Origin of the sequence: Peribacillus sp. NPDC097295, from assembly GCF_044761665.1 — a bacterium.
Taxonomy (GTDB): Bacteria; Bacillota; Bacilli; order Bacillales; family DSM-1321; genus Peribacillus.
On record NZ_JBIWCW010000001.1, the window covers coordinates 149,337 to 264,679 of the forward strand.

The window sequence follows — 115,343 nt, forward strand, 5'->3', positions numbered from 1 at the left end:
ATAGAAATCCACGGATTTCTGTTCGCCTTGCCAAGGTTGTGATTCCCAAAGACCTGTAATGGCTCCAGCTACATGCTCTTTCTCTTCGGGAAGCTCGTGATCATCCTTTTTGAAGAAGACAGAACCAATTTCATATAGTGCAAGTGAGTCAAGCTGACGAGCATTATTATATTTCACGACTTCTAATAATTGTGGAACGATGCTTAAACGCAACTGGCTCCGTTCTTCACTCATCGGCATCGCCAAACGAATGGAATCAAGGGCATTCAATGCGAATTGAGCCGCTTTTTCCTCGCTTGTCAACGAATACGTAACCGCTTGATACAGTCCTGCTCCTTCAAGGGTACGACGGATTTTACGACGTTTCATTTGGTAATCGGTCAATTGACCAGGAGTCGCAGCACCAACCGGCAATGTTGCAGGAATGTTGTCATATCCATAAAGACGGGCAGCTTCTTCCACTAAATCTGCTTCAATTGTAATATCACCACGGCGAGTTGGGACCGTAATGGTGAATGTTTCATTATCCAACGTTACGCCAAATTGAAGACGTTTGAAGATGGATTCCACTTCGGAAACAGACATATCCGTACCAAGAAGGGTATTGATTTTTTCAAGGGTAATGCTAATGACAACCGGTTCCATCGTCAATTCATCGACCTCTGCCGTACCTTGTAGAATCGTTCCGCCTGCATATTGTGCCATCAACTGAGCTGCACGTTCTCCGGCTTCACGCACGCGAGCGGGATCGACACCCTTTTCAAAACGGGCACTGGCTTCACTACGTAATCCGTGATCTTTCGAAGCTTTACGTACAACTGTCCCGGCAAAATAAGCACTTTCGATAATGACGGTCGTCGTATCATTCTTCACTTCTGAATTCGCCCCGCCCATTACTCCTGCAATCGCAACTGGCTCAGTGCCGTTCGTGATGACCAGATGATCTGGCGATAATGTACGTTCCGTTTCATCCAATGTCACGATTTTTTCTGCTTCATTCGCTCTACGGATGACGATTTCCTTTGAACCCAAACGGTCATAATCAAAGGCATGAAGTGGCTGACCATATTCAAGTAAAATGTAATTCGTGATATCGACCACGTTATTATGCGGACGAATGCCTGCAGACATAAGGCGGGTCTGCATCCAAAGAGGAGACGGCCCTACTTTTACATCTTTGATGATTTTAGCGATGTATAGTGGATTATCTTCTTTCGCTTCCACTTTGATACTGATATAATCCGTAGCTTTTTCAGCTGCTTCTTCTTTTTCGATGACTGGCCATTTCACGTCACGACCTAGTATGGCTCCGACTTCATATGCAACACCTAGCATGCTTAAAGCGTCTGAACGATTTGGTGTCAAACCAAGTTCCAGTATTTCATCACTTAAGCCAAGCTCTTCTAGCGCATCTTTGCCGACTTCCACATCATTAGGGAAAACGAAAATGCCTGTTGCATAATCTTTGGAAACGATTTTGGATTCAAAACCTAATTCTTGAAGCGAGCAAATCATTCCGTGAGATTCTTCTCCACGAAGCTTAGCTTTCTTGATTTTAAAATTACCTGGGAGTACTGCGCCCACAGTCGCTACAGCTACTTTCTGGCCTTTATCCACATTCGGGGCTCCACAGACGATTTGTACCGGGTTCTCCGCTCCGATATCAACTAAGCATTTATTCAATTTATCGGCATTAGGATGTTGTTCGCGCTCTAACACATGCCCGATGACAATCCCTTTAAGCCCTTCACTTTTCTTTTCTACCCCTTCAACCTCGATGCCGCTTTTGGTGATTTTATCCGCAAGCTCTGTTGCATTGATGCCGGATAGGTCTACATAATCCTGCAACCATTTATAAGACACATACATGGTAGGTCCTCCTTTTTAAAATTAAATTTATGCTTCGTGATGATGGAATTGTTTTAAGAAACGAACATCGTTTGTATAGAAATGACGGATATCATCCACGCCGTATTTTAGCATCGCAATCCGTTCCACACCGATTCCAAAAGCGAATCCAGAGTATTTCTTAGAATCGAATCCTGCCATCTCAAGTACGTTCGGGTGAACGATTCCTCCACCAAGAACTTCGATCCATCCAGTTTGTTTACACACATTGCAGCCTTTGCCGCCACAGATTTTACATGAAATATCCACTTCGACTGATGGCTCCGTGAACGGGAAGAAACTTGGACGAAGGCGGATTTCCCGGTCTTGGCCGAATACTTTCTTGGCAAACACGTCAAGCGTGCCTTTCAGGTCGCTCATGCTGATGTTCTCATCGATGACCAAGCCTTCGATTTGCTGGAATTGGTGGGAGTGCGTTGCGTCATCGTTATCACGACGGTACACTTTACCTGGGCAAATGATCTTAACCGGTCCTTGGCCTTTATGTTTTTCCATCGTTCTGGCCTGCACCGGGGAAGTGTGGGTACGCATTAAAATCTCGTCTGTAATGTAGAACGAATCTTGCATATCACGTGCTGGGTGGCTTTTTGGCAAGTTCAATGCCTCAAAGTTGTAATAGTCCGTTTCGACTTCAGGACCTTCCGCCACTGTGTATCCCATACCGATGAATAGGTCTTCAATTTCTTCGACGACCCGTGTTAACGGATGAAGATTTCCTTTTTTGACCGCACGTCCTGGCAATGTAACATCAATCGTTTCTGTTGCAAGCTTCTGATTAACCGCCGCTGTTTCAAGAGCTACTTGCTTTTCCTCGATTTTCGAAGCGATCGCCCCACGGACATCATTAGCTAGCGCCCCAATTTTCGGACGTTCCTCGGCTGACAGTTTACCCATGCCACGCAATACCTCTGTAATCGGTCCTTTTTTCCCTAAATAAGCAACACGGACTTCATTCAGTTCTTTTAGTTCGGAAGCTGCGGCAACTTTTTGCAACGCTTCTTCCTGCAGTTCTAGTAAACGTTCCTGCATCATGTCTTCCTCCTTTATTTTTCCTTTTGTAAAAATGAACACAAAAAAACCCCACTCCCAAAAAGGGACGAGGTTTATGTATCGCGGTACCACCCTTATTAGTGCCATCAGCTAAAGCCTTAAGCACTCACTCATAAAAAATAACGGCTCTTCACCGGAACATTTTTCAGACAATCTGTCTTCCCAATGCCAACTCGAAAGGTGAATTCCCTTAAGCATTGCCATAAAAATGCTCTCAGTCACGGCATTTTTTCCCTGGTTATGGATGTCTTAAGTTACTACTCTTTGTCATTGTTGTTTTCATTATAAAATTCTGTTTCATTATATTATAAATTACCGGCCGTTTCAAATCGATTTTCTTAAATAATACATTAAAATACCGGCAGCGATCCCGACATTCAGTGATTCACTTTTCCCGTATATCGGAATATAAAGGTTTTTCGTCGTCTTCGCCAATAATTCCTTGGAAACCCCCTGCCCTTCGTTCCCGACGAGCAGCGCAAATTGAGAGGACTTTTCCACCTCTTCAAATGGCGAACCACCTTCTAGTGCCGTACCATAAATCGGTGTGCCCTTTTGCTTCAGTTCATCAATGATATCAGAAAGATTCCCTTTAACCACTGGCATATGAAACAGGCTTCCCTGCGTGGAACGGACCACTTTCGGATTGTACAGATCGGCACACCCTTCTCCTAGAATGACAGCATCGATTCCGGCTGCATCCGCAGTACGGATCATCGTGCCGATATTTCCAGGATCTTGCACCGCATCGATCAACAGTAGTTTGTCCGGATTGATAGAAGACATGCTCATGGTTTTCTGTTCACAGACAGCTGCAATCCCTTGTGGGCTCTCTGTATCACAAATCGTCTTCATGATGTCTGTTTTCACATAGATGACATCCGTGCCTTCGAGCGAAAAATGGGCCGGCATCTCCGTTTCTTCATTCACGATGACTTCCATGACGATTTCCGCCTTCAATGCTTCTTCCACAAGATGAAAGCCTTCCACTAAATATTTACCGGTTTTATCTCGTTCTTTTTTTGTCAATAATTTTTTCCACTGCTTCACTTGAGGGTTTTTTACAGACTCAATATATTTCAAGGTAAACGCTCCTTTAATATTTCACGCTAATTATCCTATTATAACGTAATTAGTATACATATTGAATGCCTGTTTGTGAAATGCTATTCGTGTGAGTCATTATGTGTTAGAGGAGGAAATTTTGTGAATTTAAATTTACGCAATGCCATTATTCAGAACGTATCCGGAAATACGCAAGAACAACTAGAGGACACGATAGTCGATGCAATTCAAAATGGCGAGGAGAAAATGCTGCCTGGCCTAGGTGTATTATTCGAGGTCATCTGGGAAAACTCAACAGAAGAGGAAAAGCAGGAAATGATTACGGCACTCGAATCTGGTTTAAAAAAATAACAGCCATCATCGGCTGTTATTTTTTTGGCTTATAAATGATCCGTGTTAATGCGGTTTTTGATATATTTATCGGTTAAATCAGGATTATCATCGCTATCTTGCGGCACATTTCCCTCAGGAGGCAAGGTAGTCCGATTTAGTGAATCGCCTGCATTCAAGGCCTTTTTGGTATCAGCGGAGAATGGATCGACGTGAGGATCACTTGCTATCGTCCCCTCATAATCCTTAGGGGTCGGTTTTTTATACTGCTCCGAGGAATTGGATTTGATTTCTTTATCTTGGTCCCGTTTCGTTCCTACCTCGGGGTCATCAAATATATTGGCAGAATTCCCATGAAGCTCTTCGTTCTTACCCGGCTGTGTATCTACCTCACTTGCTTGATAAGCATTTGCCGTCGTTTCCGGAAAAAGATTCGGGTCCGGATTATTCACGATACCGGTTTTAAGTGGGTTGTTCTCTTGGCCAATAACATGTTCTTCAGTTTCTACAGGAGTCTCGTCATCAAGAAGAATCAGGAACTTTCCAGCTTCGACTTCATTGATATAAGCAGTGGCTTCACTATCGGCAAGCCCGAGATTCCCTAAACGATTCCGGATATCGCTTGAACCTTCATTCAAGAAGAAATGCTTCACTTTTTCTACGAATGAATCATCGTCCTGGTTCGTGATAATATCGACGGCCTCATTCTGGCTATTGTTCACAAAAGCCACATCTTCTTTTTTATTCGCTATTACGGTGATTTTCTCACTGTCCCAGCCTTTTAAATGAAGCGACTGGATTTCTTTGTTTACTTCCGAACTAGAATCATATACACCATGCAATGTTTTTCCCATGAATTATTCCTCCCTTTATAACAGTACTATTTAATTTTGTTATACCCTAACCACCTAAAATTAAACAATACGGACTTTTTGAAAGCAGGAAAAAAAAACCATTCAACAAAACAAAAAAAGGACCTGCAGCAACAAAAAACTGCAGGCCCATTCTCTTGTTCTAATGGTTACTCTTATCGAATTTTTGATTGTTCATCAAGGGTATCCGTACTTTTCTTTTCTACAAATGGCTTTTCACCGGCGTCAGTATTAGGATAATCCTTATCCATCACTGTATACGTTTTATTGAAGGCGTAATCTTTATTCGTTTCACCTTCACTTTTTTTACGTGCAGGAGTACTATCATTTCTATCACGTAAAGTTTCACGGTCATTTTCATCAAATGTTGTTACCACATCATTTTTATCACGTACATTTAGGCTATCATTTTTTTCATGCACAATGGAAGGGTCACTACTATCAAGCTCGATATCTTCTTTTTTGAGCGTATCTTGCACTTGTTCTGTTTCTTCTACCACATGTTTCTTGATGACAATTTCATCCGTGACGACTGGTTTCTTTGTGACTTCCAATTTTTCCTCAACTACGGGAATACGTACAGTTTCCCCATCCTTAATAGTTCCTGCTTCTAGTCCACTTTCTTTTCCAGTAACAGGGTGACGTTCAATCGTTACTTCTTCACGTTCAACAGGCACGTTAATGGTTTTATGCTCTTCCTTCACTTCTTTACCAATGACCACTTCTCCAGCCTGGACTCTTTCTTTATCAATTTTCAGCTGTTCTTCACGTAGTCGGATCGTTTTTTCATCTTCCGTCGTTCCACGACCTCGTCCATTTAAGACTGTAGTGTCATTATCATTCAATCGAGCGCTTTTCTCTGTTCCGTTGAAAAGAGGATTTTTCGAGTTAGTTTCCAACGTTTCTCCTGTTGTAAGAGAGCCTTCCGTTCCCGCTTTGAATGAATCTCTTGGTGAAGTAAGATGACCTTTACCTTCTTTAACTAAAACCAACATCTTTCCACGTTCTACATCATACACATATTCAGCCGCTTCGCTATTGGAAAGTCCTGCGTCCGCTAGTCTTGTTGAAAGATTCGCATTCTCATCCGGCATGAAGAAGCGTGCCACCTTGTCCATGAAAGTATCTTCAGTTGTTACATTCGTAATTGTATGAACATCCGTTTCTCTTTGTCCATTTGTAAAGTCCAATGTTTCTTCCTTGTCTGCTACAACCGTTATATCTTCTCCTTCAAAGCCTTTCGCTTTCAGTGCATTGATTGCAGAAATCACGTCTGCATTAGATTCGTATACTCCATAAACTGTTTTATTCATATTAAATTCCTCCTTGTGCTTTATTATTTTGTTTGGTAGTTGCTATATTTAGAATGTACCCGCTTGGACGCTAACTAAACGAAGAAGGCCTATTACATTTATGTTATAACATTACGTTTCGTTCTCAAAAACGAATGCCTCCCTTCATAAATCCCGTAGCAACAGGGCGTTCCCGATTTATATAAATGTAATGTTTAAACTCGTCATTCAATTCTACTAGATGGCCGAGGACTCCCTTCATTCACTTTCTTCTATTAATATATGCGCCTCACTTCAAAAACTAGATGTAAAAACATAAAAACCCCTCCGACTGGGCGATGAACACCGAATCGGAGGGGTTGTTTCTTTATTAGGGTATCATCCAGGCAAGGATGCCATTTTGCAAGAAGGTTATGATACAAACGAGAAGTAATAGGAACAAGCTATGCTTGACCGTAAATCTCAGTAACTCTGATTCCCTGCCAGCTAAGCCGACAGCTGCACAGGCGATGGCAATTGACTGAGGGGAAATCATCTTGCCGGTTACACCACCGGAAGAATTCGCCGCAAGCGCCAGAACGGGCTCCATACCAATCTTTAAAGCGGTAACTTTTTGCAGACCACCAAATAATAGATTTGCAGAGGTATCCGATCCTGTTATGAATACACCTAACCAGCCCAGAACTGGCGCGAAAAACGGGAAGAGGTCTCCTGTTTTTGCTAGTGTCATTCCCAAAGTCGTCGACATCCCCGAAGAATTCGTCACGTAAGCGAAGGCCACAACGGAAGAAATCATCAAGATCGGCTTTGCTAATTCTTTCATCGCTTCGACAAAGGTATCCAAGAAATCTTTTGAAGACATGTGTACGATGAATTTTGTCACAATTGCAGCCAATAAAATAGCCGTTCCTGCTGCTCCTAGCAGTTCAATTTTATAAAAAGCGGCAATGGGTAGGCCCCCGCTTCCTATAATCTCATTATGCAGACCGGGCACTTCAATTTGGAAAGTTACTATTTTACCAATCTCATTGATTCCCTTCAAAAATGCATTAGTTCCTTCATAATGACCGGATAACGCCGGCTTTATTGGATTCATTCCCCAAATGGAAATGAAAAGCGTTAACAACAGGAATGGAGACCATGCATGGAATACCTGCCATTTCGTATACTTTTTTTCTGTCTCCCTAGAAGAAACAGATTCTTCAACAGCTGCTGCTGTTTCTTCGGACTTAAATCTAAAAATCGTTTTGGGCTTCCAGAATTTCAAAAAGATAGCCAAAGCAAACAAAGATACTAAAGCTGAAAGAATATCTGGAAGTTCCGGTCCAAGATAATTAGAACTTACGAATTGCGTAATTGCAAAAGATAGTCCGGAAACCACGATAGCGGGTAGCACTTCTAGCGTTCTTTTCCATCCTGACATAATCAAGATAAGGTACAGCGGTATGAAAGCAGAAAGGAACGGTAGCTGGCGACCGACCATTTTTGAGATTTCCATGGCCGCAATTCCCGTAGGTCCTTCCATCGCGATAATCGGGATTCCTACAGCACCGAAGGCGACTGGTGCCGTGTTGGCGATTAAACAGATCCCCGCTGCATATAGTGGATTAAATCCTAACCCCACTAAAAGAGCCGCGGAAATGGCAACGGGCGCTCCAAAACCGGCAGCCCCTTCTAAAAAGGCGCCGAATGAAAAGGCAACCAATAAAGCCTGAAGCCTACGATCTTCTGTAAGAGAAAGAACCGAAGAACGGATAATATTAAATTGTCCACTTTTCACGGTCATCTTGTACAAGAAAACGGATGTAATAATAATCCATCCTATAGGCAACAGTCCATAGACGGCCCCCTGTGAAGCAGACATCACGACCTTCCCTACAGGCATGCCATAAGCGAGAATGGCAACTGCAAAGGCCACAAGCAATGTTGTCAAACCAGCCATGTACCCTTTCATCCGCTTGATGGTCAGGGCCCAGAAAAAGTAAAGAATTGGAATAAGAGCTACAAGAGATGATAATACCAGGTTGTCAATAATCGGTGTAAAATTTTGCGTCCATGCCATTTGTTTCGACTCCATTCACCATATTTTTTTAACTTTCAGATATTTCAATTCATTGAAAACCCTTTCATAACTTCGTTTTTGTAGTCATCAGATGACTTGATGTTTATTAATATAAGGTAAATGATTAGAAATGGAAAATCAAGGCTTTTTTATTTTCCACCGTTTTCCTTATCTGGAGATAATAATGTCAAAATGTGTTATATAATTATAGATAACTAGAGAAAATTGAGGTGTTTGTTACTTGGCCTACAAAAGAATCAAACCAAAGAAAATTTATGAAGAAGTCAGTGATGAACTTTATGAAATGATTCGTTCCGGCACATTAAAACCGGGTGATCAATTGGATTCCATTCAGCAGCTTGCGGAGAATTTCCAGGTCGGGCGCCCGGCTGTTCGTGAAGCATTAAGCGCCCTCAGCTCAATGGGACTCATTGAAATCAAACAGGGCGAGGGAACATTCGTGAAAACATTCGATCCGAGCATCATGAACTACCCCTTAACCACGGCTCTATTAATGGATAAGGAGAACATTAAGCATTTGCTCGAAGTCCGAAAAATCCTGGAGTCTGGTACCGCTGAATTAGCCGCAAAAAGACGGTCAAAAGAAGATTTGGTTGAAATTGAGGCGAAGCTTTCGGATATGCTAAAAGTAGCCGACAATGAAGAAATGAGTGATAAAGCGGATATAGCCTTTCACGTAGCCATAGCGAATGCTTCTAAAAACGAATTGCTCATTACCTTAATGAGTCAGGTGTCTGACATGATGACGGAAAAGATGCGTGACTTCCGTCGACTAGCACTCTATTCGGAAGAAATGTCACTTAAACAGCTTCATCAGCAACATACACGAATCTACGAGGCCATCTTCAATAGGGATGAAGCTTGTGCCCGCCATGCCATGCTTTTACATTTACAGAATGTTGATGAGTCCTTCGTTACGTTCATTCTTCATACCACGGAAGGAATGTAAGATTCCGACATTTTTTGGAGAATAACCTATACAAGATATAAATGATTTGATATATTATTCTGAAAACGATTCCAAAATTTTAGAGAAAATGGTAGGTTCTACAAACCATTTTCTTTTTCTGCTTTAATCATCAGATGACCCGTTAACCTGTTCGAAAAAGGAGGATAATATTTTGAAAGTGACTCTATTTGCCACATGTTTAGTGGATTTATTTCAATCTAACGTTGGAAAGGCAACGGTGGAACTGCTTGAAAGGCTAGGTTGCGAGATTGACTTTCCAGAATCACAGATTTGCTGTGGGCAACCGGCCTATAACAGTGGCTATACGAAAGCTTCTAAAGAAGCGATGAAAAAAATGATCCAAACATTCGAGGATGCTCAATATATCGTCACCCCTTCCGGCTCTTGTGCCGCCATGTTTAAAGAATATCCCGTCCTTTTTAAGGGTGATCCGATCTGGGAAAAGAAAGCTGTTGCATTAGCGGAAAAAACGTATGAATTGACTCAATTCATCGTAGACGTTTTAAAGGTGACGGATGTGGGTGCCAAACTTGAAGGCAAAGCGACCTATCACACGTCCTGCCATATGACTCGGCTGCTCAAGGTGAAAGAGGCTCCTGCCCTTCTATTGAGCCATGTTAAGGGACTTGAAATGACCCCGCTTCCGGATGCCCAGAACTGCTGCGGATTCGGTGGAACGTTTTCTGTCAAGATGGGTGATATTTCTGGACAGATGGTTGAGGAAAAAGCCTGTAACGTGGAAGATACCGGTGCGGATTTTCTTATCGGTGGGGACGCAGGATGCTTAATGAATATCGGTGGCCGTATCCAGCGTAAGGGTCAGCCCATCAAGGTTTTACATATTGCTGAAGTATTAAATAGTATTTAAAAAACCGAGGAGGCAAAACGATGTCTATGAAAACCAGTTCCGCAAAGTTTAAAGACCGGGTGGATGAAGGAATACAGAACGACTTTATGCGGTTGGCAGTATCGAGTGCCCAAGAACGATTACATGGACGCCGGCTAACGGCCGTAGATGAATTAGGGAACTGGGAGGAATGGCGCTCACTCGGTGAAGAAATTCGCCAGCATGTCCTCAGTAACCTTGATTTCTATTTGCATCAACTTGCCGAAAATGTATCCAAAAGGGGCGGTCATGTCTTTTTTGCGGAAACGGCCGAAGAAGCCAGCGGATATGTTAAGGACGTCATCGAAAAAAAGAATGCCAAGAAAGTCGTGAAGTCCAAGTCCATGGTCACGGAAGAAATCAATTTGAACGCCACTCTTGAATCAGCTGGAGTCGATGTCATCGAAACGGACCTCGGTGAATATATCCTGCAGCTTGATGATAACGATCCTCCTTCCCATATCGTGGCACCCGCGCTTCATAAGAATAAAGAACAAATTAGAGATGTCTTTAAAGAAAAGCTTGCCTATATGAAAACCGAAAAGCCGGAAGAGCTAACGGACCATGTACGTGGAATTTTGCGGAAAGAGTTCCTGAGTGCCGATATCGGAATCACCGGCTGTAACTTTGCGATCGCGGAAACGGGCTCCATCGGTTTGGTGACAAACGAAGGTAATGCAGATTTAGTGACGGCCCTTCCCAAAACTCAAATTACCGTAATGGGAATGGAAAGGCTCGTACCGACGTTCGATGAGTTTGAAATCCTAGTCAGTTTGTTGACCAGGAGCGCAGTCGGTCAAAGGTTGACCAGTTATATTACCGCATTAACCGGTCCAAGGGATGAAGGGGATATTGACGGGCCAGAGGAATTTCACCTTGTCATCGTCGATAATGGACGTTCGAAGATTTTAGGGACTGAATTCCAATCGGTACTTCAATGCATCCGCTGTGCAGCATGTATCAATGTCTGTCCAGTCTATCGCCAGGTTGGCGGTCATTCCTATGGTTCGATCTATCCCGGTCCAATCGGGGCGGTACTTTCCCCTCTTCTTGGCGGGTATGAAGATTATAAGGAACTGCCTTATGCCTCAACGCTTTGTGCAGCCTGCACTGATGCCTGCCCTGTAAAAATCCCGCTTCATGATCTGTTAAGGAAACATCGTGAAGTCATTGTTGAAAAAGAAAAAATGGCTCCTTTTTCTGAAAAAATGGCCATGAAGGCATTCGGAATTGGCGCTGCTTCTCCAATGCTTTATAAATTCGGATCAAAAATGGCTCCTTCCGCCATGTCCCCTTTCAAAACGGGGGATATTATATCAAAAGGACCAGGGCCGCTTAAATCCTGGACGGAAAGCCGCGAATTTCCTGCTCCAAATAAAGAAAGTTTCCGAGACTGGTTCAAGAACCGCGACAAAGGAGGGCAATCATCATGACAGGAACCATCCAAAACGAGGATACTTTTTTAGCGAAGATAGCCAAGAATTTAGGTAGGGACCCCATTACGGAAGGCATATCCCGTCCCGTCTGGAAACATGCTCCACAGATGGAAGTCCTAAAAAATGCGACACAAGATGAGCTTGTCGAGGAATTACGCGAACAGAGCACACGGGTTCATACGAAGGTTCACCTTACCGATTCAAGTCAGGTTGCACATGTTTTGCAACAGGTCATTGAAGAACTTGGACATGGACCTGTCATCATACCGAAAGATCAAAGATTCATAGACTATCAACTAATGGATGTGTTGAACGATAACGGCGTCCTTATCTGGGATCATCAAATTGGAAGAGAAAATATTGAACGGGCTGAACGGGCCAACATCGGCATCACTTTCAGTGAAATCACGCTTGCCGAATCTGCCACGGTCGTTCTATATAGCGACAAGGATCATGGCCGGTCCATTAGCTTCTTGCCTGCCTGCCATGTTTCCATCATTCCAAAGAGCAGCATCGTTCCGCGGATGACCCAAGCAGCTAAGGCCCTGAGGTCCAAAGTTGAGCAAGGAGAACTCGTTCCTTCTTGCATTAATTTCATTACAGGGCCAAGCAACTCCGCTGATATCGAAATGGATCTGGTCGTAGGTGTGCATGGCCCGATTAAAGCCGTCTATATTATCGTGAACGATAAATAAGAATCAAAATAAATGGAGAGCTCCTTCATCTGGAAGCTCTCCATTTATTTTGACTATTCGTAGATGATCCGGTCCACCGCTTCTCGGTCGAGACGCTTGATGACTTCAACTATGAGCTTGACGGCATTCTCATAATCATCACGGTGTAACATAGCAGCATGGGAATGAATATAGCGCGTCGCAATCGTAATGGCTAATGCTGGTACACCATTTGCTGTTAAGTGAATGGAGCCGGCATCCGTCCCACCGCCTGGAATCGATTCATATTGATAAGGAATATTCATTTCGTCAGCCGTGTTGGTAACGAAATCACGTAATCCCTTATGAGCCACCATCGACGCATCATAAATGACGATTTGCGGGCCATTCCCCATTTTACTCATCGCTTCTTTATCGCTCACGCCAGGCGTATCCCCTGCAATGCCTACATCAACGGCAAAGCCGATATCCGGCTGTATCTTGAATGTCGATGTCTTAGAGCCCCGAAGGCCGACTTCTTCTTGGACCGCTCCGATTCCATACACTACGTTCGGGTGTTCGCTATCTTTCAATTGCTTCAAAACATCAATCGCGATGGCGCAACCAATTCGGTTGTCCCAAGCCTTCGCAAGGAGCATCTTATCATTATTCATGACGGTGAACTCGAAATACGGCACCACCATGTCTCCTGGCTTAATACCCCACCCCTGTGCTTCTTCCTTACTGGTCGCTCCGATATCAATGAACATATCCTTTATCTCAACCGGCTTCTTCCTCGCTTCAGCCGTTAAGATATGCGGCGGTTTTGACCCGATGACTCCTGTCACATCACCTTTGCCCGTCACGATCGTCACGCGCTGTGCAAGCATGACCTGTGACCACCATCCGCCTACCGGCTGGAAATATAAAAATCCTTTATCGTCAATTCGTGTAATCATGAAACCGACCTCATCCAAATGGCCCGTCACGACAATCTTCGGCCCATTTTCCTCACCGGTTTTCTTAGCAATCAAACTACCCAATCCATCCATGGAAATTTCATCCGCATATGGAGCTATGTATTCAGTCATGACCTTTCTTACTTCACTTTCATTCCCGGCAATCCCTTTGGCATCCGTTAAGTCTTTCAGCATCTTAAGCGTTTCATCTAATTGAACCATTCCCATTCCTCCTCCTTCTTGCACTCTAATTGCACTCTAATCTTCATTATATAAAATATGGTTTAAATTAACAATCAATAGTCATTTTTCTGTCGTTCGTAATTCACTTCATTCTTTTTGACATACGCTGCTTCAACATCCTTCGCAGAAAATCCAAGCATTTCCCCTAAGCGCAGGTATTCGGTAAATACCGCTTGAAATGCCGGCTCCGTTAAATGTAAACGAAACTCATTGATGGATCCATAGATCTTTATAAATTGCGCAGTTACATCCTCCCCTATCGGATGGGGAGCTGATTCCACTTTGGGCATAAACCCTTTTTCAATGCCAAGAGACAGAATAAAATGTATGCCGTCCACATATTCGGCTAAAATCGTATCCTTATCCGAAGGGCCTTTAAGACTCCAAAATTTAAAACATCTTGTTTCATTCGCCAGTTCGCCAAGTTCTACAAGAAGAGCAAGGATCTTCCTCTCTACCAGATCTTCACTATGTAAATCATGTTTCTTTTCGATATGTTCATCCAAACCGGCCTGCATATCCATCAATTTTTTTATGTTCATTTTCATCACTACTTTCTTCATTCATTCCTAAATTATATCAAATAAATGAAACTTATTAAAAACCCATACGTAAAAGAAAGAAATCACTCTGTTTGAGGAGGAAACACCATGGTATTAATACTACGGCTCTTTCTTTTGACTCTTATCATCTTTTTCATATACACGACGATCAAATATTTACTAAATCCGAAACGAAAATTAGAACTGGCACACGAACAGAAAAAGTACTTTCTGCTCGATGATACATCAAATATCCGCAAGAATTTTTTATTGACCTACAACGGGGTGATGTTTGAAGGGGAAAAATATTTAGGCACGACCGAACGTTCTTTTGAGGTGATCTCCATTTTCATCTGGCCGAAGAAAACTTCCGCTTTGAAAGGCTTAAAGCGTGATGATTTCTTAAAGATTGAAAGAGCCATAAAAAAACAATATCCAGATGCCATGATTGACTGGAAAAGTCCGGTGAAGGAGTTTTTGACCGACTAAAATGGCAATGGCCTTGAGTGATGACTCCACTCAAGGCTTTTATTTTTCATGCGATTGGAAAAATTCTTTCCATGGTACGACCGTCTGCTTTTCCCTTAATAAATAAAGCAATAAGGTAAGCGATAATAAAATGATGATGATGAGTGTCGGGCTGAAATCCGCAATATAATGGCCGAAAACCGTATAGACGAAAGCAACGGGGATATTTGTCATGAAGGATAAATAAAAGTAGTTCTTTAATCCTTTATTGGATTCCAAAAGACAGAGGGATAATAAATAGTAATGGATGAACGGAATGAGCCGCAATACCGCAATTTGACGGCTGTTAAGTTTCCGATTTCCGAATAGCTTATTTTTAAGGCGAAACAGTTTTTCCTGCATTTTAGGAAACTTTTCGATGACGAAATAAAAAATCATATTCGCAAGGGTCAGACCGATGATGGAGTAGATGGTTCCAAAAGCTGCCCCGAATAAAATGCCCCCTGATATGCAAACGACTATCACAGGTATGAATAAAAACTGTCGTAACAAATGGAAAGTGATGAAGATTAATGGTGCAAACACACTGCCGGATTGAACGTAACCCATTAAAAGTGTCAGTTTTTCATCCATGTTCTCCCTCCAGCTAATTCTTGCTGCTTCTACAAGCATATACGCAATTTCAGTAACATATGACTAACGAATGATGTTGGTGAATAATAGCACAATCTGGATAACCATTAAAGCAGGTAGCCCCCATTTAAAAGTGAAGTGCTTCGTTTTATGGCGGAAATGACGCATCCCCATGAATGCTCCCGTTCCCCCGCCCAGGATGGCCCAGGTCCAGAGTGTCTTTTCGCTGATCCGGTATTCCCCCTTACGTGCCTTCTTCTTATCGATGCCCATCAGCACAAACCCGATGATGTTGACCATGATGAAATAGGCAAGAACGAACCATATCGCTTCCATCTTCTTTCCCTCCTTACATATAAAAAGCCGCCCTCTTAAAAAAGAGAGCGGCTTATATCAGTCAGACTTATTTGTCTAATTGTTGTTTAGCAGCAGTTGCTAATTGAGCAAAAGCTTGTTCGTCAGCTACAGCAAGATCAGCAAGCATCTTACGGTTCACTTCGATACCAGCTAGCTTTAAGCCATGCATTAAACGGCTATAAGATAGTCCGTTGATGCGAGCAGCTGCGTTGATACGAGTGATCCAAAGTTTGCGGAAATCACGTTTTTTCTGACGACGGTCACGGAAAGCATAGTTTCCTGACTTCATTACTTGTTGGTTAGCTACTTTGAAAAGAATATGTTTCGAGCCATAGTAACCTTTAGCTAATTTTATAACCTTTTTACGACGTTTGCGAGTAACAGTACCGCCTTTTACACGTGGCATGTTATTTCCCTCCTATTTAACTCGATAAATCGAACTTATTTAATGTTATCTAACATATGACGAATACGTTTGAAGTCACCTTTGCTTACAAGGCTAGCTTTGCGAAGCTTACGCTTTTGCTTAGTAGATTTGTTAGCAAATAAATGGCTTGTGTAAGCGTTAGAACGCTTAAGTTTACCGGATCCAGTTTTTTTGAAACGTTTAGCTGAACCGCGGTGAGTTTTCATTTTAGGCATAAGGTATTCCTCCTCATTACAAAATACTTAATAATTACTTTTCGGCTTTTGGTGCTAAAATAATGAACATGCTGCGTCCATCCATTTTTGGATGTTGCTCGATTGTAGCCACTTCTTTACATGCATCCGCAAAACGAACCAATACGCGTTGACCGATTTCCTTATGCGTGATAGCACGACCTTTGAATCGGATAGAAGCTTTTACTTTATCGCCTTTTTCAAGGAATTTGATTCCGTTGCGAAGTTTCGTATTGAAATCATGTTCTTCAATCGTCGGGCTCAAACGAACCTCTTTCAGACTGATGACCTTTTGATTCTTACGAGCTTCCTTGTCTTTCTTTTGCTGCTCGAAGCGGTGTTTTCCGTAGTCCATAATCCGGGCTACCGGAGGCTTTGCATTTGCAGCAACTAAAACTAGATCAAGATTTACACGAGCGGCTATTTCCATTGCCTCGAATTTCGTTTTAATTCCAAGTTGTTCTCCGTTTTGGTCAATAAGACGAACTTCACGGGCTCGGATGCCCTCGTTTACCATCGCGTCTTTACTAATAGTTAGCCACCTCCAAAGATATTGGCGAATACGAACGTTTGAATCAATTAGGTCACGCTCACAACTCGCTTACAGGATATAATAAAATAAAAAAAGTGTGGATGCATGCAGCACCCACACTGATAGACTAATTTAGAAAGATCCAAATAATCAAATCATGACCTGTTAACTGCATTGCTTGCGTCAACCAGGTGAGAAGCGGGTGCCTCTTCTTTCCTCAAACCGTATTCAATTCACTTTAGAAATATATCATAAACACTGATGACTTGTCAAATACTTAATTCGTTTTAATTCGTTCGTTTTTCACAACAGAGTTAATCTTATCAAACATTAGGAGATTTGACAATACATTTTTTAAAAGTATTTTCAATAAATACTATTCCCACGAGAACGACCATTAAAAATATCTGGGATTGCCTCTTCGGAATGAACATTCCCTAACGTGGATTGGATGTCAGGTTCGTTCTTTCGCCTTCTTCTTTTTCTCGATTGCATCCCATGAAAATAGCGCTATCCAAAATAACAGAACTGGAAAAATCGCATATTGCCGGTAATCATCGAACATCAGTAAAATGATGACTAACAGAAAGGCCGGTCCAAACAAAAAGGAAAATTTCTTCTTCATGTTGCCACTCCTTATTCTTATGTGTCAGATCGTTATATATATATATCATGCCTTAATTAAAAGGGAGACACAACTATATGTGCCTCCCTTTTTTTGTTAACGACTTACTTCTGCTTTAATCGCTGAAACGAAATCTTCGAAAGAAACCGTTTCTGATTTTTGTTCGCCGTATTTACGGACGTTCACACTGCCTTCGTTGACTTCATTATCTCCAACGACAAGCATGTAAGGGATTTTCTGCATTTGTGCTTCACGGATTTTGTATCCGATTTTCTCATCACGAGTGTCCAAATTAACACGGATGCCTGCTGCCTTCAATTTATCTTGGATTTCTTTTGCATATTCAAGATGCACTTCAGGTGAGACAGGAATCACTTGTGCTTGAATCGGAGCCAACCAAGTAGGGAATGCTCCTTTGTATTCTTCGATCAAGTAAGCGACAAATCGTTCCATTGTGGAAACTACACCACGGTGGATAACGACCGGACGATGATGTTTGCCATCTTCACCGACATAGTTTAAGTCGAAACGTTCAGGAAGCAAGAAATCAAGCTGAACAGTGGATAACGTTTCATCTTTCCCTAAAGCCGTACGCACTTGAACATCCAGTTTCGGACCATAAAATGCCGCTTCGTCTTCCGCTTCAAAGTAATCAAGGCCAAGCTCGTCCATAGCACCTTTTAACATGCTTTGCGCTTTTTCCCACATTGCATCATCATCGAAGTATTTTTCAGTATTGTTTGGATCACGGTAAGATAAACGGAATGAATAATCCTTGATATCGAAATCTTTATAAACTTCCAAAATCAGATTCACGACACGTTTTAATTCGTCTTTGATTTGATCCGGACGGACGAATATGTGTGCATCATTCAAAGTCATGCCGCGTACACGTTGCAGACCAGACAATGCCCCTGACATTTCATAACGGTGCATCATGCCAAGTTCAGCAATCCTAATTGGAAGTTCACGGTAACTGTGAATGCTGTTTTTATATACCATCATATGGTGAGGACAGTTCATCGGACGAAGAACAAGCTGTTCATTATCCATGTCCATCGCCGGGAACATCCCGTCTTGATAATGATCCCAGTGTCCGGATGTTTTATAAAGATCTACGCTACCCATTACTGGTGTATACACGTGGTCATACCCTAGACGTTCTTCCTTGTCCACAATATAACGCTCAATCGTACGACGGATTGTTGCACCCTTTGGCAACCACATAGGCAAACCTTGGCCGACTTTTTGCGAAGTCATGAACAGGTCCAATTCTTTACCGATTTTACGGTGATCACGCTCTTTTGCTTCTTCCAAGAAACGTAGATGATCAGCCAGGTCTTCTTTTTTGAAGAAAGCCGTACCATAAATACGTTGTAGCATTTTGTTCTTGCTGTCGCCTCTCCAATATGCGCCTGCAATGCTTAACAGCTTGAATTCCTTAATCTTACCAGTGGATGGTACATGAATGCCTCGGCAAAGGTCAAAAAACTCGCCTTGTTCATAAATGGTTACTTGTTGCTCAGCTGGAATCGCATCGATCAATTCCAATTTATATTCGTCACCAATCTCTTTGAAACGTGAAATGGCTTCATCACGGCTTACTTCGATACGTGAAATCTCCAGGTTTTCATTGACGATTTTCTTCATTTCTTTTTCAATCGCAGAAAGGTCATCAGGAGTCAACGATTCCTCCAGGTCGATGTCGTAATAAAAGCCGCCTTCGATGACTGGACCGACACCGAATTTAGCATTTTTATAAAGGCGTTTGATTGCTTGTGCCATTAAATGTGCGGTACTGTGGCGAAGGACCTCAAGCGCTTCCGCAGCATCTTGAGTAACGATTTCGATCGTACCGTCTTCTTCGATTGGACGTTTCAAATCATATAGTTCACCATTGAATTTACCTGCAATGGATTTCTTTCTTAGTCCTGGGCTGATGGATGCAGCGATGTCTTCAGTTGTTGTGCCTTTAGCAAACTCCTTAACCGCTCCATCAGGAAAAGATATTTTCAGTTGTTCTGACATTGTAGTTTCACTCCTTCTTTTTTAAAAACCATCCATATCAAGCATTAAGAGGGACTCAGGCAAATGAATGGATTAAAACACAAAAAAGCCCGCCCCTGTATAAAACAGGGACGAGCTTAGTAATTATCATTAACCCGCGGTTCCACCCTCGTTCCATTCTGCTTTTCACGGCAAAATGACACTTGTAACTTGGTAACGGCAGCTTCCCGTCAGTTCATAATCGCAAAAATGCTTTCCGAACCGAAGTTTAAAGGTGGTAAGTGTTCCATGCTAATAGGAAGCTTACAGCCTAATGGCTTCCCTCTCTGAAAATTGGCAACTAGAATACCCGTGTCCTCATCATAACTTTTGTTTTAATAGTATGTAGGAAATTATAATTCGTTATGCATTGAAAATCAAGGTTAAATTTAAGTTTTACCCATTATTCCCAAAAAATCATTCAGTCGCCTGCCGAAATGCCGAAAGTGGCAGGACCGTTGCCCTTTCTTCGAAGATTCGTGTCATCGTTTGTATCAGACCCTCTTCCTTGTTATCGGTATAGATATATAAGCTAGTCGGAGCGATTGACAGAAGCGGTGCCAAAATGACCGTGTCGAGAAAGAATGAACTATCGGCTAACAATTTCCTGTCAATCATGCTAGTGAGTTTTCGGCGATCAAGCCGACCAAGCTCATGATCATAGAACTGAACACCATCACGATAGACAAGGTGAAGCCTTGATAATTTCGATTCCTGTTCATGTAGGCGATCCCGCAGCATCGCAATGAAATTTTGATAATCCTGTTCGAGCTTGTATTCATCAATAGCAAGACCCGCATACTTTTCCAATGCATGTCGAAAAGACCTTAACCGAAAGGTAGTAAAAGAATCAAATGAAAAGGAAACCTTTCCTGCCACTATACTCTTAAGACCATCTTTGATCGATTGCTTTTCCTTACAAAATAAATCACCCCTACCTTTGGAGTTATCCCCATCGATGATGGATAAAGCAATTTCGATTATCGCATCGATTTCTTCTTGTTCTCTGTAGAAAAATTTGCTGATGATGATTTGTTTAAGAACAGGAAGCGTTTTTTCTTCAATCAAAAAGGAATGGAATACTTCACTAAGCAGCGTCAGCCATTTCTCATCTTCTAACTCGGTCATATCAACAAGGAGACCTTGTTGTGGGAACAATTCAATATATGGTTCAAATTCTGCCCCGAAAGGATGGACAGAAATGAGTTTCAAAAGTTTTAAAGCTTCCGAATCATTTTGAAACGATATTTGCACTACGACATCCCCCCTTCCCCCTTGCTTTACTTTTTTCATGTATATGGGAATAAAGGCTTTTTTAGAAGTAGGATGCGGGCAATGAGCAAAAAAAAGCGGCCTCTTTTTAGAGACCACTTTTCCTTATCTTCTGCGATTCATTCCATCAAGCCTGACGGGCTCTGCCAAATATTGAATTCTTTCCAATACCCTCGCTGCTTTCACTTCTTCCTTCTCCCCACGTTGGGAATAGGTCAAGTGGTTCTCAAGACCTTTCAAATCGAAGTTAGATGTAAAGAACGTCGGTAAGTTTTCTAGCATTCTAAATTGGAGGATCGGACCTAAGACTTCATCGCGTCCCCAACTAGTCATCGATTCTGCTCCAATATCATCGAGCATGAGCACGGGCGCCGTTTTGACCATCTCTATCTTTTCATTGACGGTATTATCACCAATCGAACCCTTAAGCTCCCGCAGATAATCAGGTACATAGACGATCATCGAGGATATTTGCCTTTGCGCGAGTTCATTGGCAATCGCACCCAATAAATACGTTTTACCAACGCCAAATTTCCCGTAAATATACAAACCCTTTTGCCGTTTACCAGGCTCATATTCCATGATGAACGACATCGCTTTGCCTAAAACGCCTAGTCGTTTATTTTCATCGTCTGTATGTGAGAAATCATCAATGGTCGCTTTCAAAATGTCCTTAGGAACATAAAGACTGCGGATGAGTTTTTCCCGTTTCCGCTTTTCATCCTCCGCCAATTTCCTTGGACAGATCTCATAATTCAAATTAAGAGCCTTCCCTTGAACAACCAGCTTTGGATAATACCCATGCATCATATTGATGCATCCATCCAAGCTTGGACATTTATCACACTTGTTGCTTTGAGAAATAAATTCATAAAGCTTCCCTAAATTCTTATCAATCATTTCTTCTGTGACTGTTGAGCTATTGGCATTCAAAAACAGACGCACCTGTTCATTTTCGAATATCTCCTGCTTCAACTGTTCATAGCGCTGCTGAAAGTCACCCGTATTGGCCAGCTTACTAAGCGATTTATTAATCTTTTCCATCGTTCATTTCACCTCCAGCTTTCCACTGCTTCCATTTCTCTTGTAGCTCACGTTTTTGTTCATTCAGTTCAGGTTGCTCTGCTTCCTGTTCTTGTTTATCTTCATTCTGCTCAAGCCAGTCCGGAATCACTTCTTCTCTTATCGATTTTTTCCGGCCACCTTTTGCAACATTTTTACTTCCTTGTGCCCACTCTTGATATTTCCGGTGTTCATTTTTGGCTAGTTCCATCGCTTCTATGACAGTAGAGACCTTCAAGCGAGCCCAATGACCAGCCAGTTTTTCCACATAACCCTTCGTGAATTTCATGTCTGTTTTAAGCATAACGTATTCAATTAAAACATTCACCACTCCAGGATTCAGCTTTTGATTGATCATCACACCCTCGACCACTTTTAAATCACCGCCTGTCGGCTCCGCTCCTCCGGATAACTGCATGAGTCGATCTCGTGGTGAAGTAGTCTCCAAATGCCGTATCAACTCTTGCTCCTGAGTTTTAGGTTCCTCTTTTTGCGTACGTTCCCGTATTGGCTGTACACGATTAACCAAGGAAGGCATATCGGCCTGGCGTTCAATTTGGTACCAGTCCCTTGCCGCTTTTCGCAGTAACTCCTCATCAATCTCATCGTCCAACGTTACTGCATCCATCACTAGTTTTTGCATCTCAAGTGGGTTGATCCCGTATAGAAAGGCAAGTTTGGCAATCGTATTTTTTATTTTGGGCGTAAAAGCCTTTTTGGGCACAATGGAGTTCTTCATGCCTGCGAACATCAGGTCAAAGTCAAACAGCCCGTCGAACCCAGATGGCTCAACTCCGTCAAATTGGTCGACGAATCGCTGTTCAGGCAATGGATTCCATTCGTTTTTCGCTTCATCCGTCACATACAATGAATCTAGATGGTCCGATGAAAACACCTCAGCGAAGGATTTGGTCGCATGTTCAAATTCATCTGTTGCGATAGTGTCCACACAAAAGAATCTTTTTAGCCGATTGAACTGGACCTTGCCAATCTTTTTATATAAGTATATATTCAGCATTCCATCAGTGAAAAACTGCCGGGGTGTTAAAGGTGGATTTAGTTCATAAATGAATTCCTTTGTATCCCCTTTTGATTTCTTATACACATTCAGTAATCCGATTCCTTCAAGCAAAAGCCTTGCTTCGTAGATATCGCTTAATTTAAGGCCGATCGTATTCATTAATTGATAATGTGAGGAAGCCTCCGACCAAAGCCGATTCTCTTCCATCTCACTCCATAACGTCATGTATAGGCTAATACAGATCGGTCCTATAAGAGGCTGGTACAGTCGTGTCAGTATTTTCCGATCATAATCATGAAGCAGCCCCGCAGAGGAAACCAAATATGAATCCGCGGGGAGCAGTTCCTGCCAATGCATGGACATCTTCCTTCAAACCTTTCAAAAGATATAGTTAAAAAAGAGCCAAAGTAAATCTTCAGCTCTACTTTCTTTCTTTATTTATTAAATCTTTCAATTCATCGATAAAAACATTTATATCTTTAAATTGTCGGTATACGGAGGCAAATCTCACATAGGCAACTTCATCAACTTCAGCCAGTTGGTCCATCACCATTTCACCGACACTGTCACTTTTCACTTCCGAAATTCCTTGATTGCGCAGTTCCTTTTCAACATAACTTGTGATTTGCTCTAGTTCCTTTAAGGGAACAGGACGTTTTTCACAAGCCCTGATGAGTCCGCGCAGGATTTTGTCACGGCTGAACTCTTCCCGTGTTCCACCCTTTTTCACGACGATCAGCGGTGTTTCCTCGACCTTTTCAAATGTCGTGAATCGAAAACTGCATGCCTCGCATTCTCGTCGACGTCGAATCGATTTACTTTCGTCGACCGGCCTGGAATCGAGCACCCTAGTTCCATTATATTGACATGATGGACATTTCATCATTACCAGCTCCGTATTTTAAGTGATACTCCTAATCAAACTTACCTAAGGAATACTATTTAATCTTAATCTTATATAAAAGGGACAACCAGTACAAGTAAAAAGTAAAACTTCCAGTAGCAAGCATGTTTCACTTCCCCCGTAATGTCCGCTAGTTGAGCTTCACATACGGGAAGAAAAACCATTCCATTGCATCAAAAAAGAGATGCATCTATGGCATCTCTGTTAATTCGTTATTATAGTACGCTCATTTTGGTTTTTTTCATTTGTACGGGACCAAGTCCACGTGGAAGTTCGATGTTTTCTCGCGTTTGTGCATTCAAAGCCTCTGCAATATAATCAGCAGCGATATTTGGATCTAAGTTGCCACACGTATAGACGTCAATGCTGGCATACCCATGTTCTGGAAAGCTATGAATGGTTAGATGTGATTCAGAAATGATGACCACCCCGCTCACTCCTTGTGGAGCAAACTTATGGAACGCCACTTCGCGTACCTCAGCACCCGATTTCAGTGCAGCATCCACGAAGATTCTTTCAATTAAATCAATATTGTTCAGTTTTTCAAAGTCACAACCCCATAGTTCGGAAATGACATGTCTACCCATAGTTTCCATTGTGTAAGCTGATTCCATATTATGTTTCCCCCTTAACCGTGATTAAAAATTCAAAATCCTTAATAACTACCACGGGGGAAAGTTAGTCCAAAGAGGTCCTAACCCTTTAAGTAGCCATTATGCAAACTCTCTTTATTAAGAAGTTCACGATTTATAGTATATAATGTATGGTTTTCTTTTGCAACTGCATTTAGCATTTTTGGTAAATTAATCATTAATTGTTAGTGAGATATCCTATTCACTCATACTTTTATCCCTTATCAGGACACCAAAGCTATGTTCTGGATTAGTCTAATCCTCCCAAAAAAAACAGCCCGTCAAAGGTAACGGGCCCTGAAACTTTTTCTATTTCGCTGACATCTGAACTTCTGATACCTTACTCAACTCAGAAGCCACTAATTTGACAAGATCGACTACACGGTTGGAATATCCCCACTCATTATCATACCAAGCAAGAATTTTCACTTTTCTATCACCAATCATCATGGTCGACAGGCCGTCGATGATCGCAGAGTGCGGATTAGTTTTAAAATCACTTGAAACAAGCGGTTCTGTTGTATATTCCATAATTCCTTTTAGTTCATTTTCTGATGCGTCAATGAAAGCCTGATTCACTTCATCAATAGTTACATCACGGTTTAAGTCCACAACAAGATCGACTAAAGAAACATTCGGCGTTGGTACACGAATGGCCATACCATGAAGTTTACCTTTTAATTGAGGCAACACCAACGAAAGAGCCTTAGCCGCACCTGTAGTCGTAGGAATGATGCTTTCAGCAGCAGCGCGAGCACGTCTTAAATCTTTATGCGGGTTATCAATGTTATTCTGATCATTCGTATAAGAATGAATGGTCGTCATCAAGCCGTTGTCTATACCAAATTTTTGCTCGAGCACTTTCGCAACCGGTCCAAGGCAATTAGTCGTACAAGATGCGTTCGAAATAACAAAATGCTTGTCGATTTCTAGCGCTTCCTGATTAACGCCCATCACAATGGTAACGTCTTCATTTTTACCCGGCGCGGAAAGAATGACCCTTTTTGCTCCTGCTTCTAAATGCATGGCTGCTTTAGATCGATCATTGAATTTGCCCGTGGCTTCAATTACAATATCTATATCCATCTCTTTCCAAGGCAATAACTTTGGATCGCGATTATTAATCAGTTGTACGCGTCGCCCATTCACGACAAGAGAATCATCTTCGGCAATGATTATACCGTCAAACTTCCCATGAATGGTATCATACTTCAATAAATGAGCTAATGTTTCAGCGGGATAGCTTGCATTAATGGCAACGATGTCCAGACTTTCATCCAATATTGCCTTACGGAAAACCATTCTTCCAATTCTTCCAAATCCGTTAATCGCTATTCTTGAATTCATTTATCGGACCCTCCTGAGTATATTAAAGTTATACTTATTACCCTTCATATGTAATTAGTATAACACATTTAACTCTAAATGTGTTAACAAAAAAAGCGGATTTGTTCTTTTTTCAGAAAAAAAAGGAAAAACCCTTAAAGAGTTCCTCCTTTTCCTATTATATTTTATAAGATGTTCCATTTCTTAAGTACTTCTTCAACCTGCTTTTTCGTTTCTTCTATATCCCCATTATTATCGACAATGGCATCCGCGAGTGCTTTTTTGTCCTTCAGAGGCATTTGCGAACGGATCCTTGCTAATGCATCCGATTTGGTTAATACATTCCGATTCATTAACCGCTCCAATTGAACCGATTCGTCTACATATATCAAGAGTGTTTTTTCCACCATAAACGTCAGCTTGCTTTCGAACAGGAGCGGAATGTCCATAAATACGGTTTCTACTCCTGTTGCAAGGGCCTTTTCCGTCTCCACTCGCATCCAATTCCTCACAGCAGGATGTACGATACTATTTAAAAGCAGTCTTTTTTCTTGATCATGAAATATAATCGAGCCTAATTTTGTCCGGTCAATACTACCATCAGGACATAAAAGATCTTCACCGAAAGCCTTCACCACTTGTAGATAGGCATCTTCACCAGGTTCCACGACAGCACGAGAAGCCACATCCGCGTCCACTACCTGGAAACCCAATTCCTTTATATATTGGCTGACACTACTTTTCCCACTGGCAATTCCTCCAGTGATTCCAATGATTTGTCCCATAAGCTCCCCCTTTAACCCGTCTATTTATAATTTGAATAAGCCAATTAAAATCAGTAATAGGCCTGGAAGAAAGGTCAAATGCTGCACAATTCTATTATTAGAAAGTAATTTTCCGAATTGAAGTCCGCTCCCGATAAAAATGAAGCTCATCACGGCTATGCAGAGTGCAAGAATGATTGGGGAGATCCCCATCATGGCCGCCCCCACCCCGGCACCGAATGCATCGAGTGACAAGGCAAATCCGAGCACAAGCGCCTCGATTCCAGTAATTGTACCTGATTTATCAAAATCGGCATTCAATGGTTTTTGTAAAATATTGATAGCCACGCCTAGCGATTTAATTTCAAAGTTAAAGATGATCTTTTCATGATATCGCTCGTCATTCGTTTCTTTTTCAGGCTTAAAATATTGGTACACCATCCAGGAGCCTAAAAGAACGAGAATAATGCCCCCTGTTTTTTCAGCCGCCCCGACAGAGATAAGCTGACTGATGAATTCACCGATGACCATCGCCATCCCTAAACTCATTGCCGAACAGACAGATACCACTGCAATTGATTTCAAGGGTATTTTCATCTTTCGCATACCAAAAGTCATACCTACACCAAAACCGTCAATACTCACTGCAAAAGCAAGGAAAATGATTTGTAGCCACATCGGAATGATTGCTCCTTCCCATCTTATTGCTACCCTAGTATATGGAAGGAGCCCATCCGATGTGTTTTTATAAATGACTACTTATTCTGCTGACAGGACGGACATATATGTGTGCCCCGTCCGGCCACGACTAACTTCTCGAGAGGGGTATCGCAAACTTTACAGTTCTCCCCTTTACGGCCGTATACATTAAGTTCCAATTGAAACATCCCGATTTGACCTTGTGAGTTGACATACGAACGGATCGTGCTTCCGCCTTTTTCCACCGCTTCGCTCAAGGTAGCGATGATTTCGGCATGCAGCCTTGTGATTTCTTCCAAGGTAAGGGAAGAGGCCTTGCGTTCCGGATGGATACCGGAGCGGAACAATGATTCGTCCACATAAATATTACCGATTCCGACCACGACGGTTTGATCGAGAAGGACAGGTTTGATCTTCCTATTCGTTCTAGCAAGTTTCGCACTCAGTCCTTCGATAGTGAACTCGTCCGATAAGGGTTCAGGACCTAAATGTAGAAGAGGCATCTGCTCCATTTCTTCACCTTTGCGAAATAAATGCATCGTCCCGAATTTGCGGACATCCCGGTACCTAAGCTCACTGCCGTCCGTGAAAGTGAAGATGACATGGGTGTGCTTGTCGTACGTTTCTTCTTTTAAATGCACCCCGTATTTACCTTCCATCCTTAAATGAGAGACCATGGCATAATCATCCAAGGTAAAAATGAGAAACTTGCCCCGACGACCAATATTTTGAATCGTCTGCCCCTTTAATGCATCTTGAAATTGTTCAACTGGTTCAGGTGCCTTGATGATTTTCGGCCAAAGGACGGTAACCTCCATGATTTCCTTTCCCAAAACAAGTTGCTCTAATGTTCTTCTGACGGTTTCCACTTCAGGAAGTTCTGGCATTCATTATCACCTATCTTTATTTATTTGGCATCAAACCATGTTGGTCCGTATGCATAATCCACTTTTAGTGGAACGTTCAATTCAATCGCGCTTTCCATTTCTTCCGGTACGATTTTCATCAGTATCTCAAGTTCCTCCGGCGGCGTTTCGAAAATCAATTCATCATGTACTTGCAGGAGCATCCTTGTTTTAAGACCTTCCTTTTTTAGACGATCGTTCATATTGATCATTGCAAGCTTGATGACATCTGCTGCACTTCCCTGAATTGGGGTATTCATCGCTGTCCTTTCAGCGAAACTGCGTATATTGAAATTACGGCTCGTAATTTCAGGAATGTAGCGCCTTCTTTGTAAAAGCGTTGTACTATATCCGTTCTTACGCGCTTCATGAATGCTTTCTTCCATATAATCTTGCACGCCCGGGAAGCTTTTGAAGTACCTCTCGATGAACTCCCCCGCTTCTTTTCGTGTTATTCCAAGACTTTGCGACAGTCCATAATCACTTATTCCATAAACGATTCCGAAGTTTACGGCTTTCGCGTGGCGACGCATGTTCGAGGTAACCTCTTCTGAAGGCACATGAAATACATCCATCGCTGTCCTTGTATGAATATCCATCCCTGCCCTGAACGCGTCAACCAAACCGCTGTCATTAGCGATATGCGCCAATACTCGAAGTTCGATCTGTGAATAGTCGGCTGCGAAAATAATCCAACCCTTTTCAGAAGGAATGAATGCCTGTCTGATTTTCCGACCTTCCTCTAGACGAATCGGGATATTTTGCAGGTTAGGGTCCGTGGAACTCAAACGCCCTGTTTGGGTCAATGCCTGATTGAAACGGGTATGTACCTTATCCGTTTCCCGATTCACCACTTTTAGCAAGCCCTCGATATAGGTGGACTGCAGTTTCCCCAACTGACGGTACAGCAGGATTTCTTTAACGATATCGTGCTTACTTTCAAGTTTTTCGAGTACATCTGCTGACGTGGAATAACCGGTTTTTGTCTTCTTCAATACGGGAAGCTCCAATTTCTCAAAAAGAATCATCCCAAGTTGTTTAGGCGAGTTAATATTGAATGCTTCTCCAGCCAAATCGAATATCCGTCCTTCAATGCTTCTTAAGCGGACAGCCAATTCCTGTCCCATGTTGTTTAACCTTCCGATATCGACCTTAACGCCCTGCCATTCCATGTTTGCAAGAATGATGGACAAGGGCAGCTCAAGATTGGTTAACAAATCATATTGTTCATACTCGTGCAATTTTTCGACCATCGGTTCCTTTAATCCAAAAATCGCCTTCGCTTTTCTAGCAATATGCTCACTAAGCTCGGCATCTCCAGGTATCTTTCGTCTTGCTCCTTTTCCATAAAAAACATCATCGCTTTCAAGGCGGACCAGACCTTGAGTTTTTGTGATCTCCGCCACCTCATCTACAGACTCCCCGGGATCCAAGATATAGGATGCTAAAAATACATCAAAATCGATGCCCTTTATATCGATTCCGCGATGACGCAGAAGCACAACCGTGCGCTTCGCATCATAAACCGTTTTCTTTTTGGTCTCATCTTCCGCCCACGTCTTGAACAAATCAGACGTCAGGGCTATTTCACCCGGGAAATAAAAATTCCCCTGCTCATTACAGATGGAGATGCCCAATATTTCTGCATGGTGATAATTATCTTCGAGAATTTCGAGGTACAGGGCATTTTCATCAGACAACATTTCCGGCTTCAATTCCGAACTTACCTGAACATTAATGTTTTCCTGTTCTAGCGGTTCCCCCCCTGAAACGTCCAATTTATCAAGAAGTGTTGAGAAACCTAATTCTTTATAAAAATCTATGACCTTTTCCTGGTCCATTCCGTTGTACTCAGTTTCAGCCACGGCCACTTCAATAGGAGCTTCTCTTGTAATTGTCGCAAGCTCTTTACTTAGCAGGGCAAGGTCTTTATTCTCTTCAATCTTTTCTTTTAATTTCTGGCCGCTTACCTCATCAATCGATTGGAGCAGGTTTTCGACCGTTTCGAACTGATGCAACAATTTAAGCGCCGTTTTCTCGCCTACCCCTGGAATTCCCGGGATATTATCAGATGAATCACCCATCAACCCTTTCAAATCAATGATTTGCACGGGAGAAAGGCCGTATTTTTCATGGATATGTTTTGGTGTATATTCTTCAATTTCCGTAATGCCCTTCTTCGTAATCGAAACTGTCGTGTTCGGTGAAGCTAATTGCGTCAAATCCTTATCACCCGAAATGACCTTCACCTCAAAATCATCTTTCTCTGCCTGAAGGGAAAGCGTTCCGATAATATCATCGGCTTCGTAATTTTCCAGTTCATACCGTTTTATTTGGAAGCAATCAAGCAGCTCCCTGATGAAGGGGAATTGTTCGGATAGTTCAGGCGGTGTTTTTTGACGCCCTCCCTTGTATTCCTTAAAGAAAGCGTGTCTAAATGTCGTTTTACCCGCATCGAAGGCCACGAGTATATGAGTTGGCTTTTCTTCTTCAAGGATACGATTGAGCATCATGGTGAATCCATAAACCGAATTCGTATGCACCCCTTTATCATTATTCAAAAGTGGAAGCGCAAAGAATGCGCGGTAGGCTATGCTATTTCCATCTATAAGTACTAACTTTTTATTCAAATTTGTCTTCCTCCAGTCACACCCGTTTTATGTAGGTCGGCTTCTATATATTCACACAAAAAAAACCGTTCATCTTCTTTCCATTCTACCATGAGTAGAAGTGGAAAGAAAAATGAACGGCTATGTGATTATTTAGTATTTCCCATTAACAAGCTAGCGTACGGGGAATCGGACGGTAAAATGATCACCGTTTGATCACCGACCGTTTTTTTGTAAGATTCCAGCGTCCGGTACAGTTTATAAAATTCAGGATCCTTGGAGAATGATTTATTATAAATCTTGGCTGATTCTCCCTCTCCTTCAGCACGTATGACTTCTGCGTTGGCTTGCGCAGTTGCAAGCAATTCCGTTACCTTTCGATCCGTATCTGCTATGATTCCATTCTTCTTCGCGTCTCCCTTTGATAGATACTCCTGCGCTTTCGATTCCCGCTCGGATATCATCCGCTTATAGACTGATTCCTCATTTTCCGCTGGCAAATCAGTTCGTTTGATTCTGACATCGGTAAGGCTGATTCCGTAGTTGTCCTTCACTAGGAGGTCGTTCACCTTTTCTGTGATTCGGTCATTCAAGCTTCCTCTAGAAGACTTCTCATCATTGATGATTTCATCATAATCCAGTTGTCCCAACTCTGAACGGACCGCAGAATAGATGAACTCTTCCATCCTTGTTTCCGCGTTTTCCAGCGTCCTAGCATTGGTGATCAATTTTTTCGGGTCTTCTATGCGCCAGACTGCATAATTATCGATCAACATCCGTTTTTTATCTTTCGTATTGATTTCAGCTTCGGACACATCGGAACTCATTTGATACTTAGGTAAGGTCACAACACTTTGTATGAATGGTACCTTAGCCTTTAAGCCTGGCGTTTTATCAATTCTAACCACTTCACCGAATTGGCGGACGACTTTGTATTCCCCTTCTTTGACAATATACACATTCGTGAAGATGATTAGCATTAAGAGGATGAAAATAATGAAGAAAATCCCTATCTTGACATAGCCTCTCCATTGAAAGTCGCCTTTTTTGAGCTCACTGAAATCGATCACTTTTCCGCTCATGGCTGGGTGCCCCCTTTCACTGTCGACTCTTCACTAGGTGTCTCTTCATTAGGTGTCTTTCCACTATCCGGTGCTTTCGTTTCCTCTTCATCAGGGACAGGCAGTGTTTTCGTTTCTTCTTTTTCTAATGGACGAAGCGGCAAATATTTCATTGTATTTCCGTCATCGTTCATGATATATATATCCGCGTTCGGCAATACCTGTTCAAGCGTCTCTATTATCAGACGGTCTCTTGTGATATCCTTATTGCCTTTATATTCACTAAACAACTTTTCAAATACCGCCACATCACCGCGAGCCGCTTCGGTACGGGCTGCTTTATCGCCGTTTGCTTTTGAAATAATGGCGTCTTTCTCCCCTTCTGCTTCATTAATCCGTTTATTTGAATATTTATTGGCTTCATTGAATTTTGTATTCGCTGTCTCCCGGGCGTCGGTTACATTCGTAAAGGCTTTTCGCACTTCTTCATTCGGTAGTTCCACGTCCTGTAACTTAACTGCTGAAATCGAAATGCCCACATCATATTTGCCCATTAACTCTGATAGTAACTCACGAACGTCCGCTTCAATTTGCGCTTTCCCTGAAGTGAGGGCGTCATCGATTATCGTACTACCGATGATGCTCCTTAAAGCAGCGGAAGTCGTATCATATAAGATTTTCTGTGGGTCATCCGAATTGAATAGATATTTAGGTGGATCGGTAATTTTCCATTGGACAACCAAATCAGCCAGCACAATGTTCTCATCGCCGGTAATCATCTTCGTCTCCCTCGGATACTCCGTTACCTTTCCGCCTTCTTCCTTGTACCCAAATTGGAGGCTGAACGTTTCCTTGGATAGCTTATGAACCGATTGAATCGGCCAAGGCAACTTAAAGTGAAGGCCTGGTTCAGTTATCGTCTCTTCCACTTTACCAAACGTCATTATAACGGATTGATCTGATTCATCTACTGTGTACCATGTGGTTATAGCCACCACGCCAAGAATTAAAATGAGAAAGACAAGTCCCGTCATCATATAAATCCTTTTCAAGCTAACGATATGTATCACCCCTTATTTGGTGTTATATCTTATTTACGCAAAGAAAGAGACAAAGTTTCGTAAAATTTAAAATATTTACAAACCATCGAACATACAACGCAAATTATTTCACATAGAAAAAAAGCAGGGACGAGTATCTCCCTGCCTTTCCTAACTCCTTGGATGAGGGGTTGTACAATAATTGTAACCCCCCATTATGAAGTTCGTTTTAAGGGAGTGTAAATCCTGTGTAAACTCTACACTTTCCCTTTCAACTTTTTATTGAATGTCACCGTGAACGTCGTACCGGTTCCCGGTTTACTTTCTACCTTAATTTTTCCTTTATGAACTTCCACGATATGTTTGACGATGGCAAGACCGATTCCGGTGCCTCCTGAATCACGACTTCTCGCTTTATCAATTCGATAAAATCGTTCAAATATCCTCGGAAGCTCTTTTTCCTCAATTCCGATTCCATTATCCTGAATGATGATATCCACGGTTTGTTCATTCTCCCTGACTATTGCTGATACAACCCCACCATTAGGAGTATAGGCAACGGCATTAGTAATTAAGTTGATGAACACTTGTTTGATTCGATCGGATTCCCCTTCAATAAACACCTGAGTTTTGGGGACCTGGATTTCAAGGGAGATTTTTTTTCTTTGTAACTTGCCAATCAGCATCTCTTGAATTTCCTTCAGGATATTTGTGATATCCACCTTGTCTGTTTTTAGGACAAATTCCTGTTGTTCCATTTTGGATAAATTAAGAAGTGCCTGGATGAGCTCTTGAAGCCGATCACTTTCGTTCAGGATGATCGATAAAAAGTGCTTCAAAGTTTTTTCATCTTTCCAAGCCCCATCCAATAGCGTTTCTGAGAATCCTTTAATGGAAGTAATCGGTGTCCTTAATTCATGGGAGACATTGGCCACAAAATCCTTCCGCATTTGTTCGAGCCTTTTCAATTCGGTGATGTCATGGTAAATAAGCAAGATACCCTTCCATTCATCATAATCACCTATGATTGGGGCACCATAGATTTCGAAATGTTTCCGTTTAAGGGAAAGCGGAATTTTCACCTGGCGTTTAATCGTCTTTTCCGTCCTGAAGATCTCTTCGATCAGGGCTATGACTTCTTCGTTTTTAATCACTGAGTAATAGTCTTTATATAAGAATGTATGCGCGTCCACATCAAAGGTTTTCTTGAATTCCCGATTAATTAGTGTTGTATACCCTTTGCTGTCAATTAACAGGACGCCGCTTCCCATATTTTCAACGAGTGTTTCTAGGCGGTCTTGGTTCATTTCCCTCGCCATTTCCGTTTCTTGCAGATTTCTTGCCAATTTGTTCAATGAAGACGTCAACATGCCTGTTTCATCAGAATGTTGCTCGAATTTACGCGTTCGATAATTCCCTTTCGACATTTCGATGGCTGCCATTGTAGCCTCTTCAATCGGCCGGGTGTAATAGGAAGTAATTTTGCTTGCCAACATTAAGATGATAATCAAGGCGGTCCCTAAACAAACCACCAATATGCTCCACATTTGTCGATTGACTTGTTGAATCGCTTCGATTTCATTACTATGGACGACAAAACCTTCTATCTCGCCATCCTTTTCAACGGCGCCCCAATAATAGTGAAGATCCGATTCACCATCCACCACTTCGTATCCTTCCCTTTGATCTTTCCCTTTTTTTAGGGTAATCTTTCTAAGGACATCCGCATGGCTTTCACGTAACTCATTGGAAGAAGTCGAATCATATAAAATTTCTCCTTCCGCCGAGAGAATGGTTAAGTTAGATTCGAGCAATGGCGTTAATTTAGACGTTTTACCTTTTTCCAAAAAGGATATGATACCACCATGTTCTTTTATATATGTAGAAATGAAAAACGTTTCATTTTGAATACGTTCATTAAAGGTTTTAATATAGTAACTTTTGAAAAGGTGTCCCAACAATAAACCAACGGCCATAAGGACAACCATCACCAGTGCGATGAGGGTGAATAAAAGTTTCTTACGGTACGTCGTCATTCCTTTTTAGGCTCCTCAAACTTATAGCCCAAGCCCCTTATCGTTTTTATATAGAGAGGTTTTTTTGTATCCTGCTCAATTTTCTCCCTGAGGTGACTGATGTGAACATCCACAATACGTGAATCTCCGGCAAAATCATAATTCCAGACGGTGCTCAATAACTGATCTCTGGTCAAAACTCTTCCTTTATTCTTCAATAGGTATAAAAGCAATTCAAATTCCTTTGGAGTCAATTCTAATTGTTCTTCATCGAAGTATGCTTCATAACGATCCGGAAAAATTTTCAAATCACCTATTTTAAGTGATTCATTCTCTTGGTCAACATGACTATCATTACCATCAGATAACTGTGATCTTCTGAGTATCGCCTTAATCCGTGCAACTACCTCACGAGGGCTAAAGGGCTTTGTCAAGTAATCATCTGCCCCTAACTCCAGACCAAGAACCTTATCAAATTCATCATCTTTGGCAGTCAGCATCAAAATCGGGATATTGAGTTTTTGTTGACGAAGCTGTTTACATACTTCTAGCCCATCCAATTTGGGTAACATTAAATCCAATACGACCAAATCCGGACGAAGCTCAACAGCAGCCCGTAGACCTTCTTCCCCGTCCAAAGCTGTAATTACAGAATAACCAGCCTGCTCTAAATTGTATTGCAGTAAGGTAATAATTGATTGTTCATCATCCACTACGAGAATTTTCTTTGACATTAGATCCTCCTGAATTTTGTATTACCCTTAAGACTTTTCATTGTCTACTCATCCAACTCTATTATAAAGAATAATAACGAAAAGTCACACCTAAAAAGCCTCTCGCCATCTTAATCTTACCATCCAACCGAAAGCAGCCCCACCTCCATACATAAAAAGACCGCCTGGATAAATGATAGGGAACGGCTTAGCCTTCTCTGTCATTTTTGGGGCAGTCTCGAAAAGAAGAAAATGGGTTCTATTTTAATATTTGCATTACTGCTTTAACAGAATCAACCGATTTAGAAAGTGCTGCTTTTTCACTCTCTGTCAATTCCAATTCGATGATTTTTTCAATTCCATTGGCACCCAGTACGGTTGGCACGCCTAGGTAGATTCCTTCAAAACCATATTCCCCTTCAAGGTAAGCGATCGATGGAAGAACGCGACGTTGGTCTTTAAGGATTGATTCAGCCATTTCTACCAAAGATGCAGCTGGGGCATAATAGGCACTACCGTTACCAAGAAGGTTGACGATTTCTCCGCCGCCGGTACGCGTACGAGCAACGATTGCTTCTAATCGATCTTGAGGAATCAATGATTCTATAGGAATTCCGCCAGCGTAAGAATAACGTACTAGAGGAACCATATCATCGCCGTGTCCACCAAGGACGAAACCAGTGATGTCTTTAACGGACAAGTTCAATTCTTGAGCGACGAATGTACGGAAACGGGCTGTATCAAGAACCCCGGATTGCCCAATCACCCGTTCTTTAGGGAAACCTGATTCTTTATATACGGTGTAAGTCATTGCATCTACTGGGTTAGTTAAAACGATGATTGTTGTATTTGGAGAATGTTTGACCACTTCTTTCGTTACAGCTTTCATAACTTTTTGGTTTGTTTGCACTAAATCATCACGGCTCATGCCTGGCTTTCTCGCGATGCCTGCAGTGATGATAACCACGTCTGAATCAGCTGTATCCGAATAGTCGGAAGTACCAATGATAGTAGCATCAAATCCTAGGACCGGACCTGCTTCAGCCATATCAAGTGCTTTACCTTTTGTAGGGTTTTCTGCTTGTGGAATATCAACTAAAACGATGTCGCCGAGTTCTTTTTGGGCTGCAAGGAATGCTGCGGTTGCACCAGTGAAACCAGCGCCGACCACTGTAATTTTTTTACGTGTAGACATGTTAATTCCTCCTTGAAATATGCAAATATTCCGGAATACTTTTAACATCTGTATACAATTATACGCCTTCCGGAAAAGAACCGGTATCGGCTCTTTTCCTAAAGGCGTCATAAGTAAAAATTAAAGGTTTTTGATTAGTTCGTCAGCGAACTCAGAACATTTAACTTCTGTTGCGCCATCCATTAGGCGGGCAAAGTCATATGTAACAACTTTAGAAGCAATTGTTTGTTCTACTGATTTAGTGATGCTGTTAGCTGCTTCATTCCAACCAAGGTGTTCAAGTAAAAGAACGCCTGAAAGAAGAACTGAAGAAGGGTTAACTTTATCAAGACCAGCATATTTAGGAGCAGTACCGTGAGTTGCTTCGAAAATAGCATGTCCAGTTTCATAGTTGATGTTAGCTCCTGGAGCAATACCGATTCCGCCAACTTGAGCAGCTAGTGCGTCAGAGATATAATCTCCGTTTAAGTTCATTGTTGCAACAACATCAAACTCTTTTGGACGAGTTAGGATTTGTTGTAAGAAGATATCGGCAATAGAATCTTTAACGATGATTTTGCCTTCAGCTTCTGCAGCAGATTGTGCTTTGTTAGCAGCTTCTGTGCCTTCAGCTTCTTTGATTTGATCATATTGATTCCAAGTGAACACTTTGTCAGCGAATTCTGTTTCAGCAACTTCATAACCCCAAGTTTTGAATGCGCCTTCTGTGAACTTCATGATGTTACCTTTATGAACAAGTGTTAATGATTTACGACCTTCTTTGATTGCGTAGTTAAGTGCTGCGCGAACAAGACGTTTTGTACCTTCTTCAGAAATTGGTTTGATACCAAGACCAGAAGTTTCTGGGAAACGGATGTTTTTAACACCAAACTCATTTTGTAAGAAGTCGATTAATTTTTTCGCTTCGTCAGAACCTTTTGCATATTCGATACCAGCATAGATGTCTTCAGTGTTTTCACGGAAGATAACCATGTCAGTGTCTTCAGGACGTTTAACCGGTGAAGGTACACCTTCGAAGTAACGTACTGGGCGTAGACATACGAATAAGTCTAATACTTGACGCAATGCTACGTTCAATGAACGGATACCGCCGCCGATTGGAGTTGTAAGTGGTCCTTTAATAGCGATTAGATATTCGTTGATGACATCAAGAGTTTCTTGTGGAAGCCATTCGCCCGTTTGGTCAAATGCTTTTTGTCCAGCTAAAACTTCTTTCCATTCGATTTTCTTTTCGCCATTGTATGCTTTTTCAACAGCTGCGTCTAAAACGCGTACTGCTGCTGCCCAGATATCAGGACCGATTCCGTCTCCCTCAATGAAAGGAACGATTGGATTGTTTGGTACGTTAAGAACACCGTTAGTAACTGTGATTTTTTGGCTTTGTGTCATGTCTCTTTACCTCCGATTCAAATTCAAAGGCTAGCTGGTCTGCCTTATAATTCTGACAGAACCACTAACCTTTTTTACCCACATCTATTAATTTACTACAAATCCGATGAAATTAAATATAAATTTCGAAAAAACTTTTTATTTATTCGAATTTTTTATCGATTTTCAATTGGTACGTATTTTTGCATACCTGGTCCAACATACTCTGCACGTGGACGGATTAGGCGGTTGTTTGAATATTGCTCAAGGATATGAGCGATCCATCCTGATGCACGGCTCACTGCAAAGATTGGTGTGAATAGGTCATGCTCGATACCCAGACTATGGTATACGGAAGCAGAATAGAAATCTACGTTTGGCGGAAGATTCTTTTGACCAGTCACGATTTCGTGAATTTTAATAGACATCTCATAATATTGAGGTTGACCAGTAAGTTCAGTCAATTTTTGAGACATTTCTTTAAGGTGTTTAGCACGCGGGTCACCTTTACGGTATACACGGTGGCCAAAGCCCATGATTTTTTCTTTGTTTGCTAATTTTTCGTTGATATATGGCTCTACGTTTTCTACTGAACCGATTTCTGTTAGCATTTTCATAACTTGTTCGTTGGCTCCGCCATGAAGAGGGCCTTTTAGTGCACCGATTGCAGAAGTTACACCTGAATAGATATCAGAAAGTGTAGCTACACATACACGGGCAGTAAATGTAGAAGCGTTTAATTCATGGTCAGCATGTAGAACTAATGCTTTATTGAATGCTTCTTCTTCGATTGCAGTTGGTTCGTTACCACTTAACATATATAAGAAGTTAGCAGCAAAGCTTAAGTCCGTACGTGGTGCAACCGCTTCCTTACCTTGGCGGGTACGTGCGAAAGTTGTTACCAACGTCGGGATCTTAGCTTGGATGCGGATCGCTTTACGGTAGTTAGCTTCTTCGCTCATTACGTCTGCTTCTTCATCATATAGACCAAGAAGAGAAATCGCTGTGCGAAGAGCACCCATTGGATGTACTTTGTCAATTGGGTATGTTTTGAAATGGTTAACAACTTCTGCAGGAATCTCTGCATTTTCAGCAAGTTGTTTCGTTAATTCAGCTAATTGGCTTTTGTTCGGAAGAGCTCCATGCCATAATAGATAAATTACTTCCTCAAATGTGGCATTTGTAGCTAAATCATCGATATCGTACCCAACGTAAGTTAGTGTATCATCGATAATGGAGCTTACGGATGAAGTGGTTGCTACCACGCCTTCTAGACCTTTTGTTGCTGTCATATAAAATCTCTCCTTTTTCTAAAATTCCCCTATACCCTTGCTCATTACGTATAAATATAGCGCTTCCAAGAGTTAGCTATCCTACCCAACCATCTATTTTTTAGCTGAAGGCATGCATAACCGAATGAAAGTGTTCACACAGTGTGACACAAACAATAGTAACGTGCACGACTTATTATAATCGCTTATACGAATTCTAAAAATTAATGCTTGTAGTACGCTTCCTAGTGAGCGCTTGCTCAATAACTACACTCTTTTAAGATTTTTTAAAAAAATTAATATTTTTTAATCCTAATATAATGACTCGGCATAGTTACAACATCATTATAAACAATAATCACTTTTTTGGGAATGAAAAGCGCTTAAAATATGAAAAAATTATTATTTCATTAGAAAAATTCCAATTGCTAAACCATCCATTTTTTTTAGTTTTTTCAGAGGGTTTTTCGTAAAAAAAGAATCCAACCAGAATATATACGACATAAGGGAGATAAAAAAAATCCCAGAAGAATGAAAAAATTATTATTTATTTATAGTATGATCATTTAAAAAAATCGAAGATCTGCATGCATAAATAAGCAATTCCAGCCCCAATCAACGGACCTACCGCAACACCTTTGAATAATGCGACCGCCAGAATCGTCCCAAAAACCAACGCGGTAGTGATATGCGGGTCATGAGAAAGTAAGGTGATTCCATTTTTCGCTATCAATGCAACCGCTATTCCAGAAGCCAATGCTATCCATGCATAAGGCGATTTAATCGCATCCCCAAGTTCCTTAAAACCAATCGCCCCGTTAGCAATCGGGATCAGCACTGAAATGGTAATGATCGTAACCCCTAAGTTGATCCCTTTTCCTTCTAGATAGGGGAACACTTTTGTATCAAGACCAATGACTTTCATAAGTAACAAAAAACCTGCAGCTGCAATGAGTGATGTGTTTTTCCCAAACCATCCTATGGCAGCAAGTAAAATTAAAAATATGACTGGACCGTTTACCATACGCCCCCTCCTCTCCCTTTTTTGTTATCTTACCATAACAAACTACCCCTTTTCCTCATTCTAAATCCAGGTATTTATCAGGACGCTGAAAGAAAAAGTTCAAGATGGATCCTAAAAGGAACTTTCCTTTCTTTTCCAACACCGTTACAATTATAATACAAATGCAATGTAAGAAGGAGGGAATATCTTGAACCCTGTTTTCATCTACCGATTCATCCGATTCTTGTCAGTCATCGGGAGTATCCTTCTAGGCGGAATGGCATTATTTTATTTATCAAAGTATACGTATCCATTTATCATTGCCATGATCATCGCTTTCTTGATGAACCCCCTTGTTACTTTCCTCGAAAAGAAAGCTCACTTGCCGCGTGGTCTTGCTGTATTTGTCTCTCTATTACTCATTTTTCTGGTTTTTGCCGGACTTATTACCCTCTTGGTTACCGAAATCATTTCAGGCACTAATTACCTTGCGGGTGTGATCCCCGAACATATCGAAACCATCGTGGACTACATAGAAAAGCTCATTTCCACCAAGATTATCCCCTTGTACAATCAAACGGCTGCCATGTTCAATACGTTAGATAACGAGCAGCAGGACACCATCATCAAAAACATCCAAAATATTGGTGAATCAATCACTACCGGGGTCAGCAGTTTCATCCAAACATTCTTAAAGAACATTCCGGCCATCATCGGCTGGTTTCCTACTACTGTAACAGCACTTCTGTTCACTTTATTAGGCACTTTCTTCATCAGCAAAGATTATGACCATTTTGGGCGAATGACAAGCAACGTATTACCGAATAAGGTGTTTTCCGGGGCCAAGCGTTTATTTCGTGATTTAAAACGAGCATTATTCGGGTTCATTCGTGCTCAATTCACACTCGTCTCATTAACGACCGTCACCATCTTGATTGGATTTCTTATCTTGGGCGTCAAATATTCGATAACCATTGCGTTAATTTGTGGCTTAGTCGATATCATCCCCTATTTAGGGACAGGTACCATCTTCATTCCGTGGATCATCTTCGAATTCATTTCAGGGAATACCAGTCTTGGCATTGGGTTGTCTGTGCTGTACATCATCGTTGTTGTCCAGCGCCAATTGATAGAGCCAAAGGTACTTTCTTCTAGTATTGGCTTGGATCCACTTGCCACTCTCATCGCCTTGTTCATTGGATTTAAATTGATCGGGTTCCTCGGATTGATTGCCGGTCCAGTGGCACTGGTCATATTCAATACGCTTCAACGGGCTCATGTCTTTAAAGCCATTTGGTCGTACATCATGGGTCCTGATACAAAAAAACCAACCCCTAATAAATTCCTTTAAGTTTCATAGAAAACGGGCTGTCTCATAAGTCCTTTTTCGAGTAAAATAACGCAAAATTGAAGAGGCAGAAATGTTGTTAAATCAACATTTCTGCCTCTCTCTATTCATTCAATTCAGGCTTAACTACCCTTTTTGGGACAACCCCTTTTCTAGCTATTATTTTGATGTTTCGAACTGTTCTGCTTCCGTAGAACCAGCAAGTGCCGTTGTAGAGGAAGTTCCACCCGATACAACTTGTGCCACTTCATCAAAGTAACCAGTTCCAACCTCACGTTGGTGACGGGTTGCCGTATAGCCATCCCCTTCACTAGCGAATTCTGCTTGTTGTAGTTCTGAGTATGCTGCCATTCCACGTTCTTTATACCCAAGAGCAAGGTTGAACATGCTGTGGTTCAATGAATGGAAACCTGCAAGTGTAACGAACTGGAATTTATAGCCCAATTTACCTAACTCGATTTGGTAGCTAGCAATTTCCTCATCACTTAATTTAGCTTTCCAGTTAAAGGACGGTGAGCAATTGTATGCTAGTAGTTTACCAGGGAACTCAGCGTGAATCGCTTCCGCAAAACGGCGGGCATCTGCAAGGTTTGGTTCGGATGTTTCACACCAGATAAGGTCGGCGTATGGTGCATATGCAAGGCCCCGGGCAATTGCTTGGTCAAGACCTGCTTTCGTACGGTAGAATCCTTCTGGAGTACGTTCGCCCGTGATGAATGGAGCATCGACTGGATCGATATCATCCGTGATCAAGTCTGCAGCGTCAGCATCTGTACGGGCAATTAATAGAGTCGGAGTTCCCATTACGTCTGCAGCCAAACGAGCAGAAATCAAGTTACGAACGGCAATTTGTGTTGGAAGGAGAACTTTACCACCTAAATGTCCACATTTCTTCTCGGAAGAAAGCTGATCTTCAAAATGGACACCGGCTGCTCCAGCTTCGATCATCCCTTTCATCAGTTCGAATACGTTAAGGGCCCCGCCAAAACCTGCTTCTGCATCAGCTACGATGGGAGCGAACCAGTCGATATCATCTTTCCCTTCAGCAAAGCTGATTTGATCGGCCCGTTGTAGTGTTTGATTGATACGTTTCACGACTTGTGGTACAGAGTTAGCTGGGTATAAGCTTTGATCAGGGTACATTTGTCCTGCGATGTTAGCATCCGCAGCAACTTGCCAGCCGCTTAGGTAGATTGCTTTCAAACCGGCTTTTACTTGTTGCATGGCTTGGTTACCAGTTAGTGCTCCTAGTGCATTAATGAAATCTTCTTCTTTCAGGAGATTCCATAGTTTTTCAGCTCCACGGCGTGCTAAAGTATGTTCGATATCGAGGGATCCTCTTAATTTGATCACTTCTTCAGCCGTATACGTCCGTTTGATCCCAGTCCATCTTGAATCATTTTCCCAGTTTTGTTGTAATTGTTCTACTCGTTCATTCGTCATTATATTTTCCTCCTAATTTATATTAGATCAATAATTAATTGAATATTAAGTCAATTTTTCGTATGCAGGATTTGTTAGGAAATCAGCAAATTCGTCAGCCACAATCAGTTCTTCAAATAGTTTAGTAGATTCTTCAAATTTCCCTGATTGGAAAGCTTCTTCCCCAATTTCGGATTTAATGACTTCCAACTCTTCCTCTTTGATTTGATGGAATAATTCTTCCGTTACTTTCCTGCCATCTTCCAATATGCCTTTAGGATGGCGAATCCACTGCCAAACTTGAGCACGGGATATTTCTGCTGTTGCAGCATCTTCCATTAAGTTATTGATGGGAGCCGCCCCTCTACCACATAACCAAGAAGCGATATACTGAATGCCGACGTTTATGTTCGTCCGTAAGCCAGCTTCCGTAATCGTGCCTTCGGGTATTTCCAGCAAGTCTTTAGCAGTTACTTCTACATCCTCACGTTTGCGGTAGATTTGATTCGGTTTCGGAACAAGAAGGTCAAACACTTCCTTCGCGGTACTTACCATGCCTGGGTGAGCAACCCATGTACCATCATGCCCATCTCTTGCTTCACGTTCTTTATCGGCACGGACTTTCGCAAAAGCCTCATCATTCTTGGCTGGGTCATTCTTGACCGGGATTTGGGCAGCCATTCCGCCGATTGCCGGAGCATTCCGGGTGTGGCAAGTCTTGATTGCAAGTAAGGAGTAGGCTCTCATATTAGGAACAGTCATTGTAACCTGTAATCGATCTGGGAAAATTACGTCTTCTGAATGACGGAATTTTTTCAGGAAGCTGAAGATGTAATCCCAACGACCGCAGTTCAAGCCAGCGGAATGATCTTTCAACTCATACAAGATTTCATCCATTTCAAATGCTGCAAGAATGGTTTCGATTAAGACAGTCGCTCTAATTGTTCCCTGCGGAATTCTTAAATCATTTTGGGCATATACAAAGATGTCATTCCATAATCTAGCTTCGAGATGGCTCTCCATCTTCGGCAGATAGAAATACGGCCCGCTTCCTTTTTCAAGTAATGCCTTCACATTATGGTAAAAATATAGACCGAAGTCGAAAATGCTGGCGGAAATAGGCTTTCCGTTTAAAAGAACATGTTTTTCCTCTAAATGCCAGCCCCGAGGCCTTATTTTTAGGACTGCCGTTTTTTCATTCAATGTATATACTTTGCCATTTGGGTTTTCAAATGAAATGGTACCACGGATGGCATCCCGCAAATTCAGTTGACCATCTATACAATTTTCCCAAGTAGGTGAATTGGCATCTTCAAAGTCGGCCATAAAAACAGAAGCACCCGAGTTTAAAGCATTTATAATCATTTTACGATCAACCGGACCCGTAATTTCAACCCTGCGATTTTGTAAGTCCTTCGGGAGGGGGGCAATCGTCCAATCGCTTTCACGGATATGTTTCGTTTCCTCCAGGAAATCAAGCTGCTTGCCTTGATTTATTTCCTCTTGAACCGTTTTGCGTCGTTCTAAAAGTTCCCTTCTTCTTTCCCCGAACTGCCGCTCAATTCTTTCAATAAATTGAAGGGCTTCCGTCGTAAGTATTTGTTCATATCCTGGCTTGATATTCCCTGTAATTTGTAAGCCTTTGGCTTCAGTAATCATGTTGCTTTCCACATCCTTCCAACCCTTAATGTTATAATACAGTTATTTTAATTCCTGTTTGTATTATATAACACACTGTATAAATTTGTCACCTAATTTTCTTTTTTTTTTTAAATACAGATTAATTCGACTGAAAAAAGCTTGGTCTATCAACATTCTAACAACAAAAAATAATAAATATTCAGTTTTCTTTTTTCAATTTCCTTCTTCAGTGACTAGTTTGTCGAATGATACAGAAGAAAGAAGCTACATTCCTATCGTCAGACGGAATCTAGCTCTTTGCCATGCAAACAAACACGATTGGAAGCGGAAGGGAATTATCCAGTTAAACAAAAAAGGGCTGTCCACGTTGTTACTTGTGGACAGCCTTTTACTATTTATGTTGGATGATTGTTACTTTTCCTTTGTTCATCCTGTTCATCATGAACCGAATAACAATTGGTTTTAAAAGGTTACGCGTGGGTGGAAACACTAGGATTAATCCCAAAATGTCCGAAATCAGTCCCGGTGAAAGCAGCAGAGCAGATCCAATGAAGATACAAATCCCATCTATGATTTCATTTCCGGGCATGATCCCATGACGAAGTTGTCCCTGTGCCTTTTTCCATGTTTCCATTCCTTGACGTTTAGCCAAATAAACTCCGATTAAACCAGTGGCAACAATAAGGAACAGCGTTGGCCAAAAACCAATTAGATTGCCAGATAATAAGAGGACAATGATCTCAATGATAGGCATTGCGATGATAAACAATAAAAAGTACTTCATTTACATTCCTCCTGCACAGCCCACTTCTGGTGCGGTACACTTATCTTACATCATCGATTGGATTTCATCCAAAATTTTGTTTTATAAAACTTTGGCGTGACCATCGTAAATGATTCCACGGCTAGCATCGACCGTGATTCTCTGTCCATCCTTAAAGACTTTCGTGGCATTTTCTGCCCCGACAATGACAGGAATGCCCAAAGTGACACCGACAACTGCTGCATGGCTAGTCAAACCGCCTTCTTCAGTAATCAATGCGGCACATTTTTCTATTGCCGGCATCATTTCACGATCTGAACCGAGAGTAACCAAAACAGATCCTTCTTTTACTTTTTCCACGGCTTCCTTGGCATCCTTGGCAACTATCACTTCGCCCTTCGCCGTTTTCCTACCGATCCCTTGAGCCTTCAATAGAACCTCTCCTAACACATGAATTTTCATCAAGTTAGTCGTTCCTATTTCACCTACAGGCACACCAGCGGTAATCACTACTAAATCGCCGTGGGAAACAATTCCGGATTCAAGGCTTTGATCAATCGCTGTTTGGAGCATATCATCCGTCGTTTCTGCTTTAGGTCCCATCTGTGGATAAACTCCCCAGACCAGTGCAAGCCTTCTTGATACGCTTTCGTTTGAAGTAACAGCGATGATAGGAGCTTTTGGACGATATTTAGAAATCATTCGTGCCGTATGACCGCTTTCAGTTGGTGTTATGATCGCACCAGCATTAAGATTTAGAGCAGTATGTGCAACCGATTCTCCAATAGCATCGGTTACGTTATGTCTGTCCACCTTGCTATTTCTTGTAAGAATGTCCCGATAATTCAGGGCAGTTTCTGCACGCGAAGCAATGTTATGCATAGTTTGAACCGCTTCGACTGGATATGTCCCTGCAGCTGTTTCGCCGGAAAGCATGATTGCGTCCGTTCCATCGAAAATCGCATTGGCCACGTCACTTGCTTCTGCACGTGTCGGACGTGGATTACGTTGCATGGAGTCAAGCATTTGTGTAGCTGTTATGACTGGTTTCCCAGCGTTGTTACATTTCTTAATCATATCTTTCTGAACTAGTGGCACTTCTTCTGCTGGGATTTCAACGCCTAAATCACCACGAGCTACCATCAATCCATCTGCTACTTCCAGAATTTCATCGAGGCGATCTACCCCCTCTTGATTTTCGATTTTAGGGATGATTTGAATATAATCTGCTCCATTTTGCTGTAATAACTCACGAACTTCCAGTACATCTGAAGCCCTGCGGACGAAAGAGGCAGCTATAAAATCAATTCCCTGTTCGATACCAAAAAGGATGTCCTTTTCATCTTTTTCCGTAATACCCGGCAATTTAACTGAGACGCCAGGTACATTCACGCCTTTTTTATTTTTCAATGTACCACTATTTAAGATTTTCGTATGAATTTCTTTTTTTACTTCATCAATTTTCAACACTTCAAGACCAATCAAACCGTCATCCAGTAAAATTCTAGATCCAGCTTGTACATCATATAATAGACCTTCATAGGTAATGGAGAATTTCTCTGGTGTCCCTAAAACCTCTTGCATGGAAATGGTTACTTCGTTACCTGCCGTCAATTCCATGGAGCCATTCTCCATATTGTTCGTCCGAATTTCCGGACCTTTTGTATCAAGCAAAATAGCAACCTTTTTCCCCGTTTTCTCTGCAGCTTCCCTGATGTTGCGGATTCTTGCAGCATGCTCCTCATGATCACCATGAGAAAAATTCAGCCGTGCTACATTCATTCCTGCCTCGATTAATTGAACCAATTTTTCTACACTTTCACTTGCAGGACCAATCGTACATACAATTTTAGTTTTGCGCATGGTGTCAACCTCCTATAAAGATACTGAAGATACTCGTCGTCTACCGATTTCAATGACGGAGAAGGACGTAGTATTTAACATATTTTTTTAATGCTCATTTTCGCATCATATTCCCATTAAATAGATAGTTCCTCTGATAGGTCATACATTTTCTTATCAATCGTGTGCTGCTTTCCTAAGGCCTCAATGATATCATAATCAACTAGTTTATTTTTTTCAATTCCGACAGCCCTGCCTCCCAATCCTTCAAGAAGCAATTCGACCGCCCGTGCACCAAGCCTGCTTGCCAATACACGGTCAGCTGCAGTAGGAGAGCCTCCACGCTGAACATGACCAAGAACCGTCACACGCGTTTCAAATCCCGCTTTTGCTTCTATTTGTTTGGAGATTTCCATGGCACTGCCTACGCCTTCCGCAACAACAATGATACTATGCTTTTTGCCACGTTCATGTCCACGATTAAGCTTCCCGATCATCTCTTCCATGTCGAAATCATATTCTGGACAAAGAATCGTTTCGGCTCCTCCAGCAAGACCTGCCCAGAGTGCAATGTCCCCAGCGTCTCGGCCCATCACTTCAACCACATATGTTCTTTCGTGGGAAGTTGCTGTATCCCTGATTTTATCAATCGCATCGATAACCGTATTAAGCGCAGTATCGAATCCAATCGTAAAATCCGTTCCCGGAATATCGTTATCGATGGTGCCTGGAACGCCAATGCAAGGAAACCCACGTTCAGTCAATGCCTTCGCTCCAAGATAGGATCCATCGCCGCCAATGATGACAATTCCTTCAATGCCCACTTTATTCAATTGTTCGATTGCTTTTAACTGTCCTTCTTCCGTCTTGAATTCGGGACAGCGAGCAGTATGTAGCATAGTGCCTCCGCGGTGAATGATATCCCCGACAGAGCCAAGTTCTAGACGTCTTATGTCACCATTGATCAGGCCTTGGTATCCATGGTAGATGCCGTAGACTTCCATTTCATGAAAAATTGCCTTCCGTACGACTGCCCGGACTGCCGCATTCATGCCTGGAGAATCTCCTCCACTTGTTAATACACCTATTCTTTTCATAATGGTCACCTCTCCTACCGATCTCATGAAATATACTATTTGCTATCATTGTACCCTTTTTTCACTTAAGATAAGCAAGGAACTCTTCTATGCTTAAACTCAATATTCTAAGACTAACTTATTCAGTTCATAAATTGAAGTAAATTGCGTTAAATATTGATTTGTTTACCAAATTAGGGACATTTTTCGTACAATGGGCATTAAATACTTAGGTCAAGGTTGAAAAAACGCGTTGCCGGTTGGCAGCACGTTTTTTCAATGGCCATGCTTTTATGAATGTTGTTCTACTTCCAGTAACTTTCCTTCTGGTTGTCCTTCCAATTCATACTCACCGATTTTTTTGAATTTCTGATAGCGCTGATTAATTAATTCATCGCTACTTAGAGAAAGTAACTCGTTTAGCGATAGATTTAACATTTCTTTAATCGCTTTTGCTTGCTCATTGGCATCGCGATGGGCTCCGCCTCTGACTTCAGGGATAATTTCATCAATGACACCCAACCGATTTAAATCGGGAGCCGTGATTTTCATGGTTTCGGCTGCCCTCTTCGCTTGCGAAGCATCTTTCCAAAGAATAGCCGCTGCCCCTTCTGGAGAAATTACAGAATAGGTTGAGTTCTCCAGCATGTATATGCGATCGGCCACTCCAAGGGCAAGAGCTCCCCCACTTCCACCTTCACCAATGACGACACTGATGACAGGTACTTGAAGCCCTGCCATTTCAAAAAGGTTTTTCGCAATGGCTTCGCTTTGTCCGCGCTCTTCCGCGGCTTTGCCAGGGAAGGCCCCTTTTGTATCTATGAAACAAATAATGGGGCGATTGAATTTTTCGGCCTGTTTCATCAAACGTAATGCTTTTCGATACCCCTCAGGATGAGGCATACCGAAATTACGGCGAATATTTTCCTTCGTATCCTTACCACGCTGATGACCGATGATGGTCACAGCAAGTCCATCGAATTCCCCGATGCCAGCCACGATAGCTTCATCATCACCGTAATAGCGATCACCATGGAATTCCATGAACTCATTAAATATTAGAGGAATATAATCGAGTGTGGTCGGACGAGCTGGATGCCGAGCTATCTGCACACGATCCCACGGTTTCAAGTGGTTGTAAATGTCCACTTCCAACTTCTCAAGACGGTTTTCCAAGCTTTCTATCTCAGCAGCCAGGTCAACATCGGCTCCCTTCGTTATTTCCCTAAGTTCTTTAATCTTGTTACGAAGCTCTGTTACAGGACGTTCAAACTCTAATTCATAAATCATAACCATTCACCACCCGGGGCATGAATTTTAAGGATCGTTGTCAAGGTTTCTTTCATTTCCGTACGTTTAACCACAGCATCCAATTGGCCATGTTTCATCAAAAACTCGGATGTCTGGAAGTCTTCAGGAAGATCTTCGTGAATCGTTTGTTCAATGATCCGTCTACCTGCAAACCCTATCAAGGCGCCAGGTTCAGCCAAATTGATATCACCAAGAGAGGCAAAGCTTGCTGAAACCCCACCAGTAGTTGGATGGGTCATCATCGAAATGATCAATCCACCTTCATTACTGAACATTTTAAGGGCAGCACTGGTTTTGGCCATCTGCATTAGGCTCAGAACACCTTCTTGCATACGTGCCCCGCCAGATGCGGTAAAAATGATGAACGGTATCTTCATTTCGCCAGCCCGTTCAATCGCCCGTGTGATTTTTTCACCGACGACAGACCCCATACTCCCCATACGGAAATTGGAATCCATGATAGCCGTTGATACCTCATACCCATTTATGCTACCTACCCCTGTAACGACAGCCTCATTTATTTTGGCTTTTATTTTATCCTTCTCCAATTTCTCCAGGTAATCCGGGAACTCGAGAGGATTGACTGAAATCATTTCTTTATCATATTCAGTAAAACTATTGACATCGAAAAGAAATTCAATGCGTTCATGAGAGGACATGGAATGATGGAACCCACAATGTAAACAGACTTTCTTATTTTTCACTAATTCTTTTGTATACATGATTTTTTTGCAACCAGGGCATTTCGTCATGATTCCTTCGGGTACATCTTGTTTTTCACGATCTAAAGGAACCGTTGCATATTTCTTCTTAGATTTTGCAAATAGCTCTTTAAGCAAACTTAATCCTCCCCTTTTGGATACTTGGCCCAAACTATATCAGAAATAAAATTAGGTTCGTGTAAAAAGGTGTAACTCGCCCTTCGACATATTTCTAATTTTAATTAGATAGGTTTCGATGGCTTTCTCTTCATCTCTTTCAAGCAAGTATGTAAGTAATGTATGGTAATCTTCTTTTTTTGTGTCGGCTAGTACCTTATCCGATGTCCTAGCATAGCTATTGACGATACGCCAAATTCTTTCAAGCAAACGATTGCGATTTAATATGGCAATCCTCAAGAAGAAATCATCGTCATGGAATTCCTCTGTCTGGACCCAGTCGATTAACGATTTAATCTCTTGGGCTGAGGCGAAGAAGGCCACGATCTTCAAACAATCGATTTCAATTAACCTTTTGGTTTCGGCTAAGTCTTCTTGAACCTTTTTATCTTGCAAAAAAAAGGTTCCCAGAAGCTCCACTAACTTATGCTCCTGGAAATCCCTGATAAACGTCCCTTCACCACGTCTAGTTTCTATCAATCCTAAAAGCTCTAGTGCTCGCAATGCTTCTCGGACAGAAGAACGTCCAACATTCAGACGGTCTGATAACTCCCGTTCAGAAGGGATTTTATCGCCCGGTAGGAGGTTATCTGCTTTAATCATGCTACGCAGGCTCTCCACAACATCGAGATAAATTTTGGATGAAGAAGTACGATCTGCCAAATTAGTTATTCCTCACTTTTTCCAATGTTTGCTAGTCTTCTTGTTTTTAATTTAATTTCCTCTGGATTCGCTTGAATCCTTGCCACTCCGGTTTCCATAGCCGCCTTTGCCACAGCTGCAGCAACTGCAGGTGCTACTCTAGCGTCAAAAGGGGCGGGAATAACATAATCTTCATGAAGCTCATGCTCTTCTATTAAACCGGCAATCGCCTGGACAGCCGCCACCTTCATTTTTTCATTAATATGTGTTGCACGAACATCCAAGGCACCTCGGAAGATTCCAGGAAAAGCAAGAACATTATTAACCTGGTTTGGGAAGTCCGAACGGCCTGTCCCTACTACTTTGGCGCCCGCAGCTTTCGCTTCCTCCGGCATGATTTCCGGATTGGGATTGGCCATGGCAAATATGATCGGGTTTTCGTTCATGGAAGAAACCATATCCTGACTTAACGCCCCTGCAGCAGACACACCGATGAAAACATCCGCGCCCTTGATAACAGTAGCGAGATTTCCTTGAACTCTATCCCGGTTGGTTACTTTAGCTACTTGTTCTTTTATATCGTTCATGCCTACCGTACGCTCTTCATATATGGCACCTTTCGTGTCACACATGATGATGTCACGTACTCCATAGCTATAAAGTAACTTGATGATGGCAATGCCTGCTGCACCGGCCCCACTTGCCACCACTTTAATTTCGGTTATCGATTTCCCTACAAGGCGCAAAGCATTTACAAGACCTGCCACGGTTACAATTGCTGTACCGTGTTGATCATCATGAAATACAGGGATATTCATTTCTTTTTTTAGTCTTTCTTCGATTTCAAAACAATTCGGTGCTGCAATATCTTCTAGGTTCACTCCGCCGAAAGTTGGTTCAAGTAATTTAACGGTCTCTACAATTTTATCCACATCCGTCGTTTTTAAACAGATTGGAAACGAATCCACACCTGCAAAACTCTTGAACAAGACAGCTTTGCCTTCCATTACAGGCAATGCGGCTTCAGGACCGATATTACCTAGACCCAACACTGCCGTTCCATCAGAAATAACGGCTACCGTGTTGCCTTTCATTGTATAGTCATAGACGGTTTCCGGTTTTTCGTAAATCTCTTTACACGGTTCCGCGACACCAGGAGAATAAGCCAAGCTTAAATCTACAGCATTCCTAACTGATACTTTTGAAACGGTTTCTAATTTCCCTTGATTCAAGCGATGCATATGTAATGCTTCTTCTCTCAATGTCATATTCTCACTCCTAGAACGAATTGGGCAACCCGGAAAATTATGTTGAAATCTAGTGGTCAGACCACATAGGCCTGCATTCAATATAACATAACTAGTAAGGTTGTAAAATAGTTATTCTCTCTTATAAACCACATTCCCTTTTCCTAACAATCCACTCAAAAGATCGATTAGGTTATCGGCCGGGTTGACCCAATCCCAATAAGATAGCTGTACATAGCGGTTTTCCCGCTCATAAAATAGCATGACCTTCGTATTGCCACTATGCTGGATTAATATTTTTTTTATTTTTTGAAGAGTGTCTTTTGTTTGCTTTTCGGATTCAATTTTCAAAAAAAGTGTACCCGTTTTTTCCTGCGCCATATTTTTCACTTGCTCCAACGGGTATACATTTTGAATAATGAGCTGGGTTTTGCCGTTCCGCTCCTCCAATGTACCTTGCAGCATCGCTAATTGGCCGTGATTCAAGATGGCCGAATAGTTTTTGTATACATTCGGGAATACGACGGCTTCCAGGTCACCTTCTTCATCACTAACCGTCAAGAAGGCCATCACATCGCCCTTTTTCGTACGAATGGTTTTAACTGCCGTGATGTACACACCAAGCATGATCTTTGCCTCTTTTTTATTTAATGCTTCATCGATGGTCAGGCAACCAAAGTGCCCAAAGAGTTCTTTGTAGCTCGTTACAGGATGGTTGGAAAGATACAGGCCAAGGACGCTCTTTTCAAAGATAAGTTTGTCCTCTACTGGGATTGGCTCGACGTGATTGTATTTAGGCTTTAGCGAGAACTCATCATCTGAAAACATATCGAATAAATCATCATCCGGATTGACCAATTCAGTATGATTGATCGCGATGTCCAAACTGGCAAGCAAAGTGGCTCGATCTTCGCCGAACTCATCAAAGGCACCAGAGTGTACCAAGGCTTCCAATACCTTTCGATTGACGATCTTCCCAGATACCCGTAAACAGAAATCGAAAAGATCGACAAATTTCTTTTGTCTCCTGGCCGCAAAAATCTCTTTTAATACCGTCCCCCCGATTCCTTTTATGGCCCCAAGGCTGAAGCGAATCCCCTCTTTCACCGGTATGAATGGATATCCGCTTTCATTGATGGAAGGCGGCAGCACAGAAATGCCTTTCTTTTTAGCTTCTCGGGCATATTGGGAAATCTTTTCATCATTTCCGATGACAGAAGTCATAAGTGCGGCCATGAAGTACTCAGGGTAATGGGTTTTCAAATATCCAAGCTGAAAGGCAATGACGCTGTATGCCACTGCATGGCTCCTGTTGAATCCATAATTGGCAAACCGAACGATCAATGTATAAATTTCGTCGGCTGTTTTCTCGGAATATCCTTGTTTTAATGCCCCATTCACAAAATGGTGCCTCTCTTGATCCAATGCTTCCTTTTTCTTCTTTGAGACGGCCCTCCTTAATAAATCGGCCTCTCCAAGTGAGAATCCGGCAAGTCGCGATGCAATTTGCATGATCTGTTCCTGATATACGATAACGCCGTAGGTAGGATCGAGAACCTCTTTCAGATCTGGATGAAGGTAATCAATTGGGGCTAGCCCGTGTTTTCGCTCAATATAAAGCGGAATGTTTTCCATTGGACCTGGACGATATAAGGCATTGACGGCGACTATATCTTCGAACCGGTTCGGCTTCAGATTAATCAAGACCTTCCTTATGCCATCCGATTCAAATTGGAACACGCCTGTTGTTTCCCCGCGTCCCAAAAGGGATAAGGTCTTTGGGTCATCCATAGGTATATGGGCTATATCCAGTTTTTTTCCGGTTCCTTTTTGAATGTTTTTCAAAATATTATCAATGAGCGTTAAATTACGAAGTCCCAGAAAATCCATTTTGAGAAGGCCGAGTTCCTCGAGAAGGTCCATTGGATATTGCGTCAGATGGATGCCATCATGCCCTTCTTGAATCGGGATATGCTCAGTGAGTGCCTGATCGCTTATGACGACACCAGCTGCATGCGTCGAAGTATGACGGGGAAGACCTTCAAGAAGTAAAGCTGTATCGAAAAGCTTTCGATTCCTCTCACTTTCCCTTATGAACTCCTGAAGCCGTTTGGATTCTTCTAACGCCTCAGGCAATGTGATGCCCAGTCGGCCCGGGATCATTTTCGATACCATTTCCTGCTCTTTTGAATTCAAACCGAAGACACGCCCAGTATCCCGCAACGCTGCTTTGGCGGCCAGTGTCCCAAATGTAATGATTTGGGCCACATGTAGCTCCCCATATTTCTTCGCGACATAAGCGATCACTTCTTCGCGCCGGTTATCCGGAAAGTCAATATCGATATCAGGCATCGACACCCGTTCTGGATTAAGAAAACGCTCGAACAACAATGAGTGTTCAATTGGATCGACATCCGTAATGGACAACACATAGGCGACCATCGACCCTGCTGCAGAGCCCCGTCCAGGTCCCGTCAATATCTGGTGGTCCCTTGCGAATTTCATGAAGTCCCAGACGATTAAGAAGTAATCGCTGAATTTCATTTGTTTAATGACGTCCAATTCAAAGCGGAGACGCTCTTCATATTCATGAGATGGTTCAGGCCGTCTTTTCTTCAGGCCTTGGAAACAGATGGTTTCAAGAAATTCTTCGGCCGTCACTCCAGCTTCGGTAGGGTACTTGGGTAGCAGGGAACGATGAAAAGGAATAGTGAGATTGCATTGCGCGGCAATATGTAGCGTATTTTGAAGTGCATCCGGCAAGTCACTGAACAGTTCAACCATTTCAGCACGGCTTTTCAAATAAAACTGTTTGGAAGGAAGCACCACCCTCGTCTCGTCTTCCAGCTTGTCGCCATTTCCGATAGCGAGTAGTACTTCTTGCGCTAACGCATCACTTTGATTTAAATAAAAGACTGGATTCGTCGCTACAAGCTCGATTTCCAGCTCTTTAGCCAACTGTCTTATTGCTTGTACTTGCCTCTCCTCATTGGCAACCCCAAGCCTTTGGAGGGATAAATAAAAATTATCCCGTCCAAACACATGCAGTAATTGCTCGGCTGCTTTCTTAGCTTCCTCTGGTTTTTCTTTTTCCAACAATGTTTCTACTTGCCCTTCTACACCAGGTGAAAGGGCTATCAATCCCGTAGAATAGGCCTTAAGCCAATTGAAGGGAATTCCCGATGGGGATTTGGTTTTGATTGCACTGCTTATTTTTAGCAGGTTTTGATATCCTTGAAGATTTTTTGCTAATAAAAGAAGGGGGTGTGCAGCTTCTTGATCGTCAAGAACATCCGCGAGAATCCCGATAATCGGTTTTATCCCCTGTTTCTTACATTCCTTATAAAAATAAACCGATCCATACATCACGTTTCGATCGGTTAACGCAAGGCTCGTACAGCCATCCGCTTTCGCTTTAGCCACAAGCTCATTAATTTTCACCGTACTGCTCAGCAGGCTATATCCGCTCTGAATATGGAGATGTGTATACACGTTTTTTTCTCCCACCTTTGAAAGGGCATGTTTCTTTTTATTATAGTGTTTATTTCAAAAAAAGAAAATATGTTCTCATTGCCAATGCTAGTCATCTACCTTGATTTTCACCGGCTATCATATTCCCTCCATCCTCCCCATATAAATAGAGTAGAAGAATATCAAGCAAAAAAAGGATGATGATACATGAATGAAGCCTTTGTTCCGGCGTTTATCAACAGTTTTTTCATAGCCCTCGGCGTTTTGCTAGGCGGGTCGATCATCGGCGGGCTGGCGGCTTTTTTCACGGGACAAGCCCCCATGACCACGGTGTTCCGATTATCAGACAGCCTCAGGATTTGGGCGATTGTCGCAGCCATCGGAGGAACCTTCGATATGGTTTATAATTTTGAACGGGGCATTTTCCATGGCGAAACGAAGGATATCGTCAAGCAGGTGCTATTGATCCTTTCCGCCCTTGGGGGGGCACAGACAGGAGCGTTGATTATCAACTGGTTCACACAGGAGCATATTTCACCATGAGGATCCCTCCCTATCATCGACTACCCACCTGGCAGCGTTTTTTTGCGGGGGCAGCGTTGGGCGGGCTGCTCAGCTGGGTGATTTTCTTTTACATGTATGGGGTACAGCAGGAAACGCAAATTCGGATCATTCATGAGCAGAGAGAAGAGATGAAAGATTTAACCGAAAAAATTGCAATTTGGGAGCAGGATTACAAAAAACTCAATCAACAAAACGAAGAAATCTTGACGATTCAAGAAGTAGAGGTGAAGATCTCCAACGGGGAATTCTATAGCCTTGACCAGCTGAGTATCGCTGATGCCGAGGATGTGATAGAAGATGACCTCTCTTCCCTTCTGGCAAAAGACGTCGTAAGCGTATATAACGGAAAAACGCTGTTAAAGAAATCGATTGAAAATAAAATCATCGAAATCAACAAGAAACGCTACGAACTGGAAGTCTACGAAATTATGTTTTATACAAAAATGAATATCGAACTTAAAATCAAGAGGGCGAAATGACGGAATGAAAGAGGTGAATGATGAACCCAATCTTAAACCAAATCGGTACGGTCTTTATCCCTGTGCGCAATATCGAAGTCGCCCGTGATTGGTATTCCGACTTGTTGGGCATCCCGGTGACAGGGGATATTCTATTCGGACACTTATATGTGTTGCCCATGGTCGGAACGGGAATTGTACTGGACAGTAAGATATTTGCCGAAGATCGCGTTTATAAAGTCCCTCCCTTTCACTTTAACACGACGAACGTCACGGAGGCCTACGAATATATGAAAGATAAAGTTGAATGTACAACAGGCATCGAACATGATCGATGGTTCAATTTCAAAGATCCGGATGGCAACCAACTAAAGATTTCTCAACGTGAATACCTAAAAGCCAAAAGACCAAATTCAAGGTGATTTGGTCTTTTGGTTATTGTTATTCAGCTTGGTTTACCTCTTCTAGATCAGCCAAGATATGATCTACCACATCCCAAGAATAAATGGAGGCCCCTGCCGCGAGAGGATGTCCGCCACCATTGTATTTCCTGGCTATCGTATTGATGATTGGACCTTTAGAGCGGAACCGGACTCGTATTTCCTTGTCTTCTTCGATGAAAAAGACCCAAGATTTTACGTTTTTAATTGATCCAAGCGAGGAAACAAGCTGAGAGGCCTCTGAAGGCGTTGCATGGAATTTCTCCAGGATATCCTTCGTGATGATCATCTTCCCCGTGCCGTTTGGCAAGATCTCGAAATGTTGCAGCACATACCCATTCAGCCTGACAATACTTTCATCGACGTCATACATCTCTTGATATAACTGTGGACGAGAAAATGAATAATGAATCAAGTCACTTGCATAAGCGAATGTTTTTTCCGTCGTGCTTTGAAAAAGAAAACGGCCAGTATCACCCACGATTCCTGCATACAATAAACGAGCTGCCTCATCACTCATCTTCAAACCTTGATCTTTTCCAAACTGGTAAAATTCATAAATCATTTCACTCGTAGAGCTTGCGGACGTATCGACCCAACGCATGTCTCCATATGGATCTTCGTTTGGGTGGTGATCGATTTTGATCAACTTATCCCCTGAGCGGTAACGGCTGTCATCGATGCGATCCGTATTGGCGGTGTCACAAATGATGACCAAGGCCCCTTGATACATTTCATCCGAGATCACATCAAGCCTTCTTAAATAATTCAATGAAGGCTCCTCTTTTCCGACTGTGTAAATATGTTTTTCAGGAAAAGATACTTTCAGGATTTCTGCCAATCCCCCTTGGGAACCGTAAGCGTCGGGGTCCGGCCTGACATGCCGATGAATTATGATGGTATCGTAGTGCTTTATATCTGCTAAAATTTCAGCTTTCATACAATTCTCCTTTTTACATATGTATTCTTGTGCAAATTAACTGGATATATTTTATTTAATCAAAAAATTGGGTAAATAGGAAGGCTCATCTTGTTTTACGGTGGCATTCTCCAAAGATTCCCGCTACAATAAAAAGGTACATATGTTAAAATGGGGGAATTATTAACAATGCCTATCCTTGTCACTTTGATCGTTCTGTCACTAGGGATTTATGTGTTTTACAAGATTAAAACCGTACGGACCAAGTTACCGATGGAGAAAAAATGGATTTCAGGAAAATCCTCCATGGCCCTTGGTGCCTTTGTCGCTTTATTTGGAGTCAATCAGCTTTTCCTTTTCCAGACGACCGTTACGTATATTATTGCCGCGGTATTCATCTTGGTCGGACTATTCAGCGTCTGGGGCGGATATAAAATGTATAAATTTTATCTTCCCCATGCAATCGAAGAAGCCGCAAACGAAAGAGGATAATCGAATTCGATTATCCTCTTTCGTTATTTAAGAACGATCAAGCAACTGACATGTCAGCATGGCTTTTCCAACAAGCTTCCCTTGGTTAAATACCTCAACATCCACTTTTCCGAATTTACGGCCCACATCAAGAACACGGGGATGAATTTCAAGCGTACTGTCGATTTGAACCGGCTTGATGAAATAAATCGTCATGTTTTCGACGACTAAGTCACCGCGCTTATAACTTCTGAGCGCACGATTAGCAGAATCGGTAACCAATGTCGTGAATACCCCGCTTGAAATCGTTCCAAGATAATTGGTCATTTGTGGTGTAACACCGTAGCTATACACTTCTTGACCCTTGCCTTGGCTAGAGGTCATTACCAGTTGACTTGTAATCGTGTCATCTATCGTTTCACCAACCTGAGGTTGTCTTTGACTCAATTGCAGCGCCTTCAATACATCCTGCCTGCTTACGATTCCCTTCAGGATATGACTGTCACTCACGACTGGTATCAACTCGATGCCTTCCCACACCATCATATGGGCAGAGGAAGCGACACTCATTTTATCGCCTACGGTCATCGGGTTTTTCGTCATCACCTTTTCGATGAGCGTTAATTCTTCTTGGCCCATGATATCTTTTGAGGTGACCATGCCTTGAACCTTCATGTTTTCATCAACGACAGGGAAACGGCTATGCCCCGACTCTTGATTCAATTCATGCCAATTCTGTACTCGATCTCCCACGGTTAAGAAGGTCGTTTCCTGAACAGGCGTCAGAATATCCTCAACCAATAAAATTTCCTTTTTAATTAATTGGTCATAGATTGCCCGATTGATCATGGTCGCTACTGTAAATGTATCGTAACTCGTTGAAATGACCGGCATTTCCAATTCATCGGCTAATTTTTTCACTGATTCTTCCGCATCGAAACCACCGGTAATCAATACCGCTGCACCCGCTTTCAACGCGTGCTCATGAGCCTGGGTACGGTTTCCCACTATTAGCAGATTGCCTGCATCCGTATATCGCATCATCGCCTCAAGCTTCATCGCTCCGATTACAAATTTATTCAATGTCTTATGAAGACCCGTTTTTCCGCCTAGAACTTGTCCGTCAACTATATTAACTACCTCGGCAAACGTGAGCTTTTCAATATTCTCTTTTTTCTTTTTCTCAATACGAATCGTGCCTACCCGCTCAATGGAACTTACATAGCCCTGATTCTCCGCCTCTTTAATGGCACGATATGCCGTACCTTCACTTACATTCAAGACTTTGGCAATCTGGCGGACGGAAATCTTTTCACCAACCGGGAGTCCATCGATATGTTTTAATATTTGTTCATGCTTTGTAGCCAAGCGCTTCACCCTTTTCACGGTATTCCTTATACCATTATAAGGTCAAAGAGCCTAGATTATCAAACAACTAATAATATTCACGCAACCTTTTCATTTCCCGTTGACGCTTCACTTTCTGTTTTTTAGGAGAATACAAAATACCGGTCAAATTACCAGCCACCGCTAACAGGGCGAATAACAGCCAAGTCCCCCCGAATATACTCTCCAAACCGCCGCTTTCCAACGACAGACGTGGCACCGCATAATACAACATCACCCCGCATAAAAGCAAACAGAGCAATAATCTTTGCTTCATCGAACTCCCTCCTTCAGTCCTTCCCTACATTTTATGTCCGATGAAGAGTAAAAAGAATCTTGGCCTTGTTGCAATTTTTCTCTTACCGTCCGGCTGAAACCATTCGTAATCCTACCATATAAAAAGGAGCATTCAATGAGGCCCCTGTTGAGTTCGTTATAAATCGATTTCATCTCCTGCTTCCATCACTACACCATTTTTAGCTTCAAGCAGGTCAAGAAACTTGTGGGGATCCTGTTTGATGACCGGGAACGTATTGTAATGAATCGGTACCACCTTTTTTGCCTGGAGGAATTTCGCCGCAAGCGCTGCATCTTCCGGTCCCATTGTAAAATTATCCCCAATGGGTAAAAATGCCAGGTCAATCGGATGTCTTTCCCCAATCAGTTTCATGTCGGAATAAACTGCCGTGTCACCAGCATGATAGATTGTTTTTCCTTCCACCGTTAACAATACGCCGGCAGGCATCCCTAAATAGATGATCTGACCATCTTCGGTATTGAATCCTGTTCCATGAAAAGCAGGAGTCAACTTTACTTTGCCAAAATCAAATTCAAATGCCCCACCAATGCTCATACCATGTGTCCTGACGCCTTGATTCCCTAAATACGCAGCAATCTCCGCAATTCCGATAACAAGGGCATCATGTTTTTTCGCTAGTTCCACCGTGTCACCAATGTGGTCATTATGGCCATGTGTTAAGATGATTACATCTGGTTTAACATCATCCACCTTCAAATCCGTTAATTCGTTTCCGGTAATGAATGGATCAAAAAGAATCGTCTTACCATTGGTCTCCACCTTCACGATGGCATGTCCATGAAAAGATACTTTCATTTACTGATGCTCCCTTCTGATACACACAAATTTGAAATTTTTCAAAAGCTTTACCATTTACTATTTAAATAGTTATTGCTAAGGTAATTATATCCTATCTATGGAGGTATCGTCATGAATAAACATTTGAGCGAATTACAAAACTGGTTGCAAACCAATGAGCTGGATGCAGCCATCCTTACTTCTACCGAAAACGTCTTTTATTGCAGTGGATTCTTTAGTGACCCACATGAAAGATTGCTTGCACTAGCTATATTCAATCATGCAGAGCCATTTTTGGTCTGCCCGCAAATGGAAGTGCCAGATGCGAAACAAGCTGGATGGCAAGGAGATATCATCGGCTATACCGATATCGAAGATCCTTGGGAAAAGATCCAGAAGGCTGTTAGTCAACGTGGAGTAAACTTGAAGAAAATTGCCATTGAGAAAGAGCATATGAATGTAGAGCGCTATGAAAACATACAGCGACATTTTGACGCACCGACCCTTGTTTCAGCCGAAGAAAAGCTTCAACGGATGCGGATGATTAAGTCTGAAGATGAAATGGTCAAGATTCGGGAAGCCTGCCGACTTGCTGACATGGCCATTGAAATAGGAGTCGGCGAAATTCGTGAAGGCAAATCCGAAATGGAGATCCTCGCGACGATTGAATATGAAATGAAGAAGGTCGGCGTTAGCGAGATGTCATTCTCTACAATGGTCCTGACTGGTAAGAACGGCGCTTCGCCTCATGGAACTCCAGGGACAACCAAAGTTCAGCGTGGCGACCTTGTTCTCTTTGACCTAGGTGTGGTGCATGAAGGATATTGCTCAGATATCACTAGAACCGTCGCTTTCGGGGACATCAATGATAAACAAGCAGAAATCTATGAAACGGTCCTTAAAGCACAAGAAGCTGCCGTTGCAGCAAGTAAACCAGGTGTCGCTTGTTCCGAGATTGACCGGATTGCAAGAAGCATTATCCACAACGAAGGATACGGCGACTATTTCCCACACCGTCTTGGGCATGGGCTTGGCATTAGTGTGCATGAATATCCATCCTTAAAGGAAACGAACCCACTTAAATTGCAATCTGGAATGGTTTATACAATCGAACCAGGCATTTACGTTCCTAATGTTGCAGGTGTCCGAATCGAGGATGATTTGTATATTACAGATACAGGCTGTGAAGTCCTGACTAAATATCCGAAAAGCCTCCAAATATTAAGATAGATTTAATCAAAGATTCGCAAATTTGTTACAATTAACCAAGTGGAAATATTGTATAATAGGAGTGAAGCTGAAGGAGGAGATTCATTATGGGTACTATAGATTATAAAAATATCCTAGTAGCAGTAGACGGTTCTGAAGAAGCAGAGTGGGCCTTAAAGAAGGCGATTTATCTGGCGAAACTAAGCGACGCGACCCTAGTGCTAGCACATATCGTCGACACAAGGAACTTCCCGACCATCGAAGCTTATGATATGAACATCCGTGACCGCTCAGAAACCTTCGCCAATGAACTATTGGAAAAGTACAAGACAGAAGCGATTGCCTCAGGGATCACTAATGTTATTACGGAAGTGGAGTACGGTTCTCCTAAAGTTAAAATTCCGAGAGATTTAGCCAAAAAACATACCATTGATTTAATCGTGTGCGGTGCGACAGGACTTAATGCCGTTGAACGTTTCTTAATCGGTAGCGTATCGGAAGGTATCGTCCGACATTCAAGTTGTGATGTCATCATTGTCCGTAACGATAAAAACTAAACCATGCAAAAAGCTCGTACACAAAATGGGTGTACGAGCTTTTTTTACGTGTTATTCACTTAAGAGTTTCTCCGCTTTTTCAATCGCAAGCTGCACTTGGGCAAATCCAGTTCCACCTGCGCTGTTACGACGTTTAACTGCTTCATATGGATTCAATGCATCGTAAATATCCTCTTCAAACAACTCGGATGCCTCCTTGAATTGTTCCATGCTAAGGTCCACTAAATAGCAGCCGTTTTGGACACAGAATAAAACAAGTTTGCCGACGACTTCATGGGCTTTACGGAAAGGCATGCCTTTCGAAGCCAGATAATCGGCCAATTCGGTTGCATTGGAAAAGTCATTTTTCGTTGCTTTTTCCATTACATCTTTTTTCACTTTCATCGTTGAAATCATGCCAGCGAAAATTTTAAGTGAACCAACAATCGTTTTAACCGTATCAAAAACGCCTTCTTTATCTTCTTGCATATCTTTGTTATAAGCAAGAGGCAGCCCTTTTAATACTGTCAGTAACCCTGTTAGATTCCCGTAAACCCTTCCTGTTTTACCACGGATCAACTCCGCCATATCAGGGTTTTTCTTTTGCGGCATGATGCTACTGCCCGTCGAGAAAGCATCGTCCAGTTCAACGAATTGGAATTCCTGGCTTGACCAAAGGATGATTTCTTCGCTGAAACGGGATAAATGCATCATCATCGTTGCGCTGTTACTCATGAATTCCAGGGCAAAGTCACGGTCGCTCACTGCGTCCAGACTGTTTTCATAAATTCCATCAAATCCAAGCAATTCCGCACTTAATGCACGGTCAATCGGAAAGGTCGTCCCAGCAAGCGCGCCTGCACCGAGTGGTGAAATGTTAATTCGCTTGAAACTTTCGGTGAAGCGCTGTTTATCGCGCTCCAACATCCAGAAATAGGCCATTAAGTGGTGTGCGAATGATATCGGCTGGGCACGTTGTAAATGCGTATATCCTGGGATGAGTGTTTCCACATTTTTCTTTGCCTGCTCCAAGATTGCTTCTTGAAGGCCATTGATGAGTTCCAGAATCACTTTCGTTTGGTTACGCATGTAAAGGTGCAAATCTGTGGCGACCTGGTCGTTACGGCTTCTGCCGGTATGCAACTTGCCTCCAACGGGACCGATTGCTTCAATAAGCATGCTTTCAAGGTTAAGATGGATATCTTCCATCTCCACTTTGAAAGTCAGTTCACCCTTTTCAGCTTTTTCCTGTAAACCTTTCAGGCCCACAATAATTTGATCAGCGTCCTCTTCAGGCAAGATATTACACTTCTTCAGCATCGTGACATGTGCCAAGCTGCCTTGAAGATCTTCTAGGACAAGTTCTTGATCAAAGGATATGGAAGCCCCAAATTCATCTACCCATTCTTCGGCAGATTTCGTGAATCTTCCTCCCCAAAGCTTGCTGCTCACACTGTCACCTTCTTGTTGTTGACCATGCTGTTCACTTTCGTTGGAAGTCCCCATAATTTAATGAAGCCAACTGCTGCCTCATGATCGAATTCATCAGCTTTTGTGTATGTTGCCAATTTTTCATTATATAGAGAGTACTCAGATTTTCTACCTTCCACAATGGCATGGCCTTTGAAAAGTTTCACACGGACAGTACCCGTAACGTTCACTTGTGTCTCTTTCAAGAATGCAGCCAATGCTTTTTGAAGCGGAGAGAACCAAAGTCCTTCATAAATCAATTCCGTCATTTTCTTTTCAATCACTGGCTTGAAATGAGCCAATTCTTTAACCAATGTGATGTCCTCTAGCTCTTTATGTGCAGCGATCAATGTCATGGCGCCTGGAGCTTCGTATACTTCACGGGATTTGATTCCTACTAATCTATTTTCTACATGATCGATACGGCCGACACCATGTTTACCAGCAATTTGATTCAATTCGACAATCAAATCAGCCAATTTGTAATTCTTATCATTCAATGTAACCGGTACACCTTGTTCAAATCCGATTTCAATGATATCGGCAGTATCCGGTGTATTTTCAAGGCTGTTTGTCAGATCATATGCCTCTTCCGGCGGAGCCGCCCATGGATCCTCAAGAATCCCACATTCATTACTTCTTCCCCATAGGTTCTGGTCGATCGAGTATGGACTAGCTAGACCAATAGGAACAGGAATTCCATTTTTCGCAGCATATTCGATTTCCTCTTCACGAGACCATCTCCAGTCACGAACTGGGGCAAGAACTTTCAGATTAGGATTTAATGCTGAAATGGATACTTCAAAACGCACTTGGTCATTTCCTTTTCCCGTACAACCGTGCGCTACCGCTACCGCATTTTCTTCTTCAGCCACTTCCACTAACTTCTTCGCGATAAGTGGACGCGAAAGAGCTGATACTAAAGGATATTTTCCTTCGTATAATGTATGGGCTTGAAGAGCCGTCAATGCGAATTCATCGGCGAATTCGTCTTTTGCATCAATTACATATGAACTAACCGCTCCAACAGTGATTGCTTTTTCTTTAATGAAGTCTAAATCTTTTCCTTCACCGACGTCCAAGCAGCATGCCACAACGTCGTATCCTTGATCTTGTAACCATTTAATTGCAACAGAGGTATCTAATCCTCCAGAATATGCTAAAACTACTTTTTGATTTCCCATATTTTATCGTCCCTTTCGTGTGAATAAAAATTCATTCGTTGTTATTTTTATTCAATCTATGAATAGTACTTTATCATTTTTATACAAGGAATACAAGGGGTATTTCGTGGATTTCAGTAAATATTTTTCGATATTCCGTTTAATTCATAGAATAGATGCAGTCGTTATAATATAGTACACTAAGAGTATGAAAACTGTGATTACGGAGGGACTTATGAAAAAGCTTTTTAAGTATGATGAACGGCTTGGGATCTATGTCCCTGACTTACCTCAGGAATGGGATGATTACGCCAAAGGCGAGCAGCATAGCATACTCGCATACTGGGAAACCATTCGGGGACGCATCCCTGATCGTATACAGGAATTGGAATCGACCATCAACCGGAAACAAACGCAGCTCTCGGATGAAAGTGATTTCGTAGTTTCTTGCCAGCTTAATAGTGAAATTGCCGATCTCGCTTCTGTGATCAATGATCTTTGGCTCTGGTATCGTGCCGATCAAGGGGTAAGCGAAAAGATGCATAATTAAGCCCATTTCCATGCAAAAAAACCTCCGTTTTAAAAACGGAGGTTTTAACATTTTTTCTTATATGTCTTTCCTAAGTTCACCAACAACATGACCTAATTCAGGAAGTATTAATTTATTCATTGCCAGGCGAACCGCACCCGAGGAACCCGGAGTCGAAAAGATCGCTTTGTTGAATGCCACTCCAGCAATGGCCCTTGATAAGATGGCTGCCGATCCAATGTCTTCTTGATAGCTCAGCATACGGAACAGTTCACCGAAACCAGGTATCTCCTTGCTCATCAATTCTTTCACTGCCTCGATCGTCACATCTCTTTTGGCTATGCCGGTGCCGCCATTGGTTAGGATGACATCGACTTGACAGCTTTTACAGCCAGACGTTACCGCCCCTTGAATCGCGCTCCGTTCATCTCTAACGATTTCGTATTCTGTCACTACATGTCCCTGTGACTTTAAAAGGTCCATCATCAGAGCGCCACTTTTATCCGTATCTTCATTCCGCGTATCACTGACGGTGATCACCTTACAGCGAATCGGCTCCGAAATGATTTTTTTATGTTCGTTGACGCTCACTCTTCATCTGCCTTCTTTCCCTGTAAATATCGGTATTGATAGAATTTCTGGGCAAATTCACTGACATGGCGAGTCATCTGGTAATTAGACCCAGCCCCAATAGCCATACTGATAAGTGGAATTCCGCCCATTAGTTTTTTTCTGAAAATGGTGATGGATACAGCTTTCAACAGTTGTTTTAGGGGCTGTTCCATCCATGTCGGATTCGTCAGTTCCTCTATGCCCATATACCAATAGTCATCTTCGGCAGTCTGAAGTTCCCGTAACAATTCTTCCCAGGCCGCTCCTTGAAGCCTCTTGGGCATGGCTCCTGCATTGAAAACCTTCAGGGCCATCATCATTTCAAATGGTGTATTCACTTCAAAGCCATAAGACATTGCAATCAGCTGTACGGTGCGGACATTAATGACTGTCATGGCCGGGATATCGCTCCCAAGTAGGATCAGCCCTCCACGACCACTTATCCCCCCCTGCACAAACGAATATAATCGGTGCTTGGCAATATGCTGGTTGGCAATATAATTCAATTGGTCAATCGTTAAAAGTTGTAGATCCCCAATCACTTCAATCTCTTCATTGAAAACACGTGCCGACGCTAAAATATGGTCCCTTGCATCTATTTGAATGGGTGAGCTCTGCACCATTGCATGCAAATGAAACAGCCAAGTATCGAGCTTTTCGAAAAACTGCTTTTGAACATCTTCAGGCAGCAATGAAAAGCTATGTTCTAACCATTTATCATACAATGATGCCAAGTCGGTCGGATCATTTTGGTTTAGTTTATCTTGCCATTCACTAATTTCATTCCAAGTTTTCGTGTCCCGATTTGTGAATTCCATACATCAAGCCTCCTTTATAAAGAATTGGTGGATTCTCCCTTCAAGTATACCACATAGGAGCATTTTTCAAGCATTCGAAAGAATGCATGATCCTGCCTAGAAGGTCATGAAAAAAGGAACCAGGGAAGGGCCATAAAAAACCTCCTTACACACCACATCGGTAAGGAGGTTTCTTAAGTTTAAGAAAATATATCTTCTAAACTTTCATTCATTATAATATTCATCGTATCTCTGACGATCATGATTTCTTCATTGGTAGGAATGACCATGATTTTCACCGGAGAAAATGGTGAATTTATGAAGGCTTCCACCCCTGAGGTACGATTTAAGTCCTCATCGTAATATACCCCCATAAATTCAAGCCCCTCCAATATTCTCCCACGGATGGTTTGACTATTTTCGCCAATCCCGGCTGTGAAGATGATTCCGTCCACACCGCCCATTTTCGCTGTATAAGAACCGATGTATTTATGTATGCGACCAGCAAACACCTCCAGTGCAAGTTCAGCCCGTTCATTTCCGTTATCAGCTTCCAATTGAATATCTCGTAAGTCGCTTGAGAAGCCAGACAGTGCGAGGATGCCACTTTTCTTATTCAAGACATCCAGCACTTCATCTGCAGTTGTCCCAGTTTTCTCCATGATGTACGGAATCAAAGCCGGATCGATATTTCCTGAACGTGTTCCCATCGTCACACCTGCCAAAGGGGTGAAGCCCATCGATGTGTCGATTGACTTTCCTTCCTTGATGGCCGTGATGCTAGCACCATTTCCCAAATGACAGGATATTAACCGTACCTGTTCAATAGGCCTTCCAATCATTTCTGCTGCACGTTGGGATACATATTTATGCGATGTCCCATGAAATCCATATTTCCTAATACCGTATTTTTCATAGTACTCAAATGGCAAGCTATACATATATGAGCTTGGTTCCATGGTTTGATGGAAGGCCGTATCAAATACAGCAACCGCCGGAACGTCACCCATTATTCGCCGGAAAGCCTTGATTCCCGTAACATTAGCAGGATTATGAAGGGGAGCTAGTTCCGAGAGCTTCTCAATTTTTTCTATTACTTCCTCTGTAATTAAGACTGAGTCGCTAAACACTTCACCACCATGCACAACTCTGTGGCCCATGCCATCTATTTCGTCGAAAGAGCGTATGATCTGATGATGAATCAGTTTTTCTAGCAAAAGTCCGACAGCCGCTTCATGGTTTGGGATGCGCAACGTTTCAGTAATCTTCTCGCCTTCAACACTCAAAGTGAATGTGGAATTTTTCAAACCGATTCTTTCCACAAGACCTTTCGTAATTACATGTTCACAAGGCATCTCAATAAGCTGAAACTTCAAAGAAGAGCTACCTGCGTTTATTGCCATAATTTTAGACATCCAACCTGCTCCTTTACTCTAAGCTAGTCTACAAACGTGCAATATATTGTATATATCTTATCATGGGTAACGGATTCTACCAATAAATATTTAATAATTATAAAAACTCTTTATATTCAAAAAACAAATGCTTTTTTACTGTACCCTATGTAAAACGCTTTAAAAAGTTTGGCATGTCCCTATGTTCTTGAGTTGCTTTCATCATTCTCCGATAGGTCCCGAGCACTTATAAAAGGGGTAGTAGAAACTATCCATTATCATCCTCACTGTAATTCTACTAGTTTATCATGAAATCCATTTCTATTTCACTCTCAACCTGATCAAAAATAAATAAGTTTCCTAACCAGACGAACTGCCTCTTTCAAAAAGAAAAGCTTTCCAAAAGACACGTTCACATGCTTTTTAAACAGCCCTTATATCTAAATGTCGATTGAAAACACAAAAGAAGAGCATCCCTTTTTGGCGAATCCATGTTTAATCTATGAAGCCCCCATCAGATTAAGCCGTATCTGGGAAGGGTGCATCCAATACACCATTATAGTTCTTTGTATTTAGATTAAGATATATTCTAGGTCTGCTTGTGTTTTCATAAAAGGTGAACTGTTTATAAAGTTACGGCGGCCTCAATCGATATACTCCCGTTAAACGCTGAACCACTTGCTTATATAATCCACTATTTGAAGTATAGTGCAACAAAGAAACTATAAAAACCAATACAAAAGAGCCTTACTACACGCTATGTGTAATAGGGCTCTTTTGGTTAGCTAAAACTTGTTCTTAGAATTATAGGGTTGACCAAGTATATCGGTTGAACTTTTTATTCATGATTTCTCAATTAACATTTGCATAATGAAGTTTTGCATCGGCCCATGTCGCATGGTCCGATCCGTTACCATTTCCACCATCCGTTACGACGAGCTTCAATTCTTGAGCACCCGCAACATCCACTTCAACATATTTCTGAACCATATTGGATGTCATCAAACCGCTATCGAATTTCTTCACACCATCCACGAATACTTGGAAATCAACGGAACCTACCGTGTTATACATTTGTCTGTCTATCCCAACAAATGACGAGAAGTAGGCGGCATCTTTGTCCGTTAGGTCATATATGATGGTTGATTTAGAATGTGCTCCGATTCCTTTTTCATACGAAATAATGTTGCCATTTTCACCTGTTAGTCGTAAAGCATTGCCACTCGTTGCTTTATTTTTCACAGGAGCTGCATACGTATGGCTTTCAGATTTCCAGTTGTAAGAAGATAGATATTTGTAGTCTTTCATATCAACTACGGACACTGTACGAATTGCTGTCATTTCATTTCCATCACTATCTGTTACGGTATACGTAATGTCATACTTCCCTGGATTATCGAAATCAACTCGATCTGTTCCTGTGATTTTAACTTTAGATGTCAAATTGCCATCCTCTACGTCAGTAGCTGAATAATCCCCTTCGATATCGATAGGTGCTCCAACCTTAGTCGCTTCAGATTTAACCGAAATCACCGGTTTGCTATCATCTTTCGTAAACTTCGCATCCGCCCAAACCGTATGGTCCGATGTGTTATGGTTTTCAGCCGCATCCGTCGTGACTAAACTAACCGTTTTAGTTCCGTCTTTGATGGGCACCTTGATAAACTGATGCTCTGTTCCCGAACCGAATACACCGCTAGTGTAAATCTTCTCATCATCTACCCAGACTTCAAAGGTAGCAGAAGCATTTTGACCTTTCATTGCTTGGTCAATACCAATATAACTTTCAAAATGATTATAGCCCTTCCCGGCAACGTCATAGACAATCTCAGAATTAGCATGTGCGCCAATTCCTTTTTCATATGTTGCCGCTACACCATCGCGTAGAAGCTGGATGCTTCCTCCTTGCGGCGCTTTATCTAATTTCAAACCACCCCAATCGATTTTATATGATTTTGTTTTAATATCAGATAGGTAATCGTAGTCACTGACCACTTTAACATCAACCGTTTCTGTTTCTGTGACACCTTGACTCGTCACAACAAAAGTGACTTGATAGTCCCCTCTTTTTGTTATATCCAAATTTGAGGACTGTACTTGTACATCACTTGTGATGTCCGCTCCGTTATGATCATACGCTTTTACAAAATCAGGAGCGTTAAATGCTTGATTAAGTTTAAGCGTCAGTTGATCAGATACAGAAAGAGTTGGCTTGAATGCCTTCACACCCACTGGATCTAGCGTTTTTAACTTTTTATCATATGCCACAACTTGATAATCGTAATTCTGCTTTGCATCTACATTTTTATCCGTAAATGAGCCACTGGATGTAAATCCAATCAGTTCACCATCGCGAAGAATTTCATACCCCAATGCATGGCTCTTATTTGCATTATCCATGGCGAATGTTAGCATATTTGTCTTTTTGGACTCATTGGTCGCAATGTTTACATCCACTGAAGCATCTTCTGTGAACCCATTCCCTTTATAGTTGATTACACTATTGTTCAAGTACCAATACTTGTCCGGTTTTTCATATTTTCCCGTGTACGCTTTCGTTGCTTCGGTAATGTTGAAGCCATGACGGGCAAAGTGAGTGCTTAGATCTTTTTTCAATACGTCCGAAGATATTTTGACCATGTTTTGCTGTTTTTGCGCTTCACTAGCCGACTGGATATTTCGTTCACGATATAAGTTCTCTAGTTCTGCCCAATAACCGGGATGTGCCATTTCCAACTGCCAGAAAGCACCTAGCTTTTCTGCAAGGCCAAGCGAATCGAAGTCCACTTTATTTTCGCCGATGACATATTGATAAATATCGTTGTACGGGATCCGGTTATCAATCGATTTATACTTAACGGACATCCCCATAGATGTCATGTTATTGGTCACTTCTCCCCACAACCTTGCCCCGTTATCGATCCTGTGGCCGATTTCATGATTCAACCCCCATCCAGGATACACCTTGCTCAAATCATTGAAGAGGAGTCCTTCTTCATTGAGCTGAATGCCTGTATGGTCACCTGCTGCATACATGAAGCCATACGGTTGCATCAAACGAATGTTTTCTCGGATGCTTGTTGACTTGCGGTTTTGGTTGGTGCCATCTATGCCGTGGAAACTGAAGATGCGATGCATCCACTTGTCATACCCATCGACCGTAGCCTTTGGATCTTTTCCCTCCGTTATATAGGCCTTGTAGGCCGCTGATGTCGTACCCGAATAGATGATATGGTCACTAACCAACTCTACGACATCCAACATTTCACGGTCTGCTAGATTGGCATGTTTCGCTTTGTCCGCATCTACTTTAGCTTTATGATTAGCCAATTCCGCTTTGAACGCATCCGGATTAGTATCCTTTGTCATCACCGGGAAGTCTTGCGCGCCTTCGATGCGGATGACAGGCGTTCCACCCTGCTCGCTCTTCGTATAAGGATTGGTGATATAGATCGCACCACCGCTCGTTACTGCATATCCATAGCCATCTTGCGAAACCTTCGGCACGGTGATGACATTTTTCCCTTTCGTCAGCTGCACGCTTCGATTCCAACTAGACCATGACCCTTGGGTCTGAGAAAACACCATGGCGGGTAATTTAGTGGCCCCGTTCGCTTCGACGTACACAGTGATCTTCGCTCCGGCCTTTGCTGCTAACCCTGTTGATTGCAGATTGGAGCCGACATTTGATTTTAGCCGACTAGACGCATAGCCTCTCCGGTTCCCCACCTGCTCCGCCTGAATGATCGTACCCTCGATCTTCACTTGACCTTGTACAATTTTCTTGGCTAACTCTAAGTCCGGCAACAAATCGTTATACAGCAAATGGTTCTTAGCCTTAGTCTCCAGCTCATTAATCTTAGTTAACGAGTTGTAGGCTTCCTTGATCGCACTTTGGGTACCGTCTGTAAATAAATCCTCCACTTGGTCGGCTATCTCATCTTTTGTAAAGAACGCTAGCTCAGACAAGGTTGCCCACGCTTGATCGGAGTCTGTAACCACGAGCTTTACACGTTTTGCCTTTGCAGGATTGAATTTGGCCTCGATCAGCCCACTCACTTTACTATGACTTCCACTCGAAACCAATTGATAGGTCTCACCTGCAGATGTTGGAGAGATATACACATCAAATCCAGTAATGAATCCTTTATTATCGCTCGGACGGGCCCCGTACACTAAGCGGTCGATTGTAACGGCATCCTTAAACTCCACTTCCACTGTGTTTTTGAAATCAGCCGTATTAGCTCTATTTGTTTCCCAGTATGTATCTGTGTTTCCGTCCACAGCGTTCTTCAAAACGGACTGTGCATAATGACCACCGTTGTTTGTAATACGTTTAAGATTAGTCAGTGGTATCATGAAATGCTCTTTATAGGCAGCATTACCATAATGTTTAAACGCTTTTGTCTTTGTCGTAGAAGGAAAGATCTCTTCCATGGCTAGTACATTTTTTGCGTCCTCAATACGCTCCATGAAATCCTCTTGGAATGGATGCGCTGCTATTTCTTTCTCTAAAGCTGCTAATTTTTCCGGTGTGTTGTAAGCATCGCTAACCTTTGTCAGCTTTTCGTCTTCAAACAGCCCGTTCATCTTTTTAGCGATCGCATCTTCCTTGTAAAACATAAACTCAGATGCCGCGGCCCATTGTTCATTCGCTTTTTTAAACACAAACTTCAATTGTTTGAACTTTGTTGGATTGAACTGTATTTCGATAGCATCTCTTACATTCCCTTTATATTCACCTGAAGCGACCAATTCAAAGTCGTCACTATCATTTGTTGTTGATCCATAAATTTCAAACTCTTTTGCGAAACCCTTACCAGAGGCACCCGTTAATCTCGGTGCATATACCACTCTATCTAATTTGGTCGCTTTATCAAACTTGAAGGTTATTTCATTCGTAAAAGAGGTAGCGTTCGGTTTTCCGGTTTCCCAATGCGTATCCAAATTACCATCAAGCATATTGGCAAGAGTACTAGTAGAATAACTCCCACCATTGTTTTCCAAGGATTGAATGTTACCACTGGCCATTTTGTACATGGCATTGTAAGCATCTAATAATGACCTATTGCTAAATAACTCAAATGTAGTAACACTAGTAGATTTCGTTTCAGTGGCGTTATTCTCTGAAGCTACCTCTATACTCCCCATAGTCGGAGCTGCCAAGACGTTGGCCGTACCAGAATAACCAACAAGCAACGTCGTAGATACGGCAACCGCCATCATTTTTGGCAGCCTCCGTCTCCCCATTAATTTCTTCATGCTTTTCCCCTCCGGATGTTTTTTCTATTGGATGATTGAAAAAACTAATTGGAGCTGGATTCATTTTACATCCAGAATTCAACTATACCTTACTAACCGGTTTTAAGAACCTCTAGTCGTTATGAACCTTTAGTGTATTTAGTCTGGTTTCTGTACCGTTATATGCCAACAAACCAATTATCTCCATCACAATTTAAATCAGTATAGCATCGACTATAATATATAAAAATAGTGTAAATTTCACAATTTATAAAAATTAGTTACTATCGGATCCGGTATTCATTTTCCCCTTCATCTGGATTGCTTTTTTCGATTTTTCATGAGGGGCCTTCTTTTACCGGCTGCCTGTACCCGGTCCACACCTGCACTCTCCATATCAAAGCCCCACTTCGTACCTTACCGATTTCATTTTCAGCGATAAAGTTCTGGTTACTCATTTATTTTATGTTTCTCCAATCCCCTGTATCTTCTGAATACAAAAAAGTACCCTATAGAGTGACTTTTTAAAGTGTCCACTCTATAGGGTACAGGTTAATTTAGCATGAGCTTTTTTTATTTTTCCTCTATAAACCAATTGTCCATCTGGTTCATGACAGATCTCGTTGCATCGAAGTCCGATAACTTCGGAAGTTGTACCAACAACGCTTTCTTTGGAGCCTCGACTCCGTCTTTTTTCTTTTGAAGAATTAAAATGCTCTTTCCTGCTGCTTCATTTTTAAACATCGAAAGCGGGAGTTGCACCATCCCTTGGATGTGGGTATATTTTTTCAAATAACCATTGAGGTTCGGCGCTTCTTCCGAAACAAATAGATTATTAGGGACAATGAAGAATAAATACCCGCCGTCCTTCACATGATTAACACTTTGCTCTATGAATAAATGGTGTGCGTAAGAGTGACCCTTTTCCGCCTTCAGTTCATATTCCGATGCACGAACATCATTCGGATAATAACCAATCGGCAAGTCACTAACCACAACATCCGAAGGGTCAATGAAGAGCGGTTCAAGGCTGTCCTGATTGAAAAATGACAGTGGATGCTCTTGAAGATTAGCCCCTGCATAGGCAAGCCTGATTAAAGTCTCATCAATCTCAACGCCAAATGATTCAATATTTTTATCGGTCAACTGGTTCATGATGGCAAATAGTAAGTTGCCCGTTCCAACAGCTGGATCTAACATGACAAGCTCTTTTTGGTTGGCCGTGAATTTGCCGACTAAATAGCTGACGAAAATCCCCACGGCGTCCGGAGTCATATGATGGTTCGGTTGTACACTTTGCTGCATGCCTTTCAGAATAGAGAGTTGGTAAGCTTTACGTATGGCTTCCTTCTCATACTTCTCCAAGGAAAATTCCGTATAATGCTTTTTTAAAACTTTCTTCGACTCTTCACTGATCTCTTCCTGCATCACTTTACCTTGGAAGAAGTTCTCTCCTGTTTCTCCCAATGCATCGAGATATGTACATGATAGTTCTTCTTGCAGTATTTTGGTCGTTTCATCAAATTCATAAAATAGTTCTTCAACTAGGGTAGACTTCACTTATTTATTCCTCCTGTTTGCTTCTGTCCTTATTTTAAAGGTAAGGAGTAAGAGTTACAAGTCGTATGCCCTGTTTATCGCCCCTGGGTCATTTAACAGAATTTTCCCTAATTAAGGATGCCTATTTCCGTTCAATATTACATCTGGTGGATTTTCTACGTTACCTTGTTGAAGGCACTTCCACGTCAAAAATAAAAACCAGGCACAATGCGCCTGGTTAGAAAATAATCTTTTCTTATTTTGCAGTTTTAGCTGCCTCGATGGCACCTTCATAATCGGGATGATCCGTACCTTCACTTACATATTCAACATACGTAATTTCATCGTTGCTGTTGACCACGAATACTGAACGAGCCAATAAACGAAGTTCTTGCATCACGACACCGTAAGCTTCTCCGAAAGAAAGGTCGCGGTGATCGGAAAGAACTTGGACATTGTCCAATCCGCTTGCTGCACACCAGCGTTTTTGTGCGAAAGGAAGATCATTGCTAATCGTCAATACTTTCACATTATCCAGTTTAGACGCTTCTTCATTGAATTTACGTGTTTGTGCGTCACACACACCCGTATCAACGGAAGGCACTACACTGATAATGCGGACTGAGCCTTTAGAGTCGCTTAGTGTAACCGGTGTTAAGTCATTAGCCAATACTGTAAAATCAGGAGCCTTGTCCCCAACTTTAAGTTCTGGTCCCACTAAAGTGACCGGGTTGTTTTTAAAAGTAACTGAAGCCATTAAAAATTCCTCCTTTATATGCTTATATACAAGCCTTATGATATTTGTTTTATCGTAATTTTGCAATTAATTGAATTTAAGAATCTAAATTACCCAAAAGAAAAACTCGGCGGACGCCGAGTCGCATTTAGAAATCCAAGTTCTGTTTAGGCTGCTGTTTAGCTTGTTGACTGTTCATTGAATTTCTTTGACCGCTATCTTTGTTCGATTGACTATCTTTCTTGGCCAGCATGGACTGAATTTTATCAACAACCTGCGGGGCCAAATCCAGCATTTTCTCCAGAAGGTGGGTACCTTCATCTAAATGAATCATCTTCACGCCATGTGTGCCAACTATTAGGAATGCGATAGGCGTTATCGATACGCCACCACCACTACCACCACCGAATGGTTGTTTGGAAGTACCTTGTTGCTGCCCTTGATGGTTTCCGTCGATCACGAATTCACTGCCTCCAGCTGCAAAACCGAAACCGACTTTAGAAACGGTCAAGATGACACTTCCATCAGGGGTTTCCACCGGATCTCCGATGATCGTGTTAACATCCACCATTTCTTTCAGGTTTTCCATGGCTTCTTTCATTAACCCTTGTATTGGGTGATCAGACATATAAACTCCTCCACTCTACATCGATTGTTGATTCGAATCTCCACTAAACTTCGCTAATGTCTTAGACTTGAATGACACTTTACCGCCCTTCCAATAACGAAGCAATTTTATCCCAGTCAGTATAGCTTGCCCGATTCTGAATTCTGCTATGCAAGTGATTGACGTATTGGCCTGTTTTCGATAAAAATCCGGAGTTATCGTATAGATTGGCATGACCCGAAAATCCAGGTAGGTGGTCAATAACCCGATGATGGATCCTTTAAGAGCCCAGCAGTTCCCTGTAAGTATTCCCGTTTGGGCAGCATTTTTCGTACCTACCACACTATGCCAGGCAAACTCTTTTACTTGGATTTTACCAAGGAAATTCCGGATGATCCGATGTAAATCAACTATGTGGTGAATCAGAGTCCGCATGTCGCTTAAACCGTTCAGGAGATTTTCCACTGTAACCTTTTCTGTTGATTCTTTTTTCTGTTCATCCAACATGCCTGTTTCTTTCTCTACGATGAGGGACGCCGATTCGTCATCCTTTTTTATGACCGGTACCTTCATTATGTAATGGAAAAGGCCGAACCAAGCCGTCATTCTCATATGAATAAGATCGTCTTTTTGAACACGTTTATAGGAAAAGTGCACTCTGATTTTCGTGAAAACGAGCAGGAACAACACCGCTATGAGGATAGCCATTATGATTAAAAACCATTTCACACGTCCACACCCTTTCAGCCATTCATTATCGGCCTGGGCAAAAAAAAATAAACCTGTTGGACCAAAATGACAGTCCGACAGGTTTATGAATTAAAAAGACTACCTTCTAATTAAAACAACGCTCGTGTCTGCAAAGATATCATGCAAAGCCTGTTTCTTAGGTAAAAGACCAGCAAGTAGATAACCTACCCATGTGACCTTGGAAATATAGCGGCCAAACAATTCCCTGAATAATACCGTACCCCACGAAATCGTCTCTTCCTTCAAGCCGACTACCTTCAAGCCAAAAATCATTTTCCCTAACGTCTGGTTAAAGAATTTGGTCATCAAGATGAAATAAAGGAAAAAGATAATGCCCGTTAATAAGGCTTCTGCAGAAAACCAAAGGTTATCCGACCCTTTATAAAACTTAAAAATGGGATGAATCAATATGCGATTCAAACTCCCGATGACGAATAAGTCTGCTAAATAGGCCCAAAACCTCATCCAAAAGCCAGCAAAGAACACCACTTTCACTTCGTCATCTTTCTCAATCGGCTGGGCTGGCAATGCCTCAGTCCGAATGGTTTCTTCCTGTTCTGATAGATTGGATGGTACGATTCGTTCATTGCTTTCATATTGTTCCGTCATCCTTCAGCCCCCCTATTCCGCATACAAATACATCAAGCGTGGAGAATTTGAAGAGGAAAGGATTTTTGTCAATACGGCCGTTTCCACATCATTCCCCATCATTTTTTGTGCTCCCATACTGAACAGCGAACCGAAACCGGCTTCTCCTGTATAACGAATGACCTGCGCATCTTGTTGATCGATATCTTCTTTCATTGCAGCGATCACATCATCCAAATGGCCGAATTCGTCAATTAAGTTAACTTCTTTTGCCTGGCGTCCGTCATAAATCCGGCCATCGGCAATCTTCCTTACTTCTTTCTCAGACATGTCACGGCCATCGGCGATGATTTTAACAAATTGATCATACGAATTATCAATCATATTTTGGAGGATTTTCCGTTCGTCCTCGGTCATTTCCCTCGTTGGGCTCATGATGTCTTTGTATGTACCGCTTTTGATTGTTTCAAATTCGACACCATATTTTTCGGCTAACTTCTCGTAATTGTACCCTTGCATGATGACACCGAGTGAGCCGGTCATCGTTTCAGGGCTGGCAAAGATCTTATCGGCTGGTGCAGAAATATAATATCCGCCGGAAGCAGCCATGGAACCCATGGAAACATAGACTGGCTTTTTCACATCTTTTATATCAAGGATTTTGTCATGGATTTCGGCACTTTCCACTACGCCGCCACCGGGAGAATTCACTCGAAGGATGATTCCCTTGATATCGTCATTCTCTTCAGCCATTTGCAGCTTATCCATGAAGTCACGGTGATTGTATGTTTCTGAACTTAACAGGGAAGCCTCACCTGTATCCTGAATCGTTCCATCCACATCCAATACCGCTATCACATTCGTAGGATCTGAACCTTCTTCTATAACCTCTTCGTAAAAACCGCTATCGGATTCGAAAAATCCTTCTATAACACTTTCTGTATCGGTTGCAAATAAAGTGGTTGCCAAATTCACACCAATAGATACAACAAATAAAACGGCTGCAATTCCCAAAGCAGCCCAACGCTTTCCATTCATCTGTGTTCCCCCTTAAATTTCTTACCCTCTTAATCTTACGAACTGCAAACAAAAAAGTTTCAATTCATGGTAAGATGAGACCATCTTAGAATTGTAGCAAATAATCCTCTAATTGGAAATGAGAAGCCAGCTTGTTTTGTCAACTTTTTTCTTGAATTTTGTAAAGAAAACCTTTCAACACTATACATATTGACTGGGGGAATCAAGATGAACAAACGCCGAAACATTTATTTTTTCCATGTACAGAACGGTGAGATGATACAAAACATGAAGAGATTGGCATCATTGGCGAAACAGTATTCATTTGAAATCGTTAAAGACTTTTCAAAAGCCAACATTATCGTAAGCATCGGTGATGACGGTACTTTCCTACAGGCAGTCCGCAAGACTGGTTTTCAGGATGGCTGTTTATATGCGGGCGTCTCTACCACAGGCAACCTGAACATGTATTGCGATTTTCACATGGAAGACATCAACAGAATGATCGTAGCCATGACAAACGAGCAAATCGAAGTTCGTAAATATCCCGTCATTGACATCCAGCTTGATGACCAACCTTTCTTGCATGCCTTGAATGAACTCAGCATCCGCACATCCGTCATCAAAACCTTCATCATGGATATTTTCATCGATTCCAACCATTTTGAGACCTTACGGGGGGATGGGATCGTCGTCGCGACACCTACGGGCAGCACCGCCTATAATAAGTCCGTGAATGGTGCTGTTGTCGACCCTCTTCTCCCTTGCTTTCAAGTGAGTGAACTCGCCTCAATCAACAATAATACCTACCGGACATTAGGCTCTTCATTCATCCTGAGCGGCGATAGAACATTGACCGTCCACCTAGGTCAAAACGGGCCAAGCTACCCGATCATCGGTTTGGACAATGAAGCGTTGAGTATAAGCAATGTAGAGAAAATCAAGGTGCGCTTAAGTAAAAAAATCATCAAAACCGTCAAGTTGAAGAATAATTCCTATTGGGAAAAAGTAAAACGGACTTTTTTATGAACACAGTAAGCTTGGAGGATATCCACTTCCAAGCTTTTTTTATATTTCCCTTCAATGTTGAGTGAGGGTGAACGCCCATTCTCTAGGTCTAACACTTTTACACACATCCTCATATACATAATATGAACTGTAAAAACCCCTTATATTAACCATACCAAAAGGCGGATATTATCATGATAAAAATCAGTCAGAAACCGATCAGTGTTAGTCAGCTACAAGCTGGGATAACATCCAAGAATCTATTAACCATCCTCCAACTTATGGCAAGATACCCGACCGTTTTTGAGTTTGATACGACAGAAGATTTTCAGTTTGACCTAAAGATGCGGCTGAACGTCATCCAAGCCGCTCAATTGTTAGACCAGAGTGGGGCAGAGTTCACCATCCTTGAAGATTCTATGTGCAATCCACGAGTATGGCGACTCACTGGAAATCGAGCTTTCGAATTATGGCCGAAGATCCCTCCACACGTTGCACTGAATGATATTTTCATCAACGGTCAACTATATGCTTTCGAGTGTGGAACGGCGATATTGGTCGTATTTTACAAAGCCATATTGGAATCGATTGGACCTACTAATTTTGACCGCATTTTTCCTGATTTATTTCTTTACAACTGGCACTATCATCAAAACCTATCGATTCTTGTCCACGAAGGGTTCGATTATTTGCCTGGGGACTGTTTATACTTCAAAAACCCGGATTTTACTCCATATGCTCCCGAATGGCAAGGGGAAAATGCCATAATGTTAGACGAGAATCTCTTTTTTGCACATGGAATCGGGGTAACGGATCAACAAGAAATCATAGACGAATTAAACGGAAACAGGATTTTGGGATCCATGATATCCGCATACCTCACAACGCATATCATCTCTATCGATAGTTCGCTCTATAAGCCCTACTCGATAAATAAGGCACGTGACGACACCGATTCCCTCGGCTCAAGCCTCCTTAAACAGATAATTTTCGGTGAAATAGGATCCAACACCTATCTAACCTAAAAAACGCTTGGAGGAATTCCTCCAAGCATATTGTTATGCACCAATATTCCTTTTCTTTTTCAATCTATGAGCACCCATTTTACCCCATTTGGTGACGGATAGTGTATAAACGGCCAAAGCAGACCAAATGAAGATAAAGGCCAATAGATGCGCTTTTGTAAAACTCTCATGATACACGAAAACCCCGATGATCAGAGTTAGGGTCGGCGCAATGTACTGCAGGATACCTAGCATGGATAAAGGCACCTTTTCTGCACCTTTTGCAAAATATAAAAGAGGGATTGCCGTAACGATTCCGCCCCCAATCAATAGCAGACTCGTTCCACTCGATGCTGTGAATTGCGACTCGGACTGAAACAGCAAATAAATCCAATAACCCAATGCAAGCGGGGTTATCATCATCGTTTCGAGTGTTAGCCCTACAGCAGACTCCGCCTTGATCATCTTTTTCGCCAATCCGTACAGGCCAAAGGTGATCGCCAAAATGAGAGAAACCCAAGGGATCGTACCAAAATGAATCCCGAGAATCAGGACACCGATTCCAGCGAGGATGAACGACATAACCTGTGCTTTGTTTAATTTTTCCTTCAAGACGATAACACCCAACAAAACGCTGACAAGCGGGTTGATATAATAACCTAAACTCGTGTCAAGAATCCGTCCTGAGTTAACAGCCCAGATGAATATGCCCCAGTTGGCTGTAACCAATAGTGAAGCCGTCAATAAGGCGGCAAATAATTTCGGATTACCCATGATTTTTTTAATATACGCTACAAAAGCCCGCCATTTCTTCATGAATATCAATAAAACCATCATGAAGACGAAGGACCATAACACTCGTTGAGCTAAAATCTCCACTGCTCCAACGCCCTGGAGGAATTTCCAGTATATCGGGACAACGCCCCACATCATATAAGAAACGGCTGCATAAATAGCCCCTTCTTTTTGTTCATCCATTTTCATAAGCTGCCTTCTTTCTATTGAATCATTCCATCTACTTCGTGTACGCTTTTTTGGAAGAATTTTCTGAAATTCTATTAAATCTTTCCATGGGACATTAATGGCAATGGCTAGCCGCCGGAAGCAAACTTTGTCCATTCAGGTCGATTTCCCAGGAAATATTGCGAGAAAATTCTTTTATCTAGATATGAATCCCACCCACAAGTGTTTGTTGATAAGCTTTTCCACTCCGGCTCTTTTTATAAAACTGATCAGTCTTTTCGAACATCCTCATCCCCTTTATGCACTCTTAATTATCCAATAATATTCAGTAAGTGTAACACCACATTTCTTTAAATCCTATATTTTTGCTTCAATAAAAAAACGCCAGCATAATCGCTGACGTTCATGGTTTATTCATTATTTTTCAAGAAGTCCTTCTTCCCTCTTCCGTAAGTCAATTCGCTTGATCTTACCGGATGTCGTTTTCGGTAGTTCTTGTAAAAATTCTATTTTTCTTGGGTATTTATAAGGTGCTGTCATAGTTTTCACGTGCTGCTGAAGAGTCCTAATTAAATCAGGTTCATTCGGGTCCACATTATCCGTTAGGACAACATACGCTTTCACTACATTTCCCCGCACTTCATCAGGGCTCGCAACGACTGCACATTCTTTGACAAATGGATGTTTAACGAGCGCATCTTCCACTTCAAAGGGTCCGATTGTATAGCCGGAACTGATGATGATGTCATCGGATCGACCTTCAAACCAGAAATAACCTTCTTCATCCTTTTTAGCTTGATCGCCTGTTACATAATAGTCACCGCGAAATTGTCTGGCCGTACGTTCTGGATCTTTAAAATACTCTTTAAAAAGGGCAGGCGTATCTACATGTACCGCGATATCCCCTACCACACCAGGAGGACATGGCTTACCGGCGTCATCGATGATTTCAACATGATTTCCGGGCGTAGGTTTACCCATTGAGCCCAGTTTAATATCCATGCCTTTTACTACGCCGACCAAAAGCGTGTTTTCCGTTTGGCCATATCCGTCACGAACTTCGATATTGAAATGACTTTTGAATACCTCGAACACCTTTTGATTCAGTGGTTCTCCAGCCGATACAGCGCTATGAAGAGCGGACAGGTTGTATTCATCAAGATTGTCCACTTTGGCCATCAAGCGGTACTCTGTAGGCGTACAACAAAATGCATTCACTTTATAATCCTGTAGCAACTGTAAATATTTTTTCGGTTCAAATCTACCGTGATAAGATAGTCCTGTCGCTCCTGTTCCAAGGACTGCAAGGAACGGGCTCCAAATCCACTTCTGCCACCCAGGTCCAGCAGTGGCCCAAACGATATCGCCTTCGCTTATCCCCAACCAGTTTGCGGCGGATGTTTTTAAATGGGCATATGCCCATCCATGAGTGTGAACGACTCCCTTAGGATTGCCTGTCGTACCTGAAGTGTAGGATAGGAAAGCCATATCCTCACTTTTCGTATCCGCCAAAGCAAGCTGGTCGGATTCCTCTTCGGCTAGACCATTCAAATCATTCCAACCGTCCACTTGTTGCCCAATCGAGAATTTCAAGAGGTTTTCCGCTTCTTTTACGTCATTGAATTCATTCGTATATTCATGATAACTAACTATTGCTTTTACATCGCCATGGTTGATTCGATATTGTAAATCCTTGGCGCGAAGCATCTCGGAGCATGGAATGACAACCACGCCGATTTTTAGAGCAGCTAAATATACTTGATACGCTTCCACTAGACGAGGAATGATGATCAGAACTGTATCACCTTTTTTCAGTCCCATTTTTATAAAGGCATTACCGAATTTATTTGCGCTTCTTAATAAGTTCTCATATGTAAGTTGTTTTTTGTCCCCGGTTTCATTTTCCCAAAGTACAGCCACTTTTTCCGGATCTATTGCAAAACGTTCCATTTCACTCACTAAGTTATAATGTTCCGGAGCTAATAAATCTTCACGTTTCATTCTCTTCTCCTCCAATCACGAACTCTTAGTACCTACTCATTATACAAGATACTTCTCCATTTTAATATCATAACGGTTTGTTTTTAGAAAATAAATAAAGAGAGCGGGATAACACCCGCTCTCTGTAGCCATATTTATTAAATTATCTTATCGTTTGTATCCTCCGCCTAATTGTTGTTCAGCCATTTGAACTAGACGTTTTGTGATTTCTCCACCAACTGATCCGTTAGCGCGAGCTGTAGTATCAGCACCAAGTTGTACTCCAAATTCTGAAGCAATTTCGTATTTCATTTGTTCTAGAGCTTGTTCCACTCCAGGTACCAATAAATCGTTTGAGCTGTTGTTGTTTGCCATGTGTTTTTCACCTCCTTGTGATTATAGAGTGTGTTAAAACACGTGGCTTCATTCAAACTTATTTATTGGTAATTGTAGGGTTTCAGAAAAGGTCTTCCATCGCTTCCTTATCATCGAATACCTGCCCAGGTTGGACAGTCACTATCTCTGTATCAGATACCGCTTTTTCGATTAACGTTTCGAAGTCAACGAAGCTTTCATAATAATTGACTTTTTCCCGTTTTGGCTTGGTTTTTGGACTTGCCGGCGTGAAGACCGTACAACAATCCTCGAATGGCAAATTCGAAATTTCAAACGTATCCAGCTCTCTCGCCAATTTAATGATTTCAGTCTTATCCATCGTGATTAACGGACGAAGGATGGGTGTATTCGTCACTTCATTGATGGCATACATACTGCTCATCGTCTGACTTGCTACCTGCCCAAGGCTTTCTCCTGTAATCAGTGCCATCGCTTCTTCCTTTTCACGGATTTTGTCCGCAACGCGCATCATTAAGCGGCGAGTTGTCGTCATGGAGTAGTTCTCCGGAATCTGCTTCTGAATCAATAACTGAATTTCAGTGAAAGGAACGATATGGACCTTCATACTACCACTTATTTCAGCAAGCTTCCCTGCCAAGTCAATCACTTTTTGACGTGAACGTTCACTTGTGAAAGGAGGACTGTAAAAATGAATGGCTTCTACATCCAACCCACGCTTCATTGAAAGGAATCCAGCAACTGGACTATCGATTCCACCTGAAAGCATCAACATTGCCTTACCGCTTGAACCAAATGGCAGGCCACCGGCTCCTGGAATAATTTCACCAGTTAGATACACCGCTTCACGACGCACCTCTACAAGCAAGTTCAAATCAGGGTTCTTAACATCAACCTTTAAATCTTCTGTATTACGCAGCAAATGGCCGCCTAGCGCTCGATTTATTTCATCGGTATTATATGGGAAATCCTTGTCAGCCCGTTTTGTCGTAATTTTAAATGTAGCGACTTCCTCAAGGGTGTTGTTCAAGTAATACAAAGCCGCATTTTTCATAACTTCCAGGTCACGATCGATTTTAATCGCAGGACTCAGGGATTGAATCCCGAAAATCCCTTTTAAGCGTTCAATGACCGGTTTGTGATCGACTCCGTTTAACAGGACATACATCCGTTCCCGATTGGAAGTCAGCTGCACACCTTCGATATCCTTTAAACTCCAGCGGATATGTGCCTTCATCTTGTCCACAAAGCCTTTGCGGTTTCTTTTTTTCGTGGAGATTTCGCCATAGCGAATAATTATATGATCAAATTTCATTTCGCAACCCTCATTATTTTTTCTAAATTAGCGACTATTTTCTGGATCGCTGCCAGGACTTTCTCTGCTTCTTCTAGTTCATTGCTGTAAGTGGTACTGATTCGTATCACGCTCTCGGAGCGGTTCGGGTTATGGAACATCGCATCGACTGTCTTGCTTGCCGTCCGTTTTTTCGAAGAGCAGGCACTTGTTGTCGAGACGTATATTCCATCTTCTTCAAGCGCATGAAGCAATACTTCCGATTTAAGACCAGGCACGGAAAAATTCAAGATATGAGGAGCGCCTTTTAATGGACTGTTAACGAATACCCCATTCATTTTCATAAGCCCGTTATATAAATAATTCCTGATTTGCTTCAATTTATCGTGGTATAGAAGCTGATTATTCATACTTATCCGTAAAGCTTTGGAAAGGGCGACAATACCAGCCACATTTTCTGTTCCACTTCTGATTTTGGTCTCTTGGTTGCCTCCATGAAACAAAGAATGAATGCGGACACCCTCGTGGATATAAAGGATGCCTGTACCCTTTAACCCATGAACTTTATGGCCGGAAACGGTACAAAGATCTACATTCGCATCCTTTATTGGCAAATGGACTTTACCTGCTCCCTGTACATGGTCGACATGGAAGAGTATTTTTGGGTGTCGCTTCAGCAATTTACCGATCTCAACTATTGGCTGTATGGAGCCCACTTCATTGTTCACATGCATGATCGATACCAGAATCGTATCTTCACGCAAGGCGAGCTCGAGGTCGGAAAGGGAAATTTGCCCATTCTCGTCGACAGGCAAGTAGGTCACATCAAATCCCTGTTCCTCCAAAGAGTGGCAGGCATCCCCGACAGATGGATGCTCAATGGCCGTCGTGATAATATGTTTTCCCCGGTTAGCGTATGCGTGAGCCACGCCTTTAATCGCCAGATTATTCGATTCGGTCCCACCTGAAGTGAAATAAATCTCCGAGCTTTTCACCTTTAATAATTCAGCTATCTGCTTTCTCGCCGCCGATAGCAATTTTTCCGACTGTACCCCCATCCCATGAAGGGAAGATGGGTTACCAAAGTAATCAGTAGAGACCTTTATAAATGACTCAATCACTTCTGGATATGGTTTTGTTGTTGCACTATTATCAAAATAAATCATGGTTTCACCTTCCATGTTTTGTATCTATATTGGTAAATCTTCTATATGCCGTTTCGTATGTTGCACTAGCAACTTCTAATATTAACATAATTGAAATTGAAAGAGAATGGAAACCCCTAGTAATCAAAAAGATGAAACCATGGGCAACAATAAGGAAATTCGATTTAAGCCCTCTTAATTTTATTCTAATGCATCAATAGATGGCCATAAGCCTTCTAGCGATTTTTCGGTTAGCCCAGAGCATTTGGGGACCTTCAGGCAAATTACTCTATCAGGAGTTCCCATAGCGCCTTGATGACCTTTTTTAGCCTTTATTAGGAACCTGTCTTTCAAGGGAACCTCACCATTCGTTTTACCACACGAAAAAACCCGCCATAGCGGGTTTTCAGGAAAGGACTTCTTCTAAATTCGCTCCTATTTTTCGTAAGCTGCCTGGGTCGACCTTTTCAATCGCCGTGGCCGCAGTTTCCAATGCAGCTTGATATTCATAGCTTCTGAATTTCGCCTCGGCTTCCCTCAAGCTTTCGGCAACCGTATCATGACTGCTTCGGTAACGATTCCCAAACTGAATCACCTTTTCTGCCAGATACATATGTTCAATTAGTTCATGTGCCTTATCATACACCTTGTTTACCTGTTCAACTGCTTTTTCCAAATAGATATAGACAACCGACATATCAAGTGGCTTTTCCTCAAGTTTCCCTTGAACGTCAGCCACGCTCTCTTTGGCATCCTGAAGTACCAATTTATACTCTTCCGGCAAACCAGGAATATTACTCTTAGTGAGTAAACGGCTCGTTTCAATCATTTTACGCTTCAGATCCGATAGGGAATCCCTTGCATCCATTTCATCTTTTCTTAAATCCTGTAATTTAATCGAAAAGTCTTTTTGATGTTCTTGCAATTCGTTCAGCTGTTTGGCCAACCCTTGCATTTCTTCACTGATAAGCGAGCTCGCCAATACGTTATCTTCTATTTTCAAGACAAGTAATTGGTACCGTTTCGCAATCTGGGCAATCTGCTTTTCCATTTTCCGTTGCGCTTCCAATTCATTTTCCGTTAAATGGTAGGTTTGTTGGACATGGACAGTTTCCGTTTTTTGCTCTTCAATCTCGTCTTCAAGATCATGAATCATGTTCCGGATCACTTCATCATTTTTCATGACATATTGTTTGGAAAGCACTTCTTTTTCCAGAAGGTCATATAGCACCTCTATGCTTTCCCTTACATCCCTGATTCCCGTTTCCACCGTTTCGGTTTCTGCATTTTCCAGTTGAGTTTTGTACAGCTCCAGCTCGTTCTCCAAGCGGGTTACCTCCTGCTCGAACTGAATGTGACTCAATAGGTAACCCTGACCGGCCATTTCCTGATACCCGTCTTTTAATTCGCTTATTTGGGAATGCAACTCAGACTGACTATCGACCAATAACCTCGGGAGCATCTCCATTTTACTGGCCAAGACAGTAAGCTTTTCTTTTATGGAAAGAACGAGTTCCCTCGCATTCAGATAATTTCCATTTTCCGTTTCTTCCTCATATTGTTGAAGGATCTGCAGTACTTCATCTAGGGAGGCTTCAAGCTTCTCTGCCGCTTTTCCGTAGTTATGGCGATGGGCAAGTAAAGTTTTTTTCAATTGACGATACGATTCCTTAATATCCTCAATTTCCAGACGATTCTTCTCTTCACTACCAACAAGTTCATTCAATTCGTACAGGATTTTCTTAATCATTTCTTCAATTTCATCTAGCTTCAATGTAATTTTTCGCTGAGTCTCTTTTGAACGACTGAAACGGAATTTGTCGACAAATTCCTCTGCATCGAACAAGAGCTCTTCGACTTCTGGCATATGATCCGTAATGATAGCGTCCCATTCCACGCGCCAGTTTTCAAACATTTCTTCTGTTTCACCTGTCATGTTCAATTGTTTAACTTTTGATAGTTCGTCCAAAACGGGGCGATGCATGATACTGATCTTCCAGGATTCCAAACGATCAATTTCTTTAAAGTATTTTTTTTTGAAAAAATAGCCCCAAATTATGAAAATTAAAAATAACACGATTAATATTCCAAGTATGTATATGTATACCATGGTAAGCCCCCTGTTCTAATCCTTACAGCCACGCTCTTTTATATATAAATGTAAAAAATGTTCAATTTAATGCTTTTATGATACCATGTTAGCAATAATTTTTGACGAGAAAAATATAATTTTTGTAGAAAATTGCTACAAATACCGTTTATATGGGAGGGAAAGAACATGAAATCTGATAGACATGTCCACACTTCATTTTGCCCACATGGTTCATCGGATACATTCAATGATTATATTACAAGGGGAATCGAACTAGGGTTAAAAGAAATTACGTTTACGGAACATGCCCCTTTACCACCGAATTTCGAAGATCCCACCCCAGAAAAGGACAGCGGAATGGATGCCACCCTGCTCCTCGATTACTTTCAAGAGCTCCACGTATTAAAAGAGCATTACAAAGGCAAAATCCTCATCAAAAGAGGCTTGGAAGTTGATTTTATAGAGGGATACGAAAAGGAAACGACAGAATTCCTCAATGAAGTTGGCGAATTCCTTGATGACAGCATCCTATCCGTCCATTTCGTCAAGGAGGAACATAACTGGCACTGCATCGATTTCAGTGATGATACATTCAATGACATCGCAACCGAATTGGGGTCCATCGATGCTGTATATTCCAAATATTACGATACGTTAGAGAAATCAATCCACGCCAATTTAGGGCTTTATAAACCAAAACGAATCGGGCATATTACCCTTGTACATAAATTCCAGCACCGATTCCCGCCCGCAAATAACTTCGACGACCGTGTTTACCGAGTTCTGGATTTAATCAAGGAACAGGGGTATTCACTTGATTATAACGGAGCTGGATTTGTAAAACCACTTTGTCGTGAGCCATATCCTCCTGAACGCTTTGCGAAACGTGCCATGGATCTTGGCATCCCACTCGTATATGGTTCCGACGCCCATCAGGCTAAAGATTTGGGACAGGGTTTCGATTCGCTCATTTCGGAATTCAAAGACTCATTCAATTAAACATTTCGGGTCTTCCCGCTAGTAGCGGTTGTAGATCTTCCGTGATGAATAATGTATCTTCCAGGAAGCGACCGACTTCTTCTGCATATAGATTCGTATAATAGGCTTCCTGCGGGAACACATGCAGAACCTCCATCGCATAGTGGGTATGAAGGACAGGAGCGGAGAGTAAACCCTTTAACTGCAACATGAACATGGGGATGGAGACCGACTGAAAATACCGGCTTTTAATCCCTTGCTCTAAGACATATTGAAAGTAAGACTTTTCTTTTGTAAAATAGGTCGAATGAATTTCTCTGTTCAAGTTCGAATCAAGAGAGGATTCTCCATAAATAAATCGAGCCGCTAAAAAGTTCTTTCTCTGGAAAGTGAGGATATCCTTCACTAGATCCATTAAGCACTCTTGCGGTCCTTTAATTTCCAGCTGTTCCATGTTCCTTTCAAGGACAATAAGGTATTCTTCTAAATATGAAATGAAACAGAACTCCAACAGTCCCTGCTTATTCTTAAAATAGTAGGCAATATTAGCCGGATTCACTTTTGCTTTATTCGCGATATCCCGTATGGATGTTGCATGGTAGCCCTTTAAATGAAATAAATGCAGGGCAGCTTCCACTATAGCTTGTTTCGTTGGCGTCTGGCGATTCATCAATAATCCCTCGCTTTCTTTGAGACAAGTCTTGTGGATTAATTTCTGTATGAATAGCCCAACTCCTTTAGTAAGTTCTCGACAATTTCTCTTCAACCAGTGACTTGGAAAGAAAGTCCTGTAATAAAATGCGGAAGACAGGTGAATCCTTTTGTTTAATGTCGAAATGTATCAAGGAAAAAAAGATGAAAACTACGCACTCGTTCAAAAACAGCTCGTAGCCCTTATTGAAGACGAACCGAATATGATTGCCAACTTAAGTAATTCGGCAGCCTTGCTTAACCAATTTCTTAGTGATATCAATTGGGTCGGATTTTATCTAGTCGAAAAAGACCAATTGGTTTTAGGACCATTTCAAGGACTTCCAGCTTGCGTCCGCATTTCGATGGGCAAGGGTGTGTGTGGGACTTCTGCAGCCGAACGCAAAACCATGAGAGTCGAGGATGTTCATAAATTCCCGGGACACATTGCCTGTGATGCAGCTACAAGATCCGAAATAGTCATCCCCCTCATCAAGGATGGCAATCTAATCGGCGTGCTTGATATCGACAGTCCCATCACAAACCGATTTGATGAAAGTGATCAGCAAGGTTTGGAAAAATTCACAGACACACTTAGCAAGTATTTATAATAGAGAAAGGGAGTGACAGCATCAGCATGTCACTCCCTTTCATCTTGTTCAAAGCCGCAATTCCTTTACATTCACCCTGTTTTTCCCGGAATTCTTAGCCATATATAAAGCCTCGTCTGCCCGCTTGAACACTTCTTTCACGTTATCGAACTGCTCTTGTGCCCAGTAAGTTACGCCACAGGAGATCGTCACTTTCGGATTGGATTCTTCCCCCACCTTATCCTTTAAACGTTCCGCAATCATGATGCCAGTTTCTAGAGGAATGCTCGGAAGATAAATCGCCATTTCTTCGCCGCCCCATCTGGCCCCGATATCTGTATCGCGAATGTTATGCTGAATAAGATTGGCAACCTGTATTAAAATTTCATCCCCAACTTGGTGCCCATACGTATCATTCACTCTCTTAAAGTTATCAATGTCAATAAGAATGAAAGTACCTTCTTCATCCACTTCCATAGATTCAGACATTTTATCATCGAGATAACTTCTGGAATACAATCGAGTCAAATGATCGGTTATGACCATCTTTTCTAGTTCTTCACGAAGCATGGAATTGGCCATCGCTAAACTCGAGTGATGAATGAGTGATTGCAAAAGCTTGAACATCTCGAAGGAAAAGAAATAGGGTTCTTTATGTAGAACGAGAGCAAACCCTTTAACATCATTGCTTTCCATCATAGGAACAGCCATCAGGGAATGGTATTTCACATCAACATTCGGACATTTCACGCTTAAATCACCTATAAATAATGATTCTTTATCTTTATTAATCTTCTCTTTCAAGAAGGATACGTATACCCCCGATTCTTCAGAGTCAAAAAAATCAGAGCTTCCTGTCAATAAATTCACATTTTCCCCTGGCAAAAGTAAAATAAAACCTGTCTGATCGGCACCAAAGGACTTCATGATTTGTTTTTTCATATATTCCATCGTTTCGCTTAAACGCAAATTGGAATTCAAATGATGGGACGTTTCGTTAATCAGCTGCAAATCTGATACGAGCCTTTTCGATTGCTGATACAATTTGGCATTTTCCAGAGCGCTTCCGGCCGTATTCGCCAATAAAGAAATGAACTCGATTTCGCTTTCAGGAAACATTAGTGTATTAGGGGCAATGACTTGTAGAACCCCATACACTCCCTGCTTACCTTTTAATGGCGCATATAAAATTGAATGACTTTCTGATGGATGATCATCGAACTGTATCGTGCCTGTTACATAAGCCTGTAGGGCTGCTACATTCTCGCTATCATATTCAAGATCCTTGATGGGCAGATTTTCATGACTGTCATTGTCATGGGAGAGAAGCAGAAAATAATCAAAGGATGGGTACATGGTATGCAGGGTAGAAATGATTTCCCCTAAAACCGCATCCATATTCATCGAAGAATGAAATTTTTCCGTAACTTTAAATAGTTGCCTATTCCGTTTCTCCTCTACTGACATCTTTGAAATCGATAAAGCCGCTTTTAAAATGGTTGCTAATTCCTTGGTAAAAGCAGCTCCTTCCTCAGGAGTCAAACAACTAAAAGAACTCCCCTCCTGTTCTTTCAAGGCTATTAATCCAGTGACGTTCCCATTATCCCAAAATGGTATAATTATATGGAAATCCAGCGTTTCTGGCGGCATAAACACAGGGGACTCTTCATCATTCTTCATTTCTTTCAATAATCTTTCAATATACTCCTGGTCGGAAGACTTCATAATGTAATTCTTAAGACTGCCAGTCGAGGCCTCTTTATAAAAATGCTGCTTCCACTCATCAAATTTAAAGAAAATTACCTCTTCCATATAAAGCTGTTTCTTGGTCTCCACAAGAAAGCCCTCTAAAAATTCTTGGTCCCTTTCCACATTTTTCATATACTTAAAGAAAAGTATCCTTAATTCATTTAATAACTGCACTGTTTTAATCTGCATCTACATCATCCCTATATCAAAGCCTATTTTCTCAAATGATCCTCATTAAATAAAAAATATTCGAAAAACAATTGGTTCTAAAGAACTAGTAATAATCAAAACCATAACATATTTCGCTCGGATTATGGTAACTATTTACATAAAATATTCTAACTTATCACTATAGTATAACGGTTCTACCTAAAATTTTCTCCCTATTTCTAGGATTTTTCATAGGATTTTGAAATTTCATCTCTTTATTACTCCATAAATTAAAGTCCGATACCGCTTGACTCACTTAGCAGATTATTATACAATATTCCTTGTGTAAAATATTGCAGCCTATGTGACAGCCTTTATGTTCTCATTTTGTTCCTCCATTCAGAGGTGTATCTCGTAACTCTCTGCTGCTAGGGCGAAGGTACATGAAAACAAAATGGTCATGATTGTTCATTCACACACGGTTTTTATTTTACCAAAATAAAAACATTTAAAGGAGGAGTCATCCTATGGCTCGTTATACTGGCCCAAGCTGGAAACTATCCCGTCGTTTAGGAATTTCCCTAACAGGTACTGGTAAAGAATTAGAAAAACGCCCTTACGCACCAGGACAACACGGTCCTAACCAACGTAGAAAAATTTCTGAATACGGAATGCAACTACAAGAGAAACAAAAACTTCGTCACATGTACGGAATCACTGAACGTCAATTCCGTTCAATGTTCGACCGCGCTGGCAAAATCAAAGGTGTTCATGGTGAGAACTTCATGATTCTTCTTGAATCACGTCTTGATAACCTTGTTTACCGTCTTGGTTTAGCTCGTACACGTCGTCAAGCACGTCAACTTGTTAACCACGGTCACATCACTGTAGATGGAAAGCGCGTTGATATTCCTTCTTACAAAGTGTCCCTTGGACAAGTAATCGCTGTTCGTGAAAAATCACGCAACTTCTCAATCATCAAAGAATCAGTTGAAGCAACTAACTTCGTTCCTGATTTCTTAACTTTCGATGCTGAGAAATTAGAAGGTACATTCACTCGTACACCAGAACGTTCTGAATTGCCAGCTGAAATTAACGAAGCTCTTATCGTTGAGTTCTACTCTCGTTAATCACTTCGGAAAAACCATCCTCGGATGGTTTTTTTTTTGCAATGGAATTCATTCTAAACGAAAGCCGGCTGATCTCCAGCCGGCTTTTTCTCTATCTTATTTCACTAATGTGTATTTCTTTTTCCCACGACGAATTAGGATGAATTCCCCTTCAATCTTAGCCGCTTCGTTTACGATATATTGTAAATCAGTGACTTTTTCTCCATTGATGGAGATGGCCCCGTTCTGAATATCTTCACGTGCTTGACGTTTAGATGGAGATATCTTCGCTTCTACAATTAAATCCACTAACGAGATATCTTCGTCACTTTCACGTTCAAAACTTGGAAAATCTTTAAACCCGACTTTAATTTCGGCCGCACTTAAATTCTTCACATCCCCACTGAATAAAGCAGCAGAAATTTTGATCGCTTGATCTAGAGCTTCTTGACCATGAATCATCCGTGTCATTTCTTCTCCTAGAGCTTTTTGCGCTTTACGTAAATGCGGTTCATTTTCCATGGACTTCTCTAAGTCTTCAATGACTTCACGTGATAAGAAAGTGAAGAATTTCAAGTATTTCACAACGTCAGCATCTGCTGTGTTGATCCAGAATTGGTAAAACTCATAAGGCGTCGTTTTTTCTGGATCCAGCCAAATTGCCCCGCCTTCCGTCTTCCCAAACTTCGTGCCATCCGCTTTAGTTACAAGTGGAATCGTCATGCCGTATGCTTTTGTCTCTTCATCATGAGACTTGCGGATCATCTCAAGGCCTGTCGTGATATTCCCCCACTGATCACTTCCGCCAATTTGCAACTTACAGTTATGATTGTCGTACAAGTGGTTGAAATCGATGCCCTGTAAAATCGTATACGCAAATTCAGTAAAGGAAATTCCCGTTTCCAAACGAGAAGCAACCGTATCTTTGGCCAGCATGTAATTCACACCGATATATTTTCCGTAATCACGCAGGAACGTCACCATATCAATTTTACCGATCCAGTCATAGTTATTAACCATCACTGCACCATTTTCGCCTTCAAATTCGAAGATTTGGGAAAGCTGCCCCTTAATGCAGTCTGCATTATAAAGAACCTTCTCCAACGTTTGCAGTTGTCTTTCTTCTTTCTTACCACTTGGATCTCCGATAAGACCAGTCGCTCCGCCCACAAGCACAACTGGACGGTGTCCATGCTTTTGGAACCTGCGCAATGTCAAGAAGGGAAGCAAATGCCCAATATGCATGCTATCTGCAGTTGGATCCACCCCGCAGTATAGGGAAATCTTTTCTTTATCCAAAATATCCTTGAGTCCCTCTTCATCCGTTTGTTGGTACATAATTCCCCGCCACTCGAGGTCTTTAAGTAAATCCATTCCAATTTCCTCCTTCATATCCTGAAAAATTCCGCAAAAACCATACAAAAAAGCCCCTTCATCTAAAATGAAGGGACGAATAAATTCGCGGTACCACCCAACTTGAGGACAAATTAAGTCCTCCGCTCAAGACGAATAACGGTCGTCACCCGTTTGTCGCTACTATTAGTTCACAACAAATGCTCAAGGAGGTAATTCATCTCACTATTTGTACCGATTTTCACCAACCACCGGCTCTCTAACACAGGGATAGTTTGACTACTGGATCCTATCATCGCTAATTCAATAAAGATAATACTAAATTTTTATCATACCTACCGACCATTGTCAACAGCACCTAAACAGAAGTTTGTAAAAAGTAGAAGTTAGCTTTTCACCTAGTTGTTATATGCTATAATATATGTGATTTCAGGGGGTTGATACGATGAATAATAAACTAAAAGGTAGAATTCAATCGGCGTGGAACCAAGTGAGCCGATTTTTCCAAAGTGAAAAAACAATAAAGAATGCAAGGGTTTCATATCAAGTGATTTGGAATTTGACATTGATTGTAATTATTGTTGGAATTCTAGGCTTTTCATTCGCCGGCGGCGTTGGAGCCGGATATTTCGCTGCCCTCGTCAAAGATGAGCCAGTACGCTCAAAATCAGATTTAAAAAAGGATATTTACAATTATGAAGAGACCTCTGAGATATATTTTGCAGATAAAGTATATTTAGGCAAGCTCACAAGCGATCTTGAGCGAGAAGAAGTGTCCATTGATAAAGTTTCCGACCACCTTAAGAATGCCGTCATCGCTACGGAAGACGAGTATTTTTATGAACACGATGGCGTTGTACCAAAAGCGATTCTTCGTGCTGTTTATCAAGAATTTTCGAATGCTTCCGTCCAATCCGGGGGAAGTACATTAACACAGCAACTCATCAAAAACCAAGTGTTGACAAACGAAGTATCCTTCGAAAGAAAAGCAAAAGAAATCTTGCTGGCTCTCCGGGTAGAAAAATTCTTTGAAAAAGAAGAGATATTGGAAACGTATCTCAATGTCTCCACTTTAGGAAGGAATTCTTCAGGACGGAATATCGCTGGTGTCCAAGCGGCTGCCGAAGGAATTTTCGGCATAGATGCCAAAGATTTAAATCTAGCTCAATCTGCCTTCATTGCGGGATTGCCACAAAGTCCTTTCGGCTATACACCCTATACGCAACAGGGGGAACTCAAGGATAATCTTGATCCTGGTATCAACCGGATGAAAACCGTATTGAAAAGAATGCACAGCAATGGATACATAACGAAAGAACAATATGACAAAGCGAAAACATATGATATCACTAAAGACTTCATTGGCAAAAAGACATTGCCTGCCGAGAAATATCCATGGCTCACCTATGAAATTGAAAAACGCTCCATCGATATTTTATCAGTCTATCTAGCAAAAGAAGATGGATATGAAGAAAAGGATTTAAAAAATGACGATTTGCATGAGCAGTATCTAGCGTTAGCGGATCGAAACTTGCGTCAGAACGGCTATAAAATCTATTCAACTATCAATAAAAAAATCTATAACAAAATGCAAGAAGTCACGGAAAATTATCCGAACTTCGGTTATGACAAAAATCAAACGATTATCGATCCCGATACAAAAGAATCGAAAATCGTACAGGAACCTGTTGAGACCGGAGCCGTCCTCATCGAAAACAAGACAGGTAAGATCATCAGTTTTGTCGGTGGACGTGACTTTAAACGTGAACAGACCAACCATGCGACAGCGTCACTACGACCAAATGGCTCGACGATGAAGCCCCTTTTGGTATATGGACCAGGAATCGACCTTCGTAAACTGTCACCAGGAAGCGTAACGGCCAATGTTCCCGTTTCCATACCAGAAGGAAGCGGGAAATTGTGGCAGCCAAGGAATTATGGCGGCGGTAGCCTTACTGGCCTTGCGACAGCCCGAGATTCTTTAAAGAACTCATATAATATTCCGGCTGCACTATTTTATATGAAAATCATAAATCAGAACCCAGTTTCCTATCTAGAAAAAATGGGCTTCACGAGCCTTACAAAGGCTGATCACTCGAACCCCTCCTTGTCATTAGGCGCAATGACAAATGGTGTGACTGTAGAAGAAAATGTCAATGCATATACTACCTTTGCCAACTCAGGCGATTTCATCGATGCCTACATGATCGATAAAATTGTATCAAAAGACGGAGAAGTCATTTACAAACATAAAACGAAGCCAGTGGAAGTATTCTCTCCGCAGGCCGCTTACCTGACACTCGATATGATGCGTGATGTCGTAAACAGTGGTACGGCCGCCTCAGTCAAGAACCGTCTAGCCTTCTCCAGTGATTGGGCAGGTAAAACCGGGACAGGACAGGACTATAAAGATGCTTGGTTCGTAGCCACTAACCCGAATGTGACGTTCGGTACTTGGATTGGTTATGATACCCCTAAATCTTTACAAGGAACATACAACGGTCTTGAGTACAATAAACGAAATATCTATTATTGGGCCGATTTAATGAATGCTGCCTATGCAGTGGATTCGAAACTTGTCGATCCCGATAAGCGATTCGAAATGCCTGGGGGAATCGTCAGTCGTTCCTTCTGTGCCGCTACAGGACTTCTGCCGTCGGATTCCTGTCAAAAAGCTGGGCTTGTCAAGACAGATTTATTCATTGCAGAACAGGCTCCAACTCAGGGAGATACTAGTTTAATGGATGGTCAATATGTTTCGGTCGGAAGCAGGCGCTATACTGCCCTTTCTGAAACACCAAGGGAATTTACAAGTGGAGGATTTATGTTGAACCCTAAGTCCATAGAAGACATGGGATTAAAATACGTGAATGATCCCAACTCCTTGATTCCAGGCGGTGACAAATGGGGAGATGTCGTTGGAACAAGTTCAACTCTAAACGATAACGGAAAAGTGCCTGAACCACTTTCCATCACCATGAATGGTAATACCATTTCATGGGGGCTTCATCCTGAAGGCGATGTTGTTGGCTACCGTGTCTATCAAAATGGGCAAAAAGTCGCCAGCATCAGTGCAGGTTCGGATTTGGTTTATACAGTAGGATCAAATGGTGGATCTTATTATGTAACTGCCGTAGACATTGTAGGTAAAGAATCCGCTCCATCACAAAGCGTTAAAACCGTCGCTGCAAAACCGACTACCTTCGTGGATAAGAAGGATTCAAAACCTAATTCAAGCAAACAAGACAAAGACGGTAAAAAAGAAGACACAAAAAACAACGAAGATAAAAAAACGCAACCAGAAGACGATAAAAATCAGGACATGACAGAGAAAGATGAAAAGGATATAGCGGAAGAAGAGGAATGAACCAACACTTTTTCTTCCCAATGAAAAAAGAGGCTATCGGAAAATTTCCGGTAGCCTCTTTTTTGTTTATATTCAATGCCTTTTTAGTCTTCCATGGATGATAAATCACCGGTTGGCAAATCTAATTCCCAAGCTTTCAAGACACGGCGCATGATTTTCCCGCTCCTTGTTTTAGGAAGCTTATCACGGAATTCTATTTCTCTTGGTGCCGCATGGGCTGCTAAACCAAGTTTAACAAATTGGCGTATTTCATCGATTAATTTATCGTTAGCCTCATATCCGTCACGAAGGGCGATAAAAGCTTTAATAATCTCCCCACGGACAGGATCTGGTTTTCCGATGACACCTGCTTCTGCAACGGCCGGATGTTCAAGCAGCTTACTTTCCACCTCAAATGGACCGACCCGTTCCCCAGCCGTCATAATGACATCATCAACACGACCTTGAAACCAGAAATACCCCTCTTCATCCATAAAAGCTGAATCCCCTGAAACATACCAGTCACCTGGCATAAAGTAAGATTCAAATTTCGATTCATTATTCCAGATGGTCTTCATCATGGAAGGCCAGCCTTTTTTAATAGCAAGGTTCCCCATTCGATGCGGAGGCAGTACCTTTCCTTGATCGTCCACGATAGCCGCTTCCACACCAGGAATCGGTTTGCCCATTGAACCTGGTTTGATTTCTAGGCAAGGGTAATTACAGATGAGTTGGGCGCCAGTCTCCGTCATCCACCAAGTATCATGTATACGGCGATTGAAAACTTTCATGCCCCACCGCACCACTTCCGGATTCAAAGGTTCACCAACACTCAGGACATGACGGAGTGACTGTAAATCGAAACGTTTGACGATCTCGTCACCTGCACCCATCAACATCCTGAAGGCAGTCGGTGCACTATACCAGACTGTAACTCCAAATTCTTCAAGCGTCTTGTACCAGGATTCAGGCTTGAACCGCCCACCCACGACGACATTGGATGTTCCAGTCAACCACGGTCCGAAGATACCGTAGGACGTCCCTGTCACCCAACCTGGATCCGCTGTGCACCAGTATACATCATCATCCTGAAGATCAAGGACCCACTTTGCCGTTTGATAATGCTGGATCATCGCATTGTGTACATGAAGCACTCCTTTCGGCTTCCCTGTAGACCCGGATGTGTAATGAAGGATTAGTCCATCTTCACGGTCCACCCATACCGTTGCAAAATGTTTATCTGCTTCTTTCAATTGTTTATTAAAGTCATAATATTTCCCTTCTTCTTCGATGTTCTCCCCCACTAGGAAAATATGTTTCAAATGGGGTAACTCGTCTACCGGTACACGCGGCAACAATTCGGGTGTCGTCACCAAAACGCTTGCTTCACTGTCTTCAAGACGATCTCGTACCGCACCTTCCATAAACGCTTCAAATAAAGGACCGACTACAGCTCCTGTTTTAATGGCGCCGAGCAACGCAAAATAAAGTTCCGGGGACCGAGGCATGAAAATGAATACACGGTCGCCCTTTTCCACTTTAGCAATGTTTTGAAGCACATTAGCCGACTGGTTTGAATATTCTTTCATTTCCTTGAAGGTGTACTTTTCATTTCTTTTTTCGTCTTTAAAATAAAGGGCAATTTTGTTTTCTCTGTATGTTTCAGCATGTCGGTCAATGGCTTCATAAGCCAGGTTCACTTTTCCCGTTTCGGACCAGGAGAATTCCTTTTTCGTTTCAGACCAGTCAAATTGCTTGTACTTTTCTTCGTAATTCACTAAATTATACTTGCCTTTCACCACTGGCAACGCTTTCATATTCAAACAAAAATCCCCCTTCATTTTCGATTTATACCTTTTATTATAGAACAAAAAGATATTTTTCTCAATTTTTAAAATATTTACCTTTTAATGAGCCAAGGAAAATATTTCTTGAATTTTTTGATAAAACCAGGTAAATCTTGGTATAGTTAGTTTGATTCACACTTTTATTTTCCAAGCTCTAGAGATAATTGTAACAAAAGGTTCAAATATAAAAGGAAATTTCAAAATCTTGTCGGTTGTTTTTTATGTATAATTCAGGTAGTAATTCCATTTGTTTGGATGATTATTAGATTACTATTTTACTAGGGTGGTGAAGAAATGGAATATAGCAAGACCTATTACAAAAAGGAACTTCAGACATCAAGCGGGACACTCCTCATTGAAGGACCGCTTACCGGTGAAATGATGGCCGCTTATGAGTTTCACGAAGACTTGGTCGCCTTTCGCCCTCCCGCTTTACAGCATAAGGCATTGATTGAAATTGCCGACCTTCCTGAGGGACGAATCTTTATAGCCCGCGAGGAACAGACCATCGTTGGTTATGTAACCTATCTATATCCCGACCCATTAGAGCGCTGGTCCGAAATCAAGATGGATGACCTGATTGAGTTGGGTGCGATTGAAGTCATTCCTAAATATCGCGGTGCAGCGGTCGGAAAGAATTTAGTTCGCCTGTCTACGGAGGATGATTCGGTAGAAGATTTCATTATCATCACGACTGAATATTATTGGCATTGGGATTTAAGAGGAACCGGATTGAATGTTTGGGACTATCGAAAAGTCATGGAAAAAATGATGAGTGCAGGTGGCCTTGTTTATTATGCAACGGATGAACCGGAAATCAGTTCACATCCAGCCAACTGCTTGATGGCGCGTATAGGAAAAAGAGTGCCACGTGAATCCATCGAAAAGTTCGATCAATTACGTTTCATGAATCGTTTCATGTATTAAAGAGGCGAGTAAAGAGGAGGAACTACGTATGATTGTTGAAAAAATAATGAATGAAGATGTCATTGCCCTGACTCCAACAGATACAATTCATAGTGCTGTCTTAATCCTTAAAGAGAAACGGATTCGCCATATTCCTATTGTCGATGACAGCTTTCACCTCGTCGGATTAGTTAGTGACCGTGACATACGGGACGCTTCTCCTTCCATTTTCCGCACCGAAGAATACAAAAAAGATTTGGAAAAACCACTGGGCAGTATCATGAGGACCGATATCATCACAGGGCACCCCCTCGATTTCGTGGAAGAAATCGGTGCCGTCTTTTGTGAAAATAACATCAGCTGCCTTCCTATCTTGAAGGAAAAAAGGTTAGTAGGCATCATAACCGGAACTGATTTGCTTCATTCTTTCGTCGAACTGACGGGAGTCAATCAGCCCGGTTCTCAAATTGAAATAAAAATTCCCAATAAGGCTGGAACACTCCATGACATCGCTCATATTTTCAAAAATCGCAATGCGAACATCCTGAGCACCCTTGTATATCCAGAAAAGGATGAAAGCGATTATAAAATCCTCGTTGTCCGGGTACAAACCATGAATCCATTTATGGTAGTGGAAGACTTAAAGAAAGAAGGCTATACCGTTCTTTGGCCTAGTCTGCCAGGTATTTCTCATGACTGATAAATCATTGTTTGTCTATTCCGATGAGTTGCTGACCTATAAATTCAATGATGAGCACCCATTCAATCAAAAGCGGCTTCAACTAACGCTAGATCTTCTAAAAAAACACCATGCCATCCGTGACGATCAAATCATCAAACCGCGAATGGCGACCGATGAAGAATTGGAACTGGTTCATGACCATCATTATGTAAACGCTGTCAGGTTGGCAGGCCACGGAAAGCTTCTTCCTGAAAAAGCTGTAAACTATGGTTTAGGTACAGAAGATACCCCGATCTTTCCAAATATGCATGAAGCAAGCGCCATGCTTGTTGGCGGTACCCTCACAGCCGTTGATGCCGTCATGACCGGTCAATCCCTCCATGCACTTAACCTTGGAGGGGGCCTCCATCATGGTTTTCGAGGCAAAGCTTCAGGATTTTGCATTTATAATGACAGCTCGGTCGCCATTAAATATCTACAAAAAAAATATGGCGCACGTGTCCTGTATGTCGATACAGATGCCCATCATGGTGACGGTGTCCAATGGACTTTTTACGATGACCCTGAAGTCTGCACTCTTTCCATTCATGAGACAGGACGCTACTTGTTTCCCGGTACAGGCAATATCAATGAACGCGGTCAAGGAAAAGGCTATGGCTATTCCTTCAACATCCCCGTGGATGCATTCACGGAAGATGAATCCTGGCTTGAATGCTATACAGCAGCATTTCAAGAAGTCATTGAATTTTTCAAGCCAGACGTCATATTAACACAAAATGGTGCCGACTCTCATTATTATGACCCGCTTACCCACTTGTCAGCTACCATGAATATCTATAGGGAAATACCTAAATTGGCGCATGAAATGGCCCATAAGTATTGTGAGGGTCGTTGGATTGCCGTTGGTGGCGGTGGATATGATATATGGCGCGTCGTACCAAGAGCCTGGTCCAGGGTCTGGCTCGAAATGACGAATAATGATTTATCTGGACCCTTATCAAGGGAATGGATCGATACGTGGCAGCCAGAGGCTTCTGTGACCCTTCCAAGTGAGTGGGATGATCTACAGGATATATATGAACCAATTCCTAGGAAACCAGCCATAACGGAGAAAAATGCCCAAACGCTTGAAAAAGCACTCTATCCCATACGCTCAACTAAACAAACATCAACAAGCAGTGCGGATGACTAAATCGTGAACAGTGATTGGATTATGCATTTTCCCCAATAAAAAGAGAGTGCCCATATGGACACTCTCATACTGATTATTTCGTTGATTGTCGTTTTTCGATCCGGTGCGGCAGAATCACTTTTTCTTGACCCTCGACCAATTCTTGGTTCATCAATTTAGTTAGCAACCTCATGGATACTGCCCCAATATCATATAAAGGTTGTACGACAGTCGTAATCTGCGGGCGGACCATCAGGGTTAACCTTGTATTGTCAAAGCTGATTACCTCAAAGTCTTCTGGTACATTAAAACCTTTGTCCTGGGCGGCGTGAACGATACCAAGGGCCATTTCATCAGCTCCGACGATGATGGCAGTCGGTCTCTCTTCGGCTTCAAGAAACTTATCAAAGGATTCAATACCTGAATCATATGTATAATCGCCTTCAACCACATAGCTTTCATTAAAGGAAAGCCCTGCTTCTTTCAATCCCCGTTTGTAACCGGTTAATTTCATTTCATTAATAGGCGCAGATAGGTTGCCCGTTACATATCCGATTTGCTTGTGACCATTTTTAGCGAAGGACATAACAGCATCGAAGGCAGCCACTTCATAATCAATATTAACCGAAGGCACTTGACCGCTTTCTTCAACGGATCCTGCCAATACGATTGGAACCGGCGAGTTCTTGAATTCTTTGACATGCTCTTCCGTGATGTTTCCGCTCATGAATACGATACCATCCACTTGTTTGCCTAGCATTGTATTCAATAAATGCAATTCCTTATCTATATTCTCATCGGAACTGCTTAAAATGATATTGTATTTATACATGGACGCTATATCTTCAATACCACGCGCCAGCTCGGCAAAAAAGATGCTAGAAATATCCGGAATGATGACTCCTACCGTCGTTGTCTTCTTGCTGGCTAACCCGCGCGCCACTGCGTTGGGACGATACCCTAACCGGGTAATCACATCTGCTACTTTCTTTCTTGTTGCAGGCTTCACATTCGGATTCCCGTTTACTACGCGGGAAACGGTGGCCATCGAAACATTTGCTTCGCGTGCCACATCATAAATGGTTATGTTATTCATTATTTAATTCCTCCACTTTGTTTCATTTTTTCCAATAAAGCATCAAATATTTCAAAGAAGATTCTTTTATACGTATTTTTCTTATACGGAAGATCTATATAGGAATGATCAGACTACAAAAATGCAGTCCATTTCTTTTAAAGTAATCTTTCATATTTATACGAGTATTGCTTCCATTGACATCTTCCTTATGTATGATCCCAATTCAGAACAGTCCTCATCTTGTTACTTATCATACGATAGTAGAATCTTTCCTGCAATCCAATAGTGCCTATTTCAGTCTTTTTTCTGCAAAAACAAGCATTTTACCATTAAAAAAAGCCCTTGCCAAGATGGTAAGGGCCGAATGTTGATATTTTTTAAATATTCTTTCTTAAACTGTGACCCAATTCAATCGTTTAATTTCGTTATAGAAATCGTCGAATTGTTTGAAATCCATCTGCTGCGCAGAATCAGATAATGCTACGGAAGGGTCTGGATGAACTTCCGCCATGACTCCATCCGCACCGATTGCAAGGGCTGCCTTTGCCGTTGGTAGCAGAAGGTCTCGTCGACCGGTTGAATGGGTAACATCCACCATGACAGGTAAGTGTGTTTCTTGTTTCAGAATCGGAACAGCAGAGATATCAAGTGTATTTCTTGTTGCTTTTTCATATGTACGGATTCCCCGTTCACATAGGATAATGTTTCCATTCCCCTGAGACATAATGTATTCCGCTGCATGGATGAATTCTTCGATTGTAGCTGCAAGTCCGCGTTTTAGAAGAACCGGTTTGTTTACGGCACCTGCCGCTTTCAATAAATCGAAGTTTTGCATGTTTCGCGCTCCGATTTGGATGACATCGATATGATCAATCGCTGCTTCGATGTCATTTGCACTTACGATTTCACTGATGACTGCCAAACCATATTCATCGGCAACACGCTTAAGGATCTGTAATCCCTCTAAACCAAGTCCTTGGAAATCATATGGAGATGTACGTGGTTTATATGCACCACCACGCATAAGCTTCAGTCCTTTTGCTTTGATGACTTCAGCTACTGCAGCAGTTTGTTCGTAAGATTCCACGGCACATGGACCGAAAACGAAACTAGGAATGCCATTCCCGACAAGTTCTCCTTTGATGTCAATGATTGTATCTTCCGGTTTTTGTTTTCTCGAAACAAGAAGTGTCTTCTTCTGATCATCTTTTTGAAGTTCTAAGCCAAGTTTAAAGATTTCCTTGAAAATATGTTTAATCGAACCAAGATCAAGAGGTCCTTCATGATTCGCTTCGATAAGATCCAACATTATTCTTTCGCGGACTGGATCGTAGCGGTTTACACCCTGTTTTTCTTTAACGCGGCCGATTTCCTGCACTATTTCTGCACGTTGATTAATCAGTTGTAATAACTGAAGGTTTACATCATCCAATTGATTACGCAATCCATCAAGTTCTCTGTTGCTCATTCCAAATCCATCCCTTCATTTTTTAAATATCAACGATTCCATGATAAAAAACTCATACTTTAGACCTGTGCGAATTTTCACTCATTTCAATCGATAATTTTAGCTTAGAAAATTTAATACTAAATCATGTATAATAAAAACAATTATAAATGAAACTCTTGTAAATGTCACTACTTTTTTCTTTAATAATTAAACGCTTTTAAGCACTAAAGTAAGAAATACATATAAGAAGGTGTTACTGATGCATGAAAAACTGTTTGCCTTAGACATTGGAACGCGTTCCGTTGTTGGAATTATATTAGAAAAAGAACAGGAAAGCTATAATATAATCGATATTTTATCAGAAGAGCACTCAGAACGTGCCATGCTGGACGGGCAAATCCACGATGTATTAGCAGTAGCCAAGGTCATTTCCCACATTAAGCTCAAACTGGAGGCAACGCACGGACCCTTAAGACAGGTTTCCGTCGCCGCAGCCGGAAGGGCATTAAAAACGGAACGGGCGAAGATGTCCATCGATATCGTTGGCAAACCGATGCTGACTCATGATGATGTCCTCCACCTCGAATTCAGTGCTGTCCAGGAAGCACAGGCCCTCGTAGCCGAACAATCAGACTCCCAATCCGTTTATTATTGTGTTGGTTATTCGGTTTTATACTATCGCCTGGATGGACAGGAAATCGGAAGTCTAATTGATCAGAGCGGTATGGAAGCATCTGTCGAAATCATTGCCACTTTCCTTCCGAAAGTCGTCGTGGAGTCCCTTTTGGCTGCTTTAAAAAGATCTGATTTGGAAATGCAGGCTCTTACGTTGGAACCAATTGCTGCAATCAATGTCCTGATCCCCCCGTCCATGCGTCGCTTGAATGTTGCTTTGGTCGATATTGGTGCAGGGACATCCGATATCGCCTTGACGGATTCCGGTACCATCATTGCTTATGGAATGGTCCCGATCGCCGGAGATGAAATCACGGAGGCCATTAGCGACCACCTCCTCCTAGATTTCCCGCTCGCGGAAAAGGCGAAAAGGGAGCTACTGGATCAAGATTCAATAACGGTCACCGATATCCTTGGATTTTCGACTGATCTTGCCAGGAGTGATATTATCGAGCATATTCATCCTGCACTCGATAGATTGGCAGAAGCCATCAGTTCTGAAATTCTCGCCTTGAATAATGAAAGCCCGCCAAAAGCGGTCATGCTTGTTGGAGGTGGGAGCCAGACGCCGGATTTGTGCCGACTTTTAGCTGAAAAATTAAACTTACCTAGTAACCGAGTCGCAATCCGGGGCACTGAGGCCATCCAGAACCTTCGCATTTCGACCACCATCCAAAATGGGCCTGAATTGGTCACGCCGATCGGCATTGCCATTGCCGCCGATAAAAATCCAATTCAATACTTGAGCATCACTGTTAACGGGCACCCCATCCGTTTGTTTGACATGAAACGAACATCAGTAGGCGATTGCCTGCTCACTGCGGGTATTAGAATGAGTCATTTATATGGAAAACCGGGCATGGCCAAAATCGTCCATATCAATGGAAAGCAATTTACCCTTCCCGGAAAGCACGGAAAAAAAGCGCTCATTACCTTAAACGGGGTGGAAGCTTCCTTGGACGATGCTGTGAAGAATGGAGACGTCATCGTAACCTCAAAAGGGGAAGATGGTGAACCGGCCATTTTGCGTATACTCGATGTACTAGATGACATCCCTAGAAAAAAAGTGGTCCTTAACGGTACAGAGTATACCATTGAGGCTTCCATTACTAGAAATGGGAAAGCAGCGACCGTTCATGAATTCATAGAGGATCATGACCAAATAACTTGCCGTATGCCCGTAACGATCCTAGAGTTGCTCAAAGAGCTTCACCTATCCGAATTACTCACTTGCCTTGAACCGTTTTCTTTTAAATTAAATGGAAAACCATTTCTGCTGCCCTCCTGGATTGGGGAAATCAGTAAAAATGGACTTGCAACTAAACTGTCGTATTCCTTTGAAGATGCAGATAATATTGAACTGGTCAGTCCGCCCCTTCCTACACTAAGCGATGTGATGGAAGTTTTACAGATTGAGGATACCTTGAACATACCTGTTTTTTTCGAAGGCAAACAAGTCATCCTCACCAAGAAACTGACTGAAATCCGTCGGGGCGAGGAATTATTAAAAGATACGGACATCATTCACCCAAATGATGATCTCACAATGATTGAACGTAAAGCGGAACCGTTTATTTTCCAGGACCTTTTCCGCCATGTGGAAATCTTCATGCCTACAACAGGAAACAGCCGTTTCATCCTCATTAAAAATGAGCAGGAAACTACTTTTTACGATGAAATTTCTCCTGGCGATCAATTAAAAATCCTTTGGCCTACCAATATTTAACAGGGACTGCTCTCATACGTACCCAGGTCATCAAAAAAAGAGGCAGAAATGTTGGTCAGTCAACGTTTCTGCCTCTTACTATTTGTTCGCTTACCGATAAATTACTCTTTAAAGCTATTTAGAAACCACTTTGTCTAAAGAGTCATATGTAATGCGCCAATGGGATTCATTCCATGCAGGCTTGCCATTTTCAAAAAGTATGGCTTGCGGTGATTGATGTTTGATTTCATAGGTTTCTGCCACATGGTTGGAAAGCGGGCGCGCTTCTTGCACGGCTAAGTAGGCCGTTTTCACCTGTGGGTGCTCTTCGACGTATTTTTGATAGTGATCAAAAGCCTCTGCGCTTACTGGGCAAGTTAGGCTATGCTTAAAAAGTAAAAACATATCCTCTTCCACAAGCTTATTAAATTGTTCTTCTGTTTCTATTTTAGTGATTGTCATATATGTTGACCCCTTTCGTTTCATGAAAAAAGACGATGAAGGTATCGTACCACTTCATCGTCCTTTTTAACAATTTTCAGCATACCTTCGCAATTATCGAGCGACTGAAGCATCCATTATTTTTTTAATTTATTTTCCGTTTCATCGAAAGCCTTTTTTGCTTCATCCAGTTTTAATTTTGCTGTATTTTTGTTTCCGCTAGTTGGATCTGCTTGAGTAGTTTTTGACTTATTGTCTTTACCATCAGTCATATTTGTTTCCACGGATACGATTTCCGCATCGGAAGTTCCCGTTACATCAATATCCTTATTGCTAGAGTTTGTAGTATCATCAGCTGCATCGTCTTTTCCTGTTTTTAGGTTCTTCACTTTATTGACAATATCTGAAGATTTACTAGAAACCAACTCAGTGACCGTTCCTGTTTTTTCTTTAGCGGTATCAGCCAAAACCGTACCTTTTTCCATTGCGGCTTGTCTTAGCTTCTCTGTTTTTTCGGAAAGGCTCTTAGTTTTCTCGGAAAGGCTCTTAGCTTGCTCGTTGAAGTCACTTCTTAATTCCTTACCTGTCTTCGGCGCCATGAATAAAGCGGTAGCCGCTCCGATCATTCCGCCGATTAAGGCGCCAATCATAAAGTCCTTCGAATTGATGGAATCGCGAGCTTCCTCATATGATTTTTGATATTCGCTTGTAGGATATTCTTTTTGAGTCATGTAACATTCTCCTTTCGATTTTCAGATATTTTTTAATTGACCTGGATCTTAAGATCTAGAGCGTAAAAATCTTTTTTTAGGTAAGTTATCTGTTTCTAGCGCTTCTCTTTCTATCTCTGCCTGTTCATAGGCCGATGGAGCAGATTGTTTGTTTCTCATTTTCCATTTATCCCGAATTTCCATCGCCACGTTACTCCATTGAACGATTTGGGAAATTCGTTCTTGATTGTTATCGATTTCTGCTTGCACTTTATTAGAAACCTTTTGAACAGATGTATTAAAGCTAGAGATGGAAGTCCCTACTTCTTTCACTGCATCCACCACTGTGTTCAGGTTTTCTGATTTTTGTTGCAAGTCTTCAGCTAACGAGTTTGTTTTATGTAGTAACTGGGTAGTTTCAACCGTTATGCCTTGCATTTGGCCTTCAAGTCCTGTAAGCGTCCGGGCAACGCTGTCCAAGGTAGTTTGTAGTGATGTGAGTACCTTTGTTAAGAAGATAACAAGGACTAAGAAAGCGATTGCTGCCACTGCAGCACTTACGTATAATATGATCTCCATTGGAACACCTCCGAAAAAAATCGACATATTTAGTAGCTGTTAGTTATTAATTACCCCTTCCCTATTATTATAAACGTATTTATTTTTTGAATATACCCTATCTATACCTGTTCTGGAAATATTGTTAGCGAAAATTTCGACAAATCGGGACCTATGGATGAAATTCCAGGAGTAAATCAGGTATGATAGAATCATAAAACTAAATTAATGGAGGTATTCTACATGAAAGATCCTAGAATCGAAAAGCTTGCCCACAATTTGATAAATTATTCTGTGAAACTTCAAAAAGGCGAAAAAATCTTAATTGAAAACTTCGGATTGCAGCGTGAACTTGTTAACGCTCTTGTGAAAGAAGCCTATGCAGCTGATGGTTACCCTTTTGTCCTCTTAAAGGACCATCAAGTGGATCGCACCTTGTTGATGGGTGCCCAGGAAGAGCAATACAAGATGATGGGTGAATTCGAAGCGAACGTGATGAGCCAGATGGATGCTTATATCGGGCTTCGTGCCGGGGATAATATCAATGAGCAATCCGACGTACCTGCAGATAAAGTGTCACTCCATGGTCAAACGATCGGAAAAGTACATAGAAACATCCGCGTACCGAAAACGAAATGGGTCGTGCTTCGCTACCCGACAAATTCTATGGCTCAATTGGCCAAAATGAGTACGGAAGCATTCGAAGACTTCTACTTTGAAGTTTGCAACCTCGACTATGGCAAAATGAGTGAAGCGATGGATAGCCTTGTTGCCTTAATGGATAGAACGGATAAAGTCCGCTTAACTGGTCCCGGAACAGACTTAACCTTCTCCATAAAAGACATTAAAGCCATTAAATGTGCTGGTGAACTGAACATTCCTGATGGTGAGGTGTACACGGCCCCCGTTAAGGATTCGATTAATGGAGTAATTGCCTACAATACCCCATCTCCTTATCAGGGTTTTACTTTTGAAAACGTGAAGTTAACATTCAAGGATGGGAAAATTGTTGAGGCGGTAGCCAATGATACTGAACGCATCAACAAAATCTTTGATACAGATCAAGGCGCACGTTATGTCGGTGAGTTTGCGATTGGTGTCAATCCTTATATTCTACATCCAATGCAGGATATCCTCTTTGATGAAAAAATTGATGGAAGTTTTCATTTCACACCCGGGCAATGTTATGATGATGCCTTCAATGGGAACCATTCAAACATCCATTGGGATTTAGTCAACATCCAACGCCCTGAATACGGTGGAGGGGAAATCTATTTTGACGATGTACTGATTCGTAAAGATGGACGTTTTGTCATACCAGAACTTGAATCATTGAATCCAGAAAATTTAAAATGACTTGAATGTATCGCATAAAAAAATGACCAACCTGCTAATCAGGTTGGTCATTTTTTAGTTAACTTGCAGTGACTCCTCATAGGCAGCCTGGAATTTTTGAATATCCCCTGCACCCATGAATAATACGACACTATTTTTATGTTTTTTCAATTGTTCTGTTGTTTCCTCCGTAATAAGCTCGGCACCAGGAATTTTCTCCTGAAGGTCTTCAATCGATAACTTTCCATGATGTTCACGGGCTGATCCAAAGATTTCACATAAGTATACTTTATCAGCTAGGTTTAAACTGTCAGCAAACTCATCCAGAAATGTTTGTGTTCTTGAGAATGTATGTGGTTGGAAGACCGCAACAATTTCACGCTCTGGATATTTTTGTCGTGCTGAGTCAACGGTTGCTGAAATCTCAGTAGGGTGATGTGCATAATCATCAATGATGATTTGACTTTCGATTTCCTTTTCGGAGAACCGGCGTTTTACGCCTTCAAAAGTCAGTAACTGAGCCTTTACGGCTTCCGTATCCAAGTTTTCATATTTACAAAGTGCAATGACGCCTAAAGCATTCAACACACTATGCTTGCCGAAAGTAGGAATCGTGAATGTATCATAATACGTATTTCTCACATTCACATCGAATGTCGTCCCTTCCGGAGTCACTGTAACATTTTTCGCTTGGAAATCGTTACCTTCCGCAAATCCGTAAAAAATGACCGGCACTTTTGCTTGAATATGCGGCAAATGCTCGTCGTCCCCGCATGCAATGATCCCTTTATTGACTTGTAGGGCCATCGTTTGGAATGCCTCGAACACGTCTTCCACATTTGCATAGTAATCTGGATGATCGAAGTCAATGTTCGTCATGATGGCATAATCAGGATAATAAGAAAGGAAGTGACGGCGGTATTCACATGCTTCAAATACGAAGTAAGTAGAATCCACGATTCCTTTTCCCGTTCCATCCCCAATCAGGTAGGATGTTGGTTTGGCACCACCCATGACATGGGCCAGCAAACCTGTTGTCGACGTTTTACCATGTGCACCGGTAACGGCAACACTTGTAAAGGTCTTCATGAAATCACCAAGAAAACGGTGATACCGGATAACTGGTAAACCAAGTTCCACTGCCTTCACGATTTCCGGATGGGAATCCGGGAACGCGTTACCTGCAATGATGGTCATGCCAGGTTGAATGTTTTCCTCGTTGAAAGGAAGGATTTTAATTCCAGCTTTTTCTAACGCTATTTGTGTAAAGAATACTTTTTCATAGTCGGAACCTTGCACTTGAATATTCATATCATGCAATATTTGAGCTAGAGCACTCATTCCCGAACCTTTAATACCCACAAAATGGTAAGCAGTCATATAACGAACCTCCACCAATCGTCTATCTGTATGACAGTATATGACGTCATCTTTTATTTGTTTTTCATTACGAAACTTGCCCGAACTGTGATTTTCGCCTAGGTTTTATACGTAATTTTTATATTAATCATCGACAAAAATATATTATATCACCTTTTGAACCATTCATCCATGTCAGGGAGATACCAATTTATCAAATCATTGGCTTTTCCATTCCCTAGGCTTTAAAATTTGTGATTTCGCCCTTCACATTATATACAGAATCCTATTGATAGGTTCTCTTAATTCACGTGTAAAAATTCAAGTTCTTCCTCTGTGATCAATACATCACGCGGTCTGCTGCCCCTTGATTCGGAAACCACGCCCTGTTGTTCCATCATTTCTATAAGACGGGCTGCACGGTTGTATCCCACCCGAAAACGCCTTTGGACACTGGACGCAGAAGCGGCTTGCTGATGAACGACAAATTCACATGCCTCAAAGAACAACTCGTCCGCTTCTTCCGTCACTTGAGCACGATTCAATAAATCTTCTTGCTCGAATAAATACTTTGGCTTCTGTTCCAACTTAACATGATTGACGACTTGATCGATTTCTTCATCGCTCACGAACGTTCCTTGCAGGCGCACAGTCTTTGATGAACCGTTCTCTGCAAACAACATATCCCCTCTTCCCAACAGCTTCTCTGCCCCACCACTGTCGATGATCGTACGTGAGTCGACTTGGGAAGAAACCGAAAAAGCGATTCGTGTCGGGATATTGGCCTTGATTAAACCTGTAATGACATCGACAGACGGACGCTGTGTCGCCACAATCAAATGAATGCCACAAGCGCGGGCTTTTTGGGCAATGCGGCAAATCGCTTCCTCGACATCTGCCGGGGACATCATCATTAAATCGGCCAGTTCATCAATGATGACTAAGATATAGGGAAGTTTATTGGAATATTGTCCAGCTTTTTCAGCTTGATCATTGAATCGGCTAATATCCCTGACGCCCGCATGGACAAATAGCTCATACCGTCGTTCCATTTCCTCAACTGCCCATTTTAAAGCTGCTGTTGCAGCCTTTACATCCGTAATGACCGGGCTGACCAAATGGGGAATCTGGTTATAAGGAGCAAGTTCAACCATTTTCGGATCGATTAACAACAATTTCAGTTCCTGTGGCGTAGCTTTATACAGCAAACTAACCAACATCGTATTGATGCACACACTTTTCCCTGACCCCGTTTGACCTGCAATCAGGCCATGCGGCATCTTTCTTAAATCCGTTATGATCGGTTGGCCCGATATATCCAATCCCAGTGCAACGGCGAGCGGAGATTCATGCTCTTGAAATTCAGTACTCTCCAAAACCTCACGCAAAAATACCGGCTTGCTTTTCCTGTTCGGAATTTCAATGCCAATGGTGTGCTTTCCTGGAATCGGGGCCTCCATGCGCATATCCTGAGCAGCTAGACTTAATTTGATATCATCCATCAGGTTCGTCACTTTATTCACTTTCACGCCTGGTTCCGGATGTACCTCGAAGCGAGTGACTGCCGGTCCTTGTGTCACATTGACCACTTTTGCCCGGACATTGAAGTTCTTCAGAGTCTCATCTAACAAGACCGTTTGCTCTTCCAGCCACTCATCATCATGTTCAGCATACGTGGGCGGCGTCAATAACTCGATTTTCGGGAACACATAATAGGGATTTTCCTCTTCTTCCAAAGTCTCAAATGGTTCCGGGATGGCAGGCTTGTCTTCCATAGGCTCGCGGGGAACCATCCCTTCTCTTTCCTCGTGTGCCATATCATTCACTTCAGGAATAATCGGGATAACGGGCCCCTCGTTTGTCTTTACTGTTGATACACCCTCACGGATCATTGTCTTTACTGGTTCATCGTGAGATTCCTCGGTCTTTTGCGGTTCCGTTGTATCAGTTCGTTGTTGAACTGTATTTTCCACGACCTGCACTTCTGT

Annotated in this window: 101 protein-coding genes and 3 other annotated features (2 of these 104 cut by a window edge); of the genes, 25 read left to right on the forward strand and 76 right to left on the reverse strand. The window is 41.9% G+C overall.

Annotated elements, in window-relative coordinates; genetic code table 11:
- From pheT to ACIQXN_RS00725, 3 genes are all read right to left on the reverse strand, one after another.
- A protein-coding gene (gene pheT / locus ACIQXN_RS00715; protein ID WP_402960728.1) for a phenylalanine--tRNA ligase subunit beta crosses the window boundary here: on the reverse strand, nucleotides 1-1,869 show its 5' portion. It extends 546 nt beyond the left edge of the window; the window shows 1,869 of its 2,415 coding nt (coding positions 1-1,869); the start codon lies at nucleotides 1,867-1,869; its stop codon lies off the left edge, out of view.
- A 27-nt stretch (nucleotides 1,870-1,896) separates the two neighbouring features.
- The gene (pheS, locus tag ACIQXN_RS00720) at nucleotides 1,897-2,937 is read right to left on the reverse strand and encodes a phenylalanine--tRNA ligase subunit alpha (protein WP_402960730.1); all 1,041 of its coding nucleotides are present in this window, start codon (nucleotides 2,935-2,937) and stop codon (nucleotides 1,897-1,899) included.
- Nucleotides 2,938-2,997: 60 nt separating this feature from the next.
- Nucleotides 2,998-3,238 (reverse strand) — a binding site (T-box leader).
- A 44-nt stretch (nucleotides 3,239-3,282) separates the two neighbouring features.
- Nucleotides 3,283-4,041 carry a TrmH family RNA methyltransferase gene (locus tag ACIQXN_RS00725; RefSeq protein WP_402960732.1) on the reverse strand — a complete coding sequence of 253 codons (759 nt, stop codon included), beginning with the start codon at nucleotides 4,039-4,041 and terminating at the stop codon, nucleotides 3,283-3,285.
- A gap of 123 nt (nucleotides 4,042-4,164) precedes the next feature.
- On the opposite strand from ACIQXN_RS00725, the gene sspI reads away from it, so the two are divergent.
- Nucleotides 4,165-4,374: a small acid-soluble spore protein SspI gene (sspI, locus tag ACIQXN_RS00730; RefSeq protein WP_402960734.1), complete on the forward strand. Its 210-nt coding sequence runs from the start codon at nucleotides 4,165-4,167 to the stop codon at nucleotides 4,372-4,374.
- Nucleotides 4,375-4,403: 29 nt separating this feature from the next.
- On the opposite strand, the gene ACIQXN_RS00735 is transcribed toward sspI, so the two are convergent.
- From ACIQXN_RS00735 to ACIQXN_RS00745, 3 genes are all read right to left on the reverse strand, one after another.
- Nucleotides 4,404-5,207, reverse strand: a complete 804-nt coding sequence (locus tag ACIQXN_RS00735; RefSeq protein WP_402960736.1) for a general stress protein — start codon at nucleotides 5,205-5,207, stop codon at nucleotides 4,404-4,406.
- A 173-nt stretch (nucleotides 5,208-5,380) separates the two neighbouring features.
- Complete coding sequence (locus tag ACIQXN_RS00740) at nucleotides 5,381-6,538, reverse strand: YsnF/AvaK domain-containing protein (protein WP_402960738.1); 1,158 nt, start codon at nucleotides 6,536-6,538, stop codon at nucleotides 5,381-5,383.
- A 349-nt stretch (nucleotides 6,539-6,887) separates the two neighbouring features.
- Nucleotides 6,888-8,579 carry an L-lactate permease gene (locus tag ACIQXN_RS00745; protein WP_402960741.1) on the reverse strand — a complete coding sequence of 564 codons (1,692 nt, stop codon included), beginning with the start codon at nucleotides 8,577-8,579 and terminating at the stop codon, nucleotides 6,888-6,890.
- Nucleotides 8,580-8,820: 241 nt separating this feature from the next.
- Between ACIQXN_RS00745 and ACIQXN_RS00750 the strand changes: the two genes are divergently transcribed.
- The 4 genes from ACIQXN_RS00750 (at nucleotide 8,821) to ACIQXN_RS00765 (ending at nucleotide 12,587) form a co-directional block, all read left to right on the forward strand.
- On the forward strand, nucleotides 8,821-9,549 hold the full coding sequence (locus tag ACIQXN_RS00750) for a FadR/GntR family transcriptional regulator (RefSeq protein ID WP_402960744.1): 729 nt from the start codon (nucleotides 8,821-8,823) through the stop codon (nucleotides 9,547-9,549).
- Nucleotides 9,550-9,721: 172 nt separating this feature from the next.
- Nucleotides 9,722-10,438 (forward strand): (Fe-S)-binding protein, encoded by a 717-nt coding sequence (locus ACIQXN_RS00755; RefSeq protein ID WP_402960746.1) that lies wholly within the window; start codon nucleotides 9,722-9,724, stop codon nucleotides 10,436-10,438.
- Nucleotides 10,439-10,458: 20 nt separating this feature from the next.
- Nucleotides 10,459-11,889 carry a LutB/LldF family L-lactate oxidation iron-sulfur protein gene (locus ACIQXN_RS00760; protein WP_402960748.1) on the forward strand — a complete coding sequence of 477 codons (1,431 nt, stop codon included), beginning with the start codon at nucleotides 10,459-10,461 and terminating at the stop codon, nucleotides 11,887-11,889.
- Entirely contained in the window at nucleotides 11,883-12,587 is a 705-nt protein-coding gene (locus ACIQXN_RS00765; RefSeq protein ID WP_402961700.1) for a LutC/YkgG family protein, read from the forward strand. The genes ACIQXN_RS00760 and ACIQXN_RS00765 overlap by 7 nt, the downstream gene beginning before the upstream one ends.
- Before the next feature lie 53 nt (nucleotides 12,588-12,640).
- Here the strand turns inward: ACIQXN_RS00765 and ACIQXN_RS00770 are convergent, their stop codons facing one another.
- Both ACIQXN_RS00770 and ACIQXN_RS00775 read right to left on the reverse strand, forming a co-directional pair.
- The gene (locus ACIQXN_RS00770; RefSeq protein ID WP_402960750.1) at nucleotides 12,641-13,726 is read right to left on the reverse strand and encodes a M42 family metallopeptidase; all 1,086 of its coding nucleotides are present in this window, start codon (nucleotides 13,724-13,726) and stop codon (nucleotides 12,641-12,643) included.
- A gap of 74 nt (nucleotides 13,727-13,800) precedes the next feature.
- Nucleotides 13,801-14,289, reverse strand: a complete 489-nt coding sequence (locus tag ACIQXN_RS00775) for a dUTP diphosphatase (RefSeq protein ID WP_402960752.1) — start codon at nucleotides 14,287-14,289, stop codon at nucleotides 13,801-13,803.
- Nucleotides 14,290-14,397: 108 nt separating this feature from the next.
- Between ACIQXN_RS00775 and ACIQXN_RS00780 the strand changes: the two genes are divergently transcribed.
- On the forward strand, nucleotides 14,398-14,778 hold the full coding sequence (locus ACIQXN_RS00780) for a sigma-w pathway protein ysdB (protein WP_402960754.1): 381 nt from the start codon (nucleotides 14,398-14,400) through the stop codon (nucleotides 14,776-14,778).
- A gap of 39 nt (nucleotides 14,779-14,817) precedes the next feature.
- On the opposite strand, the gene ACIQXN_RS00785 is transcribed toward ACIQXN_RS00780, so the two are convergent.
- From ACIQXN_RS00785 to ACIQXN_RS00905, 25 genes are all read right to left on the reverse strand, one after another.
- Nucleotides 14,818-15,390, reverse strand: a complete 573-nt coding sequence (locus tag ACIQXN_RS00785) for a TVP38/TMEM64 family protein (RefSeq protein ID WP_402874448.1) — start codon at nucleotides 15,388-15,390, stop codon at nucleotides 14,818-14,820.
- 63 nt (nucleotides 15,391-15,453) lie between these two features.
- Nucleotides 15,454-15,726: a DUF1294 domain-containing protein gene (locus ACIQXN_RS00790; protein ID WP_402960756.1), complete on the reverse strand. Its 273-nt coding sequence runs from the start codon at nucleotides 15,724-15,726 to the stop codon at nucleotides 15,454-15,456.
- Nucleotides 15,727-15,793: 67 nt separating this feature from the next.
- Nucleotides 15,794-16,153, reverse strand: a complete 360-nt coding sequence (gene rplT / locus ACIQXN_RS00795) for a 50S ribosomal protein L20 (RefSeq protein ID WP_402874442.1) — start codon at nucleotides 16,151-16,153, stop codon at nucleotides 15,794-15,796.
- Between the two features lie 35 nt (nucleotides 16,154-16,188).
- Nucleotides 16,189-16,389, reverse strand: a complete 201-nt coding sequence (gene rpmI / locus ACIQXN_RS00800) for a 50S ribosomal protein L35 (RefSeq protein ID WP_034309070.1) — start codon at nucleotides 16,387-16,389, stop codon at nucleotides 16,189-16,191.
- A 34-nt stretch (nucleotides 16,390-16,423) separates the two neighbouring features.
- On the reverse strand, nucleotides 16,424-16,924 hold the full coding sequence (gene infC, locus ACIQXN_RS00805) for a translation initiation factor IF-3 (RefSeq protein WP_402874439.1): 501 nt from the start codon (nucleotides 16,922-16,924) through the stop codon (nucleotides 16,424-16,426).
- Between the two features lie 98 nt (nucleotides 16,925-17,022).
- Nucleotides 17,023-17,159: a sequence feature (ribosomal protein L20 leader region), on the reverse strand.
- A gap of 234 nt (nucleotides 17,160-17,393) precedes the next feature.
- Nucleotides 17,394-17,564, reverse strand: a complete 171-nt coding sequence (locus tag ACIQXN_RS00810; protein WP_402960758.1) for a hypothetical protein — start codon at nucleotides 17,562-17,564, stop codon at nucleotides 17,394-17,396.
- Between the two features lie 96 nt (nucleotides 17,565-17,660).
- Entirely contained in the window at nucleotides 17,661-19,592 is a 1,932-nt protein-coding gene (gene thrS / locus ACIQXN_RS00815) for a threonine--tRNA ligase (RefSeq protein ID WP_402960760.1), read from the reverse strand.
- A gap of 435 nt (nucleotides 19,593-20,027) precedes the next feature.
- Nucleotides 20,028-20,864 (reverse strand): sporulation protein YtxC, encoded by an 837-nt coding sequence (gene ytxC / locus ACIQXN_RS00820; RefSeq protein WP_402960762.1) that lies wholly within the window; start codon nucleotides 20,862-20,864, stop codon nucleotides 20,028-20,030.
- Nucleotides 20,865-20,987: 123 nt separating this feature from the next.
- Nucleotides 20,988-21,926: a primosomal protein DnaI gene (dnaI, locus tag ACIQXN_RS00825; protein ID WP_402960764.1), complete on the reverse strand. Its 939-nt coding sequence runs from the start codon at nucleotides 21,924-21,926 to the stop codon at nucleotides 20,988-20,990.
- Entirely contained in the window at nucleotides 21,913-23,322 is a 1,410-nt protein-coding gene (locus ACIQXN_RS00830) for a replication initiation and membrane attachment family protein (RefSeq protein WP_402960766.1), read from the reverse strand. The genes dnaI and ACIQXN_RS00830 overlap by 14 nt, the downstream gene beginning before the upstream one ends.
- 64 nt (nucleotides 23,323-23,386) lie before the next feature.
- Nucleotides 23,387-23,848, reverse strand: a complete 462-nt coding sequence (nrdR, locus tag ACIQXN_RS00835; RefSeq protein WP_402960768.1) for a transcriptional regulator NrdR — start codon at nucleotides 23,846-23,848, stop codon at nucleotides 23,387-23,389.
- Between the two features lie 236 nt (nucleotides 23,849-24,084).
- Nucleotides 24,085-24,465, reverse strand: a complete 381-nt coding sequence (speD, locus tag ACIQXN_RS00840; protein WP_402961702.1) for an adenosylmethionine decarboxylase — start codon at nucleotides 24,463-24,465, stop codon at nucleotides 24,085-24,087.
- A 345-nt stretch (nucleotides 24,466-24,810) separates the two neighbouring features.
- On the reverse strand, nucleotides 24,811-25,848 hold the full coding sequence (locus ACIQXN_RS00845; RefSeq protein ID WP_402960771.1) for a glyceraldehyde-3-phosphate dehydrogenase: 1,038 nt from the start codon (nucleotides 25,846-25,848) through the stop codon (nucleotides 24,811-24,813).
- A gap of 164 nt (nucleotides 25,849-26,012) precedes the next feature.
- Nucleotides 26,013-26,612, reverse strand: a complete 600-nt coding sequence (coaE, locus tag ACIQXN_RS00850) for a dephospho-CoA kinase (RefSeq protein WP_402960773.1) — start codon at nucleotides 26,610-26,612, stop codon at nucleotides 26,013-26,015.
- A 24-nt stretch (nucleotides 26,613-26,636) separates the two neighbouring features.
- The gene (gene ytaF / locus ACIQXN_RS00855) at nucleotides 26,637-27,269 is read right to left on the reverse strand and encodes a sporulation membrane protein YtaF (RefSeq protein ID WP_402960775.1); all 633 of its coding nucleotides are present in this window, start codon (nucleotides 27,267-27,269) and stop codon (nucleotides 26,637-26,639) included.
- A 77-nt stretch (nucleotides 27,270-27,346) separates the two neighbouring features.
- On the reverse strand, nucleotides 27,347-28,177 hold the full coding sequence (gene mutM / locus ACIQXN_RS00860; RefSeq protein WP_402960777.1) for a DNA-formamidopyrimidine glycosylase: 831 nt from the start codon (nucleotides 28,175-28,177) through the stop codon (nucleotides 27,347-27,349).
- Nucleotides 28,178-28,197: 20 nt separating this feature from the next.
- The gene (gene polA / locus ACIQXN_RS00865; protein ID WP_402960779.1) at nucleotides 28,198-30,825 is read right to left on the reverse strand and encodes a DNA polymerase I; all 2,628 of its coding nucleotides are present in this window, start codon (nucleotides 30,823-30,825) and stop codon (nucleotides 28,198-28,200) included.
- A gap of 128 nt (nucleotides 30,826-30,953) precedes the next feature.
- Nucleotides 30,954-31,886, reverse strand: a complete 933-nt coding sequence (hflC, locus tag ACIQXN_RS00870) for a protease modulator HflC (protein ID WP_402960781.1) — start codon at nucleotides 31,884-31,886, stop codon at nucleotides 30,954-30,956.
- Nucleotides 31,883-32,926 (reverse strand): FtsH protease activity modulator HflK, encoded by a 1,044-nt coding sequence (gene hflK, locus ACIQXN_RS00875; protein WP_402961704.1) that lies wholly within the window; start codon nucleotides 32,924-32,926, stop codon nucleotides 31,883-31,885. The genes hflC and hflK overlap by 4 nt, the downstream gene beginning before the upstream one ends.
- A gap of 236 nt (nucleotides 32,927-33,162) precedes the next feature.
- Entirely contained in the window at nucleotides 33,163-34,941 is a 1,779-nt protein-coding gene (pnpS, locus tag ACIQXN_RS00880; RefSeq protein WP_402960783.1) for a two-component system histidine kinase PnpS, read from the reverse strand.
- Nucleotides 34,938-35,654 (reverse strand): response regulator transcription factor, encoded by a 717-nt coding sequence (locus tag ACIQXN_RS00885; protein WP_402960785.1) that lies wholly within the window; start codon nucleotides 35,652-35,654, stop codon nucleotides 34,938-34,940. Before ACIQXN_RS00885 ends, pnpS begins: the two co-directional genes overlap by 4 nt.
- Before the next feature lie 238 nt (nucleotides 35,655-35,892).
- Nucleotides 35,893-36,828 (reverse strand): malate dehydrogenase, encoded by a 936-nt coding sequence (gene mdh, locus ACIQXN_RS00890; RefSeq protein WP_402960787.1) that lies wholly within the window; start codon nucleotides 36,826-36,828, stop codon nucleotides 35,893-35,895.
- Between the two features lie 120 nt (nucleotides 36,829-36,948).
- Nucleotides 36,949-38,217, reverse strand: coding sequence for an NADP-dependent isocitrate dehydrogenase (icd, locus tag ACIQXN_RS00895; protein ID WP_402960789.1), 1,269 nt, complete (start codon nucleotides 38,215-38,217; stop codon nucleotides 36,949-36,951).
- 155 nt (nucleotides 38,218-38,372) lie between these two features.
- The gene (citZ, locus tag ACIQXN_RS00900) at nucleotides 38,373-39,488 is read right to left on the reverse strand and encodes a citrate synthase (RefSeq protein ID WP_402960791.1); all 1,116 of its coding nucleotides are present in this window, start codon (nucleotides 39,486-39,488) and stop codon (nucleotides 38,373-38,375) included.
- A gap of 541 nt (nucleotides 39,489-40,029) precedes the next feature.
- Nucleotides 40,030-40,491, reverse strand: coding sequence for a DUF441 domain-containing protein (locus tag ACIQXN_RS00905; protein WP_402960793.1), 462 nt, complete (start codon nucleotides 40,489-40,491; stop codon nucleotides 40,030-40,032).
- Between the two features lie 187 nt (nucleotides 40,492-40,678).
- Here ACIQXN_RS00905 and ytvI point away from each other — a divergent pair, with 187 nt between their 5' ends.
- Nucleotides 40,679-41,821 (forward strand): sporulation integral membrane protein YtvI, encoded by a 1,143-nt coding sequence (gene ytvI / locus ACIQXN_RS00910; protein WP_402960795.1) that lies wholly within the window; start codon nucleotides 40,679-40,681, stop codon nucleotides 41,819-41,821.
- A gap of 156 nt (nucleotides 41,822-41,977) precedes the next feature.
- On the opposite strand, the gene aceA is transcribed toward ytvI, so the two are convergent.
- From aceA to dnaE, 10 genes are all read right to left on the reverse strand, one after another.
- Nucleotides 41,978-43,261 (reverse strand): isocitrate lyase, encoded by a 1,284-nt coding sequence (gene aceA, locus ACIQXN_RS00915; RefSeq protein ID WP_402960797.1) that lies wholly within the window; start codon nucleotides 43,259-43,261, stop codon nucleotides 41,978-41,980.
- Nucleotides 43,262-43,306: 45 nt separating this feature from the next.
- Nucleotides 43,307-44,899: a malate synthase A gene (aceB, locus tag ACIQXN_RS00920; RefSeq protein WP_402960799.1), complete on the reverse strand. Its 1,593-nt coding sequence runs from the start codon at nucleotides 44,897-44,899 to the stop codon at nucleotides 43,307-43,309.
- Nucleotides 44,900-45,272: 373 nt separating this feature from the next.
- The gene (locus ACIQXN_RS00925; protein ID WP_402960801.1) at nucleotides 45,273-45,665 is read right to left on the reverse strand and encodes an FxsA family protein; all 393 of its coding nucleotides are present in this window, start codon (nucleotides 45,663-45,665) and stop codon (nucleotides 45,273-45,275) included.
- An 81-nt stretch (nucleotides 45,666-45,746) separates the two neighbouring features.
- Complete coding sequence (gene pyk, locus ACIQXN_RS00930; RefSeq protein WP_402960803.1) at nucleotides 45,747-47,507, reverse strand: pyruvate kinase; 1,761 nt, start codon at nucleotides 47,505-47,507, stop codon at nucleotides 45,747-45,749.
- 116 nt (nucleotides 47,508-47,623) lie between these two features.
- A complete protein-coding gene (gene pfkA / locus ACIQXN_RS00935) occupies nucleotides 47,624-48,583 on the reverse strand; it encodes a 6-phosphofructokinase (protein ID WP_402960805.1) in 960 nt (319 codons plus the stop codon).
- A 270-nt stretch (nucleotides 48,584-48,853) separates the two neighbouring features.
- Nucleotides 48,854-49,852 (reverse strand): acetyl-CoA carboxylase carboxyl transferase subunit alpha, encoded by a 999-nt coding sequence (accA, locus tag ACIQXN_RS00940; RefSeq protein ID WP_402960807.1) that lies wholly within the window; start codon nucleotides 49,850-49,852, stop codon nucleotides 48,854-48,856.
- A complete protein-coding gene (accD, locus tag ACIQXN_RS00945) occupies nucleotides 49,849-50,712 on the reverse strand; it encodes an acetyl-CoA carboxylase, carboxyltransferase subunit beta (protein ID WP_402960809.1) in 864 nt (287 codons plus the stop codon). Before accD ends, accA begins: the two co-directional genes overlap by 4 nt.
- A gap of 51 nt (nucleotides 50,713-50,763) precedes the next feature.
- Nucleotides 50,764-51,414 carry a FadR/GntR family transcriptional regulator gene (locus tag ACIQXN_RS00950; protein ID WP_402960811.1) on the reverse strand — a complete coding sequence of 217 codons (651 nt, stop codon included), beginning with the start codon at nucleotides 51,412-51,414 and terminating at the stop codon, nucleotides 50,764-50,766.
- A 5-nt stretch (nucleotides 51,415-51,419) separates the two neighbouring features.
- Nucleotides 51,420-52,661, reverse strand: coding sequence for an NADP-dependent malic enzyme (gene ystJ / locus ACIQXN_RS00955; protein ID WP_402960813.1), 1,242 nt, complete (start codon nucleotides 52,659-52,661; stop codon nucleotides 51,420-51,422).
- A gap of 111 nt (nucleotides 52,662-52,772) precedes the next feature.
- Entirely contained in the window at nucleotides 52,773-56,132 is a 3,360-nt protein-coding gene (gene dnaE, locus ACIQXN_RS00960; protein WP_402960815.1) for a DNA polymerase III subunit alpha, read from the reverse strand.
- Nucleotides 56,133-56,318: 186 nt separating this feature from the next.
- On the opposite strand from dnaE, the gene ytrH reads away from it, so the two are divergent.
- Genes ytrH through ACIQXN_RS00975 form a run of 3 tightly spaced genes read left to right on the forward strand, consistent with a single transcriptional unit; the run spans nucleotide 56,319 to nucleotide 57,555 of the window.
- Nucleotides 56,319-56,654, forward strand: a complete 336-nt coding sequence (gene ytrH, locus ACIQXN_RS00965) for a sporulation membrane protein YtrH (protein WP_402960817.1) — start codon at nucleotides 56,319-56,321, stop codon at nucleotides 56,652-56,654.
- Nucleotides 56,651-57,154, forward strand: coding sequence for a sporulation membrane protein YtrI (gene ytrI, locus ACIQXN_RS00970; RefSeq protein WP_402960819.1), 504 nt, complete (start codon nucleotides 56,651-56,653; stop codon nucleotides 57,152-57,154). Before ytrH ends, ytrI begins: the two co-directional genes overlap by 4 nt.
- Nucleotides 57,155-57,171: 17 nt before the next feature.
- Complete coding sequence (locus tag ACIQXN_RS00975) at nucleotides 57,172-57,555, forward strand: VOC family protein (protein WP_402960822.1); 384 nt, start codon at nucleotides 57,172-57,174, stop codon at nucleotides 57,553-57,555.
- A 19-nt stretch (nucleotides 57,556-57,574) separates the two neighbouring features.
- Here the strand turns inward: ACIQXN_RS00975 and ACIQXN_RS00980 are convergent, their stop codons facing one another.
- Entirely contained in the window at nucleotides 57,575-58,513 is a 939-nt protein-coding gene (locus ACIQXN_RS00980) for a DHH family phosphoesterase (RefSeq protein WP_402960825.1), read from the reverse strand.
- A gap of 168 nt (nucleotides 58,514-58,681) precedes the next feature.
- Here ACIQXN_RS00980 and ACIQXN_RS00985 point away from each other — a divergent pair, with 168 nt between their 5' ends.
- A complete protein-coding gene (locus ACIQXN_RS00985) occupies nucleotides 58,682-58,984 on the forward strand; it encodes a YtpI family protein (RefSeq protein WP_402960827.1) in 303 nt (100 codons plus the stop codon).
- Between the two features lie 27 nt (nucleotides 58,985-59,011).
- Here ACIQXN_RS00985 and ACIQXN_RS00990 read toward each other — a convergent pair whose 3' ends face one another.
- The 3 genes from ACIQXN_RS00990 to ACIQXN_RS01000 form a co-directional block, all read right to left on the reverse strand.
- On the reverse strand, nucleotides 59,012-60,331 hold the full coding sequence (locus ACIQXN_RS00990; protein ID WP_402960829.1) for a DRTGG domain-containing protein: 1,320 nt from the start codon (nucleotides 60,329-60,331) through the stop codon (nucleotides 59,012-59,014).
- Between the two features lie 67 nt (nucleotides 60,332-60,398).
- Nucleotides 60,399-60,626: a hypothetical protein gene (locus ACIQXN_RS00995; protein ID WP_402960831.1), complete on the reverse strand. Its 228-nt coding sequence runs from the start codon at nucleotides 60,624-60,626 to the stop codon at nucleotides 60,399-60,401.
- A gap of 156 nt (nucleotides 60,627-60,782) precedes the next feature.
- Complete coding sequence (locus tag ACIQXN_RS01000; RefSeq protein WP_402960833.1) at nucleotides 60,783-61,463, reverse strand: metal-dependent hydrolase; 681 nt, start codon at nucleotides 61,461-61,463, stop codon at nucleotides 60,783-60,785.
- 114 nt (nucleotides 61,464-61,577) lie between these two features.
- Between ACIQXN_RS01000 and ACIQXN_RS01005 the strand changes: the two genes are divergently transcribed.
- Both ACIQXN_RS01005 and ACIQXN_RS01010 read left to right on the forward strand, forming a co-directional pair.
- Nucleotides 61,578-62,675 (forward strand): M24 family metallopeptidase, encoded by a 1,098-nt coding sequence (locus ACIQXN_RS01005; RefSeq protein WP_402960835.1) that lies wholly within the window; start codon nucleotides 61,578-61,580, stop codon nucleotides 62,673-62,675.
- Between the two features lie 86 nt (nucleotides 62,676-62,761).
- Nucleotides 62,762-63,211, forward strand: a complete 450-nt coding sequence (locus ACIQXN_RS01010) for a universal stress protein (protein ID WP_402960837.1) — start codon at nucleotides 62,762-62,764, stop codon at nucleotides 63,209-63,211.
- A 51-nt stretch (nucleotides 63,212-63,262) separates the two neighbouring features.
- Here ACIQXN_RS01010 and argH read toward each other — a convergent pair whose 3' ends face one another.
- Entirely contained in the window at nucleotides 63,263-64,642 is a 1,380-nt protein-coding gene (gene argH, locus ACIQXN_RS01015) for an argininosuccinate lyase (protein ID WP_402960839.1), read from the reverse strand.
- Complete coding sequence (locus ACIQXN_RS01020; RefSeq protein WP_402960841.1) at nucleotides 64,639-65,844, reverse strand: argininosuccinate synthase; 1,206 nt, start codon at nucleotides 65,842-65,844, stop codon at nucleotides 64,639-64,641. The genes argH and ACIQXN_RS01020 overlap by 4 nt, the downstream gene beginning before the upstream one ends.
- A 214-nt stretch (nucleotides 65,845-66,058) precedes the next feature.
- Between ACIQXN_RS01020 and ACIQXN_RS01025 the strand changes: the two genes are divergently transcribed.
- Nucleotides 66,059-66,373: a hypothetical protein gene (locus tag ACIQXN_RS01025; protein ID WP_402961706.1), complete on the forward strand. Its 315-nt coding sequence runs from the start codon at nucleotides 66,059-66,061 to the stop codon at nucleotides 66,371-66,373.
- Between the two features lie 57 nt (nucleotides 66,374-66,430).
- Here ACIQXN_RS01025 and ACIQXN_RS01030 read toward each other — a convergent pair whose 3' ends face one another.
- From ACIQXN_RS01030 to sppA, 10 genes are all read right to left on the reverse strand, one after another.
- A complete protein-coding gene (locus tag ACIQXN_RS01030) occupies nucleotides 66,431-66,943 on the reverse strand; it encodes a MogA/MoaB family molybdenum cofactor biosynthesis protein (protein WP_402960843.1) in 513 nt (170 codons plus the stop codon).
- A complete protein-coding gene (locus ACIQXN_RS01035) occupies nucleotides 66,940-67,782 on the reverse strand; it encodes an EcsC family protein (protein ID WP_402960845.1) in 843 nt (280 codons plus the stop codon). The genes ACIQXN_RS01030 and ACIQXN_RS01035 overlap by 4 nt, the downstream gene beginning before the upstream one ends.
- Before the next feature lie 179 nt (nucleotides 67,783-67,961).
- The gene (locus ACIQXN_RS01040; protein ID WP_402960847.1) at nucleotides 67,962-69,176 is read right to left on the reverse strand and encodes an acetate/propionate family kinase; all 1,215 of its coding nucleotides are present in this window, start codon (nucleotides 69,174-69,176) and stop codon (nucleotides 67,962-67,964) included.
- A gap of 831 nt (nucleotides 69,177-70,007) precedes the next feature.
- Entirely contained in the window at nucleotides 70,008-74,417 is a 4,410-nt protein-coding gene (locus ACIQXN_RS01045; protein WP_402960849.1) for an NPCBM/NEW2 domain-containing protein, read from the reverse strand.
- A gap of 552 nt (nucleotides 74,418-74,969) precedes the next feature.
- Complete coding sequence (locus tag ACIQXN_RS01050) at nucleotides 74,970-75,956, reverse strand: class I SAM-dependent methyltransferase (RefSeq protein ID WP_402960851.1); 987 nt, start codon at nucleotides 75,954-75,956, stop codon at nucleotides 74,970-74,972.
- A gap of 235 nt (nucleotides 75,957-76,191) precedes the next feature.
- Nucleotides 76,192-76,692: a thiol peroxidase gene (gene tpx, locus ACIQXN_RS01055; protein ID WP_402960853.1), complete on the reverse strand. Its 501-nt coding sequence runs from the start codon at nucleotides 76,690-76,692 to the stop codon at nucleotides 76,192-76,194.
- Nucleotides 76,693-76,819: 127 nt separating this feature from the next.
- The gene (gene ytfJ, locus ACIQXN_RS01060; RefSeq protein WP_402960855.1) at nucleotides 76,820-77,299 is read right to left on the reverse strand and encodes a GerW family sporulation protein; all 480 of its coding nucleotides are present in this window, start codon (nucleotides 77,297-77,299) and stop codon (nucleotides 76,820-76,822) included.
- 15 nt (nucleotides 77,300-77,314) lie between these two features.
- Nucleotides 77,315-78,007: a DUF2953 domain-containing protein gene (locus ACIQXN_RS01065; protein ID WP_402960857.1), complete on the reverse strand. Its 693-nt coding sequence runs from the start codon at nucleotides 78,005-78,007 to the stop codon at nucleotides 77,315-77,317.
- A 99-nt stretch (nucleotides 78,008-78,106) separates the two neighbouring features.
- Entirely contained in the window at nucleotides 78,107-78,637 is a 531-nt protein-coding gene (locus tag ACIQXN_RS01070; RefSeq protein ID WP_402960859.1) for an RDD family protein, read from the reverse strand.
- Nucleotides 78,638-78,649: 12 nt separating this feature from the next.
- Nucleotides 78,650-79,654, reverse strand: coding sequence for a signal peptide peptidase SppA (gene sppA, locus ACIQXN_RS01075; RefSeq protein ID WP_402960861.1), 1,005 nt, complete (start codon nucleotides 79,652-79,654; stop codon nucleotides 78,650-78,652).
- Nucleotides 79,655-79,861: 207 nt separating this feature from the next.
- Between sppA and ACIQXN_RS01080 the strand changes: the two genes are divergently transcribed.
- Complete coding sequence (locus ACIQXN_RS01080) at nucleotides 79,862-80,662, forward strand: NAD kinase (RefSeq protein WP_402960863.1); 801 nt, start codon at nucleotides 79,862-79,864, stop codon at nucleotides 80,660-80,662.
- Nucleotides 80,663-80,835: 173 nt separating this feature from the next.
- A complete protein-coding gene (locus ACIQXN_RS01085; RefSeq protein ID WP_402960865.1) occupies nucleotides 80,836-81,666 on the forward strand; it encodes a protein-glutamine gamma-glutamyltransferase in 831 nt (276 codons plus the stop codon).
- A 33-nt stretch (nucleotides 81,667-81,699) separates the two neighbouring features.
- Here ACIQXN_RS01085 and rarD read toward each other — a convergent pair whose 3' ends face one another.
- The 6 genes from rarD to ezrA all read right to left on the reverse strand — a co-directional run bounded on the left by rarD (nucleotide 81,700) and on the right by ezrA (nucleotide 89,491).
- A complete protein-coding gene (gene rarD / locus ACIQXN_RS01090) occupies nucleotides 81,700-82,629 on the reverse strand; it encodes an EamA family transporter RarD (protein ID WP_402961708.1) in 930 nt (309 codons plus the stop codon).
- Between the two features lie 396 nt (nucleotides 82,630-83,025).
- A complete protein-coding gene (gene mbcS / locus ACIQXN_RS01095) occupies nucleotides 83,026-84,609 on the reverse strand; it encodes an acyl-CoA synthetase MbcS (protein WP_402960867.1) in 1,584 nt (527 codons plus the stop codon).
- Nucleotides 84,610-84,756: 147 nt separating this feature from the next.
- Complete coding sequence (locus tag ACIQXN_RS01100; RefSeq protein ID WP_402960869.1) at nucleotides 84,757-84,963, reverse strand: alpha/beta-type small acid-soluble spore protein; 207 nt, start codon at nucleotides 84,961-84,963, stop codon at nucleotides 84,757-84,759.
- A gap of 82 nt (nucleotides 84,964-85,045) precedes the next feature.
- Complete coding sequence (gene thiI / locus ACIQXN_RS01105) at nucleotides 85,046-86,257, reverse strand: tRNA uracil 4-sulfurtransferase ThiI (RefSeq protein WP_402960872.1); 1,212 nt, start codon at nucleotides 86,255-86,257, stop codon at nucleotides 85,046-85,048.
- Entirely contained in the window at nucleotides 86,254-87,402 is a 1,149-nt protein-coding gene (locus ACIQXN_RS01110) for a cysteine desulfurase family protein (protein ID WP_402960875.1), read from the reverse strand. Before ACIQXN_RS01110 ends, thiI begins: the two co-directional genes overlap by 4 nt.
- 385 nt (nucleotides 87,403-87,787) lie before the next feature.
- Nucleotides 87,788-89,491, reverse strand: coding sequence for a septation ring formation regulator EzrA (gene ezrA / locus ACIQXN_RS01115; protein WP_402960877.1), 1,704 nt, complete (start codon nucleotides 89,489-89,491; stop codon nucleotides 87,788-87,790).
- A gap of 168 nt (nucleotides 89,492-89,659) precedes the next feature.
- On the opposite strand from ezrA, the gene hisJ reads away from it, so the two are divergent.
- The gene (gene hisJ, locus ACIQXN_RS01120) at nucleotides 89,660-90,472 is read left to right on the forward strand and encodes a histidinol-phosphatase HisJ (RefSeq protein ID WP_402960879.1); all 813 of its coding nucleotides are present in this window, start codon (nucleotides 89,660-89,662) and stop codon (nucleotides 90,470-90,472) included.
- Here hisJ and refZ read toward each other — a convergent pair.
- A complete protein-coding gene (gene refZ / locus ACIQXN_RS01125; protein WP_402960881.1) occupies nucleotides 90,465-91,121 on the reverse strand; it encodes a forespore capture DNA-binding protein RefZ in 657 nt (218 codons plus the stop codon). The two genes, hisJ and refZ, sit on opposite strands and share 8 nt — an antisense overlap.
- A 151-nt stretch (nucleotides 91,122-91,272) precedes the next feature.
- Here refZ and ACIQXN_RS01130 point away from each other — a divergent pair, with 151 nt between their 5' ends.
- A complete protein-coding gene (locus tag ACIQXN_RS01130; RefSeq protein WP_402960883.1) occupies nucleotides 91,273-91,752 on the forward strand; it encodes a GAF domain-containing protein in 480 nt (159 codons plus the stop codon).
- Nucleotides 91,753-91,800: 48 nt separating this feature from the next.
- On the opposite strand, the gene ACIQXN_RS01135 is transcribed toward ACIQXN_RS01130, so the two are convergent.
- The gene (locus tag ACIQXN_RS01135) at nucleotides 91,801-93,669 is read right to left on the reverse strand and encodes a sensor domain-containing diguanylate cyclase (RefSeq protein ID WP_402960885.1); all 1,869 of its coding nucleotides are present in this window, start codon (nucleotides 93,667-93,669) and stop codon (nucleotides 91,801-91,803) included.
- Nucleotides 93,670-94,157: 488 nt separating this feature from the next.
- Here ACIQXN_RS01135 and rpsD point away from each other — a divergent pair, with 488 nt between their 5' ends.
- Nucleotides 94,158-94,760, forward strand: a complete 603-nt coding sequence (gene rpsD / locus ACIQXN_RS01140; RefSeq protein ID WP_402960887.1) for a 30S ribosomal protein S4 — start codon at nucleotides 94,158-94,160, stop codon at nucleotides 94,758-94,760.
- Nucleotides 94,761-94,856: 96 nt separating this feature from the next.
- Here the strand turns inward: rpsD and tyrS are convergent, their stop codons facing one another.
- On the reverse strand, nucleotides 94,857-96,113 hold the full coding sequence (gene tyrS, locus ACIQXN_RS01145; protein WP_402960889.1) for a tyrosine--tRNA ligase: 1,257 nt from the start codon (nucleotides 96,111-96,113) through the stop codon (nucleotides 94,857-94,859).
- A 68-nt stretch (nucleotides 96,114-96,181) separates the two neighbouring features.
- Nucleotides 96,182-96,397, reverse strand: a binding site (T-box leader).
- Nucleotides 96,398-96,537: 140 nt separating this feature from the next.
- On the opposite strand from tyrS, the gene ACIQXN_RS01150 reads away from it, so the two are divergent.
- Nucleotides 96,538-99,459, forward strand: coding sequence for a transglycosylase domain-containing protein (locus ACIQXN_RS01150; protein ID WP_402960891.1), 2,922 nt, complete (start codon nucleotides 96,538-96,540; stop codon nucleotides 99,457-99,459).
- Between the two features lie 83 nt (nucleotides 99,460-99,542).
- Here the strand turns inward: ACIQXN_RS01150 and acsA are convergent, their stop codons facing one another.
- Nucleotides 99,543-101,261, reverse strand: a complete 1,719-nt coding sequence (gene acsA / locus ACIQXN_RS01155; RefSeq protein ID WP_402960893.1) for an acetate--CoA ligase — start codon at nucleotides 101,259-101,261, stop codon at nucleotides 99,543-99,545.
- Between the two features lie 318 nt (nucleotides 101,262-101,579).
- Between acsA and ACIQXN_RS01160 the strand changes: the two genes are divergently transcribed.
- The 3 genes from ACIQXN_RS01160 to ACIQXN_RS01170 are packed head-to-tail and all read left to right on the forward strand — an operon-like array spanning nucleotide 101,580 to nucleotide 104,065.
- A complete protein-coding gene (locus ACIQXN_RS01160; RefSeq protein WP_402960895.1) occupies nucleotides 101,580-102,212 on the forward strand; it encodes a GNAT family N-acetyltransferase in 633 nt (210 codons plus the stop codon).
- A gap of 28 nt (nucleotides 102,213-102,240) precedes the next feature.
- Nucleotides 102,241-102,891: an acetoin utilization AcuB family protein gene (locus ACIQXN_RS01165; protein WP_402960897.1), complete on the forward strand. Its 651-nt coding sequence runs from the start codon at nucleotides 102,241-102,243 to the stop codon at nucleotides 102,889-102,891.
- Nucleotides 102,884-104,065: an acetoin utilization protein AcuC gene (locus ACIQXN_RS01170; protein ID WP_402960899.1), complete on the forward strand. Its 1,182-nt coding sequence runs from the start codon at nucleotides 102,884-102,886 to the stop codon at nucleotides 104,063-104,065. The genes ACIQXN_RS01165 and ACIQXN_RS01170 overlap by 8 nt, the downstream gene beginning before the upstream one ends.
- A 73-nt stretch (nucleotides 104,066-104,138) precedes the next feature.
- Here the strand turns inward: ACIQXN_RS01170 and ccpA are convergent, their stop codons facing one another.
- A complete protein-coding gene (ccpA, locus tag ACIQXN_RS01175) occupies nucleotides 104,139-105,140 on the reverse strand; it encodes a catabolite control protein A (protein ID WP_402960901.1) in 1,002 nt (333 codons plus the stop codon).
- 373 nt (nucleotides 105,141-105,513) lie between these two features.
- On the reverse strand, nucleotides 105,514-106,590 hold the full coding sequence (locus ACIQXN_RS01180) for a bifunctional 3-deoxy-7-phosphoheptulonate synthase/chorismate mutase (protein ID WP_402960903.1): 1,077 nt from the start codon (nucleotides 106,588-106,590) through the stop codon (nucleotides 105,514-105,516).
- A 241-nt stretch (nucleotides 106,591-106,831) separates the two neighbouring features.
- On the opposite strand from ACIQXN_RS01180, the gene ACIQXN_RS01185 reads away from it, so the two are divergent.
- Entirely contained in the window at nucleotides 106,832-108,973 is a 2,142-nt protein-coding gene (locus ACIQXN_RS01185; protein ID WP_402960905.1) for a cell division protein FtsA, read from the forward strand.
- Nucleotides 108,974-109,087: 114 nt separating this feature from the next.
- On the opposite strand, the gene ytxJ is transcribed toward ACIQXN_RS01185, so the two are convergent.
- The 3 genes from ytxJ to ACIQXN_RS01200 form a co-directional block, all read right to left on the reverse strand.
- Nucleotides 109,088-109,414, reverse strand: a complete 327-nt coding sequence (gene ytxJ, locus ACIQXN_RS01190; protein ID WP_402960907.1) for a bacillithiol system redox-active protein YtxJ — start codon at nucleotides 109,412-109,414, stop codon at nucleotides 109,088-109,090.
- Nucleotides 109,415-109,530: 116 nt separating this feature from the next.
- On the reverse strand, nucleotides 109,531-110,124 hold the full coding sequence (locus ACIQXN_RS01195; RefSeq protein WP_402960909.1) for a YtxH domain-containing protein: 594 nt from the start codon (nucleotides 110,122-110,124) through the stop codon (nucleotides 109,531-109,533).
- Nucleotides 110,125-110,172: 48 nt separating this feature from the next.
- Complete coding sequence (locus tag ACIQXN_RS01200; RefSeq protein WP_402960911.1) at nucleotides 110,173-110,682, reverse strand: DUF948 domain-containing protein; 510 nt, start codon at nucleotides 110,680-110,682, stop codon at nucleotides 110,173-110,175.
- A 222-nt stretch (nucleotides 110,683-110,904) separates the two neighbouring features.
- On the opposite strand from ACIQXN_RS01200, the gene ACIQXN_RS01205 reads away from it, so the two are divergent.
- Nucleotides 110,905-112,017, forward strand: a complete 1,113-nt coding sequence (locus ACIQXN_RS01205) for an aminopeptidase (protein ID WP_402960913.1) — start codon at nucleotides 110,905-110,907, stop codon at nucleotides 112,015-112,017.
- A gap of 54 nt (nucleotides 112,018-112,071) precedes the next feature.
- Here the strand turns inward: ACIQXN_RS01205 and murC are convergent, their stop codons facing one another.
- Together murC and ACIQXN_RS01215 are read right to left on the reverse strand one after the other, a co-directional pair.
- The gene (murC, locus tag ACIQXN_RS01210) at nucleotides 112,072-113,376 is read right to left on the reverse strand and encodes a UDP-N-acetylmuramate--L-alanine ligase (protein WP_402960915.1); all 1,305 of its coding nucleotides are present in this window, start codon (nucleotides 113,374-113,376) and stop codon (nucleotides 112,072-112,074) included.
- 281 nt (nucleotides 113,377-113,657) lie between these two features.
- Nucleotides 113,658-115,343 carry the 3' portion of a DNA translocase FtsK gene (locus tag ACIQXN_RS01215; RefSeq protein WP_402960917.1) on the reverse strand. The gene runs 1,131 nt beyond the window's last position, so only the last 1,686 of its 2,817 coding nucleotides appear in the window; its start codon lies beyond the right edge, outside the window — the gene reads right to left on this strand; it ends in the stop codon at nucleotides 113,658-113,660.

Bases quoted from the DNA above. Each gene is read 5' to 3' on its own strand.
- mbcS (WP_402960867.1), bottom strand. From the start codon at position 84,609: ATGAAACGTGAAGATTTATTAGCTCCGGAACATTATAACTTAGTGAGT.
- ytrH (WP_402960817.1), top strand. From the start codon at position 56,319: ATGAATGAAGCCTTTGTTCCGGCGTTTATCAACAGTTTTTTCATAGCC.
- ACIQXN_RS00735 (WP_402960736.1), bottom strand. From the start codon at position 5,207: ATGGGAAAAACATTGCATGGTGTATATGATTCTAGTTCGGAAGTAAAC.
- accA (WP_402960807.1), bottom strand. From the start codon at position 49,852: ATGATTTATGAATTAGAGTTTGAACGTCCTGTAACAGAGCTTCGTAAC.
- ACIQXN_RS00785 (WP_402874448.1), bottom strand. From the start codon at position 15,390: ATGGATGAAAAACTGACACTTTTAATGGGTTACGTTCAATCCGGCAGT.
- rpmI (WP_034309070.1), bottom strand. From the start codon at position 16,389: ATGCCTAAAATGAAAACTCACCGCGGTTCAGCTAAACGTTTCAAAAAA.
- tpx (WP_402960853.1), bottom strand. From the start codon at position 76,692: ATGGCTTCAGTTACTTTTAAAAACAACCCGGTCACTTTAGTGGGACCA.
- ACIQXN_RS01200 (WP_402960911.1), bottom strand. From the start codon at position 110,682: ATGGAGATCATATTATACGTAAGTGCTGCAGTGGCAGCAATCGCTTTC.
- ACIQXN_RS00995 (WP_402960831.1), bottom strand. From the start codon at position 60,626: ATGAAGCAAAGATTATTGCTCTGTTTGCTTTTATGCGGGGTGATGTTG.
- ACIQXN_RS00770 (WP_402960750.1), bottom strand. From the start codon at position 13,726: ATGGTTCAATTAGATGAAACGCTTAAGATGCTGAAAGACTTAACGGAT.
- ACIQXN_RS00760 (WP_402960748.1), top strand. From the start codon at position 10,459: ATGTCTATGAAAACCAGTTCCGCAAAGTTTAAAGACCGGGTGGATGAA.
- rpsD (WP_402960887.1), top strand. From the start codon at position 94,158: ATGGCTCGTTATACTGGCCCAAGCTGGAAACTATCCCGTCGTTTAGGA.
- ACIQXN_RS01040 (WP_402960847.1), bottom strand. From the start codon at position 69,176: ATGTCTAAAATTATGGCAATAAACGCAGGTAGCTCTTCTTTGAAGTTT.
- pheS (WP_402960730.1), bottom strand. From the start codon at position 2,937: ATGCAGGAACGTTTACTAGAACTGCAGGAAGAAGCGTTGCAAAAAGTT.
- ACIQXN_RS01080 (WP_402960863.1), top strand. From the start codon at position 79,862: ATGAACAAACGCCGAAACATTTATTTTTTCCATGTACAGAACGGTGAG.
- mdh (WP_402960787.1), bottom strand. From the start codon at position 36,828: ATGTCTACACGTAAAAAAATTACAGTGGTCGGCGCTGGTTTCACTGGT.
- pyk (WP_402960803.1), bottom strand. From the start codon at position 47,507: ATGCGCAAAACTAAAATTGTATGTACGATTGGTCCTGCAAGTGAAAGT.
- ACIQXN_RS01070 (WP_402960859.1), bottom strand. From the start codon at position 78,637: ATGACGGAACAATATGAAAGCAATGAACGAATCGTACCATCCAATCTA.
- ACIQXN_RS00975 (WP_402960822.1), top strand. From the start codon at position 57,172: ATGATGAACCCAATCTTAAACCAAATCGGTACGGTCTTTATCCCTGTG.
- ACIQXN_RS00980 (WP_402960825.1), bottom strand. From the start codon at position 58,513: ATGAAAGCTGAAATTTTAGCAGATATAAAGCACTACGATACCATCATA.
- thrS (WP_402960760.1), bottom strand. From the start codon at position 19,592: ATGTCAGAACAACTGAAAATATCTTTTCCTGATGGAGCGGTTAAGGAG.
- aceA (WP_402960797.1), bottom strand. From the start codon at position 43,261: ATGACGAATGAACGAGTAGAACAATTACAACAAAACTGGGAAAATGAT.
- ACIQXN_RS00885 (WP_402960785.1), bottom strand. From the start codon at position 35,654: ATGTCAAAGAAAATTCTCGTAGTGGATGATGAACAATCAATTATTACC.
- pnpS (WP_402960783.1), bottom strand. From the start codon at position 34,941: ATGACGACGTACCGTAAGAAACTTTTATTCACCCTCATCGCACTGGTG.
- ACIQXN_RS01000 (WP_402960833.1), bottom strand. From the start codon at position 61,463: ATGAAAGTATCTTTTCATGGACATGCCATCGTGAAGGTGGAGACCAAT.
- ACIQXN_RS00925 (WP_402960801.1), bottom strand. From the start codon at position 45,665: ATGAAGTACTTTTTATTGTTTATCATCGCAATGCCTATCATTGAGATC.
- hisJ (WP_402960879.1), top strand. From the start codon at position 89,660: ATGAAATCTGATAGACATGTCCACACTTCATTTTGCCCACATGGTTCA.
- ytrI (WP_402960819.1), top strand. From the start codon at position 56,651: ATGAGGATCCCTCCCTATCATCGACTACCCACCTGGCAGCGTTTTTTT.
- pfkA (WP_402960805.1), bottom strand. From the start codon at position 48,583: ATGAAAAGAATAGGTGTATTAACAAGTGGAGGAGATTCTCCAGGCATG.
- icd (WP_402960789.1), bottom strand. From the start codon at position 38,217: ATGACACAAAGCCAAAAAATCACAGTTACTAACGGTGTTCTTAACGTA.
- ACIQXN_RS01205 (WP_402960913.1), top strand. From the start codon at position 110,905: ATGAAAGATCCTAGAATCGAAAAGCTTGCCCACAATTTGATAAATTAT.
- ACIQXN_RS01020 (WP_402960841.1), bottom strand. From the start codon at position 65,844: ATGGGAAATCAAAAAGTAGTTTTAGCATATTCTGGAGGATTAGATACC.
- sppA (WP_402960861.1), bottom strand. From the start codon at position 79,654: ATGAATGGAAAGCGTTGGGCTGCTTTGGGAATTGCAGCCGTTTTATTT.
- thiI (WP_402960872.1), bottom strand. From the start codon at position 86,257: ATGAAATTTGATCATATAATTATTCGCTATGGCGAAATCTCCACGAAA.
- ACIQXN_RS00810 (WP_402960758.1), bottom strand. From the start codon at position 17,564: ATGAAGAAGAAATTTTCCTTTTTGTTTGGACCGGCCTTTCTGTTAGTC.
- ACIQXN_RS00745 (WP_402960741.1), bottom strand. From the start codon at position 8,579: ATGGCATGGACGCAAAATTTTACACCGATTATTGACAACCTGGTATTA.
- ccpA (WP_402960901.1), bottom strand. From the start codon at position 105,140: ATGAATAACATAACCATTTATGATGTGGCACGCGAAGCAAATGTTTCG.
- ACIQXN_RS01045 (WP_402960849.1), bottom strand. From the start codon at position 74,417: ATGAAGAAATTAATGGGGAGACGGAGGCTGCCAAAAATGATGGCGGTT.
- tyrS (WP_402960889.1), bottom strand. From the start codon at position 96,113: ATGGATTTACTTAAAGACCTCGAGTGGCGGGGAATTATGTACCAACAA.
- ACIQXN_RS00780 (WP_402960754.1), top strand. From the start codon at position 14,398: ATGGTATTAATACTACGGCTCTTTCTTTTGACTCTTATCATCTTTTTC.
- dnaI (WP_402960764.1), bottom strand. From the start codon at position 21,926: ATGGAAAAGATTAATAAATCGCTTAGTAAGCTGGCCAATACGGGTGAC.
- ACIQXN_RS01160 (WP_402960895.1), top strand. From the start codon at position 101,580: ATGGAATATAGCAAGACCTATTACAAAAAGGAACTTCAGACATCAAGC.
- ACIQXN_RS00790 (WP_402960756.1), bottom strand. From the start codon at position 15,726: ATGGAAGCGATATGGTTCGTTCTTGCCTATTTCATCATGGTCAACATC.
- ACIQXN_RS01185 (WP_402960905.1), top strand. From the start codon at position 106,832: ATGCATGAAAAACTGTTTGCCTTAGACATTGGAACGCGTTCCGTTGTT.
- ACIQXN_RS01035 (WP_402960845.1), bottom strand. From the start codon at position 67,782: ATGGAATTCACAAATCGGGACACGAAAACTTGGAATGAAATTAGTGAA.
- ACIQXN_RS01100 (WP_402960869.1), bottom strand. From the start codon at position 84,963: ATGGCAAACAACAACAGCTCAAACGATTTATTGGTACCTGGAGTGGAA.
- infC (WP_402874439.1), bottom strand. From the start codon at position 16,924: ATGGTAAACGAGGGCATCCGAGCCCGTGAAGTTCGTCTTATTGACCAA.
- ytaF (WP_402960775.1), bottom strand. From the start codon at position 27,269: ATGTGGCTACAAATCATTTTCCTTGCTTTTGCAGTGAGTATTGACGGT.
- ACIQXN_RS00845 (WP_402960771.1), bottom strand. From the start codon at position 25,848: ATGAATTCAAGAATAGCGATTAACGGATTTGGAAGAATTGGAAGAATG.
- ACIQXN_RS00985 (WP_402960827.1), top strand. From the start codon at position 58,682: ATGCCTATCCTTGTCACTTTGATCGTTCTGTCACTAGGGATTTATGTG.
- hflC (WP_402960781.1), bottom strand. From the start codon at position 31,886: ATGAGCGGAAAAGTGATCGATTTCAGTGAGCTCAAAAAAGGCGACTTT.
- rarD (WP_402961708.1), bottom strand. From the start codon at position 82,629: ATGAAAATGGATGAACAAAAAGAAGGGGCTATTTATGCAGCCGTTTCT.
- ytfJ (WP_402960855.1), bottom strand. From the start codon at position 77,299: ATGTCTGATCACCCAATACAAGGGTTAATGAAAGAAGCCATGGAAAAC.
- ezrA (WP_402960877.1), bottom strand. From the start codon at position 89,491: ATGGTATACATATACATACTTGGAATATTAATCGTGTTATTTTTAATT.
- ACIQXN_RS01110 (WP_402960875.1), bottom strand. From the start codon at position 87,402: ATGATTTATTTTGATAATAGTGCAACAACAAAACCATATCCAGAAGTG.
- ACIQXN_RS01025 (WP_402961706.1), top strand. From the start codon at position 66,059: ATGAAAAAGCTTTTTAAGTATGATGAACGGCTTGGGATCTATGTCCCT.
- aceB (WP_402960799.1), bottom strand. From the start codon at position 44,899: ATGATTACTGAAGCCAAAGGCTTACAAATTACAGGGAATATCAAGCCA.
- ACIQXN_RS00740 (WP_402960738.1), bottom strand. From the start codon at position 6,538: ATGAATAAAACAGTTTATGGAGTATACGAATCTAATGCAGACGTGATT.
- ACIQXN_RS01085 (WP_402960865.1), top strand. From the start codon at position 80,836: ATGATAAAAATCAGTCAGAAACCGATCAGTGTTAGTCAGCTACAAGCT.
- ACIQXN_RS01165 (WP_402960897.1), top strand. From the start codon at position 102,241: ATGATTGTTGAAAAAATAATGAATGAAGATGTCATTGCCCTGACTCCA.
- ACIQXN_RS00775 (WP_402960752.1), bottom strand. From the start codon at position 14,289: ATGAACATAAAAAAATTGATGGATATGCAGGCCGGTTTGGATGAACAT.
- refZ (WP_402960881.1), bottom strand. From the start codon at position 91,121: ATGAATCGCCAGACGCCAACGAAACAAGCTATAGTGGAAGCTGCCCTG.
- ACIQXN_RS01150 (WP_402960891.1), top strand. From the start codon at position 96,538: ATGAATAATAAACTAAAAGGTAGAATTCAATCGGCGTGGAACCAAGTG.
- ystJ (WP_402960813.1), bottom strand. From the start codon at position 52,661: ATGACATTGAGAGAAGAAGCATTACATATGCATCGCTTGAATCAAGGG.
- speD (WP_402961702.1), bottom strand. From the start codon at position 24,465: ATGGAAACTATGGGTAGACATGTCATTTCCGAACTATGGGGTTGTGAC.
- ACIQXN_RS00830 (WP_402960766.1), bottom strand. From the start codon at position 23,322: ATGCATTGGCAGGAACTGCTCCCCGCGGATTCATATTTGGTTTCCTCT.
- ACIQXN_RS01180 (WP_402960903.1), bottom strand. From the start codon at position 106,590: ATGAGCAACAGAGAACTTGATGGATTGCGTAATCAATTGGATGATGTA.
- citZ (WP_402960791.1), bottom strand. From the start codon at position 39,488: ATGACAGCAACAAAAGGTCTAGAAGGCGTGGTAGCAACCACTTCATCC.
- ACIQXN_RS01195 (WP_402960909.1), bottom strand. From the start codon at position 110,124: ATGACTCAAAAAGAATATCCTACAAGCGAATATCAAAAATCATATGAG.
- ACIQXN_RS01135 (WP_402960885.1), bottom strand. From the start codon at position 93,669: ATGCAGATTAAAACAGTGCAGTTATTAAATGAATTAAGGATACTTTTC.
- ACIQXN_RS01005 (WP_402960835.1), top strand. From the start codon at position 61,578: ATGAATAAACATTTGAGCGAATTACAAAACTGGTTGCAAACCAATGAG.
- murC (WP_402960915.1), bottom strand. From the start codon at position 113,376: ATGACTGCTTACCATTTTGTGGGTATTAAAGGTTCGGGAATGAGTGCT.
- ACIQXN_RS00905 (WP_402960793.1), bottom strand. From the start codon at position 40,491: ATGGTAAACGGTCCAGTCATATTTTTAATTTTACTTGCTGCCATAGGA.
- rplT (WP_402874442.1), bottom strand. From the start codon at position 16,153: ATGCCACGTGTAAAAGGCGGTACTGTTACTCGCAAACGTCGTAAAAAG.
- nrdR (WP_402960768.1), bottom strand. From the start codon at position 23,848: ATGAAATGTCCATCATGTCAATATAATGGAACTAGGGTGCTCGATTCC.
- mutM (WP_402960777.1), bottom strand. From the start codon at position 28,177: ATGCCAGAACTTCCTGAAGTGGAAACCGTCAGAAGAACATTAGAGCAA.
- ACIQXN_RS01170 (WP_402960899.1), top strand. From the start codon at position 102,884: ATGACTGATAAATCATTGTTTGTCTATTCCGATGAGTTGCTGACCTAT.
- ACIQXN_RS01010 (WP_402960837.1), top strand. From the start codon at position 62,762: ATGGGTACTATAGATTATAAAAATATCCTAGTAGCAGTAGACGGTTCT.
- ytxJ (WP_402960907.1), bottom strand. From the start codon at position 109,414: ATGACAATCACTAAAATAGAAACAGAAGAACAATTTAATAAGCTTGTG.
- coaE (WP_402960773.1), bottom strand. From the start codon at position 26,612: ATGGGACAAATCATTGGAATCACTGGAGGAATTGCCAGTGGGAAAAGT.